This window comes from Streptomyces sp. NPDC041968 (genome assembly GCF_055589025.1).
The window spans coordinates 114672-228338 of the sequence record NZ_JBVJCB010000002.1 but is presented as its reverse complement, the minus strand read 5'-3'; the positions used below and the strand labels follow the sequence as shown (position 1 = coordinate 228338).

93 protein-coding genes and 8 pseudogenes (2 of these 101 running past the window's edge) are annotated in these 113667 nt (G+C 72.5%); 58 read left to right on the top strand and 43 right to left on the bottom strand.

Going from position 1 to position 113667, the window contains the following annotated elements:
* A protein-coding gene (locus tag ACZ6EG_RS06090; RefSeq protein WP_469602010.1) for an SDR family oxidoreductase crosses the window boundary here: on the top strand, positions 1–690 show its 3' portion. The gene continues 57 nt to the left of window position 1, outside the view; 690 of the gene's 747 nt are visible here — the last part of the coding sequence; its start codon lies off the left edge, out of view; its stop codon occupies positions 688–690.
* Positions 691–869: 179 nt separating this feature from the next.
* On the opposite strand, the gene ACZ6EG_RS06085 is transcribed toward ACZ6EG_RS06090, so the two are convergent.
* A complete protein-coding gene (locus ACZ6EG_RS06085) occupies positions 870–1712 on the bottom strand; it encodes an alpha/beta fold hydrolase (protein WP_469602007.1) in 843 nt (280 codons plus the stop codon).
* A gap of 528 nt (positions 1713–2240) precedes the next feature.
* Between ACZ6EG_RS06085 and ACZ6EG_RS06080 the strand changes: the two genes are divergently transcribed.
* From ACZ6EG_RS06080 to ACZ6EG_RS06065, 4 genes are all read left to right on the top strand, one after another.
* On the top strand, positions 2241–2819 hold the full coding sequence (locus tag ACZ6EG_RS06080; RefSeq protein ID WP_469602004.1) for a hypothetical protein: 579 nt from the start codon (positions 2241–2243) through the stop codon (positions 2817–2819).
* 494 nt (positions 2820–3313) lie between these two features.
* A complete protein-coding gene (locus ACZ6EG_RS06075) occupies positions 3314–3565 on the top strand; it encodes a hypothetical protein (RefSeq protein ID WP_469602001.1) in 252 nt (83 codons plus the stop codon).
* Between the two features lie 173 nt (positions 3566–3738).
* On the top strand, positions 3739–4311 hold the full coding sequence (locus ACZ6EG_RS06070) for a PadR family transcriptional regulator (RefSeq protein WP_469601997.1): 573 nt from the start codon (positions 3739–3741) through the stop codon (positions 4309–4311).
* A gap of 87 nt (positions 4312–4398) precedes the next feature.
* The gene (locus ACZ6EG_RS06065) at positions 4399–6117 is read left to right on the top strand and encodes an acyl-CoA dehydrogenase family protein (protein ID WP_391968826.1); all 1719 of its coding nucleotides are present in this window, start codon (positions 4399–4401) and stop codon (positions 6115–6117) included.
* Between the two features lie 116 nt (positions 6118–6233).
* Here the strand turns inward: ACZ6EG_RS06065 and ACZ6EG_RS06060 are convergent, their stop codons facing one another.
* Positions 6234–8756, bottom strand: a complete 2523-nt coding sequence (locus tag ACZ6EG_RS06060; RefSeq protein ID WP_469601993.1) for an SCO7613 C-terminal domain-containing membrane protein — start codon at positions 8754–8756, stop codon at positions 6234–6236.
* A 202-nt stretch (positions 8757–8958) separates the two neighbouring features.
* Here ACZ6EG_RS06060 and ACZ6EG_RS06055 point away from each other — a divergent pair, with 202 nt between their 5' ends.
* The gene (locus tag ACZ6EG_RS06055; protein WP_469601990.1) at positions 8959–9759 is read left to right on the top strand and encodes an endonuclease/exonuclease/phosphatase family protein; all 801 of its coding nucleotides are present in this window, start codon (positions 8959–8961) and stop codon (positions 9757–9759) included.
* 145 nt (positions 9760–9904) lie between these two features.
* Positions 9905–11125 (top strand): serine hydrolase domain-containing protein, encoded by a 1221-nt coding sequence (locus ACZ6EG_RS06050; protein ID WP_469601987.1) that lies wholly within the window; start codon positions 9905–9907, stop codon positions 11123–11125.
* A gap of 216 nt (positions 11126–11341) precedes the next feature.
* Here ACZ6EG_RS06050 and ACZ6EG_RS06045 read toward each other — a convergent pair whose 3' ends face one another.
* The gene (locus tag ACZ6EG_RS06045) at positions 11342–12064 is read right to left on the bottom strand and encodes a dienelactone hydrolase family protein (protein WP_469601984.1); all 723 of its coding nucleotides are present in this window, start codon (positions 12062–12064) and stop codon (positions 11342–11344) included.
* A 317-nt stretch (positions 12065–12381) separates the two neighbouring features.
* Here ACZ6EG_RS06045 and ACZ6EG_RS06040 point away from each other — a divergent pair, with 317 nt between their 5' ends.
* The 3 genes and pseudogenes from ACZ6EG_RS06040 to ACZ6EG_RS06030 all read left to right on the top strand — a co-directional run bounded on the left by ACZ6EG_RS06040 (position 12382) and on the right by ACZ6EG_RS06030 (position 14357).
* A complete protein-coding gene (locus ACZ6EG_RS06040) occupies positions 12382–12615 on the top strand; it encodes an NAD(P)-binding protein (RefSeq protein WP_469602676.1) in 234 nt (77 codons plus the stop codon).
* Positions 12513–13244: pseudogene (locus tag ACZ6EG_RS06035) on the top strand (NAD(P)/FAD-dependent oxidoreductase); the annotation flags it as partial. The gene ACZ6EG_RS06040 and the pseudogene ACZ6EG_RS06035, both read left to right, overlap by 103 nt.
* A gap of 240 nt (positions 13245–13484) precedes the next feature.
* On the top strand, positions 13485–14357 hold the full coding sequence (locus tag ACZ6EG_RS06030) for a sigma factor-like helix-turn-helix DNA-binding protein (RefSeq protein ID WP_469602643.1): 873 nt from the start codon (positions 13485–13487) through the stop codon (positions 14355–14357).
* Between the two features lie 70 nt (positions 14358–14427).
* On the opposite strand, the gene ACZ6EG_RS06025 is transcribed toward ACZ6EG_RS06030, so the two are convergent.
* The 6 genes and pseudogenes from ACZ6EG_RS06025 to aceE form a co-directional block, all read right to left on the bottom strand.
* Positions 14428–14643, bottom strand: a complete 216-nt coding sequence (locus tag ACZ6EG_RS06025; RefSeq protein WP_469601981.1) for a hypothetical protein — start codon at positions 14641–14643, stop codon at positions 14428–14430.
* A gap of 281 nt (positions 14644–14924) precedes the next feature.
* Positions 14925–15422, bottom strand: coding sequence for an Ohr family peroxiredoxin (locus ACZ6EG_RS06020; protein ID WP_469601978.1), 498 nt, complete (start codon positions 15420–15422; stop codon positions 14925–14927).
* A gap of 156 nt (positions 15423–15578) precedes the next feature.
* Entirely contained in the window at positions 15579–16475 is an 897-nt protein-coding gene (locus ACZ6EG_RS06015) for an RNA polymerase sigma-70 factor (RefSeq protein ID WP_469601975.1), read from the bottom strand.
* A 378-nt stretch (positions 16476–16853) separates the two neighbouring features.
* Positions 16854–17066 carry a hypothetical protein gene (locus ACZ6EG_RS06010; protein ID WP_469601972.1) on the bottom strand — a complete coding sequence of 71 codons (213 nt, stop codon included), beginning with the start codon at positions 17064–17066 and terminating at the stop codon, positions 16854–16856.
* A 41-nt stretch (positions 17067–17107) separates the two neighbouring features.
* Positions 17108–18145, bottom strand: a pseudogene (locus ACZ6EG_RS06005) (pirin family protein).
* A gap of 80 nt (positions 18146–18225) precedes the next feature.
* On the bottom strand, positions 18226–20913 hold the full coding sequence (gene aceE, locus ACZ6EG_RS06000; protein WP_469601969.1) for a pyruvate dehydrogenase (acetyl-transferring), homodimeric type: 2688 nt from the start codon (positions 20911–20913) through the stop codon (positions 18226–18228).
* A 346-nt stretch (positions 20914–21259) separates the two neighbouring features.
* Here aceE and ACZ6EG_RS05995 point away from each other — a divergent pair, with 346 nt between their 5' ends.
* The 3 genes from ACZ6EG_RS05995 to ACZ6EG_RS05985 all read left to right on the top strand — a co-directional run bounded on the left by ACZ6EG_RS05995 (position 21260) and on the right by ACZ6EG_RS05985 (position 24389).
* The gene (locus ACZ6EG_RS05995; RefSeq protein ID WP_391968816.1) at positions 21260–22246 is read left to right on the top strand and encodes an aldo/keto reductase; all 987 of its coding nucleotides are present in this window, start codon (positions 21260–21262) and stop codon (positions 22244–22246) included.
* A 334-nt stretch (positions 22247–22580) separates the two neighbouring features.
* The gene (locus ACZ6EG_RS05990) at positions 22581–22790 is read left to right on the top strand and encodes an alpha/beta hydrolase fold domain-containing protein (RefSeq protein ID WP_469601964.1); all 210 of its coding nucleotides are present in this window, start codon (positions 22581–22583) and stop codon (positions 22788–22790) included.
* A gap of 144 nt (positions 22791–22934) precedes the next feature.
* Positions 22935–24389, top strand: coding sequence for a hypothetical protein (locus ACZ6EG_RS05985; RefSeq protein ID WP_391968815.1), 1455 nt, complete (start codon positions 22935–22937; stop codon positions 24387–24389).
* A 15-nt stretch (positions 24390–24404) separates the two neighbouring features.
* Here the strand turns inward: ACZ6EG_RS05985 and ACZ6EG_RS05980 are convergent, their stop codons facing one another.
* Positions 24405–25460, bottom strand: coding sequence for a hypothetical protein (locus ACZ6EG_RS05980; RefSeq protein WP_469601961.1), 1056 nt, complete (start codon positions 25458–25460; stop codon positions 24405–24407).
* Between the two features lie 838 nt (positions 25461–26298).
* On the opposite strand from ACZ6EG_RS05980, the gene ACZ6EG_RS05975 reads away from it, so the two are divergent.
* The 3 genes and pseudogenes from ACZ6EG_RS05975 to ACZ6EG_RS05965 all read left to right on the top strand — a co-directional run bounded on the left by ACZ6EG_RS05975 (position 26299) and on the right by ACZ6EG_RS05965 (position 28079).
* The gene (locus ACZ6EG_RS05975) at positions 26299–27153 is read left to right on the top strand and encodes a peptidoglycan-binding protein (protein WP_391968813.1); all 855 of its coding nucleotides are present in this window, start codon (positions 26299–26301) and stop codon (positions 27151–27153) included.
* Between the two features lie 281 nt (positions 27154–27434).
* Positions 27435–27677: pseudogene (locus ACZ6EG_RS05970) on the top strand (peptidoglycan-binding protein); the annotation flags it as partial.
* 33 nt (positions 27678–27710) lie between these two features.
* Complete coding sequence (locus ACZ6EG_RS05965) at positions 27711–28079, top strand: M23 family metallopeptidase (RefSeq protein ID WP_391969110.1); 369 nt, start codon at positions 27711–27713, stop codon at positions 28077–28079.
* 250 nt (positions 28080–28329) lie between these two features.
* On the opposite strand, the gene ACZ6EG_RS05960 is transcribed toward ACZ6EG_RS05965, so the two are convergent.
* Positions 28330–29505, bottom strand: a complete 1176-nt coding sequence (locus ACZ6EG_RS05960) for a DUF2235 domain-containing protein (protein ID WP_469601957.1) — start codon at positions 29503–29505, stop codon at positions 28330–28332.
* Between the two features lie 365 nt (positions 29506–29870).
* Between ACZ6EG_RS05960 and ACZ6EG_RS05955 the strand changes: the two genes are divergently transcribed.
* The 3 genes and pseudogenes from ACZ6EG_RS05955 to ACZ6EG_RS05945 all read left to right on the top strand — a co-directional run bounded on the left by ACZ6EG_RS05955 (position 29871) and on the right by ACZ6EG_RS05945 (position 32182).
* On the top strand, positions 29871–30749 hold the full coding sequence (locus ACZ6EG_RS05955; RefSeq protein ID WP_469601954.1) for a peptidoglycan-binding protein: 879 nt from the start codon (positions 29871–29873) through the stop codon (positions 30747–30749).
* Between the two features lie 119 nt (positions 30750–30868).
* Positions 30869–31456: pseudogene (locus ACZ6EG_RS05950) on the top strand (DUF6807 family protein); the annotation flags it as partial.
* A 354-nt stretch (positions 31457–31810) separates the two neighbouring features.
* A complete protein-coding gene (locus tag ACZ6EG_RS05945; RefSeq protein WP_469602674.1) occupies positions 31811–32182 on the top strand; it encodes a hypothetical protein in 372 nt (123 codons plus the stop codon).
* Here ACZ6EG_RS05945 and ACZ6EG_RS05940 read toward each other — a convergent pair.
* A complete protein-coding gene (locus tag ACZ6EG_RS05940) occupies positions 32106–32468 on the bottom strand; it encodes a hypothetical protein (RefSeq protein WP_469601951.1) in 363 nt (120 codons plus the stop codon). The two genes, ACZ6EG_RS05945 and ACZ6EG_RS05940, sit on opposite strands and share 77 nt — an antisense overlap.
* An 81-nt stretch (positions 32469–32549) precedes the next feature.
* Complete coding sequence (locus tag ACZ6EG_RS05935) at positions 32550–33575, bottom strand: GlxA family transcriptional regulator (RefSeq protein WP_391968808.1); 1026 nt, start codon at positions 33573–33575, stop codon at positions 32550–32552.
* A gap of 126 nt (positions 33576–33701) precedes the next feature.
* Between ACZ6EG_RS05935 and ACZ6EG_RS05930 the strand changes: the two genes are divergently transcribed.
* Entirely contained in the window at positions 33702–34625 is a 924-nt protein-coding gene (locus ACZ6EG_RS05930; RefSeq protein WP_391968807.1) for an NADP-dependent oxidoreductase, read from the top strand.
* Between the two features lie 113 nt (positions 34626–34738).
* Here ACZ6EG_RS05930 and ACZ6EG_RS05925 read toward each other — a convergent pair whose 3' ends face one another.
* Positions 34739–35290 (bottom strand): EF-hand domain-containing protein, encoded by a 552-nt coding sequence (locus ACZ6EG_RS05925; protein WP_391968806.1) that lies wholly within the window; start codon positions 35288–35290, stop codon positions 34739–34741.
* A 228-nt stretch (positions 35291–35518) separates the two neighbouring features.
* Here ACZ6EG_RS05925 and ACZ6EG_RS05920 point away from each other — a divergent pair, with 228 nt between their 5' ends.
* Together ACZ6EG_RS05920 and ACZ6EG_RS05915 are read left to right on the top strand one after the other, a co-directional pair.
* A complete protein-coding gene (locus tag ACZ6EG_RS05920) occupies positions 35519–37027 on the top strand; it encodes a DUF4246 domain-containing protein (RefSeq protein WP_391968805.1) in 1509 nt (502 codons plus the stop codon).
* A gap of 71 nt (positions 37028–37098) precedes the next feature.
* Positions 37099–37632 carry a GNAT family N-acetyltransferase gene (locus ACZ6EG_RS05915; RefSeq protein ID WP_391968804.1) on the top strand — a complete coding sequence of 178 codons (534 nt, stop codon included), beginning with the start codon at positions 37099–37101 and terminating at the stop codon, positions 37630–37632.
* A gap of 45 nt (positions 37633–37677) precedes the next feature.
* Here the strand turns inward: ACZ6EG_RS05915 and ACZ6EG_RS05910 are convergent, their stop codons facing one another.
* On the bottom strand, positions 37678–38253 hold the full coding sequence (locus ACZ6EG_RS05910; protein WP_469601944.1) for a CGNR zinc finger domain-containing protein: 576 nt from the start codon (positions 38251–38253) through the stop codon (positions 37678–37680).
* 124 nt (positions 38254–38377) lie between these two features.
* On the opposite strand from ACZ6EG_RS05910, the gene ACZ6EG_RS05905 reads away from it, so the two are divergent.
* Positions 38378–39541 carry an epoxide hydrolase family protein gene (locus ACZ6EG_RS05905; RefSeq protein WP_469601941.1) on the top strand — a complete coding sequence of 388 codons (1164 nt, stop codon included), beginning with the start codon at positions 38378–38380 and terminating at the stop codon, positions 39539–39541.
* 76 nt (positions 39542–39617) lie between these two features.
* On the opposite strand, the gene ACZ6EG_RS05900 is transcribed toward ACZ6EG_RS05905, so the two are convergent.
* Positions 39618–41930, bottom strand: a complete 2313-nt coding sequence (locus tag ACZ6EG_RS05900; protein WP_469601938.1) for an FdhF/YdeP family oxidoreductase — start codon at positions 41928–41930, stop codon at positions 39618–39620.
* 53 nt (positions 41931–41983) lie between these two features.
* Complete coding sequence (locus tag ACZ6EG_RS05895) at positions 41984–42598, bottom strand: SRPBCC family protein (RefSeq protein ID WP_469601935.1); 615 nt, start codon at positions 42596–42598, stop codon at positions 41984–41986.
* Positions 42599–42874: 276 nt separating this feature from the next.
* On the opposite strand from ACZ6EG_RS05895, the gene ACZ6EG_RS05890 reads away from it, so the two are divergent.
* The gene (locus tag ACZ6EG_RS05890; protein ID WP_469601932.1) at positions 42875–44497 is read left to right on the top strand and encodes a multicopper oxidase family protein; all 1623 of its coding nucleotides are present in this window, start codon (positions 42875–42877) and stop codon (positions 44495–44497) included.
* A 330-nt stretch (positions 44498–44827) separates the two neighbouring features.
* On the opposite strand, the gene ACZ6EG_RS05885 is transcribed toward ACZ6EG_RS05890, so the two are convergent.
* Positions 44828–45415 (bottom strand): TetR/AcrR family transcriptional regulator, encoded by a 588-nt coding sequence (locus ACZ6EG_RS05885; RefSeq protein ID WP_391968798.1) that lies wholly within the window; start codon positions 45413–45415, stop codon positions 44828–44830.
* 120 nt (positions 45416–45535) lie between these two features.
* Here ACZ6EG_RS05885 and ACZ6EG_RS05880 point away from each other — a divergent pair, with 120 nt between their 5' ends.
* Together ACZ6EG_RS05880 and ACZ6EG_RS05875 are read left to right on the top strand one after the other, a co-directional pair.
* On the top strand, positions 45536–46777 hold the full coding sequence (locus ACZ6EG_RS05880; RefSeq protein WP_469601927.1) for an MFS transporter: 1242 nt from the start codon (positions 45536–45538) through the stop codon (positions 46775–46777).
* 207 nt (positions 46778–46984) lie between these two features.
* A complete protein-coding gene (locus tag ACZ6EG_RS05875; protein WP_356611630.1) occupies positions 46985–47188 on the top strand; it encodes a cold-shock protein in 204 nt (67 codons plus the stop codon).
* A 149-nt stretch (positions 47189–47337) separates the two neighbouring features.
* On the opposite strand, the gene ACZ6EG_RS05870 is transcribed toward ACZ6EG_RS05875, so the two are convergent.
* Positions 47338–47871, bottom strand: a complete 534-nt coding sequence (locus tag ACZ6EG_RS05870; RefSeq protein ID WP_391968796.1) for an EF-hand domain-containing protein — start codon at positions 47869–47871, stop codon at positions 47338–47340.
* A 442-nt stretch (positions 47872–48313) separates the two neighbouring features.
* Between ACZ6EG_RS05870 and ACZ6EG_RS05865 the strand changes: the two genes are divergently transcribed.
* The 5 genes from ACZ6EG_RS05865 (at position 48314) to ACZ6EG_RS05845 (ending at position 54226) form a co-directional block, all read left to right on the top strand.
* Positions 48314–49069 (top strand): (5-formylfuran-3-yl)methyl phosphate synthase, encoded by a 756-nt coding sequence (locus ACZ6EG_RS05865; protein ID WP_391969109.1) that lies wholly within the window; start codon positions 48314–48316, stop codon positions 49067–49069.
* Between the two features lie 7 nt (positions 49070–49076).
* Entirely contained in the window at positions 49077–50486 is a 1410-nt protein-coding gene (locus ACZ6EG_RS05860) for an aldehyde dehydrogenase family protein (protein ID WP_391968795.1), read from the top strand.
* Positions 50483–51589, top strand: coding sequence for an NAD(P)-dependent alcohol dehydrogenase (locus tag ACZ6EG_RS05855; protein ID WP_469601922.1), 1107 nt, complete (start codon positions 50483–50485; stop codon positions 51587–51589). The genes ACZ6EG_RS05860 and ACZ6EG_RS05855 overlap by 4 nt, the downstream gene beginning before the upstream one ends.
* A gap of 104 nt (positions 51590–51693) precedes the next feature.
* On the top strand, positions 51694–52575 hold the full coding sequence (locus tag ACZ6EG_RS05850; protein ID WP_391969108.1) for a class I SAM-dependent methyltransferase: 882 nt from the start codon (positions 51694–51696) through the stop codon (positions 52573–52575).
* A 133-nt stretch (positions 52576–52708) separates the two neighbouring features.
* Positions 52709–54226 (top strand): hypothetical protein, encoded by a 1518-nt coding sequence (locus ACZ6EG_RS05845; protein ID WP_469601919.1) that lies wholly within the window; start codon positions 52709–52711, stop codon positions 54224–54226.
* A gap of 79 nt (positions 54227–54305) precedes the next feature.
* Here the strand turns inward: ACZ6EG_RS05845 and ACZ6EG_RS05840 are convergent, their stop codons facing one another.
* Together ACZ6EG_RS05840 and ACZ6EG_RS05835 are read right to left on the bottom strand one after the other, a co-directional pair.
* The gene (locus ACZ6EG_RS05840; protein WP_469601916.1) at positions 54306–55136 is read right to left on the bottom strand and encodes a class I SAM-dependent methyltransferase; all 831 of its coding nucleotides are present in this window, start codon (positions 55134–55136) and stop codon (positions 54306–54308) included.
* A 163-nt stretch (positions 55137–55299) separates the two neighbouring features.
* Complete coding sequence (locus tag ACZ6EG_RS05835) at positions 55300–55935, bottom strand: TetR/AcrR family transcriptional regulator (RefSeq protein WP_391968791.1); 636 nt, start codon at positions 55933–55935, stop codon at positions 55300–55302.
* 103 nt (positions 55936–56038) lie between these two features.
* Here ACZ6EG_RS05835 and ACZ6EG_RS05830 point away from each other — a divergent pair, with 103 nt between their 5' ends.
* Positions 56039–57001, top strand: a complete 963-nt coding sequence (locus ACZ6EG_RS05830; protein ID WP_469601913.1) for an SDR family NAD(P)-dependent oxidoreductase — start codon at positions 56039–56041, stop codon at positions 56999–57001.
* A 106-nt stretch (positions 57002–57107) separates the two neighbouring features.
* Here the strand turns inward: ACZ6EG_RS05830 and ACZ6EG_RS05825 are convergent, their stop codons facing one another.
* On the bottom strand, positions 57108–57536 hold the full coding sequence (locus tag ACZ6EG_RS05825; protein ID WP_469601910.1) for a DUF6892 domain-containing protein: 429 nt from the start codon (positions 57534–57536) through the stop codon (positions 57108–57110).
* A 731-nt stretch (positions 57537–58267) separates the two neighbouring features.
* Here ACZ6EG_RS05825 and ACZ6EG_RS05820 point away from each other — a divergent pair.
* Complete coding sequence (locus ACZ6EG_RS05820; protein ID WP_469601907.1) at positions 58268–59023, top strand: helix-turn-helix transcriptional regulator; 756 nt, start codon at positions 58268–58270, stop codon at positions 59021–59023.
* 103 nt (positions 59024–59126) lie between these two features.
* Here ACZ6EG_RS05820 and ACZ6EG_RS05815 read toward each other — a convergent pair whose 3' ends face one another.
* The gene (locus ACZ6EG_RS05815; protein ID WP_391968788.1) at positions 59127–59645 is read right to left on the bottom strand and encodes an RNA polymerase sigma factor; all 519 of its coding nucleotides are present in this window, start codon (positions 59643–59645) and stop codon (positions 59127–59129) included.
* 69 nt (positions 59646–59714) lie between these two features.
* On the bottom strand, positions 59715–61073 hold the full coding sequence (locus ACZ6EG_RS05810) for a phthiocerol/phthiodiolone dimycocerosyl transferase family protein (protein WP_469601904.1): 1359 nt from the start codon (positions 61071–61073) through the stop codon (positions 59715–59717).
* 441 nt (positions 61074–61514) lie between these two features.
* On the opposite strand from ACZ6EG_RS05810, the gene ACZ6EG_RS05805 reads away from it, so the two are divergent.
* The 4 genes from ACZ6EG_RS05805 to ACZ6EG_RS05790 all read left to right on the top strand — a co-directional run bounded on the left by ACZ6EG_RS05805 (position 61515) and on the right by ACZ6EG_RS05790 (position 75602).
* Complete coding sequence (locus tag ACZ6EG_RS05805; protein WP_469601901.1) at positions 61515–70154, top strand: amino acid adenylation domain-containing protein; 8640 nt, start codon at positions 61515–61517, stop codon at positions 70152–70154.
* Positions 70147–74043, top strand: a complete 3897-nt coding sequence (locus tag ACZ6EG_RS05800) for a type I polyketide synthase (protein ID WP_469601898.1) — start codon at positions 70147–70149, stop codon at positions 74041–74043. The genes ACZ6EG_RS05805 and ACZ6EG_RS05800 overlap by 8 nt, the downstream gene beginning before the upstream one ends.
* A 36-nt stretch (positions 74044–74079) precedes the next feature.
* A complete protein-coding gene (ccrA, locus tag ACZ6EG_RS05795; RefSeq protein ID WP_356611649.1) occupies positions 74080–75309 on the top strand; it encodes a crotonyl-CoA carboxylase/reductase in 1230 nt (409 codons plus the stop codon).
* A gap of 98 nt (positions 75310–75407) precedes the next feature.
* A complete protein-coding gene (locus tag ACZ6EG_RS05790; protein ID WP_053126211.1) occupies positions 75408–75602 on the top strand; it encodes an antitoxin in 195 nt (64 codons plus the stop codon).
* A 54-nt stretch (positions 75603–75656) separates the two neighbouring features.
* On the opposite strand, the gene ACZ6EG_RS05785 is transcribed toward ACZ6EG_RS05790, so the two are convergent.
* From ACZ6EG_RS05785 to ACZ6EG_RS05775, 3 genes are read right to left on the bottom strand one after another with little or no spacing between them, the layout of a single operon-like run.
* Entirely contained in the window at positions 75657–76604 is a 948-nt protein-coding gene (locus tag ACZ6EG_RS05785; RefSeq protein ID WP_469601894.1) for a 4'-phosphopantetheinyl transferase, read from the bottom strand.
* Positions 76601–78085 (bottom strand): class I adenylate-forming enzyme family protein, encoded by a 1485-nt coding sequence (locus ACZ6EG_RS05780; protein ID WP_391969105.1) that lies wholly within the window; start codon positions 78083–78085, stop codon positions 76601–76603. Before ACZ6EG_RS05780 ends, ACZ6EG_RS05785 begins: the two co-directional genes overlap by 4 nt.
* A complete protein-coding gene (locus ACZ6EG_RS05775) occupies positions 78085–78369 on the bottom strand; it encodes an acyl carrier protein (RefSeq protein ID WP_356610034.1) in 285 nt (94 codons plus the stop codon). The genes ACZ6EG_RS05780 and ACZ6EG_RS05775 overlap by 1 nt, the downstream gene beginning before the upstream one ends.
* Before the next feature lie 335 nt (positions 78370–78704).
* Between ACZ6EG_RS05775 and paaA the strand changes: the two genes are divergently transcribed.
* Genes paaA through ACZ6EG_RS05730 form a run of 9 tightly spaced genes read left to right on the top strand, consistent with a single transcriptional unit; the run spans position 78705 to position 86314 of the window.
* Complete coding sequence (paaA, locus tag ACZ6EG_RS05770) at positions 78705–79715, top strand: 1,2-phenylacetyl-CoA epoxidase subunit PaaA (protein ID WP_469601890.1); 1011 nt, start codon at positions 78705–78707, stop codon at positions 79713–79715.
* Positions 79712–80023, top strand: a complete 312-nt coding sequence (gene paaB, locus ACZ6EG_RS05765; protein WP_391968783.1) for a 1,2-phenylacetyl-CoA epoxidase subunit PaaB — start codon at positions 79712–79714, stop codon at positions 80021–80023. The genes paaA and paaB overlap by 4 nt, the downstream gene beginning before the upstream one ends.
* Before the next feature lie 58 nt (positions 80024–80081).
* Entirely contained in the window at positions 80082–80822 is a 741-nt protein-coding gene (paaC, locus tag ACZ6EG_RS05760; protein ID WP_391969104.1) for a 1,2-phenylacetyl-CoA epoxidase subunit PaaC, read from the top strand.
* Positions 80819–81331, top strand: a complete 513-nt coding sequence (gene paaD, locus ACZ6EG_RS05755) for a 1,2-phenylacetyl-CoA epoxidase subunit PaaD (protein ID WP_391968782.1) — start codon at positions 80819–80821, stop codon at positions 81329–81331. The genes paaC and paaD overlap by 4 nt, the downstream gene beginning before the upstream one ends.
* Positions 81332–81339: 8 nt before the next feature.
* Positions 81340–82509 (top strand): 2Fe-2S iron-sulfur cluster-binding protein, encoded by a 1170-nt coding sequence (locus tag ACZ6EG_RS05750; protein ID WP_391968781.1) that lies wholly within the window; start codon positions 81340–81342, stop codon positions 82507–82509.
* 60 nt (positions 82510–82569) lie between these two features.
* Positions 82570–83346, top strand: a complete 777-nt coding sequence (locus ACZ6EG_RS05745; protein ID WP_391968780.1) for an SDR family oxidoreductase — start codon at positions 82570–82572, stop codon at positions 83344–83346.
* A 25-nt stretch (positions 83347–83371) separates the two neighbouring features.
* On the top strand, positions 83372–84220 hold the full coding sequence (locus ACZ6EG_RS05740) for a tryptophan 2,3-dioxygenase (protein WP_391968779.1): 849 nt from the start codon (positions 83372–83374) through the stop codon (positions 84218–84220).
* The gene (locus ACZ6EG_RS05735; protein WP_391968778.1) at positions 84210–85058 is read left to right on the top strand and encodes an alpha/beta hydrolase family protein; all 849 of its coding nucleotides are present in this window, start codon (positions 84210–84212) and stop codon (positions 85056–85058) included. The genes ACZ6EG_RS05740 and ACZ6EG_RS05735 overlap by 11 nt, the downstream gene beginning before the upstream one ends.
* Entirely contained in the window at positions 85055–86314 is a 1260-nt protein-coding gene (locus ACZ6EG_RS05730; RefSeq protein ID WP_469601882.1) for a kynureninase, read from the top strand. The genes ACZ6EG_RS05735 and ACZ6EG_RS05730 overlap by 4 nt, the downstream gene beginning before the upstream one ends.
* A gap of 99 nt (positions 86315–86413) precedes the next feature.
* Here the strand turns inward: ACZ6EG_RS05730 and ACZ6EG_RS05725 are convergent, their stop codons facing one another.
* A complete protein-coding gene (locus tag ACZ6EG_RS05725) occupies positions 86414–87127 on the bottom strand; it encodes a TetR/AcrR family transcriptional regulator (RefSeq protein ID WP_391968776.1) in 714 nt (237 codons plus the stop codon).
* Positions 87128–87260: 133 nt separating this feature from the next.
* Here ACZ6EG_RS05725 and ACZ6EG_RS05720 point away from each other — a divergent pair, with 133 nt between their 5' ends.
* A complete protein-coding gene (locus tag ACZ6EG_RS05720; RefSeq protein WP_391968775.1) occupies positions 87261–88484 on the top strand; it encodes a saccharopine dehydrogenase family protein in 1224 nt (407 codons plus the stop codon).
* 71 nt (positions 88485–88555) lie between these two features.
* Here ACZ6EG_RS05720 and ACZ6EG_RS05715 read toward each other — a convergent pair.
* A pseudogene (locus ACZ6EG_RS05715) lies at positions 88556–88846 on the bottom strand (Crp/Fnr family transcriptional regulator); the annotation flags it as partial.
* Positions 88847–89328: 482 nt separating this feature from the next.
* Here ACZ6EG_RS05715 and ACZ6EG_RS05710 point away from each other — a divergent pair.
* Together ACZ6EG_RS05710 and ACZ6EG_RS05705 are read left to right on the top strand one after the other, a co-directional pair.
* Complete coding sequence (locus tag ACZ6EG_RS05710) at positions 89329–89790, top strand: SRPBCC family protein (protein WP_391968774.1); 462 nt, start codon at positions 89329–89331, stop codon at positions 89788–89790.
* Between the two features lie 668 nt (positions 89791–90458).
* Complete coding sequence (locus ACZ6EG_RS05705) at positions 90459–92591, top strand: FUSC family protein (protein ID WP_469601877.1); 2133 nt, start codon at positions 90459–90461, stop codon at positions 92589–92591.
* A gap of 153 nt (positions 92592–92744) precedes the next feature.
* On the opposite strand, the gene ACZ6EG_RS05700 is transcribed toward ACZ6EG_RS05705, so the two are convergent.
* Positions 92745–93284 carry a GNAT family N-acetyltransferase gene (locus ACZ6EG_RS05700; protein WP_391968772.1) on the bottom strand — a complete coding sequence of 180 codons (540 nt, stop codon included), beginning with the start codon at positions 93282–93284 and terminating at the stop codon, positions 92745–92747.
* Between the two features lie 65 nt (positions 93285–93349).
* Here ACZ6EG_RS05700 and ACZ6EG_RS05695 point away from each other — a divergent pair, with 65 nt between their 5' ends.
* The gene (locus tag ACZ6EG_RS05695) at positions 93350–93940 is read left to right on the top strand and encodes a TetR family transcriptional regulator (RefSeq protein ID WP_391968771.1); all 591 of its coding nucleotides are present in this window, start codon (positions 93350–93352) and stop codon (positions 93938–93940) included.
* 126 nt (positions 93941–94066) lie between these two features.
* Here ACZ6EG_RS05695 and ACZ6EG_RS05690 read toward each other — a convergent pair whose 3' ends face one another.
* On the bottom strand, positions 94067–94939 hold the full coding sequence (locus ACZ6EG_RS05690; protein ID WP_469601873.1) for an NAD(P)H-binding protein: 873 nt from the start codon (positions 94937–94939) through the stop codon (positions 94067–94069).
* Between the two features lie 62 nt (positions 94940–95001).
* Here ACZ6EG_RS05690 and ACZ6EG_RS05685 point away from each other — a divergent pair, with 62 nt between their 5' ends.
* On the top strand, positions 95002–95598 hold the full coding sequence (locus ACZ6EG_RS05685; RefSeq protein WP_391968769.1) for a TetR/AcrR family transcriptional regulator: 597 nt from the start codon (positions 95002–95004) through the stop codon (positions 95596–95598).
* Between the two features lie 28 nt (positions 95599–95626).
* Here the strand turns inward: ACZ6EG_RS05685 and ACZ6EG_RS05680 are convergent, their stop codons facing one another.
* The 7 genes and pseudogenes from ACZ6EG_RS05680 to ACZ6EG_RS05650 all read right to left on the bottom strand — a co-directional run bounded on the left by ACZ6EG_RS05680 (position 95627) and on the right by ACZ6EG_RS05650 (position 103056).
* Positions 95627–96370: a VOC family protein gene (locus ACZ6EG_RS05680; RefSeq protein ID WP_391968768.1), complete on the bottom strand. Its 744-nt coding sequence runs from the start codon at positions 96368–96370 to the stop codon at positions 95627–95629.
* Between the two features lie 84 nt (positions 96371–96454).
* A complete protein-coding gene (locus ACZ6EG_RS05675; protein ID WP_469601868.1) occupies positions 96455–97981 on the bottom strand; it encodes an FAD-dependent oxidoreductase in 1527 nt (508 codons plus the stop codon).
* 22 nt (positions 97982–98003) lie between these two features.
* Positions 98004–98906 carry an AurF N-oxygenase family protein gene (locus ACZ6EG_RS05670; RefSeq protein WP_356610015.1) on the bottom strand — a complete coding sequence of 301 codons (903 nt, stop codon included), beginning with the start codon at positions 98904–98906 and terminating at the stop codon, positions 98004–98006.
* A gap of 498 nt (positions 98907–99404) precedes the next feature.
* Complete coding sequence (locus ACZ6EG_RS05665) at positions 99405–99617, bottom strand: SbtR family transcriptional regulator (RefSeq protein WP_391968766.1); 213 nt, start codon at positions 99615–99617, stop codon at positions 99405–99407.
* 75 nt (positions 99618–99692) lie between these two features.
* Positions 99693–100597 (bottom strand): annotated as a pseudogene (locus ACZ6EG_RS05660) (ATP-binding cassette domain-containing protein); the annotation flags it as partial.
* A complete protein-coding gene (locus tag ACZ6EG_RS05655) occupies positions 100504–101880 on the bottom strand; it encodes a protoporphyrinogen/coproporphyrinogen oxidase (protein ID WP_469601864.1) in 1377 nt (458 codons plus the stop codon). The pseudogene ACZ6EG_RS05660 and the gene ACZ6EG_RS05655, both read right to left, overlap by 94 nt.
* A gap of 84 nt (positions 101881–101964) precedes the next feature.
* Positions 101965–103056, bottom strand: coding sequence for a terpene synthase family protein (locus tag ACZ6EG_RS05650; protein WP_391968762.1), 1092 nt, complete (start codon positions 103054–103056; stop codon positions 101965–101967).
* Positions 103057–103812: 756 nt separating this feature from the next.
* Here ACZ6EG_RS05650 and ACZ6EG_RS05645 point away from each other — a divergent pair.
* From ACZ6EG_RS05645 to ACZ6EG_RS05635, 3 genes and pseudogenes are all read left to right on the top strand, one after another.
* The gene (locus ACZ6EG_RS05645; protein WP_391968761.1) at positions 103813–104043 is read left to right on the top strand and encodes a hypothetical protein; all 231 of its coding nucleotides are present in this window, start codon (positions 103813–103815) and stop codon (positions 104041–104043) included.
* Positions 104044–105528 (top strand): ABC1 kinase family protein, encoded by a 1485-nt coding sequence (locus tag ACZ6EG_RS05640; RefSeq protein ID WP_469601860.1) that lies wholly within the window; start codon positions 104044–104046, stop codon positions 105526–105528.
* Positions 105529–105539: 11 nt separating this feature from the next.
* Positions 105540–105743 (top strand): annotated as a pseudogene (locus ACZ6EG_RS05635) (NADP oxidoreductase); the annotation flags it as partial.
* Positions 105744–105854: 111 nt separating this feature from the next.
* On the opposite strand, the gene ACZ6EG_RS05630 reads toward ACZ6EG_RS05635, so the two are convergent.
* On the bottom strand, positions 105855–106859 hold the full coding sequence (locus ACZ6EG_RS05630) for an urea transporter (RefSeq protein ID WP_469601857.1): 1005 nt from the start codon (positions 106857–106859) through the stop codon (positions 105855–105857).
* Between the two features lie 314 nt (positions 106860–107173).
* Between ACZ6EG_RS05630 and ACZ6EG_RS05625 the strand changes: the two genes are divergently transcribed.
* Positions 107174–107671: a hemerythrin domain-containing protein gene (locus tag ACZ6EG_RS05625; RefSeq protein ID WP_391968758.1), complete on the top strand. Its 498-nt coding sequence runs from the start codon at positions 107174–107176 to the stop codon at positions 107669–107671.
* Positions 107672–108093: 422 nt separating this feature from the next.
* On the opposite strand, the pseudogene ACZ6EG_RS05620 reads toward ACZ6EG_RS05625, so the two are convergent.
* The 4 genes and pseudogenes from ACZ6EG_RS05620 to ACZ6EG_RS05605 all read right to left on the bottom strand — a co-directional run bounded on the left by ACZ6EG_RS05620 (position 108094) and on the right by ACZ6EG_RS05605 (position 111210).
* Positions 108094–109037, bottom strand: a pseudogene (locus ACZ6EG_RS05620) (MerR family transcriptional regulator).
* Positions 109038–109170: 133 nt separating this feature from the next.
* A complete protein-coding gene (locus ACZ6EG_RS05615; protein ID WP_469601854.1) occupies positions 109171–109314 on the bottom strand; it encodes a hypothetical protein in 144 nt (47 codons plus the stop codon).
* Positions 109315–109485: 171 nt separating this feature from the next.
* The gene (locus tag ACZ6EG_RS05610) at positions 109486–110238 is read right to left on the bottom strand and encodes a DUF899 family protein (protein WP_391969103.1); all 753 of its coding nucleotides are present in this window, start codon (positions 110236–110238) and stop codon (positions 109486–109488) included.
* 222 nt (positions 110239–110460) lie between these two features.
* On the bottom strand, positions 110461–111210 hold the full coding sequence (locus ACZ6EG_RS05605; RefSeq protein WP_469601851.1) for a mannose-binding protein: 750 nt from the start codon (positions 111208–111210) through the stop codon (positions 110461–110463).
* Here ACZ6EG_RS05605 and ACZ6EG_RS05600 point away from each other — a divergent pair.
* The 3 genes from ACZ6EG_RS05600 to ACZ6EG_RS05590 form a co-directional block, all read left to right on the top strand.
* On the top strand, positions 111203–111544 hold the full coding sequence (locus ACZ6EG_RS05600) for a hypothetical protein (RefSeq protein ID WP_469601848.1): 342 nt from the start codon (positions 111203–111205) through the stop codon (positions 111542–111544). The two genes, ACZ6EG_RS05605 and ACZ6EG_RS05600, sit on opposite strands and share 8 nt — an antisense overlap.
* Positions 111545–111840: 296 nt before the next feature.
* Entirely contained in the window at positions 111841–112497 is a 657-nt protein-coding gene (locus ACZ6EG_RS05595; RefSeq protein WP_469601845.1) for a type VII secretion system-associated protein, read from the top strand.
* On the top strand, positions 112494–113667 hold the 5' portion of the coding sequence (locus ACZ6EG_RS05590; RefSeq protein ID WP_469601843.1) for a ricin-type beta-trefoil lectin domain protein. It continues 131 nt past the right edge of the window; only the first 1174 of its 1305 coding nucleotides appear in the window; it begins with the start codon at positions 112494–112496; its stop codon lies off the right edge, out of view. Before ACZ6EG_RS05595 ends, ACZ6EG_RS05590 begins: the two co-directional genes overlap by 4 nt.

Below are 113667 nucleotides of genomic sequence, written 5' to 3'. Positions count from 1 at the left end.
CTCACGGAGCACGGCCACGAAGCCGTCCCCGCCGCGCCCAACACCGGCGTCAACACACTGACCGGCGAGGGGCTCGCCGAGGTTCTGCGGGGTGCCGACGTCGTGGTCGACGTCTCGAACTCCCCGTCCTTCGAGAAGGACGCCGTCATGGAGTTCTTCCGCACCTCGACCACCAACCTCCTCAAAGCAGAGGCGGAGGCCGGAGTGACCCATCACGTCGCCCTGTCCGTGGTGGGCACCGAACGGCTCCCCGAGAGCGACTACTTCCGCGCCAAGGTGGCACAGGAGGAGCTGATCAAGGAGTCGGGAATCCCCTACTCCATCGTCCACGCCACGCAGTTCTTCGAGTTCATGGCCGGCATCGCGGCGTCGTCGACGGTCGGCGACACGGTGCACCTCGCCCCTGTCGGGATCCAGCCCATCGCCGCCGAGGAGGTGGCCGCCGCCGTGGGCCGCGCGGCCACCGGGGCTCCGGTCAACGGCGTCGTGGAGGTGGCGGGCCCCGAGGCCTTCCAGCTGGACGAGCTCCTGCGCGACGCCCTCGCCGCCCAGAACGACCCCCGTACGGTGGTGACGGACCCGCACGCCCCGTACTTCGGCGCCGAACTCCAGGAGACCACCCTCCTGCCCGGCCCCGACGCCCACATCGCCGAGACCCGGTTCGCGGACTGGTTCGCCACGCAGGCGTGACCTACCCGCAGTCGTGACCCGTCCGCAGTGAGGTGGCCCCTGTCCGCAGGGGCCACCTCCTTCTGTCGTCTCCTGCCACTGTTCCGTCCCCGTGGCCGGCCCGCCGACCCGGCCGGCGGCGCAGCGAGAGGGCGGAGCGGCGATCCCGCGCCACTCCGCCCTCCCGGATCACGGGCCGGTCATCGGACCGTCCGTGCCGCCTTCCCGATGAGCCGGGCGACGTCGTCGGGCTGGGACACCGCCACCGCGTGCGACGCCCGGACCTCCTCCGTGCGGGCCCCGGCCCGTTCGGCCATGAAGCGCTGCGTCTTCGCAGGGATGTTGAGGTCCTCGGTGGCCACGAGCGCCCAGGACGGGATCGTCTTCCAGGCGGGCTCCCCCGAGGCCTCCTCCAGCGCGGAGTTGGTCACGGGCCGCTGGGCCACCGCCATGAGATCGGCGGTGCTCCGTGCCACGTCCGCGGCGAACTGGTCGCGGAACTTGGGCTGCTGGATGTAGAGGTCCGCGTCCTCGGTGCCGTCGGGGTGCGTGATCGGGACCGGGTGCAGGGCCTGCCCCAGCGAGCTGCCGGGGTACTTCGACGCCAGCTGCAGCGCGCTCTCCCCCTCGTCGGGCATGAAGGCGGCGGCGTAGACCAGTGCCTTCACGTTGTCGGCGCCCCGGGCCGCGTTGCTGATGACCGCACCGCCGTAGGAGTGCCCGACGAGGATCACCGGCCCGTCGATGCCGGCCACGACCTGCCTGACATAGGCGGCGTCGGTGCTCAGCCCGCGCAGCGGGTTGGCGGCGGCGACCACCGGATAGCCGTCACGCTTGAGCTCCTTCACGACCCCGTCCCAGCTGGAGGAGTCGGCGAAAGCGCCGTGCACCAGTACGACGGTGGGCTTGCGGTGCGGCGAGGACGGTCCGCTGTCCGCACCGGCCGGGGCGACCGACGTGGCGAGCAGCGCCGCGGCACCGCCGGCGGTGACCGCCAGGGAGAGCGGCATGCGGACACGCCGGAGGAGGGAACGACGGTTCATGGGGAAACCTCTTCGGGGTTGATCGGCCGAGCCACTGGTGTGCCCGGGCGACGGTGATGCCGTGGTCCGGCAGAGAGCCTGTGTGCGGCTTTCGCCCTTATGACAGGGCGAATGTTCATCTTGTGACGGATGGCGGTGATGGTGTTTCCTCACGCCGTACCGGTGTCGCCGGGCCACCGGGCCCGCCTACGCTTCTGCAGCGCACCCAGGCCCAGCCGCAATGAAGGACGCACCATGCCCGCAGACCCCGGTCAGACCCCCGATCCCGCTGTCGTCAGTGTCTCCCTGGCAGCCGAGTCAGCTCTGCTGGAGGCGCGGATACGCATGCTCCAGGAGGCGATCCACTTGATCGACACACGCATGGCGGCGGTCTCGGAAAGGCTGCACAGGATGTACCGCACGCCTGTTGCGTTGACGTCCCAACAGTGGCAACAATTGATGAGGCATCCTCTCGACGCCTGTCAAGGGAACCTGGAGTTCGGCCGCGGCCTATGATGGCCGGGGAAGAGTCGAGGATGAGAGGAACACATGGTCTCGGCAACCGGCGCCGCGCACAACATCGAGGTCACCGCTGAGAGTCTGCAGGAAGACCTGGCGCGCCTCGAACTCCAGAAGCAGGCACTGGAGAGGGAACTGGCGGCGGTGGTGGCCCATCTCGGCTCCGTCCAGCGGGCGCTCAGCGCGCTCGAGGTGCTGATGCGGGCCCCGTCGGCCGCCGAGGCGCCTGCCGTTTCCGGTGCACCGGCGGCAGCGGCACCCGCCGAGGAGACCGCGGCCCGGACCGCTCCCGCGCAGGCCCCCGGCCCGGACGCGACGCGGACACCCGCCGACCGGCGGTCGGGACGCCGGGCCACCGGGAAGCAGCGCCCCTCCGGGACCGGCGCGGAGCCGGACCAGCGCGGCTACGGCAGGCTGACCGAGCAGATCCTCGACTACTTCGCCAATGTCGGCGACGTGGACGTGCGCGCCCGTGACGTCGCGGCGGCCCTGGGCCGGGACAGTGACAGCGGCAGCATCAACGCGGTCCGCAGCACGCTCGACCGCCTCGTGGGTGCGTCCCGTATCCGCAGGTCCGGCCGGGGTCTCTACCGCGCCGAGCGATCCTGAGGCCCGCGTTCGACCGGCAGTGCTTCACACGGTGTGAGAAACACCGTGAACAGCGCAGGAAGCCCCGGGTGGCCCGTGGACGCCAGAGGTCCCGGGTTGGTCGCCGTTCCTGAGGTCCGGCAAGGTTCAGCGGTCCGCTTCCGCCGCCGAGGCGCCGGGCGGAGCTCCGGGTCCCGTTCGACGGCACCGCCCCGCGGCGGAGGCCGTGTCGGTCAGCCGGCCGGAGAACGAGCCGTCCCCGTCGTCGGACAGTGACCAGTAGGCGATTTCGACGGACTCCCCGTCGGATCGTCGATGATCAGCGTGGCGGGGAGTTCGTAGGACCGGGGATCGGCGGCGCGTCCCGGGTCGGCGAAGTCCACGGTGACGAGCGCGGTACCGGTCCATTCGCCGTGCGGTACACCGCCCGTCTCGCCGGACACGTCGTCGGTGGCCCTTTCCGTCCCGGTCTCCGTGTCCGTCCCGTACGTGTCCTCGTCGGGTTCGCTCTCTCCGTGAACGTGGGCTCGGGATCGGTGGGTGTCGTCCCGGCCTCCAGCGGGGTGTCGATGGCCGGCTCGGAGCCGGTCGCGACCGTCGCGGGCGTGCTGCTCGTGCTCGTGGTGGAGCCCGCCGTTCCCGAGCCGTCACCGCCGCCGCACGCCGTGACCGCCGTGACACCGGCGAGGCAGCGGCCCAGCACCGCGACGACGCGTCGGGTCAGCGGGCGCGGCCGGCCGGAGCCGCGGGTACGCGGCTGTTCCTGAAGTCGCGACATGTTGTCGTCCCCCCGGCGGTGCCCCCCGGCAGCCGCCTTCCTCCTGGACGGGAGCGTCGATCATGGAGAAAGGTGCAAATCGCGCGAACCGGCGAGTGAGGCGTGTCTCATCACAGCTCGGCGGCTTGTCTATGCAACAAGTTGCATAGAAGGATCCGGAGCATGGCGCTCGAACACGCGATCCTCGTCTCCCTGCTGGAACAACCTGGCTCGGGCTACGAACTCGCGCGCCGCTTCGAACGGTCCATCGGGTACTTCTGGACCGCGACCCACCAGCAGATCTACCGCGTGCTCAGGCGCATGGAGGCGGACGGCCTGCTGGACGTCCGCGAAGTGGCACAGCGGGGGGCACCGGACAAGAAGGAGTACTCCGTCGCGCCGCCGGGCCGCGCGGCACTCGCCGCGTGGCTGCACGAGCCGGTCCAGCCGGAGAGCATCCGGCACGAGCTGGCCGTGAAGATCCGCGGCGCGGCCTTCGGCGATCCGTCCGCGCTCATCACCGAGGTCGAACGCCACCGCGAGGCACACGACGACCGCCTCCGCCGCTACCTCGCCGGCGAGGCAAGGGACTTCGGCGCCCCCGGCCCACCGCGGTCGCTCGACGTCGGCCGGGAGCTCCAGCACGTCGTGCTGCGCGGCGGCATCGCCTTCGAGCGGATGACCATCGCGTGGCTCGACGACGTCCTCGACACCCTGCACAGACTCCGCGCCGCACCGCCCGGCGGCCGGGGCTGACGCCGAACGCCGCCCGCACCCACCCCGTTTCCCGTCCCGCCCGTATCCGTCGGGCACGTCCGACCCGATCCCCGGAAGGCACCCCTCATGGCCGACCAGCTCCTGTTCAACCCCCGCACCTACGACCCGGCGCACTTCGACCCGGAGACGCGCAGGCTGCTGCGTGCCACGGTCGACTGGTTCGAGGCGCGCGGCAAGCGCAGGCTGATCGACGACTACCGCTCGCGCGCGTGGCTGGAGGACTTCCTCGCCTTCGCAGCGAAGGAAGGCCTCTTCGCCACCTTCCTCACCCCCGCGGCCGACGGCGACCGGCCGGACCAGCGCTGGGACACCGCCCGCATCGCCGCCCTCAACGAGATCCTCGGGTTCTACGGCCTCGACTACTGGTACGCCTGGCAGGTCACCATCCTCGGCCTCGGCCCCGTCTGGCAGAGCGACAACGCCGACGCCCGCGCCCGGGCGGCCGAACTGCTCTCCCGGGGCGAGGTGTTCGCGTTCGGCCTCTCCGAGAAGAGCCACGGCGCCGACATCTACTCCACCGACATGCTGCTGGAACCCGACGGGGAGGGAGGCTTCCGGGCGACCGGCTCCAAGTACTACATCGGCAACGGCAACGCCGCCGGGCTCGTGTCGGTGTTCGGCCGCCGCACCGACGTCGAGGGGCCGGAGGGCTACGTCTTCTTCGCCGCAGACAGCCGTCACCCCGACTACCGCCTGGTCAAGAACGTCGTCGACTCCTCCAAGTACGTCAGCGAGTTCCGCCTGGAGAACTACCCGGTCGGGCCCCAGGACGTGCTGCACACCGGGCGGGCCGCCTTCGACGCCGCCCTGAACACCGTCAACGTCGGCAAGTTCAACCTGTGCACCGCCTCGATCGGCATCTGCGAACACGCCATGTACGAGGCCGTCACCCACGCCCGCCACCGCATCCTGTACGGCCGCCCCGTCACCGCCTTCCCGCACGTCCGGCGCGAGCTGATCGACGCCTACGTCCGCCTGGTCGGCATGAAGCTGTTCAGCGACCGGGCCGTCGACTACTTCCGGTCCGCCGGGCCTGACGACCGCCGCTACCTGCTCTTCAACCCGATGACCAAGATGAAGGTCACCACCGAGGGCGAGAAGGTCATCGACCTGATGTGGGACGTCATCGCCGCCAAGGGGTTCGAGAAGGACACCTACTTCGCCCAGGCCGCGGTCGAGATCCGGAGCCTGCCCAAGCTCGAGGGCACGGTCCACGTCAACCTGGCGCTCATCCTGAAGTTCCTGCGCAACCACCTCCTCGACCCGGTGGAGCACCCGCCGGTGCCGACCCGTCTCGACGCGGACGACGACACCTTCCTCTTCCGGCAGGGACCGGCCCGCGGGCTCGGCTCCATCCGGTTCCACGACTGGCGCACCGCCTTCGACACCTACGCCGGGGTGCCGAACGTGGCCCGCTTCCGGGAACAGGCCGACGCCCTGTGCGCGTTCGTCACCACCGCGGCACCCGACGAGCAGCAGAGCCGCGACCTGGACCTGCTGCTCTCCGTGGGGCAGCTGTTCGCCCTCGTCGTGCACGGTCAGCTGATCCTGGAACAGGCCGAGCGGACCGGCCTCGACGAGGACGTGATCGACGAGCTGTTCGCCGTCCTCGTCCGCGACTTCTCGCACCACGCGGTGGAGCTCCACGGCAAGGACTCCGCCACGCGGCTCCAGCAGGACTGGGCCCTCGGCGCCGTCCGGCGGCCCGTCGTCGACGAGGCGCGCTCGGCGCGCGTCTGGGAGCGGGTCGAGGCGCTGTCCGGCGCCTACGAGATGGCCCCGTAGCCGGCACGGGCGGCTCCGGTACCGGCGCGGGGGACCGGTACCGGAGCCGTCCCTTCCAGTGACCGCCGCCGCGTCCGCCGGGGCGCGACGGGGCTCCCGGGCCCGTCGGACAGGCGCTAGTGGAGCCGCCCGAGAGCCTCCCGTACCCGCCGCGCGTCGCGCAGGCGCTGCTCGTAGGTGGCGCCCAGGGCGAGCAGTACCAGTCCGGCCAGAGCGGGAGGCGCCCACCGGGGCAGCGCGCCGACGACCTGGGCGGCGTACGGGGCGAGTTCGTGCAGTGCCACCAGGGCGAGCACGGTCCCCCCGAGGACGAGCGGCGCCTGGAGCCGGTGGCGGGCTCCGGCCAGGGTGACGGCCAGGGCCGCGGTACCGAGCAGCAGGGGCCGGAGCCAGTGCGGGTCGCCCCACGTCATGAGCAGGCTCGGCACGGCGGTGACGGCCAGGCCGGCGCCGTATGCGGGCCAGGAGGAGAGGTCAGGGTCGCGGCGGCGCCTCAGGAAGCCGACGACGAGTGCGGGCACGGTCACCGGCAGGGTGTAGGCCTCCGGAGTGGTGACGTCCCAGGCCGCCCACCGCACCCAGGTGGCGAGCAGGAGCAGCACGGCGGCGACATGGGCGGCCGGCCGCCGGTCCGGGCGGAGCGCGGCCCCGGCCGCCACGAGTCCGCAGAGGGAGAGCACCAGCGCCAGCATCGGCGGGTCGGTCGCGGCCAGGGCGAGGGCGAGCAGCCCCGCCGCCGCGCCCGCCCCTTCGACGGACACGGCCGTGGCCCGGCCCACCGGGCGGGCCGCCACGAGGGCCGCGACGGCGGGCACGAGCAGGACCAGCAGCGCGGTCTGCGGCGGCTGCCAACCGGCGGACGCCCCGATCGCGCAGGCCAACGCGGTGGCGTGGACGAAGGCGGCGGGCGCGGCGAACGGGCCGAACCCCGGGCGCGCGGCGGCGGCGCCGAACCCGAGGGTCGCCGCCACGAGCACGCCGATCGTCACCGGCTCCGAAGCCAGCGAGACCAGGACGAGAGCGACGGAGGTGACCAGGGCCAGCACCATGGCCGTGAGCATCAGCGGCGACGTGCCGCCGGCCGCACGACGGGCCCGCTCCGCACCACCCAGCGCGGCCACGACCAGGGCACCCTGCACCACCAGGCCCGCGCCGTAGGGCAGTTCCAGCACGCCCGGCAGGACCAGCAGCGTCGCCCAGCCCGAGACGATCGCCCCCACCGCCGCGAGCGGCCACTCCTGCGCGCGGCGCCGGGCCACCACCGTCAGGGCGCCCGCGACGACGGCGAGGACGAGCGGCACGGTGGCCGCGTCGGGGGGCCAGGGCACGTCCTGGAACACGGCGGCCCGGAAGTCACGCGGCACACCGGACCAGGGCCGCTCCAGCCCGGTCACCGGACCGATGAGCGTCCCGGCGACCAGCGGCACGGACCACAGCACCGCGAGGCCCTGGACCGCCAGCGAGGCGAGTACGAGCCCCCGGCGGGACGCCCGGTCAAGGGGTGTCCGCACGGCCGCGAGCAGAGCCGCACCGCAGACCAGGTACCCCGGCACCATCCACACTGCCGGCAGCGACGCCCGCAGTACCCCGCCCGCTCCGGCGACCGCGCACAGCCCCGCGGCGGTCGCGGCGGCCACGGTGACACCGGACTCCCGGACGGACCGGGCCGCCACCAGGGCGACGGCCGCGGCGAGGACCAGCAGCACCGCCGACCGCGCGGCGGTGCCCGGACCGTCCGCGCTCCACCCGAGCACGCCCGCCGAGACGACCCCCACCGCGCCGGTGCAGAGCGAGCCGACGACCGCGACGATCCGGACCGGCAGCGCCGGTGCCCGCAGCGCGACGGCGGTGCCGGCCGCCGCGGTGGCCAGCAGAGCGGCCGTGACCGTGTGGGCACCCGCGCCGGCGGCCAGCGCCCACAGGAGCAGGGGGAGATGGGCGGTGGCCGTCGCCAGCGGCAGGGGGAGACGGAGCACGGCCCGTCCCGGCCCGCGGCCCTCGGCGCCGGTCCCGTCCTCACCCCGGGCACCGTCCTGATCCGCGTTCCCGTCCCCGTCGCCGTGAGCGGCCGCCGGCACCAGGGCGGACACGGCCGGCCCGTAGGCGGCCCAGGCTCCCGCCAGCAGCGCCGACGCGGCGGCCGCGTACGTCGGCGCGTCCGTGCCGGTCCACACCACTTCGCGCAGTGCGTAGGCGTCGAGCACGGTCAGGGCGAGTCCGAGGCAGGCGACCGCCTCGGCCGTGGACTCCAGTCCGCGCCGCAGCAGCAGCACCGGCGCACCCAGCGCGCCGACGGTCACCGCGCCGAGCACCAGTGACCGTCCGACGATCCCCATGTGGCCCCAGCCGACCAGGGTGAAGGCGATCGCGGCGACCGTCAGGAGCACGCCACCGAGGACCAGCAGCACGTTCTGCACGCCGGGCGCGGTGGTCTCCGGCCGGTGTGCGGCGGCGTCCCGCACCGGCCACACGGGCGGCACGGTCCCGTGGACCCAGCCGCCTCCGGCCGCGGACGCGGCCCGCAGCGTGTCGAGCAGCCAGGCACGGCGCCGCAGCAGGACGGCCCGTCGGGCGTCCAGGTGCCACAACTCGGCGTCGAGGAGCCGCAGCTCCTCGGCCGGGGGCGGAAGGTTCGTCATGCCACGGAGTGTGCTCCCCGTCACCGGGCCGGACATGAGCGCGGGTACTCAGTCCCTACTCAGGTACGGGCTCCCGAGACCCCGCCTGTGACGGAAGGGGCCCGTCCCATAACCTCGTGCGTGAGGACGGCGGACGCTCCGCGCGTCGACACCGGGGGAGGCGATGGTGCTCGCTAGAGGGACACGGTGGTTCGTGGGGGCGATGGCCGTACTCTGCGTGATCCTCGTCGGCTCCGGTTCTTCCGGCGGCCCCGACTCCGGCCGGCCCGTGGAGCCCGCGCGGGACGTGGTGGCGAACCGCGTCATGACGTGGAACCTCTGCAACCCCTGCAAGGAGAGCAACGTCCACCGGGCCGCGGAGATCGCCTCCTTCGCCCCTCAGGTCCTCGGCGTGCAGGAAGCCTGCGTGCGGGACGTCGAGGCGATCCGGGACCACCTGGAGAACATCCACGGTCTCGTCTACCACGTCGAGTACGGGATGGTCCTGGAGAAGCGGAGCCGCTGCGGGGGAACGCCGTGGAACCCGGGCGCGTTCGGCCAGGCCGTCCTCTCCGCCGCGCCCATGACCGACCACGTCAGCGAGGAGTACCCCGAGGGCGGCTCCGAGGACCGCGGCTACATGGCGGTCACCACCGAGATCGGCGGCCAGGACGTCCGGGTCTTCAACACGCACCTCGCCCAGCGCCGGCAGGAGTCCGTCCGGGCGGCGCAGGCCGCCGTGCTCGCCACCGAGGTCGCCCGGCACGAACGCGCCGTCGTCCTGGGCGACTTCAACGCGGTGCCGGACGCCCCCGAACTCTCGCGCCTGTGGGCCCTGGCCGTCGACACGGACCCCCGGTGCCATCCCACGCGCACCGCCGCCGGCACCTGCGGGGTGACCACGGACTGGCAGAGCAAGTTCGACTACGTCTTCCTGCGCGGCATCGCCCCCGGCGAGCACCGCGTGCACCCCTCCCGATACTCCGACCACCACCAGTTGTACGCCGACCTCGATATTGCGTGATCCGGTCTGGGCTATCGTTCTGAGCGCCCTGGAGATCACGTCCGTCGCGCGGACAAGGAGCGGCAACACGCCCTTGTACAGACGGGATTCACAGTTCCTGAACGGAGTCCAGGGCCTCCGCCCGATCACACGTAGAGAGAATCGGATGCGCATCAGAAACACGAGCCTCGCGCTCGTAGGCTCCGCGATGGTGGCCGCCCTGGTCACCGCCTCGCCGGCCGTCGCGGACTCCACCCCCACACTTCCCCGGCCCTCGCTCACCGGTGTCCTCGCCGTGCAGAAGCAGGCGATGGCCGCCGGGGCGCCCGGCGCCCTCACCCGGATCGACTCCGGCTCCGCGGTCTACCGGCTCTCCATGGGCAAGGCGGACCGGGCTGCCGGGACGGACATGGACGCCGACCTCAGGTTCCGGGTCGGCAGCGTCAGCAAGAGCTTCACCACCGTCGTGCTGATGCAGCTCGTCGCCGAGGGCCGCCTCGACCTGGACGCGCCGGCGAACGACTACCTCCCCGAGGCACTGCCGGACGACCGCATCACCGTGCGCCACCTGCTGAGCCACCGCAGTGGACTGTGGGACTACACGAACGACATGTTCTACCACACCGTTCCGGGCTTCGAGGCTGTGCGGAACAAGGTGTTCACGTACCAGGAGCTGATCGACCTCTCGACCGCTCACGCCCCGACCAACGAGCCCGGTGCCGCCTACAGCTACTCCAACACCAACTTCGTGGTGCTGGGGCAGATGATCGAGCACCTCACGGGTCAGCCGATGGCCGCGCAGTACGAGCAGCGGATCTTCAAGCCGCTCGGCCTGCGGAACACCTCGTACGTGCACCCGCGGACGACCCTCACCGGTTCGTACGCGCGGGGCTACGTCCGCGAGGACGACACGACGCTGCCGCTGGTGGACTCGACCGAACAGACCGTCTCCTGGGCCCAGTCGGCCGGCGCGGTCATCTCCAGCTCCTCCGACCTGAACCGCTTCTTCGCCGCCCTCGTCACCGGCAAGCTCGTCGCTCCGGCGCAGCTGCGGGAGATGATGAGCCTGGTCCCGGTCAACGCGGACGGCACCCAGTCCTACGGACTCGGACTGCGTGGCCGCAAGCTCTCCTGCGGTGTGACCGTCTACGGCCACACCGGCACCGTCCAGGGCTACTACACCTACGCGTTCACGACGGCCGACGGCAAGCGCCGGATGACGTCGATGGCCAACACCTCCAACAACGGCACGGTGAATACCCTCCTCGGCGGGACCCTCGAGGCCGCGTTCTGCGGCACCGACCCGACCCGGGCGAGCACCCTCGCCCGCTCCGCCGCCGGCGGGGGCGTCACCGAGGACATCGCTCCGCAGGTCGTCCGCGACTGACACGCTCCCGTCGGGTGACCGGGAACGGTCGCACGCGGAGCGCCGGCCGACGGCCGAGCACGGCCCGGCCCGCCGGTACCACTCACGGGCGGTACCGGCGGGCCGGGGCGGTCGTGGAGCCGGCGGGCGCCGCCGCTCAGGGTCCGGGAGGGTCCTCGACGACGGCCTTCCGGTGACCGCACCGCCCGCCGTCCGCCGCCCGTGGGACGAGCGGCCTCACTTCAGGTGCCGGTCCAGGAACCGGCATCCGTCCTCCAGCTCGAACCACGGGGTGCCGGTGTGCCCTCCGGTGTTCGCGTGCAGCGTCTTCTCCTCGCTGCCGAAGGCGTCGAACAGCTCCAGGGCGCGTTGCCGGGGGTTCCCCTCGTCGTCCCACTGCAACAGGAACAGCAGCGGAACGGTGACCCGCCGGGCCTCCTCGCGCTGGGCGCGGGGCACGTACCCCCCGGCGAAGAAGCCCGCGGCCGCGATGCGCGGTTCGACCACCGCCAGCCGGATGCCGAGAGCCGTCCACCCCCCGGAGTACCCGACCGGTCCGCCGGTGTCGGGCAGTTCCAGGAGGGCGTCCAGGGTGGCCCGCCATTCCGGGACCGCGTTCTCGACCAGCGGGCCGATGAGGGACTCGAAGATCTCGTCGACCGGCTCGCCGGCCCGCATCGCCCGCCGAAGGTCGGCACGGGCCCGCTCGTCCGCGGCGGACCGAGGACGGTCACCGCACCCGGCGGCGTCGATGGTGGCCACCGCGTAGCCGCGCGCCGCGGTGTACCTGGCCCGGGCCACCAGCCGGGGGTCGGCCTTGGGCAGACCGTTGTTGTGGGCCATGAGGACCAGCGGGGCGGGCGCGGATCCGGGCGTCCACAGGGTGCCAGGGATCTCCCCGAGGGTGAACTCGCGCTCGAGGACGCCGTCGTCGAGGCGCTGCTCGGAAGTGAACTGCATGGTCGTGCCTTTCGGGAGTACGCGTGAACGGCGCTCCCGGGCGACCTATCGCCCGACCGTGACCCCGAAGGGGAGCACCCATGTCGATACTGCGTTCACGGGTACCACCTCCTCCTTCATTCGCACGGCCTCGGGGAGAGTAGCAACGGCCCACCGCGGCCCGCCAACGCATTCTTCGCGCAGGCGCCGCGGCCCGCCTCCCACCGGTTCGCGCCTGTCACAACGGGCGGGTCCGACCGGTCCTCTTCACGGACGACCGGTCCCGCCTCACGGACGACCGGTCCTTCTCCAGGACGCCGACAGGAACAGAGGACACCGTGCGAGAGATCTTGATCGTGGGCGGCGGCTACGCCGGCTTCTACACCGCGTGGGGCCTGGAGAGGAAGCTGCGCCGGGGCGAGGCACGGGTCACCGTGGTCGACCCCCGCCCCTACATGACGAACCAGCCGTTCCTGCCCGAGGTGGTCGCCGGATCCTGCCCGAGGTCACCGACGGGCCCGGCGAGTGGGTGGTGCGGTCGCTGGAGAAGCGGGGTGCGCGGGTCCACCTGAACACCCAGCTCGTCTCCGCCGAGGACGGACACGTAGAGCTGTCCGACGGCGTCGCCTACGACTCGGGTCTGATCGTGTGGACGGCGGGCAACGCCGCCAACCCGATCGTGCACAACCACACCGACCTGCCGGTGGACGAGCGGGGCCTGCTCACCGTCCGCGCGGACCTCCAGGTCGGCACGGACACCGAGGCGGTGCCGGACGTCTGGGCCGCGGGGGACGACGCGTCGGTGCCGGACCTCGCGGTGGGGCGCCCGGGGGCCCGTACGGTGCCCAACGCGCAGCACGCGGTCCGACAGGGCAAGCGTCTGGCGAAGAACATCCTGGCGTCGCTGCGAGGCCGGCCGGCCAAGAACTACGTGCACCGCAGCCTGGGGGTGGTGGCGACCCTGGGGCTGGGCCGGGGCGTCTTCCAGTACCGAAGCCTGGTGATCAAGGGGTTCTCGGCCTGGCTGATGCACCGCGGCTACCACGTCCTCGCCGTACCGAGCTGGGAACGCAAGGCGCGTGTCCTCGCCGTGTGGGTCACCGCCGCCCTCTTCGGCCGGGACATCGTCTCCCTCGCCTCGGTCCAGCGCCCACGGGAGGCCTTCGTCTCCCACGGGGCCCCACGGCCCGGCGAGGGGGCCACGAGCGTCGGCGCCGAACGAGGCGACCGTGACAGGCCTCGGCCCCGACTCCGCGGGCCGTGGTGGGAGCGGTGTCACAACCCGTGCCCCTGCTCGGTCCACCTTCCATACCGACAAGAACAAGACGTCACCGTAGCGACCGCTGCGCGCTGGGCGTGGCACCCCGCGGACCGCGGATGGCGGCCCGCGCCCGCCGCCGCGGCAGTGGCGCCCGAGGTCCGTTCGAGGGGAGGATGCGCCATGGAACACGCCGGTGAGGCGGTGCCGATCGCGGAACTGCTCGACGAGCGACGGCACTTGCTGGAGGTCGCCCACTGGATGCTGGGCAGCCGGGTCTCGGCTGAGGGCGTCGTCGACGAGGCGTACCGCCGGTGGTACGGGCTCACGGACGGGCAGCGGGCGCGGGTCGCCGCGCCGAGGGCCTGGCTGACGCAGGTGGTGGGCGGCATCTGCCTGGCCCGGCTGACCCTGCCCGACAGGGGCGAGGAACCACGGCGACCCCGGCCGGGCACCGAGGCCCGGGAGGCGGGGGTCGAGGGCGAGGCCAGTGCGGTGCTGTTGCGGGCACTGGAGTCCCTCGCACCGGCGGAGCGGGCGGCCTTCGTGCTCAACGACGTCTTCGGGGTCTCGCCGGGTACGGTCGCGGGCGTCGTCGGGCAGTCGGAACCGCAGTGCGCCCAGCTGGCGGGCCGGGCCCGCCGGAGCCTGCGCGCCCAGGGCGCACACCCCACCTCGCCGCGCAGGCACGCAGAGGTAGTGAACGCCGTACGGCAGGCGTGCGCCGACGCGGACAGCGGCCGGCTGGCTTCCCTGCTGGCCCCCGACGCCACCGCCTACTTCGACGGGGGCGGCAAGCTCCGCGCCCTGAGCCGTCCGGTCGACGGCGGCGAACGGGTCGCCCGGAGCCTGCTGACGCTGCTCTCCCGCCACCCCCGCACCACCCTGGACACCCACTCCGTCAACGGGCGCGCGGGCCTCGTCGCCCGCTACGACGACCAGGTCGCGGCCGTCATCACCCTCGACATCGCCGGATCGCACGTGGTGCAGGTCTGGGTGGTCCTCAACCCCGACAAACTGCGCGAGTGGAACCGCCCGCGCCCCTCCGACGCCTGAGACGCAGGTGGCTGAGACGCGGGCGCCTGACACGTGGGTGCCCGTGACGCAGCTGCCCCGGCCGTCGGGGTCAGGCCGCCACGTCGTGGTCGACGCGCACCGCCGAGACGTCCAGGGCGAGAGTCAGCCCGTCACCGCCGAGGACACCGCTCGGGTCCGGTGCCGTGCTCCGGGTGAGCCCGCAGTCCCACCGGCGCAGGACCGCCGCCCCCGAGAAGTGGACCCGGTGCGGCGTGCCGGACGGAGAAGCCGATCGTGCTGCGCGCCGGGTCGACGGTGTAGACACCGGTGGCCGCCGCGGACGAGTCCGTGCTGTGCAGCGCGGCCCGGTGACGGTGGAGGAACATGATGGTGGCCTTCTGTGAGGTCGCGGGAGTTCGGTGGCCGGCACACGCCCGCACGGCGGCGCCGGCCACCCCTGGACTCCCGTCACCGGGCAGGTCGGTCCCGGCGGCGGGCCCGTGGACCAGCCGGGTGCGTCGGCGTCCACATCCGGAATGACCAGGTGCGGTCGTCTTCTGTGACAGGTGCGGGACGCGCTCGCCGGCGGGGCGGACGGGCAGGCCGTCAGGACACGAGGGTGATGGTCGTCGGCGTCCCCTTGTCGGCCATGCGCGCGTACGGGCACAGCGAGTCGGCCTTCTCCAGCAGCGCGGCCGCCACCTCCCTGGTGACGCCGGGCCACCGGACCACGAGGTCGACGCTCAGCAGGTAGCCCCCGTCCCCGGGGTCACGCCCGAAGGCGACCGTCGCCGCGACGGAGATCTCCGCGGGGTCGAGGCCCTCCTGCCGCGCCACCAGGGCCAGCGCGCCATGGAAGCAGGTCGCGAACCCGGCCGCGAACAGCTGCTCCGGGTTGGACCCGCGGCCGTCACCGCCGAGCTCCGCGGGCATGCGCAGTTCGAGGTCCAGGACTCCGTCGGCCGAGCGGGCCCTGCCGGACGCCCGCCCGTGCGCGGCCACACCGCCGTGCACGGTCACGGTGGTCGTGTAGAGGGGGGAGAACGTGTCCCCGTCGAAGTCCTTCTCGGTCGACAGGGAGGGCAGCGGGATCCGTTCGGTCACGGCAAGGCTCCGATGGCGTCGTGGTGCGTGTCCCGGCGCGGGACCGGGGACACGTGCACTGGGGATGGCGCTGGTCCGGGTCTGGACTCCCGGGTGACCGGTCAGCCGCCGTTCCTGTGACATGCGCCCGACGCCGCGGGCAGCGGCCGCGGCGGGTCAGCCGCTCAGGGACGCCACGTAGGGCGACAGCTTGGCCGGGTTCATCACCCACATGATCCGGTCGATGCCGTCGGCGGAGACGTCGACGGACAGCAGTGCCACGGCCGTACCGCCCGCACGGACCAGCACCGCGGGCCGACCGTTCGCCTCGACCCAACGGGTGTCCGCCTGCGGCCAGAACCGGGGCGCGAAGGCAGCGAGGTAACGGGAGACGTGCGGGCGCCCGACCACCGGGATCTTGGACGCGCCCCTGATCCCGCCGCCGTCCGCGTAGCTGACGACGTCCGCGGCGAGGACGTCTTCGAGCACCTTCAGATCGCCGGTCTGCGCGGCGGAGAGGAACACCTCCAGCAGGCGCCGGTGGGTCGTGGGGTCGACACGCTCCCTGCGCTCGTCGGCCAGGTGCCTGCGGGCTCGGCTCACCAGCTGGCGGGCGTTGGCACCGCTGGTCTCCAGGATCGAGGCGATGCGGTCGTAGGGGTAGTCGAACGCCTCCCGCAGCACGTAGGCGGTGCGTTCCACGGGGTTCAGCTTCTCCAGCAGGAGCAGCACCGCCATCTCGACGGCCTCGGCGCGCTCCGCTCCCAGTTGGGGGTCCGGCGCGGTGTCGACCGGTTCGGGCAGCCACGGACCGACGTAGGTCTCCCGGCGCACCCGGGCGGACTGGGCGAGGTTGATGGAGAGGCGGGTGGTGACGGTGGTCAGGAAGGCGCCCGGCTCGTGAACGGCGGCGCGGTCGGTGTTCTGCCACCGCACCCAGGTGTCTTGGACGACGTCTTCGGCCTCGGCCGCGCTGCCGAGGATGCGGTAGGCGATGCCGAAGAGCCGGGGGCGTACCGCCAGGAAGTCCCGCGTCGCCCGGTCGAGGGGGTCGGGGTGAGCGCCAGCGTGCATGGATCGTCCCTTCTCGCGTGGCACCGGACATGCTACAAGCGGGCCCTGACAACCGTGTCAGCGGGCACACCGTGTGATTTCGACGGCCCGTCGTGGCCAGAAGGAAGGCCGCTCACCTGCTCAGTAGGTGCTGCTCGGGGGCGGTTCCTCTCTGCCACTGGCGCAAACGGTGTCACAGTGTGCTAGGTTCATGGCAGTGCTCCGGACACCGGTGGACGGTACCCGAGGAGGGCCCGGAGCACGTGCGCACCCGCCTCAGGAGCCGAGCGGGTGAGCGCCCCGGGTGTCCCCTCGATCCCCCGTGAGCCGGCACCCGGGGCCGCGTACGTTCCCGCGCCGAGGCACGAGTGGCGGCCCGTGGGCCCCCGGGCACCGGACCTACTGCGCGCCGTCTCCGTCGCCCTTCCGTCGGCGCAGTCGGCGCAGTCTCTCGGAGGTGTCCCGGATACTCGCGTCGACGGCGTCGAGCGCTTCCCGCAGCATCAGGGCACGCGTCTCCAGCAGAGCCGCCTGGGCGGCCAGGGACACCCCGAGGTCGGTGGTGTCCTCCGGCACGTCCTGGCCTCGGGTGGTAGGGGTACCGGACAGCACGGGCGTCACTTCCTTCCTGGCGGCGAGGACTCCGGGCGAGGTCACCCGGCCGTCATGGGCATAGACCGGACAACCGCGGCGGTTGTGACAGCCCCCGGTCCGCCGGTCGCCTGCGGTGGGGGAGGGGCGCGTCGAGGCGTGAGTGTGGCGTTGGGCAGCTCGGGCGCCGGCCGGCGTTCCCCGCCGTGTCCGTCCACGTGCCCGAATCGGTCGGAGCCCTCCTGCCACGCCTGCTGGTCCGGACGACGTCCTCGTGGGTACGGCCCAGGAAGTTCCACCACATGACGGTGTCCTCCCCGAACGGCGGACCGCTCAGCAGCACCGTCCTGGCCGGCTGATCCGCGGAGCACGACTGGTGCAGCCGGGTGGTGCCGGGAGGCACGTGACCCAGATCCGCGGGGCGCAGGACGGCGCCTTCCAGGGCGACTTCTCCGGTGTCGACGAGGAGACCGTGCTCGAAGGCCCCGCCGACGTCGAGGGCCACGGAGGCACCCGCCTCCAGGGTGATCTCCGCGCCCAGCAGGGGCGTGAAGGTGGCCGCGGGGGACGCGACACCGGCCAGCGCGCCCAGGAAGACGCGGGCCAGCCCGCCCGGCAGAGGCACCGGGGCGGGGACGTAGTGCTGGAAGTCGCGGGCGGCGGCGCGGTGCGCCTCGGGCAGCGCGACCCACAACTGCACCCCGTGCAGCACGGTGGTGTCCGCCGTGGAGAACTCCGAGTGGCTGATGCCGAAGCCGCCGGTCATGAGGTTGAGTTCCCCGGGACGGACGAGGGCGTGGTCGCCCATGCCGTCACGGTGCTCTACCTCGCCGCTGAACAGCCGGCTCACCGTCTGCAGCCCGGTGTGCGGGTGCGGCGCGACACGCATGCCGCCGGTCAGCGCCACATCGTCGGGGCCGGAGTGGGCGGCGAAGCACCACGCGCCGATCAGCGTCCGCCCGCTGCGGCGGCGTCCGCCGTACGGTCATGGCCCGCGGACCGCCCAGAGGCACGCTCCGCGCCGTCAGGACCTCCACTCCCCGGGTACGGCCCCCGCCCGAGCACGGCACCTCCACCGGCTGGGTCTCCAGGTTGCTCATGGTGCTGTGTTCTTACTGCCTGCGCCACGGCTGCCTGTGCCGGGCACGCCGGTGCCGGGGGAGGGGTACCGACGGGCCGGTCACCGGTCGAGGCCGTAGCGCTCACGGGCCAGGGCGACCGAGGACGGGGCGACCTGCCCGGACCGGGCCAGCCGGTCCAGCGCCGTGACCACGATCGACTCGGCGTCCACCTCGAAGTGGCGACGCACGGCCTCACGGGTGTCCGAGAGCCCGAATCCGTCGGTGCCCAGGGAGTAGTAGTCCTGCTCCACCCACTGGCTGATCTGGTCCGGCACCTGCCGCATCCAGTCGCTGACGGCCAGCACCGGCCCCGGCGCGCCGGACAGCGCGGCGGTGACGTACGGGGTCCTGTCCTCGCCCCGCATCCGTGCCGCGTCCGCCCGCATCGCGTCGCGGCGCAGCTCCGTCCACGAGGTCACCGACCACACGTCGGCGTGCACGTCCCAGTCGGCGGCCAGGAGTTCCTGGGCACGGAGCGCCCAGTGGACGGCCGTACCCGAGGAGAGCAGTTGCAGGCGCGGGCCGGTCGCGGTGGGCTCGGCGGCCCGGAACCGGTAGACGCCCCGGACGATGCCCTCCTCGATGCCCGGTACCGCGGGCATGGGCGGCTGGATCTTGGGCTCGTTGTACACGGTCAGGTAGTAGAAGAGGTCTTCGGGCCGCTCGCCGTACATGCGGCGCAAGCCGTCACGGACGATCACCGCTATCTCGAAGGCGAACGCCGGGTCGTAGCTGATCGCCGCCGGATTGGTGGAGGCGAGCAGGTGCGAGTGGCCGTCCCCGTGCTGGAGGCCCTCACCCGTCATCGTGGTGCGCCCGGCGGTGCCGCCGACGACGAAGCCGCGGCCCATCTGGTCGGCCAGCGCCCAGAACTGGTCGCCGGTCCGCTGGAACCCGAACATGGCGTAGAAGATGTAGAACGGGATCATGGGCTCGCCGTGGGTGGCGTACGAGGTCGCGGCGGCCGTGAACTCGGCCACGGAACCGGCCTCGGTGATGCCCTCGATGATCACCTGGCCGGTCCTGCTCTCCTTGTAGTGGAGCAACTGGCCGGCGTCGACCGGGTCGTAGGTCTGCCCCAGCGGGGAGTAGATCCCGGCGGTCGGGAACAGCGACTCCATGCCGAACGTGCGGGCCTCGTCGGGGATGATCGGCACCCAGCGCGCACCCGTCCGCTCGTCCCGCATCAGGTCCTTCACCAGCCGGACCAGCGCCATCGTGGTCGCCGCCTCCTGGTTGCCGAAGCCCTTCTCCAGCGCCTCGAAGGGCTTGGCGGGCGGCTCGGGCAGCGGCCCCGCGACCACGCGCCGTGACGGCACCGGACCGCCCAGCGCGGCCCGCCGCTCGCGCAGGTAACGCACCTCGGGCGAGTCCGGCCCCGGGTGCCAGTACGGGACCCGGTCGCCCGCGAGGGCGCCGTCGGGAATGGGAAGTTCCAGGGTGTCGCGCAGCGCACGGAACTGCGCCGTCGTGAGCTTCTTCATCTGGTGGTTGGCGTTGCGGGACTCGAACGCCGAGCCCAGCGTGTGGCCCTTGACCGTCTGGGCGAGCACCACGGTCGGCGCGCCCCGGTGCTCGACGGCGGCCCGGTAGGCGGCGTACACCTTGAGGGGTTCGTGGCCGCCGCGGGAGTTCTGGAACAGCTCGACCACCTGGGCGTCGCTCAGGGAGGCGGACACGGCGGAGAGCACGTCTCCGGTGAAGAACCTCTCGCGAACATAGGCGGCGTCCCGGGCGGCCAGCGTCTGCAGCTGCGCGTCCGGCACCTCGCCCAGACGCGTCACCAGGTCGCCGGTCGCGTCCTGCGCCAGCAGCGGGTCCCAGGCCTCACCCCACAGGGTCTTGACCACGTTCCAGCCCGACCCGCGGAACCGCGCCTCCAGCTCCTGCACGATCTTCGAGTTGGACCGCACCGGACCGTCCAGGCGCTGGAGGTTGCAGTTGACGACGAAGGTGAGGTTGTCCAGGCCCTCGCGGGAGGCCAGGGTCAGCGCGGCGAGCGATTCCGGCTCGTCCATCTCCCCGTCGCCGAGGAACGCCCACACTCGCGAGGCGGAGGTGTCCTTGATGCCGCGGGCGTGCAGATACCGGTTGAACCGTGCCTGGTAGACCGCGCCGAGCGGTCCCAGCCCCATGGACACCGTCGGGAACTCCCAGAGCCACGGCAGCCGCCGGGGGTGCGGGTAGGAGGGCAGGCCCCTGCCACCGGCCTCACGGCGGAAGGCGTTCAGCTGCTCCTCGTCCAGACGGCCTTCGAGGAACGCCCGGGCGTAGATGCCCGGGGAGGCGTGCCCCTGGAGGAACAGCTGGTCGCCCGATCCGTCACCGTCCTTGCCGCGGAAGAAGTGGTTGAAGCCGATCTCGTAGAGCCAGGCCGCGGACGCGTACGTGGAGATGTGCCCGCCGAGCCCCAGCGGCGCCCCGTTGCTGACCATCGCGGCAGCGTTCCACCGGTTGAGCGCGGTGATCCGGGTCTCGGTCTCCAGGTCACCGTCGAACGTCGGCTGGGCGGCGACCGGGACGGTGTTGATGTAGTCGGAGGACAGCAGGCCCGGCAGGGACATCCCGGACCGTGTGGCGAACTCGTGCACCCGCCGTACCAGGTAGACCGCTCGCTCGGGTCCAGCGTTGCGCACGACGGCGTCCAGGGAGGCCTGCCATTCGACGGTCTCCTCGCGGTCACGGTCGGGCAGCTGGTCGAGCTCACTGGGCGCGGAGGCCCCGGTGAGCCGGGACGGGTCATTCATGGCGGCCTTCCTGGCACTGCGTGGTGGTGGGAACGGCGGACGCGGACGGTGCCGCGCGGCAGCCGGTGGGCGCACGGCACGCCCTCGCGGACGGGCGACGCACCACCGTGTTGACTACCCCCATGACCGGACGGCTCCGGATGCTGTGACACGGAGACCGCCGGCCGCCGTCGTCGCGCCGTCGGCCGGACCAGGCAATCGTGCTGTCTGCGTCGCCCACACTTCACAACACGCACCGCTGCTCGTACCAGTCACACGGTGTGTAAGGTCGCATGTGCCGGGTCGGTCGACCCGCGCAGGTGCTTCCGCTCCGCACGGAAGCCCTCGACGACGCGAGGAACAGCACATGAGACAAGTTCGCCTGGGCCATCACGGCCCCGTGGTGTCGGCCCAGGGCTTCGGTGCCATGGGCCTGAGCGGGGCTTACGGAGCCAGTGCCGACGAGAAGGAGGCCGTCGCCACCCTCAACCACGCGGCGGACCTGGGCATCACTCTGTTCGACACGGCCGAGTCGTACGGCCCGTTCGAGAACGAGCGGCTGCTGGGTCGCGCCCTGGCCCATCGCCGTGACGAGGTCATCCTGGCGACCAAGTTCGGTCTGGACTTCTCCGACGACGGGCAGCCCGGTCCACTGGACGGCCGGCCCGCACACATCCGACGAGCCGTCGAGCGCTCCCTGCGGCGCCTGAACACGGACCACATCGACCTCTACTACATGCACCGCCTGGACCCGGCCACTCCGGTGGAGGAGACGATCGGCGGAATGGCCGAACTGGTGGCGGCCGGGAAGGTGCGCCACATCGGGCTCTCGGAGGTCTCCGCGGACACCGTCCGCCGTGCCCACGCGGTGCACCCGCTCACCGCGGTGCAGTCGGAACTGTCGCTCTTCAGCCGGGACCCGCTGGCATCCGGCGTCAAGCGGACCCTGGACGAGCTGGGCGTCGGGCTGGTCGCCTACTCGCCCATCGGCCGCGGCTTCCTCTCCGGGGCCATCCGCAGCGTGGACGACCTGGACGAGGACGACTCCCGCCGGGAGCTGCCGCGTTTCGCCCCGGAGAACATCGCCGCCAACCTCGAGCTGGTCGACCACGTCCGGGCCGTCGCCCAGCGGCACGGGGCCACCCCCTCTCAGGTGGCGCTGGCCTGGGTGTCGGCCCAGGGGGCGATCCCCATCCCGGGCACCAGACGCCGTGCCTACCTGACCGAGAACGCCGCCGCCGCCGACCTGGTCCTCACCGCGGAGGACCTCGCGTCCCTGGACGCGGTGGTCCGGCCCGAGGCCGTACGGGGAGCCCGCTACACCCCGCAGCAGCTGGCGTCGACCAACCGTTGACCCGGGCGCGGTCACCCGCCCGCAGGCCGGCCGGGCCCGCCTGCTGCAGGCGGCACCCGGACGGTTCGCTGTCGCGGCGGCCCACCGACTCCGTCTCCCGGCAGCGGGCGGTCCGGGCGGTGGGTCGTGAGCGAGGGTGCCGAGGAGGGCCCGGACGGCAGCCGCATGGGCGTGGCCGGTGACTCGGTCGGCGGCAACAGGCGGCGGCCCTCGCGCACCTGGCCAGGCAGCGCGGTGACGTGACGTTCCTGCACCAGTCGCGGTACCACCCGGTCACGGACGCGGCCCAGGACACCGAGAGCTACCGGACCTTCGCCGACGGCCGCCGGCGCTGGTGATCGTCGACGAGTGCGACGTGCTGCGCGACGAGGGCGAGGCGTACGCCCGCGAACTCGTCCAAGTCGGCGTGCCGACCACGAGCGTCCGCTGCAACGCGACCCTGCACGACGTCATGATGCTGAACCCGGTGCGCGGGACCCGGGCATCGAGTGCGGCTGTGGAGCAGGCCGTCCACGTGCTGCGTCAGGCGCCGGGGACCGACTGACGCGCCGGGACCCGGCAAGCGCACGGCGTACGAGTACCGGGGTGCGTTCCACGCGCCCCGAACCGACAGCCTTGGGGGAGGCGAGGAGGGGCGAACGGGGTAGTCCCGCGTGCACGGAACCGCCACAGGTTCGATTCTGTGATCATGAGCATCCGTCCCTGGGTCGTCGTGGAACCGCCGGACGACCGCGGTCTTCGTCGTGTCACGCTGGGTGGCGAGGAGGTCGGCAGCGCCTGGTCCCCGTCCGAGCTGCGCACGGTGCTCGGTCGACTCGGCTACCCGAAGGACGTGGATCTGGCGGACCGGTCCGCCCTGTGCTGGCGCGGGGGCGACAGCGACGTCTGGCCCGACCGGGCCTGGCGGAGACGCTCGGTCATGGCCCTCATGGTGGTCGGGCTGCTGGTGTCCATGGTGCTCAACGCGGTCATCGGCTGGCCGGACGCGGCGGGAGCCCTGACCTTCGCGCAACGGATCACCGGAGTCCTGTTCGTCCTTTCCGGGCTCGTGCTGGGGGCCGCGGCCGTCGCGGCACTCGACTACTGGGGGAGACGGCAGTTCCGGGCCGCGGGAGCGGTCGTCCTGCTCGGCGTGATCGTCGCCCTGGCCACCGACAGCCTCCTGTTGCTGCTCTGGTTCGAGGAGCGGGAGTACACGCGTCACCTGCTGGTGTACCTGCCCGCCGTGTGCTGGTCCCTCTGGGCGTTCTGCCTGCTCGTGCGCCAGAAGTCGTGGAAGGGGGTTCCCCAGCCCAAGAGGTTCGCGGCCGGGGTGGTCGCCACGGCCCTCCTGACGGCTGTCAGCCTTGCCTATTCGACCATGTACCAGCCGGCGGCCGCCCCGATGCACTTCACCCTAAGGGCAGAATTCGGGAAAGCCTGGAAGGACGACAATCTCGCCTTCGTGCACGTACCGCTGACCCTGCACATGAAGAACACCGGAGGCATCCCGGTGTACATCATGAACGACATCTACACGGTGCGCGGAAGAGTCGCCCTGTATTCACCGGGGGACGAGGGGCTGATGGAGGAATGGCGGCAGAGCGTCGGAAAACAGGGAGCGCGCGAAGGGGAGGCCGAACTGTATGTCGACCAACTCAGATACTTCACCGTCAGCAGCGGAAGGTTCTACGAGTCCGGCGACGCTCTCGACGTCGGCCAGGAACACTCCCTCAAGCGTGTGTTCCAGCTTCCCAGGGACGTCGGGTACGACACCGTGAGCGTGGACGTACAGATCTCGTACATGCGGAAGGACCGGGGGAAGCTGGACGTCGAGGAATTCAGGTCACCTCACCCCTCGTGGAACGAGCGGGACAGGCGCTACTACTGCGAACCGGCCGTATGCGGAGGGCAGCTCATCTACCGCGCCAGAGTGCGCCACAACAACAACCTCATCAATGTGACGCGCAAACCGCGCTATGTGACGGCCGTCTGGTCCCCGGGGGGCCGGTTCATCTCCTCGATCTCGTCGTTCCCGTTCAATTTCTCCGGAGCGGGCGACTACGGCGAGGAGAGACGGGAGCTGGAGAGGTACGGAGCCGCCAGTGCCCGGGTGGATTCGGAGATCTCGGTGGCGGAGCTGCTGAAGTCCGCAGGGGTCTGACCGGTCGCGTGCCGGTCAGGAGAGCCAGGTTCCCACGGTGATGCCGAACTTCTCCTCGAGGTAGGTGGCAGTCTGCTTGCAGGACAGGGCGGACCCTCCCAGGCTTCCGAACAGCTCGTCGTGCGGGACGAGTTCGGCCAGCTCCGTGATGAGCGGTACGACTTCGAACGGGCCGCGGGCGTTCTCGTTGTTGCGCAACCGGGCGAGGACCTCGAGCCGGTCGTCGGTCTTCTCCTCCGCCTTCCAGAAGTCCTTGATTCCTTCCCCTTCCCAGTCCGGGGGAACCAGCTTCTCCAGTCCCTGGGCGAGGGCGGACTCCGAGGTGGAATCGAAGATGGCACTGGTGCAGACCGCGGCGGCCTTGCCGAGCGACTCCTCCGGGCGCTCCTGGGCGGAGGCGGCCTGCTCCTGCTGGTCCTTCATGCGAGCGGTCTTGTCATCGAGATCCCTGGTCGCCTCGGACCGCTCCTCCGACGAGGTCTCGGGGTCGCTGATCTTCTTCAGCAAGGCGCTGACCTGCTGAGTGGCGGTGACAAGTCGCTCGCGTTCCTCCGGTGGTGTCCTCTTGTCCCGAGTTATCTCGTCGGAGCCGCTCTTCCCCGGGAGCGCTTGCCTCACGGTCGTGTCCGGGGCCGGCGTCCCGCTCCGGTCCGGTGCGCGAGCCGAGTCCCCGTCAGCGCTGTGCTGCGCGGCGAAGGCGCTCTCCTTCACGCCGGCGATCATCTTGTCCCGCAGTTCCTGCGGCGTACCGGGGGCACAGATCAGCGGCAGGGTGGACGTGGAGCGTTTGACGACCAGGATGAGCATGGACCGTTCCTCGGCCGGAGCACGGGGATCGCTGACCACCCGCAGCGTCGAGGTCACCTGCTTCACCACGGAGGTCAGCTCCCGGCGCAGCTCGGGCGGAGTCCGCGGGTCGTTGATCGCCGCCAGTGCGGTGGTCAGATGCTCCGCGCTCTCGACGACGCCCTGCCGGTCCTGCGGCAAGGTCTCCGGGCTCTCCACCGTGGAGACGAGCGTGATCAGTGTGTCCACGGTGGCCGTGAGCTCTTCGGGAACGTCCTGTCTCATCCGTTCCAGGTCCGTCGTGGCTTCCGCGATGCCGGTCTCCTGGTCGGGCGAAGGGGCGGAGGTCTGTCCGTCCGTGGTGTCGGCGTCCGGCGACGGGGAGTCTTCGGACGGCTCGCCGGGCGGGTCGGAGTCCGGTTCCGCCGGCTCCGTTGTGTCGCTCGGCTTCGGCGGCGTCGTGGTGTCCGGCGCCGGGGGCGTCGCGGGATCGTCCGGTTCACCCGGCGTCGACGAAGGAGAGGGTGGCGGGTCAGTGACCCGCGCCGGCGCTCCGGCACTGGCTCCGGGCACCTCCCGGGGATCCGCCGTGGCCACCGTCGCACCCACGGGCAGGACAAGTGCCGCTGCCACCACGGACGCACCGGCCGTGTGAAGGAGGTGTCGCCGAGAAATTCTGGCCATGATGGTTCCAGACACGCTTGGCGCCGTGCTGTTCTCGCGCGCCCCCGACTGCGCGACTGACATGACGGACCACGGCAACTTCAGGTCCTTTACACACCACGCTACGACGACGACCAGGGGGCGGCAAGCGTGCCGGCGCTCAGAGACGGAGTCCTCGGAGGGCGCTGTTCCGGCACGTCCGCGTACGCCCCCCATGGGGCGTCGCCGGCGTCGTCGGCGGTCCAACTGGACGAACCGAAGCGGCAGTCGGCAGCCATCCGGTCTCGAAGCTCCCGCGGTTTGCCGGACCCTGTCGTCGGACGCATCGTGGAAGGACGGGGGAGTACCGGCTGCGCGGCCGGTGGCTCATGCGGCTCCCGCCGCCCCCTCCGGTCTCACCCCGTGGTCGACACGATCCCGTGTGACGCAGAGGAAAGGACCCGCCGTGCCCACTCCATGGATGCCTCAAGCACTCAAAGCGGACGTAGGGGACCACGCGCCGTGTGACGCGGAGTTCCCGGCCCGCGCGATCGCCCACATCACGGCGGACAGGGAGGCCACCGCCGGTGCCCCCCTGGACCTGGTCCCCTTCGCGAATCTCAAGGGTTTCTTCACCGACGGCGGCAGGGGTTCGGCGCCGCACGTCCTCTGGGATCCCTTCACCGGAGCGTTCGCCCAGTTCCTGCCCGCCACATCCCGCAGCAAGGCCCTGTCCGACGCCCCCGGCGGCACGCGTACCAACCGGGCGGGCAAGGTCGTCCTCCAGGTCGAGGCCCTGTTCTTCCCGCACTGCCGCGTCGGGGGCGAGGTGTTCGCGAGGCTGGTCGACACCCCGTGCAAGGGCTGGGCCGAGCTGCACTCCTGGATCAGTTCCTGGGGCGTACCGGACGTCTGGCCCATGGGCCGCCCGACCTCCCTGTCCCGCAACACCTGCCCGGACGACACATGGCGGACGCGGGGCGGGTGGTACGCCCACGGTCAGGTCCCGGAGAACGATCACGTCGACCCCGGATCCTGGCCCTCGTTCCTCGCCGGTCCGGGAGAACCGACCCCCGCGAGGCCGCTGGTCGAGCCGTTTCCCGGTGCGTCGTTCTTCCAGGCGGGTCGCACCTCACCCGTCATCGCGAGCATGCACGGTCGGCTGGTCGCCGAGGGATGCGGCCGCTACGCGACCGGCAGCCGGAAGGACGTGTGGGGCGCGGGTGACGTCCGGTCGTACACCGCCTGGCAGGAGAAGCTCGGCTTCGAGGCCGACGAGGCCGACGGCATCCCCGGCAGATTCAGTTGGGAGCGGCTCGAAGTGCCCCGGTCATGAAGCCGTCCGGCACGCCGTGGAACGCCCGCACGAATGCGCTCCGACACATCGTCAGAACGCCACCTGTCGGCCCGCTTCCGGGTTTGCGCGGGCCCTCTTCCGGGCGCATGGTGGAAGTGGCATGCATCTGACCGGCGGCCTTGCGAGCGCCCCGGGGGGCGGCCACAGGATTGACCTCTCCTGCGTACTCCGGTGCGCGGGCACCTCGTGTACCGCAGGGCGACTCGGGTCGTGAGTCGGGTGCCGTGGGGGCACATGAGGAAGGAGTGAGGGCCATGCCTGCGTTGGCGCCATTCCCAGGAGCGGCGTTCTTCCACAAGGGGCAGCGCAGTCCCGTGATCGCCTCGATGGGCAAGCGACTGGTGGCCGAAGGGTGCGGCAAGTACAAGAGCGGTCCGGGGCCCGTGTGGACGGAGGCCGACCGGGCTTCGTACGCCGCCTGGCAGAAGAAGCTGGGCCTCAGCAAGGACGACGCGGACGGCATTCCGGGGAAGCTCTCCTGGGACCGGCTGCGCGTCCCCTCGTCGTCGCCGGCACCGTCGGCCTCCGGCGGGCGCGTGGCGTCCCCCGTACCGGGGCACCCCGTCTCGACTCGCTACCGGGTGAAGGGGCGGCACTGGAGCCTCGGTTACCACACCGGCGCGGACTACGCCGCCCCGAAGGGCACCCCCTGTGTCGCGGTACGGAGCGGTTCCATGGTCCGCAGTGGAAAGGACGGCAGCTTCGGCAACTTCCTCGTCCTGCGTGCCGGCGGATTCGACTACTGGTACTGCCACCTCTCCGAGCAGACCGTGAAGCGGGGCTCGGTCAAGGCAGGCCAGAAGATCGGGGAGGTGGGCTCCACCGGGAACTCCACCGGGCCCCACCTGCACTTCGAGAAGCGTCCGGCCGGTGGCGGTTTCGGCTCCGACCTGGCACCGACGTAGGGGCGGTGCACCGAGGCCGCCTCGCTGCGGACGACCCGTGGCCCGTGGGAGGCGTGCGTGCCCCTCGGCGGGCCGCACGGCTCCCGCGCGCCGCTTGGCGGATCACGGCGTTCCCTTTTGGCTTTGGCGGATCACGGCGCCACTTTGCCACCCTGAACAGGACCCCGGTCGACTTGGGCGGCGCACCGGCCGACAAGGGCACCGCACCGGCCCACCGGGACAGCGCGCACGAGGACAGCGCGCATGGCGCTCACTTGGACAACGCGCCGCCCTGGGACGGATGCAGGGGCGGCAGCCCCGGGAACGCGCCCGGTACCAGGACCGGCTCCAGCCGGATCCGATCCTGTCTGCTCAGGTAGCGCTCCAGCTCCGGTGGCCGGTAGCCCGTGTCGCGGTCGTACCGCTCCTTGGCGGGTACCGCGAGGAACTCGTTGCCGTCGGGCTCGCCGTCGTCGTTCACCGCCTGCCCCAGCGGCCGGTGCAAGGGCGTGGACAAACGGTACATGCCCGTCCGGGAGACGTGGAGAGGGCCGGAACCGTCCGGTCGTACGCGGAAGTTGGTACTTTCCTGAGGCCGCATCACCTGGGGCCCCGTGGTGCTGAGCACGTCGGAGTCGAACTCCAGCCCGTGTCCGCGGGCGTGGTCCACCATCCACAGGAGGGCGATGTCCGACAGCCCGGTCTCCTCGTAGCCGCCGCCGACATCACTGTGGACGCCGGCGAACCAGACCTGCTTCAGCTCCTGACCCCGCGCCGCTGCTCCGGGATGCTGGTGCCACAGCGTCGGCCGGAACGCCGAACGCTGCTCGTCGGCGGCCAGCGCGTGGAACGCCGCCTTGATGCGACTGCTCAGATCGGTGTTGTGGAACGCCCATCGGCGGTTGAAGCGGCTCGCCGCCGGCCGCAGCCACGTCGTGCTCGGCGCCGGGATGCCCAGGGCGCCGACGGTGTCCCACACCCCGACGAAGGCGATGTCCGTCTCGTGCGCGTACGAGCGCCGGAACAACGTGGCGGCCGCGCCGTTCGGTTGCTCGATCCGGTCGCGGTAGAGGGCCCACGCATCCGGTACACGGTCGGCGTGGTCGCGGCGCAGGATGCCGCTGTTGCGTATCAGCCCAGCCAGGCTGCGGACGGTGAAGGCACCTCGACTGAACCCGAAGAGGAACAGTTCGTCGTCGGGTTCGTACGTCTCGACGAGGAACCGGTAGGCGTCCACGACGTTCTGCGAGAGCCCCATGCCGAACGCGCCGCCGCGCAGGCGCTCGCGCCGATGAGTGCCGACACCGCTGTGGTAGTAGACGCGTTGTTCCTTCCCGGCGACGGAACCGGGCCGCACGGAGAGAGCCACTTTGGCGACGTTCGTCTTGCTCGGCTGATCCGCGAAGTTCCACGTACCGTCGCAACAGACCACCAGACGCGCGGACATGATCATCCCTCCTCGCGCATGCCGTGGAGCGGCGCACAGCACCACTTCCAGGGTGACACCGTCCGGTGCGCCGCGCGACGCGAGGACCGGGCCGAATGCGACGGTCGTGGGCGCCCCGGTGGCCATCGCGGGACGGGTACGGGACCGGCGGCGCCGACCGGCGCCGAGCGCACTCCTCCTGAGTTGCGGACGAAGGCCAACGGACGGATGCTGGAAGGGAGTTACCGCCCACTCGCTCCGGGCTTCCGGTCCCGGCCGCCCGGGCGGGTCGACGTATCCGGTTCTCCCGCCGTGGCGCCATCGGCGGCCACCGTTGCCGCTTGCCGACCGGTCGCGTCCCGCCGGTTCCCAGAGAGGCCGCCCCCATGCACCAGAGCGTCCGTGATCACTGGATCACGTTCAACGACCCGCTCGAGGGCCGAGTGCACTTCATGTACCTGGACCAGAAGGGATGGGTGAGCACAGGGATCGGCAACAAGATCGACCAGACGGCGGCGGCCGACTCCGCACCGAGTCCCGCGGAGCGGTCCGCGTCCCTGGCGCTCGCGGGCGAACTGCGGTGGCTGAACGCCGACGGCTCCCCGGCGACGGCGGACCTGGTCGCCCACGACTGGGACAAGGTCAAGGCGCACCTGCACCTCGCCCGGCAAGGGCACAAGGCCTTCCAGCCGCCGTTCACCTCACTGCACCTGTCGGACGAGGAGATCGACCGCCATGTGTTCGCCAAGCTGGACCAGATGGAGGCGTTCCTCACGGCGCGGGCCCCCGACTTCTCCGGGTTCGCCTCCTGGCCGGCCAACGCACAGCTCGCCACGCTGAGCATGTGCTGGGCACTCGGACCGGCCTTCCGGTTCCCCAGGTTCCAGGGCCATGTGGCGGCGCGGGAGTGGAACGGCGCCGCGGACGAGTGCCACTTCACCCCGGACGAGGGAACCATCAGGATCCGGAACAGGCTCGACCGGGCGCACTTCCTGCTGGCCGGGACCGTGGAGGCCCGCGGTCTCCCCGCCGACCGGCTGGCCCTCGACCTGTCCGACGTGTTCGGCGTGCAGGGCGCGCTGCTCATTCTCGGCTACGACCCCGGGGCCCAGGACGGGGCCGACGGGCCGCGTACCCAGGGCGCGGTCCGTGCGTTCCAGAACGACAACGGCCTCGACCCGAACGGCTCCCGCGAGGACCCGGCAGCCCTGGCCGAACTGAGCGTGCGGTTGTCCGCCGCGGGCTTCACGGTGCTCGGGGTCTGACCGGGGACGCCGTCCTGTCCGGACCCCGTCCCACCGCGTGACCCCGAATCGACACCATCCTCTATAGTGTGAACAGTGTTCCGACACGGCAGGACGATCCCGTGGGGCGGTGCCGGAACATGTGTTGCCGTACCTGTGTCCAGCGCCCAGCAGGTACGGTGCCCCGGTCGCCGACTTGCTCCCCCGTGGGTCGGCGACCGGGGTCTGTTCGTTGCGTCCCGGCCCGCCCATGCCGGTCCGCCCTTGCCGTCCCGGCCGACTTCGAGCCGGTGGACGCGCGGCGCCCCCGAGCCGTTCCCGGACGCCGCCCTCGCTCCGAAGCGCAGGTCGCGGCGCTGCCGTTCGGTGTGTGTGCGGCAGGTCCTCTGAAGCCGCGGGTCGACTGGCGCCTCTTGCTCTCCCCGTTCGACCGCTCCGGACATGGCCACCGCCAGTGCCGCCGCCGGTGCGGGCGGGCGAGCACCTCGACGGCTGGCGCCTCGGTGTCGACGCCCGTTCTCCCGGGTCACACGGTGGCACGCAAACATTGTGAGAAAGCGCTTACCAAACTATCGATTGCCATGGAGGCTTCTTCTGCCCAGCCACCAAACGCCGACCCCCCGCACCACCGAGGCGTCTGGACCGGCCACCGCGATGTCGACGGCACGGACTTCTGGACCGAGTTCGCAGGGCACGGCCGCATCGTGCACCGTTCGCTCGACGAACTGACCGAGAGGCCCACCACCACACACCCGACCCGACAACGATGCAGGAGACCCGCATGTGCACTGTCGACAGCGAGCAGACCGACGCGTCCTTCCCCGCGTTGCCGGGAGGAATCGGCGTCTCACGGCTCCGCGTGTACGACGTCGAGGACGCACACGGCGAGGCGGGCGGCACCCCGCACGTCCACCTCGCCTGCGCCGAGGGGTACTACGTCCTGTCCGGCTCCGGCGTCGTGCAGACCCTGGGCGTGGCGAGCGGATTCGCCACGACGCCCCTGCGGCCGGGCACCCTCGTCTGGTTCGACGGGAACGATCCACCGGCTGGTCAACGGCGGTGGACTGGAGATCCTCGTCATCATGTCCAACTCGGGACTGCCCGAGGCCGGGGACGCCGTGCTCACTCTGCCGCCGCACCTCCTCGCCGACCGTGAGACGTACCTGGAGGCGGCCGCGCTCACCGGCGAGGGAGAAGCCCGGACGGCCTCCGCCGTCCACCGCCGCGATCTGGCCCTGGAGGGCTTCGCGGCACTGCGCGCCGCGTACGACGAGGAGGGGCCGGGCGCGCTGGACGCCCTCCACCGCGCGGCCGTCCGCATCGTCCGTCCGGCCCACGCCTCGGTGACGACCACCTTCTCGTCCCGGCCCGCGCCGCTCAGTTCGCCGAACCGACCAGGAATCCGAGTCCCGCCATCAGCCCGGCGTAGGCGACCAGCAGCGTCAGGCTGCTAAGGATCAGCAGCCAGCCGGTCACGATGGTGAACAGGGCCACACCGCGGTCGCGGCCCCCGAGTCGCTTGCCGCGACGGCGCCCGAGGTGTCCGGCCGGGACGGCGACGGCTCCGCACAGGAACATGGAGGCTGTGTAGAAACCGCCCCACATCAGCCAGAACATGGGGGTCATCACGATGGCCAGGATCAAGCTGACGCCCGCACCGGCGGCCCAGAGACCGATCCGGGCCGGTGTGTTGCGGACGACAGCACTCGCCGCGGCTGCCTGTCCCGTGTCGCCGGCCACGCTGGGTTCCTCCCCGTCAGTTGCTGGAGCAACCCTACTGGGTGGATCAGGCCGGTCAGGGCGGTCGAGCGCCCCATCAGGTCAGGGCCGTGCGCCGAAGGCGCGACGGTAGACGGCGGGGGAGACGCCGAGGCCGGCCCTCATGTGCGCCCGCAGGGAGTTGGCGGAGCCGAAACCGGCCCGGTGGGCGACCAGGTCGATGGACAGGTCCGTGGTCTCCAGCAGTTGCTTGGCCAGTTCCAGGCGTTGAGCGGTGAGCCACTGCACGGGGGTCATGCCGACCTCGTCACGGAACCGGCGGGTGAAGGAGCGCAGGCTCATCCGGGCGTGTTCGGCGAGCTGGGCCAGGGACAACGGCTCGCCGAGGTGCTCCAGGGCCCAGGCCCGGGTGGCCGTGGTGCCGGCGACGGTGGGGTCGGGGATGGGCCGGTCGACGTACTGCGCCTGCCCGCCGTCCCGCCAGGGCGGTACGACGCACATGCGCGCGGCCCGGTTGGCGGTGGCCGCTCCGTGATCGCGGCGGATCAGGTGCAGGCAGAGGTCGACGCCCGCGGCCACTCCCGCGGAGGTCAGCACGTCACCGTCGTCGACGAAGAGGACCTCCTCGTCGACCTTGACCTTGGGATACGCCCGACGGAACTCGGGAGTCAGGTTCCAGTGCGTGGTGGCGGGACGGCCGTCGAGGAGCCCGGCCGCGGCGAGGACGTAGGAGCCGGAGCAGATGGACACCAGCCGGGTGCCGGGCCGGATTCCGGCGATGGCCTCGGTGACCTCGGGCGGCAGCGGGCCGCCACGGCCCAGCTCGGGCATGGCGTGGGTGGGCGGGACGATGACGGTGTCCGCCTCGGCCAGTGCCTCCGGTCCGGCCGCGGGCTGCACCACGAAGCCCGCGTCGCTGAGGACGGGGGCCGCGTCGGCGGTGCAGACGACCACCTCGTACAGAGGACGGCCCTCGGAGTCCAGCGCACTGCCGAAGACGCGGGAGGGGATGCCCAGCTCGAAGGGCGGTACGCCGGGCAGGGCGAGCACCGCGATCCGGTGCCGCCGACCGGCTCGGACCGTCCGGCTCCGGGCCGTCCCCGCCGGAACCCGCCGCGCAGTGCTCATGGCCAGATCCTGTCACATAGTGGCCCAAGGGCCAACACCGCGGGCCGCCGGGAAGGCCGATCGTGGAGGGCGTCGCCGGGTCTCCGGCGGCGCGTACCGATGGAGACGAAGGACGAGGCCGGGAACATGCGTGCAGTGGTCGTGGAACAGTGGGGCGGACCGCAGGAGCTCAGTGAGCGCGAGATCGAACGCCCGGAGCCCGGGTTGGGTGAGGTCCTGGTGCGGGTGCGCGCGGCCGGGGTGAATCCGGTGGACTGGAAGACCAGGGCCACGGGCTCCCTCATCGAGTGGGGCACCCCGCCGGCGGTCGGCTGGGACGTGTCCGGCACGGTCGAGGCCGTCGGTCCCGGCGTGGGCGTCTTCCGTCCCGGGGACGAGGTGTTCGGAATGCCGCTGTTCCCGCGTCAGGCCGGCGGATACGCCGAGTACGTGGTGGCGCCGGCCCGGCACCTGGCGCGCAAGCCGGCCGGACTGACCCATGTGGAGGCGGCGGCGCTGCCGCTCGCCGCGCTGACCGCCTGGCAGGCCCTCGTGGACACCGCCGACGTCCGACCGGGGGAGCGCGTGCTGGTGCACGCCGCGGCCGGAGGCGTCGGGCACCTCGCGGTGCAGATCGCCAAGACGCGCGGTGCCCACGTCATCGGGACGGCCAGTGCGGCCAAGCACGCCTTGGTACGGGAACTCGGGGCGGACGAGGTGATCGACTACCGTTCGGTGCGGTTCGAGGACGTGGTCTCCGACGTGGACGTCGTGCTGGACGGCCTGGGTGGCCGTACGGCCGAGCGGTCCCTGCGGGTGGTGCGCGAGGGGGGCCGGCTGATCACGTTGCCGGGGCCCGACGACGTCCCCGCCGCCCCGGAGGGGGTACGGGCGATGTGGATGCTGGTCGAGCCGGACCACCACGGTCTGCGGGAGATCGCCGCGCTCGTGGAGCGAGGCAGTCTGAAGCCCGTCGTCGAGACGGTCCTGCCGCTGGCCCAGGCCGCGAAGGCGCACGAGATCGGTGAGCAGGGTCGCACCACCGGCAAGATCGTCCTGACGGTTGACTGACCGCTGAGGTCCGGCCGAGGCGCGGCCGGGCTCGGGACGGCGGCGCGGATGGCGTGACCGGCGTTCGCCCGGCTGCCTGCCTCCCGGGCCGCGGAGGAGATCCGGTCCGCCCGTCAGCCGATCGGGATGCCGGTCAACGGGCCGCACATGTAGTTGCCCGGTTCGGTCGGGTCGTCGCTGATCCAGAACTGGACCCACAGCTCGGCGAACTCGGAGCGGCTGAGGCAGCCGTCGGCATCCCGGTCGAGGATTTCGAAGGTCGTCCCCACCGCGACCTCGCGGCCGTGCCACACGTCGATCAGGCGTCGGTGCTCACCGCGTGAGATGCGGCCGTCCCCGTCCTCGTCCACCGCGTCGAAGACGGTGTCGGCCGTGGCGGTGACGGCTTCGCGCATGTCACCGAGCCGGTCGACCATGGCCAGGAGGTCGTCCATGTCGATCCGGCCGTCCCGGTCCGTGTCGACGGCCGCCGCCAGCTGCTGCCACCAGCCCAGCATCACGCTCCGCACCCGGTCGGCCAGCCCGGCCTCCGCCGTGACGCGGGGCAGACGGCCCCAGCGGGCCGCCAGAGCGTGGAAGTCCTCCTCCTGCAGGTACCCGTCGCCGTTCGCGTCGAAGGCGTCGAACATCGCGCGGAGCTTGACGCGCTGGAACTCACTGGCCATACGAGCCCTCCTCGTTGCCGGAAGTGAGGAGAGGCTGTCCAAGCGCGCCTGCTGCCTAACAGCGCTCGCGCGCACTCCCCGGAGACTCGGTAACACCGTGCGCCGGTTCCACGCTCCGTGCGCCGGTGCTCCGACAGACGCGATCATGGACCGCTGCTGCCCCTGCCCGGCCGCACCGGCTGAAGTATCCTTCCCGCCACCGCACACCGAGTCAGAGGATCAAGGGCATTGACTGGCCTGTCTGCTTTCCCGCTGCCGTTCCACGCCTCCCGCTCCATAGCGTTCGCGACGCCCCGCACGCTGAGGGAACTCCAGATGATGCGTTGCAGCTCGCTCATCAGGGAAAAGCCGGGGTGGTTCGAGAAGATGCACGATGCCGACATCGTCGGCAGATGGTCGCGAGAGGCGATCGCCCAGGGCCTCACCGAAGCCCAGGTGCGTTTCGTGCTCGACGAACTCTCCCACTACGCCTCGCTGCGGGACGCGCGAACCGGTGCCGAGGTGTCCGCCGTCGACGGGGTGTGGCAGTCGGACACCCTGGTCGACGAAGAGCTCAGAGGCCGGCTGCGCGAGGCGGTTCGTGTCCTGGAGCAGGTACCCGAAGCCGAACGGGACTGGCATCCCGGATCCGGCGGCCAGGTGCTCGACCTGGTGCACCCCTCACTTTTCTGCCTCGTGCGAGGGGTGAGTGGCGAGCCCGAGAAGGCCTGGCGAAACCCGACGAACCGCTACTCGAAGTACGAGTTCTCGGAGAGGTTCCAGTGGCTGCCCACGGACGTCGACGTCAGTGACGACGGTGACGCCGTCTTCCGTTCGTACGTCAACAACGTCCACCCCGAGACGCATCGCGCCCTGTCCTCCGTTCTGCCGGACCTGTTCGCGCGCATGCTCCCGCTGCTGGAGAACGTGCTCACCGACCTGCGCCATCCGCGCCCTCTGCGGATCACGGCAGATCCCTACGGGTGGTACGACTCCGAGCCGGAACACCCCGACCAGGCCGCCTACAGCGATGCCGAGGCCTACGCCGAAGCCCTGCGCGCATGGGAAGTGGCCCAGGACGACTGGTGGGAGAACCGCCGCCCGGTCCTTCCGGACGCTCCGGCCTTCACCCCGCCCGAGTCGCCCGACGAGGACGCCCGGGTCTCCCTGCGCGGTCGCCGTCTCCAGGTCATCGTCAAACTCGCCACCGTTCACCTCACCCCGGACAAGCCCGAGTACGCCGGCGGTTCCTGGCACGTCGAGGGGATGCTGAACGAGCGGATCGTCTCTACCGGAATCTACTACTGGGACAGCGAGAACATCACCGAGAGCCGGCTCGGATTCCGCTCCGCACTGGACGACCCGGACTACGAACAGAACGACGACAACGGCCTGCGCGAGGTCTACGGCCTGGAGGACGAAGACGCGCTGAACCAGGTGCTGGGTTCGGTGCCGACCCCGGCCGGCCGCTGCCTGGCCTTCCCGAACGTCCTGCAACACCGTGTCGGCCCGTTCGGCCTCGCGGACCCCACCCGGCCGGGACATCGCAAGATTCTCGCGTTCTTCCTGGTCGACCCGTCGGAAACGATCGTCTCGACATCCGACGTGCCGCCGCAGCAGCCGTGGGCCGACACCTCGACCATGACGCTCGACCAGGCCAGGGAGTACCGCGAGCAACTGATGCAGGAACGCAAGTTCTTCGTCGACGAACACAACGAGCAGCTCTACGAGCGGGAGTTCTCCCTCTGCGAGCACTGAAGACGGCCCGGCCCGGCCACGCTTCCCCCGCCCGGTTCGCGCTCTGATCGTCGCGTCGGCAGGATAGGGGCATGACCGAGATCCGCACCCCTCGCCTCGTCCTCCGCCGCTGGCTGGACGACGACCTCGTCCCGTTGTCCGAGATCCACGCCGACCCGGTGGTGATGCGGCACCTCGGCGACGGCAGGCCGCGCTCGGTGGAGCAGACCGCCGAGGACATCGAGGGCTGGGAGGAGGAGTGGGACGAGGAGGGGTTCGGGGTCTTCGCGGTCGAACTCCTGGGCTCCGGTGAACTGGCGGGTGCCGTCGGCCTGTCCGTCGCCGACGCGCCCGCCGGGGCAGCCGGTCAGGTCGCGATCACCTGGCGGCTGGGGCGGGTCTTCTGGGGACAGGGCTACGCCTCCGAAGCGGCGCACGCCGCCCTGGAATTCGCCCTGCAGGACCGCGGACTCGACCGGGTGGTCGCCGTACTGAGGACGGAGGACAGCGCATCCACGGCCGTGGCCGACAAGCTCGGCATGCGGCCCGAGGGTTCCGCACCGCACCCGGTCCACGGCCACGAAGTGCGGATCTACGGTATCGACCTGACGCAGTACCAGGTGTAGCGGCGGGGCGCCGTGAGCCCCGGGCACGGCGCCCCCCCGGGACGGCTACGTCCCTGATCCGGCGCTCTGGTTCCTGTGGGCGTGGAAGCGTGCCTTTTTCTGACGGTTTCCGCACGTGTTCATGTCGCACCATTTACGGGTGCGGCTCTGGCTGGTGTCGAAGAACGCGGCTCTGCACGTCGGCGATGCACACAAGGCCAGCTTCCCGTCGCGTTCGCCGGCGATGATGCCGATCGCGTCGGCGGCGACGACGCTCAGGGCATCCTCCACGCTGGAAGCGGAACCGAGTCGCCACTGTCGTCTGTTCTCGGGCGTGAGGACGGCCGCGGCCCGGCCCTGAGTGCTGCGGTCGTTGATGACTTGGACGGCGGGCGCGGGGAGGGAGTCCCCGAGAGCGGCCGCCGTCAGGGCCGCGTGCATCGCCTCCCTCAGCTCACGGGCGAGTTCCCACTGGGCGGCGGTGCAGGACTGCACGGTGAGGCCGCTCACCGCCAGCCAGTCGACGAGTCGCTGCGGGGTGGGAATGCGCTCCACCGGATCCCCGCACCGCTCCGTCAGGGTCGCCGTGAAGCTGGTCGCCAGCACCTTGCCGAGGCGGAAGTCGGGAAACCGGGCTTGCATGGAACCACCTTAGCCGGTTGTGCCCGGCCGTCGAGGATGTTAGAACCGTCTTAGCCGGTTCAGGAACCACCTCAGCCGGTTCGCGAAAGGATCAAGTCCGGTTCCGCGACGACCTGGAGGCCCCGTGTCCCGCGACGTGCAAGCATGCGAGACCCACGCGACCGACGCCGAACTCGACGATCTGCGCACGCGACTGGCCGCGGCGCGGCTGCCGGAAGCGGAGACCGTACGTCGCTCCGAGCGCGGTCCTCGCCGGTGGGACCAGGGTGTTCCGCTCGCCGACCTCGCCGCTGTGGTGGACTACTGGCGCACCGGCTACGACTGGCGGTCGTTCGAGGGCCGCCTCCACCGGATCGGCCAGTTCCGGACGACCGTCGACGGTCTCGGCATCCACTTCCTGCACCGCCGGTCCGCACGCGCGGACGCCACTCCTCTGATCCTGACGCACGGCTGGCCGGGCAGCGTGGCCGAGTTCACCGAGGTGGTGGACGAGCTGGCCGATCCGGCGGACGCGGCCGCGCCGGCGTTCCACGTGGTGGTCCCGTCGTTGCCGGGCTTCGGCTACAGCGACAAGCCGGCCACCACCGGGTGGGGTATCGAGAAGATCGCGGCCGCCTGGGTGGAACTGATGGGAAGGCTCGGCTACCGCAGGTTCGCGGCCCACGGCGGTGACTGGGGAGGTGTGATCACCACGGTCCTCGGCGGCAGGTTCCCGGCACAGGTCCTCGGCATCCACACCACGCTCGCGCAGGCGCCGCCCGGGCTGACGACGGACGGGCTGACGGCGGCAGAACGGGCCTGGGCCGAGGACACCCGCGCCTTCTGGCTCCACCGGGCGGCGTACGCGAAACAGCAGGCCACCCGGCCGCAGACCATCGGCTACTCGCTCGTCGACTCACCGGTCGGACTCCTCGCCTGGATCCTCGACAAGTTCGCCGAGTGGACGGACACCGAGGACAGCCCGTTCGAGACGATCTCCAGGGACAGGATCCTCGACGACGTGACCCTGTACTGGCTGACGCGGACCGGAGCGTCGTCGGCCCGGATCTACTACGAGAGCCACCAGTCGCTCGACCCGGACCTCCGGGTCGACGTCCCCTCGGCGATCACGGTGTACCCCCGCGACATCGAGAAGTGCCCGCGGCCCTGGGCACGGGAGCGGTACCGGCGGATCGTCCGGTGGCGGTCGCCGGACGCCGGGGGACACTTCCCGTCGCTGGAGGTCCCCGGGTATTTCGTCAGGGACCTGCAGGAAGGCCTCGCGGCAGTGCTGGCCGCCGGTCGGTGAACGCGGCCGGTCCGGAGCCCGGAGCCACCGCAGGGGGCCCGTCCTCCTCGCGGGCCCGTCGGCACCGCCCTTTCGGTCACGCGGGGGCGGCCCCCGTCCGGTCGAGGACGGGTTCGAGGCGTACGACGATGCCCTTCGACGTGGGCTGGTTGCTGATGTCGGCGACGCTGTCCAGCGGCACCAGGACGTTCGTCTCGGGGTAGTAGGCGGCGGCCGATCCCTTGGCGGCCGGGTAGGGCACGACCTGGAAGTTCTCGGCCCGGCGCTCGCCGCCGTCCGTCCAGACACTCACGAGGTCCACGCGGTCGCCCTGGGAGAGGCCGAGTTCGGACAGGTCGGCCGGATGGACGAGCACGACGCGGCGACTGCCGTGAATGCCGCGGTAGCGGTCGTTGTCGGAGTACGGGACGGTGTTCCACTGGTCGTGCGAGCGCAGCGTCTGCAGCAGCAGGTGGCCCTCGGGTGCCCGGGGGACCACCCGCTCGTTGCACGTGAACAGGGCCTTGCCGACCTCGTTGTTGAAGACGCCCTCGTTGACCGGGTTGGGCAGTTGGAAGCCGCCCGGGCGGGTCACCCGCGCGTTGAAGTCGTGGAAGCCCGGCACCACGCGGGAGATGCGGTCGCGGATCGTGCCGTAGTCGCCCTCGAACTCGTCCCAGGGGAGGTCCGCCTTGCCGTCCAGGGTCCGCCGGGCGAGCCGGCACAGGATGGCGACCTCGCTGAGCAGCATCCGGGAGGCCGGTTCGAGGCGCCCCTGCGAGGTGTGCACCTCGCTCATCGAGTTCTCCACGGTGACGAACTGCTCGCCGTCGGCCTGCACGTCACGCTCGGTGCGCCCCAGGGTCGGCAGGATCAGCGCGGTGTCACCGCAGACGGTGTGCGAGCGGTTGAGCTTGGTGGAGATGTGGGCGGTCAGCCGGCACGAGCGCATCGCCTCCTCGGTGACCTCGCTGTCGGGAGCGGCGCGGACGAAGTTGCCCGCCAGGGCGAGGAAGACCTTGACGCGGCCCTCGCGCATCGCCTTGATCGAGTCCACCGAGTCCAGGCCGTGCGGGCGCGGCGGGTCGAAGCCGAACTCATCCCGCAGGGCGTCGAGGAAGGTGTCCGGCATCTGCTCCCAGATGCCCATGGTGCGGTCGCCCTGGACGTTGCTGTGGCCGCGCACCGGGCAGGCGCCGGTCCCGGCGCGCCCCAGGTTGCCGCGCAGCATCAGGAAGTTGACGATCTCCCGGATGGTGGGCACGCCGTGCTTGTGCTGGGTGATGCCCATCGCCCAGCAGACCACGACCCGTTCGCTCCGCAGGACCTCGTCGCGGACCTTCTCGATCTCCTCGCGGGTCAGCCCGGTCGCCGCGCGCACGTCGTCCCAGTCGACGGTGCGGGCGTGCCGGGCGAACTCCTCGAAGCCGGAGGTGTGGGCGTCGATGAAGTCGTGGTCCAGGACGGTGCCGGGCCGGGCGTCCTCGGCCTCCAGCAGCAGGCGGTTCAGGGCCTGGAAGAGGGCGAGGTCACCGCCGGGCTTGATGTGCAGGAAGCGGTCCGCGAGCTGGGTGCCGCGCCCGAGGACCCCGCTCGGCTTCTGCGGGTTCTTGAAGCGTCGCAGACCGGCTTCCGGCAACGGGTTGACCGCCACGATCCGGGCTCCGCCCCGCTTGGCCTCCTCCAGGGCGGTGAGCTGGCGCGGGTGGTTGCTCCCCGGGTTCTGCCCGACCAGGAAGATCAGGTCGGCGTGGTGGAGGTCGTCGAGGCTGACGGTCCCCTTGCCGGTGCCCAGGGTCTCGCTCAGGGCGAAGCCGCTGGACTCGTGGCACATGTTGCTGCAGTCGGGCAGGTTGTTGGTGCCGAAGGCGCGGGCGAACAGCTGCAGGACGAACGCGGCCTCGTTGCTGGCGCGGCCGGAGGTGTAGAAGACGGCCTCGTCGGGGGAGGACAGCGCCCGGAGTTCGCGGGCGAGGACGCCCAGGGCGTCGTCCCAGCCGATGGGCTCGTAGTGCTCGGAACCGGGCCGCTTGATCATCGGCTCGGTGAGCCGCCCCTGCCGGTTGAGCCACATGTCGGAGCGGGCGGCGAGGTCGGAGACGCTGTGCTCACGGAAGAAGTCGGCGGTGACCCGGTGCGTGGTGGCCTCGTCGTTGATGTGCTTGGCGCCGTTCTCGCAGTACTCGTTGCGATGGCGCCGCCCGGGGGCCGGGTCCGCCCAGGCGCAGCCGGGGCAGTCGACCCCGCCCACCTGGTTCATCGTCAGCAGGTCCACCCCCGCCTTGCGCGGGGAGGTCTGCTCCAGGGAGTACTCCAGCGCGTGCACGACCGCGGGGACTCCCGCTGCCCACTTCTTCGGCGGTGTCACGGAGAGGGTCTTCTCCGGCTCCTCGCCGGGCGGGTTCTGCATCGGTTCGCCTTTCTCTTGCCGTGTCCGCTCTCGTGCCGTGTCCGCCACGCCGGTCAGCCGACGGGCCACTGGGCCACGCGGCTCCTGGGCGGTTCCGGTCGATCGTGCTGTACGCGGCCGTTGCGGATGGTCCCGCGCCAGGCCCCTCCCGCCTGCCCCAGCCCCTCGATGAACTGCTTGAACTTCCCGAGTTCGCCGCGTACCAGCCGGGCGGTCAGGCTGGTGGCCGCGGAGGAACGGGTGAGGATCCTCGCGGCTCCCCGGGGCTCCAGCAGCAAGCGGACGGTGAGCGCGGTGCCGCCGGAACCCGTCGGCCTGAACTCGACCTCACCCTGGTGGGAGGGGTGCTGCTCCAGACCGCGCCAGGCCAGGTAGGCGTCGGGGTCCTGCTCCACGATCTCGATCGCGAAGCGGTGGCGCAGGGGTCCGTAGCCGAGGGTCCAGGCGGTCACGGTGGGCCTGATCTGCTCGACTCCCTGCACCACGTCGGAGAAGCGCGGGAAGGTCTTGAACTGCGTCCACTGGTCGTACGCCGTCCGCACCGGCACCGCGATCCGCACCGTCTCTTCGATGTGTCGCTCCCGCAGCGGACGGCGACGCGTGACACCGTCGGTGTGCGTCCCCGGTGTGTTCGGCACGACCTGCCGTGCGTCGTCGGCATGCGCCATCGTGATCCACCTTCCGGTGTCTGCGGAGCCGGACGACCGGGCTGCCGGCCTCCTCCGTGCGTCAGGGCTGCTACTACGGTTCCCCCATCGTGCCCTTCGAGTCACTTCGGTGCGCCAAGGCACCCACCCGGTCCCGGCCCCCTGGCCACCGCAGGGGCCCGCGACCCGCCCCGCCCCGGAGGGGGAGTCCGCCCACCCGGTGGAATCCGGCCCGGCGCCGCGGGCATTCGGCGGCACCGCCGGGCTGCACGATCATGTCGGCTGTCTCATGGAGGCATGCCCAATCCTTCCCGGCGGACCCTGCTCCGCGCCTCGCTCGCCGTGCCCGGCGCCGGTCTGCTGCCCGCCTGCACCGGCTCCGGTCCCGTACCGCGTCCCGATCTCCAGGGATACGGAAGCCCACGGACGTTCGTCCCGGACGGCCCACGGGGGTACGTCAACCCGTCCGACCCGGAGGTCCTCGCGGCCGAGCGCGCCCGCGGTCTCGGGCCGGTGCGCACGTACCGCGTCACCGCCGCCGAGGCGCCGCTGGACCTGGGCGGGCGTACCGTCCGGAGCTGGGCGTACGACGAGGCGCTGCCGGGGCCGCTGATGCGCGCGAGCGCCGGGGAGGTGCTCGACGTGACCCTCGCCAACCGGCTGCCCGCCGCCACGACGCTGCACTCCCACGGAATCCGGCTGCGCTGCGACATGGACGGTGTCCCCGGCCTCACCCAGCCGCCCGTCCGGCCCGGCACCGACTTCCGCTACCGCTTCGCCGTCGACCACCCGGGGACGTACCTGATGCACTCCCATGTCGGGATGCAGTCGGACCGGGCCCTGTACGCACCGCTGATCATCGACGACCCGCGGGAACCCCTCGCCTACGACGCGGAGTGGATCGTGGTGCTGGACGACTGGCTCGACGGCGTGGAGGGTTCGACCCCCGACGAGGTCCTGGGCCGGCTCAGACCCGCCGGCGCGGCGACCTCCGGCCATGCGGCCATGGGCCCGGACCGCCCGGGCTCCGGCGCACCGGCCTCGACGTCCCCGTCGCCCGCCCGCAGAGCCGCAGGCCCCTCCCGGGTGCTGCACGGGTCCCGCAGCCGGATGCTGCACGGGGTGGCCGGCCATGTCGACTACCCCCACTACCTGGCCAACGGACGCCTGCCCGACAGTCCGTCGGTGTTCCGCTGCCGCCCCGGCGACCGCGTCCGGCTGCGCATCATCAACGCGGGCGCCGAGACCGCCTTCCGCGTCGCGCTGGGCGACCACACCATGACGGTGACGCACACCGACGGCTATCCGGTGCGGCACAAGGAGACCGACGCCCTCCTCGTCGGCATGGCGGAGCGGTACGACGTCCTCGTCACCGCCCGGGACGGCGTGTTTCCCCTGGTCGCGCTGGCCGAGGGGAAGAAGGGGCAGGCCCTCGCCGTGCTGCGCACCGGCAAGGGGACCAGGAGCCTCCCGCCGGCCGACGCCCGCCCGGACCAACTCGGCGGACGGACCGTGCCCGCCCGCCGTCTGGTGCCGGACGACTCGGTGGCCCTGGAGGACCGTGAGCCCGACCGCGAACTGCGGATCCGCATCACCGGCGGCATGGCCGAGTACGACTGGGGTTTCGACCACCAGGCGTATGCGCCGCAGCGGCGCCACCCCGTGCGGGCCGGCGAACGGGTCCGCCTCACCCTGATCAACGCCACCGACATGTGGCATCCCATGCACCTGCACGGCCACACCTTCGCCCTCGCCGGTCTGGACGGCGCGGGCGCCCGCAAGGACACCGCGGTCGTGCTGCCGCACCGGAAGCTGGTGGTCGACCTGGACGCCGACAACCCCGGGCTGTGGATGCTGCACTGCCACAACCTCTACCACTCGGAGAGCGGCATGATGACGGTGCTCGGCTACCGCAAGTGACGGCTGCGCCGGCCGAGGCGACTCAGGGTGTGCCGACGATCAGAGCGTGGCGCCGTCGCGCACGGTCGGCCACCTCGCCCTCCACAGCGGACAGTTCGGCCAGGTGGTTCACCCCCTCCGCCACGTCACCCGGCCCCGAGAGCCTGGCGAGCAGCGCCTAGGTCGCTTCTGCCACGAGCCCCGGTTCCAGGTGCAGGGCCCACCCCCGCTGCTCGCCCACCGTGCCCCGACCCCGGAACCGGCCGGCTGCGCGTGGCGCACCGGCGCAGGCCATCGGTGTCCCACCCGAACCCGTCGTCCGTCAGCCGGCTGGAGGCCCCGGCAACCCCCTCAGTCGCTCGCGGCGCTCCCGCCGGCTCCGGTCGGGCGGCGGTCCGCGACGGCGTCGACGATGGCCGCCACCCCCGCGCGGTCGGTGGGCCGGGGGTCGACGGAGTTGTGGATCGAGAAGCCTTCGACCAGCGCGTCCAGGGCACGCGCCGTCAGGGGGTCGAAGTGTCGGGCCAGGGACTCCCTGCTGGCCCGCATCCAGGACCGCATGACCTCACGCACCTCGGGATGGCGCGAGGCGAAGGCGTAGAGCTCGTAGCTCAGCAGCAGGTTGCGGTCGGTTCCCCAGACCTTGCCGCTGATGATCTCCACCACGGCCTCCCGGGCCTCCTCGGGTGTCCGGGCCGCGTCCAGCAGAGCCCCGTAACGCGAGGACACGGACTCCGCGAGACGGGTGAAAGCCGAGGTGAGCAGGGACTGCATGTCGTCGAAGTAGTAGGTGAGCGAGCCCAGCGGCACTCCCGCCGTCTCGGCGATCCTGCGATAGGTCACCTTGATGGCGCCGTGCTCGGCGATGACGTCGAGCGCGGCGTCCAGGATCCGCTCGCGCCGCCGGGGGTCGTTGGGTCCGCGGGTGTTGCCTGCCATGCCCCTGGCCCGCCCTTCTCTTCCGTCTTCCACCGGCACCATCGTAGTGTGTACGTTTGTACATACCTGGCCGAGGCCCGTGCCCGCGCTTCCTCCTCCATGACCCAGCGGAGCCTTCTCTTGACAGAACGCACTGTGGACCGGCGCCGTACGGCCCTGTTCCTGTTCTTCTTCCTGCCCGGCATCGCGATGTCGTCCTGGATCACGCGTACTCCGGACATCCGCGACCAGTTGGAGGTGTCCACCGCGCAGATGGGGCTGGTCCTCTTCGGTCTCTCCGTCGGCTCCATGAGCGGGCTGCTCTGCTCCGGCCGCCTCGTGTCGAGGTTCGGCACCAGACCGGTCATCGGGTTCGGTGCCCTCCTGATACCCGTGAGCATGCTGGTCATCGGCGCCGGTGCCACCGTGCCGTCCCCACCCCTGGTCGCCGTGGGACTGTGCGTCTTCGGCATCGGCATGGGCGCGGGGGAGGTGGCGCTGAACGTGGACGGTGCCGACGTGGAGCGCACGGCCGACAAGGCGGTCCTGCCCCTGCTGCACGGAGGTTTCAGCCTCGGCACGGTCGTCGGAGGCCTGCTGGGCATGGCCGCCACCGCCGTGGCGTTCCCCGTCCACTGGCACCTGGTCGCCGCCGCACTGGTCGCGACCGCCGTCCTCCCCTACGCGTTGGCCGGTGTCCCCTCCGGGGTCGGCCGGCGCGGTGCGCGGCAGACCCCCGACGCGGAGCGCGGCTCGGCGCCGCTGTGGCGGGACCGCAGACTCCTGCTGATCGGGGCCATCATCCTGGCCATGGCTCTCGCCGAGGGCGCCGCCAACGACTGGCTGCCGCTGCTCATGGTCGACGGCCACGGACTGGACGCCACGGTCGGCTCGCTCGTCTACGTGGGCTTCGCCGCGGCGATGACCGTGGGACGCTTCAGCGGAGAGTTCTTCCTGGAACGGTTCGGCCGCGGCACCGTGATGCGCGCCAGTGCCGTCTCGGGCGCCCTGGGCCTGGTCCTGGTCATCTTCTCCGACAACGTCGTCGTGGCGTCGGCCGCGGTCCTGTTCTGGGGGCTGGGCGCGTCCCTGGGCTTCCCCGTGGCGATGTCGGCGGCGGGTGACTCGGGCCCCGACCCGACCGCCCGGGTCAGCCTGGTGGCCACCATCGGGTACACGGCCTTCCTCGTGGGGCCGCCCGGCCTCGGGTTCCTCGGGGACCACTACGGGCTGCGCCCGGCGATGACGCTGGTGCTGGCCTTCGTCGTCGTGGCCGCCTTCCTGGCGCCCGCCGCCGACGCGCGCGGTCGCGGTTCCACGGCCGTCCACAAGGAGGCGCCCCGGTCCGAGGACTCGGACGCGTTCCCGGCCCAGCTGCCCTGAGCCCTGCGGCCACGGCGGGCGCGCGGCGGCCCGGCCGGCCCCTCACTCGGGCTCGCCGCCCAGAGCCAGACGTGCGGCACCTCGCGCTCGGGGTGTCGTCGGCCGGGTATGCGGGGCGATGCGGGGTACAACAGTTGCTGGCTCCTGCTGCCAGGAGCTGGAACACGCACACAGGGCTGTTCCCGGGTAGAACGAAGGATCGACAGCATGGCCAGCGGCACCGTCAAGTGGTTCAACTCCGAGAAGGGCTTCGGCTTCATCGAGCAGGATGGTGGAGGCCCGGACGTCTTCGCCCACTACTCCGAGATCGCGGGCAACGGCTACCGCGAGCTGACCGAAGGCGAGCACGTCACCTTCGAGATCGGACAGGGCCAGAAGGGCCCGCAGGCGCAGAACATCGTACGGGGCTGACCGTACGGCGGTGGCCCCGGCTTCGGCCCCGGGGCCACCGCCCGCTTCACGGGCCGTGCGGTTCCGGAGGCGCCCGTGACCGGAGCGCCCCACCCACACTCGCCGCGCCGCTGCCGGACCTGGACGTGCGGCCGGTGCGGGTGCCCGGATCAGGCCGCAGCAGCAGGCGCCAGCAGGTCGGCGGGGATACCGCCCATGTCAGGGGCGTAGAAGTTCCTGATCTCGGTCTCCCAGAGGTCCACCCGGACCCGGTCCTCCGCGTCGGGCTCGAAGGCTTCGAAGAGCGCATGGATGTTCGGCAGATCGAAGCCGACCCCCCTCAGCATCCCGGTGAACACCGGTCGGCTGACCATCCCGCTCCCGTCCACGTCGCCGAAGTGCGCGAAGCCGGACGCGAACGCGTCGATCGCTCCGCTGAAGCGCTCCGGCGACAGGACACACGCCTGGTACTCGTCGTAGGTGATCCGGCCGTCGCGATTCGCGTCGAGTTCGCTGACCAGCGTGTTCCAGTAGCGCGTGAACCCGGCGCGCATGGCCTGCTTCCGGGACTCGTCGGCATCGGGGACGGCTGCCGCGACCCGGCTGCTCATCAGCTCGAAATCGTCGGATTCCAGGACACCGTTCCCGTCGGCGTCGAACAGGGTGAACACGAGCTTGACCCGGTTGATCGCTTCCTCGCGCATGGGTTCTTGTCCTTTCGTCGGACCCGGGGTGGGACGGCCGTGCAGGACAGCCGCTCCGCATCTGTGCGCGACGGCCCGGCGGTGCGCCTGCGGTGGATGAGGCGGGCACGCGTGCCGGGGCGGCAGCCGTGCCCGCCCGACCCGTCGTACCGCCGTCGCGCTGTCACTATGCGGGCTGCGGATTCAGGGGCTTCGGGAAAGGCGTTCTCTTCAGCAGAACGAATGAACATGGCTCCCTTGCGGCATGAAACGCGCGCTCGGGCGAGAACCGATGCGGACCGGCGCGCACGGCGCACTGGACAGGCCGGCCGTGCCCCGTTCCCTTTCCGCACGCTCTACCAGCGGTCAAGGGCGGCGGAAATGATGAGCACACCGCACATGAACCAGGTGATCCGCACCCCTGTGCCTCGGCCAGGCGGACGTGCGGTGGAAGGAGCTCATGGTGTTGCTTCTCATCTCCCCGGACGGTGTCGAGGAGGCCCTCGACTGTGCGAAGGCGGCGGAACACCTCGACATCGTCGATGTCAAGAAGCCCGACGAAGGCTCGCTCGGCGCCAACTTCCCCTGGGTCATCCGGGAGATCCGCGACGCGGTCCCGGCCGACAAGCCCGTGTCCGCCACGGTGGGAGACGTCCCGTACAAGCCGGGCACGGTGGCTCAGGCGGCGCTCGGCGCGGTCGTCTCCGGCGCCACGTACATCAAGGTCGGCCTCTTCGGGTGCACGACGCCCGAGCAGGGCATCGAGGTCATGCGTGCGGTCGTCCGTGCGGTGAAGGACCACCGCCCCGAAGCGCTCGTCGTCGCCTCCGGCTACGCCGACGCCCACCGCATCGGCTGCGTCAACCCACTGGCCCTGCCCGACATCGCCGCCCGTTCCGGTGCCGACGCGGCCATGCTGGACACCGCCGTCAAGGACGGGACACGCCTGTTCGACCATGTTCCTCCGGACGTCTGTGCCGAGTTCGTCCGGCTGTCCCACGCATCCGGTCTGCTCGCCGCCCTCGCGGGCAGTGTCGGGCGGAGAGACCTGGGTCCGCTGACACGCATCGGTACGGACATCGTGGGCGTGCGCGGGGCGGTCTGCGAGGGCGGGGACCGCAACGCCGGAAGGATCCAGCCGCATCTGGTGGCCGCCTTCCGGGCGGAGATGGACCAGCAGTCCCGGAAGCACGCTGCCGGCGTTCCCGCCGCGGACTGACCACCGCATGCCGACCACTGTCACAGACCGATCTTCCGAAGGCCCGACAGCGCGGCTCGCCGTCGTCGACCCGGCCACGGGGGAGACCTTCGACGAGGTCCCCGACCAGCGGCCGGACGAGTTGGACGCGGTGATCGACCGGGCACACCGGGCCTGGCAAGGCTGGCGCGCCGATCCCGCCGCCCGCACCGCCGCGTTGCACAGGGCCGCCGACGCCGTGGAGACGGCCGGCGACGAACTGGCCCGGTTGCTCACTCGCGAGCAGGGCAAACCCCTGACCGAGTCCCACGCGGAGATCGCCCGCACGGCCGCCCGCCTGCGCTACTTCGCGGACCTGGCTCCCAGGACGCGGCGCATCACCGACGGACGACCCGTGCACAGTGAGATCCGCTGGCGCTCGCTCGGACCCGTCGCAGCGATCGTGCCGTGGAACTTCCCCGTCCAGCTCGCGGCGGCGAAGTTCGCGCCCGCGCTCGCTGCGGGCAACACCATGGTCCTCAAGCCCTCCCCGTTCACCCCGGTGGCCACCCGGCTGCTCGGCTCCGTCCTCGCCGCCGTCCTGCCCGAGGACGTCCTGACCGTCGTCACTGGCCGCGAACCCCTCGGCGCCCGCCTCGCCTCACACCCGCGCATCCGGCACGTCACCTTCACCGGTTCGGTGCCCACCGGACGTGCCGTCGCCCGGGCGGCGGCGGCCTCGCTCGCCCGGGTCACCCTGGAACTGGGCGGCAACGACGCCGCTGTGCTGTTGGACGACGTCGAGGTGGACCGGATCGCGGACCGGCTGTTCTGGGCCGCGTTCCGCAACTGCGGGCAGGTCTGCATGGCCGTCAAACGCGTCTACGCCCCGGCCCGGCTGCACGCCGAGCTCGTCGAGGCCCTCGCCCATCGCGCGAAGACGGTCACCGTCGGGGCCGGCCTCGACCCGGCGACCCGGCTGGGCCCGGTCAACAACGCCCCTCAGCTGGCCAGGGTCGAACGGGTCACGGAGCAGGCACTGGCGGCCGGTGCCCGGGCGGCGGCCGGCGGTCACCGCCTGGACGGCCCGGGCTACTTCTTCGCTCCCACGATCCTCACCGACGTACCAACCGGAAGCCCGGTGGTGACCGAGGAGCAATTCGGACCGGTTCTGCCGGTGCTGCCGTACCGGAGCCTCGACGAAGCCGTCGACGCCGCCAACGGCACCGGATACGGACTCGGCGGATCGGTCTGGGGCACCGACCTGGACCGGGCCGAGGCGGTGGCCGACCGACTCGAATGCGGCACGGCCTGGGTCAACCACCACGCCGAACTGTCCCTCGCCCAGCCCTTCGCGGGCACCCAGCACAGCGGTGTGGGCGTAGCGGGCGGTCCGTGGGGGCTGTACGGCAACCTCCGGCCGTTCGTCGTCCACCGCCCGCGGGAGGAACAGGGATGAGGTTCCAGGCGGCCGTACTGCGCTCGTACGAGGCCCCTTTCACCGTCGAGGAGATGGTCCTGCGCACGGAACCAGCCGTCGGCGAGGTGCTGGTCGAGATCGCCGGCTGCGGAATGTGCCGGACCGACCTCGCGGTCCGGCGGTCTGCCGGCCGCAGCCCGCTGCCGGCGGTGCTCGGCCATGAGGGCTCCGGGGTGGTGGTGCGCACGGGCGGCGGTCCCGACGCCGCGATCGGCGTCGGCGACCACGTCGTGCTGAGCTTCGACTCTTGCGGCAACTGCCGCAACTGCCGCAGTGCGGCTCCCGCCTACTGCGACTCCTTCGCCTCCCTCAACCTCTTCGGCGGGCGCAGCGAGGACCCGCCGCGCCTCACCGACGCGGCCGGAGTGGCCATGGCCCCCCGCTGGTTCGGCCAGTCCTCGTTCGCCGCCTACGCGCTGGTCCCGGCCCGCAACGCCGTCCGCGTCGACCCCGCACTGCCCCTCGAACTGCTCGGCCCGCTCGGCTGCGGTTTCCTCACGGGCGCCGGAGCCGTCCTCAACAGCTTCGGCGCCGGCCCCGGCGACACCCTCGCGGTCTTCGGTGCGGGAGCAGTGGGCCTGGCCGCGGTGATGGCGGCCACCGCCGCCGGCACGCTGACCGTCGCCGTCGACAGGCACCCCGAACGGCTGGCCCTGGCCGAACGGTTCGGCGCGATCCCGCTGCCTGCCGCGACGACCGGACTGCCCGACCGGATCCGGCGGTTGACCGACGGCGGAGCGCAGTACGCGCTGGACACCACGGCCTCGCCCCCGCTCGTCAACGAGGCGCTGCGCGCTCTTCGCCCCACGGGCATTCTCGGCCTGGTGGCACGGCTCCACACCACCCTGCCGCTCGCCCGGGGAACACTGGACCGAGGCCGCGGCATCCGCCACATCTGCGAAGGCGACTCCGTGCCCGGCGTACTGATACCCCGGCTGGCCGGACTGTGGCAGGCCGGTCTCTTCCCCTTCGACCAACTGATCCGCACCTACCCGCTGGCCGACATCAACGAGGCCGAAAGCGACTGCGAAGCGGGCCGCGTGGTGAAACCCGTCCTGCTCCCGGAGGAAGGAAGCCGATGACAGAGACACGCGGCACCGCGGACTCACCGCGTCGGACAGGCGGGCACCGCACGGTCCCCGCTCCGGCCGACGGAGGAGGCAGCGCCGGCACGGCGCCGCGGCACATGGACGGGGAAGGCGTGGACGGGGGAGTGGGACTGACCGCCCTCCTGGTCGCCGCGGCCCGGACGATCGAGACCCATCGCCACGACAGCCTGGCGCAGGACGTCTACGCGGAGCACTTCACACGCGCCGCCCCGGTGTGCGCGGACTGGCCGGTGCGCCTGGACGGGGTCCCGGACGGAGACGCCGATCCGCTGTGGGGACGGTTCGCCCGCTACTTCGGTCTGCGGACCAGGGTCCTCGACGACTTCCTCCTCCGGTCGGTCCGCAGCGAGGCCCGGCAGGTCGTCCTGCTGGGCGCGGGGCTGGACACCCGCGCCTTCCGGCTGGAGTGGCCGCCCGGCTGCGTGCTCTTCGAGATCGACAGAGCGGGCGTGCTGGCGTTCAAGCACCGGGTACTCACCGACCTGTCGGCCGTCCCGAAGGTACGGCGCCTCGCCGTACCGGTCGACCTGCGCGCCGACTGGGTCACCGCGCTGACCACCGCGGGGTTCGACCCGTCGGCGCCGAGCGTCTGGCTGGCCGAGGGGCTGCTCTTCTACCTGCCGAGCCGCGCCGAGACGTATCTCATCGACACGGTGGACCGGCTGACCACCGCTGGCAGCGCCCTGGCCTTCGAGGCCAAGCTGGAGAAGGACCTGCTGGCCTACCGCGACAGCGCGATCTACACGGCGACGCGGGAGCGGATCGGCATCGACCTGCTCCACCTCTTCGACAAGGGGCCGCGCCCCGACTCCGCGGGCGACCTGAGGGCCAAGGGGTGGTCCACCTCGGTACACACCCCCTTCGACTTCACCCACCGGCACGGCCGCGGCCCCCTCCCCGAGCCGAACGACGCGCTGGAGGGGAACCGGTGGGTGTTCGCGCACAAGCCCCTGGCCTGACACCCCCACGCACGGTGGCCTGCGCGAGCACGGCGGACGCGAGCTGACAGCGGACGGTGAGGAGGCGGCAACGGCATGGTGGTCCATCGAAAAACCGGGCGGCACCGGGCCCTGCTTGCGGCAGGATGCTGTCGTGCATCACGTGCTGTGCGGTCTGGCCGCCAACAAGAGTCTGCCGTCCGAGCTGGTCGACCGGCTGATCGCGGTCGCGGACGCCGACATCGCCGTGGACCTGGCACAGCGGGCGGACCTCAGCCGCGCGCAGGCGGTGGCCCTCGCCTCACGCGTCGAGGACAGCGCAGTGCCGCTCGCGTACGCAGGCCTGCTGACCGCCGACGACGTCGATCCCGCGACGCGACCGGACGTCGCGCTCGCCCTGCTGGCCGAACGCGCCGGACGGGTGGAGTGGACGCGCGCCTTCGCGGAGGACCCGGTCGTCGAGCGCCGGGAGAAGCTCGCCGCCTGTCCCGGCCTGCCGCCCGACGTGGTGGAGATCCTGGCCACCGACCCGGACGTCAGGGTCGTCGCGGAATTGGCGTTGTGGACATCGCCGGAGACGGCCACCGGACTCGCCAGGCACCCACACGCCGAGGTCCGCCGGGCCGTGGCGGCCAACGAAGCGACGCCACCGGCCGTACTGGCGGCTCTGCTCAGCGGCGAGGGGCTGCCTCCCGCGCAGCGGTGTTCGGTCTGCGAACGTGAGCAGATCCCGTTCACTCACGATCCGCGATGCTCGCGCCCTGACTGCGACCTGCCGTCCGGAGCCTCCTGTGAGGGCTTCCACGAGTCCAGCACGCACGAGACGCAGCGGATGGCCCTTCACCATCCGGCCACACCCACCGAGGCCGTCCTGAGCTTCGCCGGCCATCCCTCGCTGCTGCTGCGCTGGGCGCTCGCCGCGCGCCCCGATCTGCCGCCGGAGGTGTGCGCTCGGCTCGCCGCGGACCCGAATTCCGGTGTTCGAGCCGACCTCGCCGAGAATCCCTCGATCGACGATGCCCTGGTCCGCATACTGGCCACCGACCGTGACCACGAGGTGCGGCGCAGGCTCGCCCACAACCCACTCGTCCCGCTCGACGCTCTGACCGACCTGGCCCGCGCCACCAAGATCGGTGCCACTCTGCTGCCGCGGATCGCCTCCGCGTCCCCCGACGAGGTCGAGAAGCTGGCCGCGTCACCGAACCCGGCCGCTCGGATGCTCGTGGCCCAGCGACGTGATCTGTCACCCGTCGTACGGGACGCGCTGGCAACCGACTCCGACGCGAAGGTGGTCAAGTCCATCGCCCCGCACCCGGGTCTCTCGGAGGGCCGGCTGCGCGCCATGCTCGAACGGCACGGAGTCCGGGTCGCCGCTCAGGTGGCCGCCAATCCGGATGCGCCCCCGGCGCTTCTGGAGACCCTGGCCCGGCAGGTACCCCCGGTGCCGAAGGTGTTCCGTGTGATCGCCGGCCATCGCAACGCGTCGGCACCGGCTTTGCTCGCCTGTCTGGCCGACGCCCGGGCGAGGCCGGTGGCGGCAGGCCATCCGGCCCTTCCACCGTCGGTCACCGAAGGGCTGCTCACCGACGCCGACTGGCGGGTGGTGGAGGCGGCAGCGGCCAACCCCTCACTGCCCCTCGACGTGATGTCGGATCTGATACCACGGCCGTGAAGGTCTCAGGCGGTGCCCAGGCGGAACGACGACTTCGGCCGGCCCCTGAGCCTGACCGAATGCGCTCGAACGAAACCGCCTAGCCGCTCCGGCGGGCGGTGAGCAGCAGATACTCCGCTTCGATGGCTCCGTCCCGCAGCACGCCGCCCGCCAGGTCGGCGAGGGCCGCGTCCAGGGCGGCGGTCCGCTGGGGGTCGTCGGCGATGTTCCGGTAGACGGTGATCGTCGGTCCGTAAGCGGTCTTGAAGAACTCTCGGAATTCCTCCGGCTCGCTGAACGTGTCCACGCGGAGCTTCCGCCGATGTGCCCCGACGTCGGTGACACGGTCGCCGAGCAGGGCTCGTACGTGCTTCTCCTGCCCCCACAGCGGCGGCGGCTGGGCCCCCGGGGGAGGGGGCGGTGCGTACGGCTTCATCACGGCGAACATCTGCCCGATAAATCCTTCGGGGGTCCAGCTCAGCAGCCCGATCGTGCCGCCGGGCCGGCAGACCCGAACCAGTTCGTCGGCGGCGGCCTGGTGGTGCGGGGCGAACATGACCCCCACGCAGGACATCACGGTGTCGAAGGCACCGTCCTCGAACGGCAGTGCCTCGGCGTCCGCCTCCTGCCAGCGCAGTACCGCGCCGCGCGCCTCCGCCTCCCTGCGGCCCACGGCCAGCAGCTCGGGAGTGAGGTCGGAGGCCACCACGTCGCCGCCGGCCAGGGCGGCGGGGATCGAGGCGTTCCCCGATCCGGCGGCGATGTCCAGCACCCGGTCCCCGTCCTTGATCGCGCAGGCCTCCACCAGTGCGGGGCCGAGAGCCGACACGACACGCGTGGCGACGGCAGGATAGTCGCCGAGCGCCCACATCGTCCGGTGCTTCGCCTTGAGCGCGCGGTCGGCCTCACGCGCGTCCGCCGTTCCGGTCATGGAATCCGCCTCCCTCGTCGGTACGGTGCCGATGACCGTTCTTCTTCGAGCATAGGAACCCGGCGGGCCCCCGGCCCGGCGAACGCCGCCCGACCGTCCGCGCCACGCCCCCGCAGCGACCCGCTCCGGGGGTTCTCAGCGTGCACCTCCGCCATGCCGGATGTCAGACGGCCGGTGTGTCGGCTTCGGGCGCGCGACTGCCGGAGGATGCCTGGTAGCGGAGACCGTCCATCAGGAGGTCGAGGAGGCGTGTCATCCGGGCGTGGTGTTCGGGGGTCGTGGCGGCGAGGGACAGGCCGCTGAGGCTGAAGAGCACGTCTTCCGGTTCGATGTCCGCGCGCAGCAGGCCCGCCGCCGTGCCGGCCCGGAGCAGGTCGGTGATCGCGCCGGTGAGCATGGTGCGGCTGCGGGAGAAGGGATCGCCCCCGGTCGCGATGAGGGCGCGCAGCGCGTCGGACATCCCTCGTTTGGTGGTCATGTAGCGGACGAAGCCGTCCATCCAGGCGCGCACGGCGGCGTCCGGTGGTCCGGCCTCCAAAAGCTCCGAGGCGGAGTCGCAGAGTTGGGCGAGTTCGCTGCGGTAGGCCGCCTCGACGAGCTCCTCGCGGGTGGCGAAGTGGCGGTAGAGCGTGCCGATGCCCACGCCCGCTTCCTTGGCGATCGCGTCGAGGGTCACGTCCGGCCCGTCCTGGGCGAAGGCGCGCGCGGCCACCTCGATCAGTCGGTCGCGGTTGCGGCGCGCGTCGGCGCGCAGCGGCCGGGGGGCGGGGGCGGTCACCTGGTTCTCCTCCTGTTGCAAACGGAGCCTCCTCCGTTTAATCTCGAATTATGCGGAGCCTCCTCCGGTTCCTACTCTATCGGCCGCAGCCGCGGCTCGTGCCTCTGGCCAGACGGGAACGACCATGAACGCCAGCACTCCCACCTCACGCCTCACCACCCCCTTCGGCGCGGAGACCACCGCCGCCGAGGTCGTCTCGGGTGTCGACCTGACCGGCCGCCGTGCCGTCGTCACCGGTGGCGCCTCCGGCATCGGCGTCGAGACCGCCCGCGCCCTCGCCTCGGCCGGCGCACAGGTGACCCTCGCCGTCAGGGACACCGGCGCCGGCGCGCGCACGTCCGAGGACATCAGCGCGACCACCGGCAACAAGGACGTGCACGTCGCCCACCTGGATCTGGCCGATCAGGACTCGGTCGCCGCGTTCGTCTCCGCGTGGGACGGGCCCCTGCACATCCTGGTCAACAACGCCGGTGTGATGGCCTCACCGGAACTGCGCACGCCGGAAGGCTGGGAGCTCCAGTTCGCCACCAACCACCTCGGGCACTTCGCGCTGACCCTCGGCCTGCACCCGGCCCTGGCCCGGGACGGCGGCGCCCGCGTCGTGGCCGTCAGCTCCAGCGCCCACCACCGTTCCGGGGTCGTCTTCGAGGACATCCACTTCCGGCGGCGCGCCTATGAGCCCTGGTCGGCGTACGGCCAGTCGAAGACCGCCAACGTCCTGTTCGCGGTCGAAGCGGCCAAGCGCTGGGCGGCGGACGGCATCACCGTCAACGCGCTGATGCCCGGCGGAATCCGGACCAACCTCCAGCGCCACGTCTCCGACGCGGAGCTCGCCCGGCTGCGCGCCCAGGCGTCGGGCGGCACGGAGCTGAAGTGGAAGACGCCGGAGCAAGGCGCGGCGACCTCCGTCCTGCTCGCCGCCTCACCGCTCGTCGAGAGGGTCAGCGGCCGCTACTTCGAGGACTGCAACGAAGCCGTCCGTGGCAGGTTGACCGCCCGCACCGGCGTCGCGGACCACGCCCTGGACCCCGAGGCGGCCGCCTTGCTGTGGCAGGTCTCCCAGGACACCTTGGCCGCCAGGGGCTGACCGGCCTCGGTCGCCGATGCGCGCTCGGGCCGCACGACGGCTCATCCCCGCCTTCCGGGCGAAGGACGAGGGCGCGACCTGCCCTTCCGGCGGCCGCCCCGAGGTTTCAGTCGGCGGAGATGCCGCGGCCGCGCAGCTCGTCCTGGAGTTCCGGGCCCAGGAACTCGGAACCGAGGACTCGCCGGAGCTTCGGAAGGAGAGTCAGGTCGTCGAGCGAGGAGATGTCGAACAGGTCGTCCTCGCCGTCCCACACGGGAGCGCACTCCTGGTAGACCTGGTTCCCGCCGTCCATGCACAACTCCTCCACTCCCGCCAGGAGTTCGTCGCCGATCTCCAGCGACTCGAAGAAGGCGCGCGCCTCGGGCACGACCTTGTAGTCCAGGCCGTGCCGGTGGGCGTACTCCCAGGGGTCGCCGCCGAGGCCGCGCTCCCGCAGCAGATCGGCGAGCCGGAACGGAGGAGTGAGCTTTTCGTCGATGTACATGAGCTGCTCGACGACGACGAGCTTGAAGTTGAAGTCCTTGAACTGGGTCATGCGCACAATCTAGGCCGCAGCGAGTGCGGCAGGTCCACGCGGTACGGGCCCCGTTCACCGGTACCGAAGCCGCGGGGATGGCATTCCCCGGGCGGGCCTGCCCGGTCGGGCACGGGAGCGGGCGACACGCCACGGACGGCGGATGGCACGGACACGCTGCCGAAGGTGGGCCGACCGCCGATTTCCGTAGCCTCGTCCTTCTTCGCCGAAGGGTTTGTATCGGGGGTTCGCACTGCCCGAAAGTCGCCCGCTTTAAAAGGAGTTGGCGGATGACCGAGGTCACCTGGCAAACCCTTGTCACAGGAGTTGTCGACCCCTAGTCTCTAAACCGCTCCTGATGCGATCCCCACTTCGTCTCGTGGAGGTTCCTCGTGTTGCACGGTTCCCGGCCGGGCTTCTCCCGCAGGCCTGCCGTACGGTCGGCCGGTCCGCCCGGCGGCCTTCCGGCGTCGGGATCGGACAACGAGAATCAGTGGCCATGACAACGTTATCCCCGGTGTCCGGACGCCGGCCGCCTCGGCGCCGTCCGCTCCGCTCACCCTGATGACTCTCGGGAGGCCGACGCCCGCCGCCGGCCCGCCCGAGCGGCGCGGAACACCCGGCCCGGCCACCGACGAGGTGGTTCATGCCGTCACCCGGCGCTCGCCCACACCCAGGCACAGCACCGCGGGCCCGCTCCGCGCTCGCAACCCTTCCCAGCCCCCACGCGCAGGAAGAAGGACGGTACGTTCGTGGCGACCACGAGTTTCCCCGACGCCTCACCCGGCAAGCAGAGGAATGCCACCGCTCCGGCTGCCCCCGCCCCTCGCGCCCCGGCAGGAGGCGGTGCGCACCGCGGCGCCGCCTCGGCGGACGCCTGGACGGCCCACGTCTCCCCGGGGGACCCGGTCGTCACGGCCGCGGAACCGGAATTCGCCCGCCAATTCGGCCTGAGTACCGACGAGATACGCGGGCGCCGACTTCTCGACCTTCTCCGTTCTCCCGTTCCCGCAAGGCTGCGAAAACAGTTCACCTTCCTCTCCTCAGGACGTTGCCGGCGATTCACGGAAACGGTGACCTACCGGGACGGCACCGGACGGGATTTCCTGGCGGAACTCACCGGGGTCGCCGTCAGGAAACCCTCGGGCGATGTCTTCGGCGTCGTCATTCTCCTGCGCAGGGCGGGAGCGGCACACCGCGCGGCGGAAATGCGTCGGGCCGAGGACAGACGCGTACCACGGAAGGGCGCCCTGGCGGAGGCCGCCGCCGGGCCCGTGCTCAGCGCGCTCGACGCGCAGGTTCTCGAGGGTGTCGCGCGCGGAGAGTCCACCGCGCAGTTGGCCTCCCGTCTCTATCTGAGCCGTCAGGGAGTCGAGTACCGCGTCGGTCAGATGCTGCGGAGGTTCGAGGCGTCCAACCGCCCCGCCCTGGTGGCGCGTGCGCACGCCCTCGGAATGTTCGCCGTCGGCCAGTGGCCCCCGCGCGTTCTGCCGGAACGCGTGCGGTAGCACGGTCCGCCGTTCTCCGAAGGTCCGGACAAGGTGGCCGTGGCGGTGACACACCGCCACGGCCATTGCACGTACGGGACCGGCCGTGGCGCCGGCCGCCGTCTCACGCCACCGAGGGCAGCCACGCCTCCTGGAACCGTCGGCGGGCACGGAAGAGACGGGAGCGAACCGTGCCCAGGGGCAGGGCGAGCACCTCGGCCATCTCCTCCTCGTTGAGTCCGTAGGCGCGCAGGGTGAGGACCTGCCGGTGCGCCTGGGACAACCGCTCCAGCACATCGCTGATGTGCACCGCGTCCAGGGGGTTCGCCTCCTGCCGCGACTCCAGCTCGGAGCAGCTCCGCTCCTCGCCGTAGCGCTTGGCGGTACGGACGGCCTCGCGGACCGTCACCGAGCGCACCCAGCCGTAGAACGCGGCCGGTTCGCGCAGGGACCCCAGGCCGCGGTAGATGGCGAGCAGCGCCTCCTGCGTGGCGTCCGCCCCGTCGTCACGGGTGATGGAGCGGCAGATGCGTGCGACGTAGGGCGTGATGCCGGTCAGCAAGCGGTTCATCGCCTGCTCGTCGCCCGCCTGGGCTCGGGGGAGCAGCACCAGGGGAGAGGGGAGTTCGCTGACGGTGGACATGTCGGACAGAGGCTCCTTACGGCAGCCGGGCGGACGGGGGTGCGGGTGCGTGAGCGGGGAGGCGCGTGCTCAGCCGGTGGTCGGGCGGGCCGGCTCCGGCTCGGGCTCTGGCTCCGTGGCGGTCGCGGTCGCGGTCGTGAAGCGGAGCAGGCCGGCGCGCACGTCATCGCGGAACGCCCGCATGAACGACGGGCTGAAACAGGCGGTGGAGTGCGGGAACTCGATGGACAGCCGCCCTTCGAAGGAGACCACGCACGCCATCACGGGGCTGCGCCCCGCCTGGGGGAAGTAGTGCTCACGGGCCGGCACCAGCCGCACGTCGACCGCCCGCAGGCCGCGCGGCAGTCGCGGGCCGGGAACGACACCCATGTTGGTGGCGATCACGGTCGCCATCTGCAGGGCCGGGTTGCGAGGGATCTCCGGCGTGATGCGCACCTCGTGGAAGTGGTCGCCCCGCGTGAGGAAGTCGCTCAGCCGGGCGTGCACGGCACGGGCCAGCTCCAGCGGCTCAGACGTCTCGGAGACCGCCAGGGTCTGGAGGTGCGTCGTGACCGCGGGCACCATCGCGGAGGCCGGCAGCGGCGGGGACAGGCGGGAGCGCAGGTCGACGGGGGAGAGGCAGCCGAGTTCGCGGGGGCCGTGGCCGTCCAGCCGCCGCCGGGCCGCGGCCAGCAGCGACGAGGCGACCAGCGCGTGCACGGACACGCCGGAGGCGCGTGCCGTTGCGCGCAGGCGCGAGGTGAGGTCCACGTCCAGGGTCAGCCGGCGGACCTCGATGTGTCCGGCCGCGTCGGCCCCGCCTTCGGCGGCGGTGTCGTACGGCACCAGCGCGACCGGGTGCCGGCGCGTCTCCTCCAGACGGCCGTCGAGGTACTTCGCCGTGTCGGCCTCGTCGGCAGGCGGCAGCAGCCGGCTGACGGGCTCGGGCCAGGACGGGAGACCCGCCTCGGCCGTCCCGTCGGTGTGCTCGCCGTCGACCAGGGCGCGGTAACGGTCCCACAGCGCGTTGTGCAGGGCGATGCTGCTGTGCCCGTCCGTGACGGTGTGGTCCACCACCAGCACGAACAGGTGGCTCTCACCGTCGGGCGCGCTGACCAGGACGGCGCGGCTCAGCGGACCGCCGACCGGCAGGGGCCGGTTCAGCTCCGCCGCGTAGGCCTCCTCCTCGTCGCCGGTGCGGACGGTCAGGGTGGGCCGCTCGTCCTCGGCCAGGAGGCGCAGCACGTGGTCCGTGCCGACCTGCTCGATGCGGGACCGCAGCGTCGGGTTGGTGCTCGTCAAGGCGTCGAAAGCGGCCGACAGCGCCGCGGCGTCCACGGGTCCGCGCAGGCTGCAGGACAGGACGGCTCTGCTTCTCTGACCCACGTAGAGCGTCTCGACCGGACACAGCGCACGGTGCATGCCGTCAGCCTTCTTTCCGTCGTTCATGTCGGGGGTTCCACGGCCCGGAGTCGGCCTGCCGCCGCCGGCGGTCCGCCGGGGTGCGGCCCTTCGAGAGTGCACGGCGGATCGCGGCCGAATCCAGCCGCGAACGCGGTCCGGAGGGAAGTCGCGTGATTTCCCTAGAAGTTGCACCGGCACCCGCACTCCCCGGCCCCCCGTTCTCCAGGGAAACCCCTGAAGCGGCGCCGCACGGGCCCGGTCCCGCTTGACCCGCCCGGTCTCGCTGCCGCACCGTGATGTGCCGTGAACCGGGGCCGGGTGACGCGATCCCCCCGCCCTCGGCGTGCGGCCTCCCGTCCCGCCCACCGGGCCGGCCCCACCCGTGCACGAGCGCGAGCGCGGCGGGGAGCGGTGGCCGCACACGTCCGATCCGGCCGGGCCTTCGCCGTCCGGGACAGTTACGGCTTGCCACGTGAGGGTTGTGCTATGTCACTCCAGGAGGACGAACGTCGACCGCTGTCCGGAGCCCAGGAGGGCCTCTGGTACGCCGGGCGGCTCGCGCCGGACAGCGCCGCGTACAACACCGCGGAGGCGGTGGAGATCCACGGTCCCCTCGACACCGGCCTGTTCGAGACCGCGCTGCGACGCACCGTCGGCGAGGCGGACACCTTCGCCCTGCGGTTCGGCGACACCGACGAAGGCCCCCGCTGCCGCACCGCTCCGGACGCGGACACCTGGCCCCTGCACCGGGTCGACGTCAGCGGCGCCCAGGACCCCGAGGCCGCCGCCTGGGCCCACGTCCACGCCGACCTCGCGGCGCCCGTGGACATCGAGAAGGGCCCATTGTTCGCGCACACCCTGCTGACCCTGGCCCCCGACCGCTTCCTGTGGCTGCTGAGGGCCCATCACCTCCTGCTCGACGGCTACAGCTACAAGCTGCTCGGCCGGCGCCTGGCCGAGACGTACAACGCGCTGGCCGAGGGCCGCACACCGGACCCATGCGGGTTCGCGCCGGTGAGCAGGCTCCAGGAGCAGGAGGCGGCCTACCGCGCCTCCGAGGCGTACACCCGCGACCGCGACCACTGGGCGCGCCACCTGGCCGACCTGCCGGAGCCCGCCCGTCTCACCTCCCGTACGGCCGCCCCCACCGCGCCCTTCCTGCGCCGCGCCGCCACGCTGACGCCCGCCGAGGCCGACGCCCTCGACGCCGCCGCGGCCCGCCTCGGCGTCCGGCGCACCGAACTGCTGACCGCGGCCACCGTCGCCTATCTGCACCGGATGACCGGCGCCCGTGACCTCGTACTCGGCCTGGCCACCATGAGCCGCCCCGGCAGCGCCGCCCTGCGCACCCCCGGCACCGCCTCCGACGTCCTCCCGCTGCGTGTGGCCGCCGCCCCCGGCACCTCCGTCGCGGAACTGGCACGGGCCGTCGCCGAGGAACTGACGGCGCTGCGCCGCCACCAGCGCTACCGGGGCGAGTTCCTCCGCCGCGACCTGGGGCTGATGGGCACCGGGCGCCGACTGTACGGGCCGGTACTGAACATCGTCCCGTTCGACGAGTCGCCGGACTTCGGCGGGCACCCCACCACCTGGCACCACCTGTCCGGCGGAGCCGTCGACGACCTGCAGATCTCGGTGCGCCCCGGCGGCCGGTCCGGGGGACTGTGGCTGGCCTTCGACGGCAACCCCGCCCTGTACCAGGAGGACGAACTGGCCCTGCACCGGGACCGGTTCCTCACGCTGCTGCGCCGCCTGACCGAGGCCGATCCGACGGACCCGGTGGGCGACCTGGACGTCCTGCTGCCGGGCGAGCACCCCCGCGACACCCCCGTGCACACGCATGCCGTCGAGCGGACGCTCACCGAGCTGTTCGAGGAGCGGGCGGCGGCCGGACCCGAGCGCTCCGCCGTCACCTGCGGGGACGAACGGCTCACGTACGCGGAACTCAACGCCGAGGCCAACCGGCTCGCGCGGTTGCTGGCCGAACGCGGGGCGGGCCCCGGCCGGGTGGTGGCGCTGGCCCTGGAGCGGGGGACACGGCTGCTGCCCGCCCTGCTGGCCGTCCTCAAGACCGGCGCCGCCTACCTCCCCCTTGACCCCGGCCACCCGGCCGAACGGCTGCGGCTGGTCGTCGAGGACGCCGCCCCCGTCCTCCTCGTCACCGAGCGCGCCCACGCCCACCTCGCCGGGGACGCGCTCCCCGTGGTCCGCCTGGACGACGAGGAGGTCGCGGCGGACCTCGCCCGGCGATCCGCCGCCGACCTCACCGACGCCGACCGTCGGGGACCGGTGCGCCCGTCCGACATCGCGTACATCATCCACACCTCCGGTTCCACCGGCCGCCCCAAGGGCGTGCCCGTCCCGCACGCCAACGTCGTCCGGCTCTTCGCCTCGGCCGCCGAACAGTTCACCTTCGGCGCCGACGACGTGTGGACGCTGTTCCACTCCTACGCCTTCGACTTCTCCGTCTGGGAGATCTGGGGCGCCCTGCTGCACGGCGGCCGGGTCGTCGTCGTCCCCTACGCCGTCAGTCGCTCGCCGCGCGAGTTCCTGGAGCTGCTGCACCGCGAGGGCGTGACCGTCCTCAACCAGACGCCGTCCGCGTTCGAGCAACTCGTCGACGCCGACGCCGACGCCGACGCCGACACCGAACGGCACGGGGACGCCGGGGCGTTGCGCTACGTCGTCCTCGGCGGAGAGGCCCTGCGCCCGGCGCGTCTGCGCCCCTGGGCCGACCGGCACGGCCTGGACCGCCCGGTGCTGGTGAACATGTACGGCATCACGGAAACCACCGTGCACGTCACCCACCACCGCCTCACCCGCGCCGACCTGGACGACCCGCGCCGCGGCAGCGTCATCGGCACCCCCCTCGCCGACCTCCGCGTCCATCTGCTGGACGAAGCCGGCCGCCCCGTGCCGCCCGGGGCGACCGGCGAGATGTACGTCTCCGGCGCCGGGGTCGCCGCCGGATACCTCGGCCGGCCCGACCTGACCGCCGACCGCTTCCTCGACGACCCCTACGGCCCGCCCGGCACCCGCATGTACCGCTCGGGCGACCTGGCCCGGCGCCGGCCCGACGGCACCCTCGACTACCTCGGCCGAGCCGACGCCCAGATACAGCTGCGCGGGTTCCGGGTCGAGCCCGGCGAGATCGAGGCCGTCCTTGCCTCCCACCCCGGCGTGACACGTGCCGCCGTCGTGGCCCGCCGCGCCGACAACGGCGCCCAGCACCTGGTCGCCTACACCGTCCCCAGCGGCGCCGCGCCGGTGAGCCCCGCCGAACTGCGCGCCCACACCGCCGCCCACCTGCCCGAGCACATGGTCCCGGCCGTCTGCGTCCCGGTGGACGCGCTGCCGCTGACCGCGAACGGCAAACTCGACGTCCGGGCCCTGCCCGACCCCGACTTCACCGTCGCCGCCTCCGGGAACCGCCCGGGAACGCCCGAAGAGGCCGTGGTATGTGCCCTGTTCGAGGACGTACTGAAACTGCCCCGGGAGACCGTCGGCACCGACGTGAACTTCTTCGACCTCGGCGGCGACTCCCTCCTCGCCACCCGTCTGCTGGCCCGCCTGCGGCACGACACGGGTGCCGAGATCCCCATCACCGCCCTGTTCGAGACGCCCACCCCGGGCGCCCTCGCCCGGCGGCTCACCGCACACACCGGCGGCGCCCTGCCCCGCCCCGTCCTCGGGGACGCCGTACGCCCGCAGCGCGTGCCGCTGTCCTTCGCCCAGGAAGGCATGTGGTTCCTCAACCGGCTCGACGGCCGAGCCGCCACCTACAACATCCCGCTCCTCGTCACCCTGGACACCGCCCCCGACCCCCGGGCCCTCCAGGCGGCCCTCGGCGACCTGGCCGACCGGCACGAGATCCTGCGGACGGTGATCGCCGAGCACGGCGGCGTCCCCCACCAGCGCGTCCTGGCGCCGGGCGAGTTGCGTCCGGCGCTGCACCGGGTCGACTGCCCCGTCACGGAGACCGCCGCCCACATCAGCGCCGCGGCGAGGCACCGCTTCGACCTGACCGCCGAAAGCCCCCTCGCCGTGTGGCTCCTGGGCTCCACCCTGCTGTTCGTCCTGCACCACAGCGCCGCCGACGGCTGGTCGCTGCGCCCCTTCGCCGACGACCTGAGCACCGCCTACGCCGCCCGCCGCGCCGGCCGGGCACCCGACTGGACGCCGCTGCCGGTCCAGTACGCCGACTACGCGTTGTGGCAGCGCGCCCTGCTGACCCCCGAACCGGACGGCCCCGGACGGCTGGAACGGCTCACCGCGCACTGGCGCACGGCCCTGGACGGCCTGCCCGAGGAGTGCACCCTGCCCGGCGACCGACCCCGCCCCGCCGCCCCGGGCGGTGGCGCACACGTCGAGACCGTGGTCGACGCCGACCTGCACCGCGCCCTGGTGCGCCTCGCCGACCGCTCGGGCACCAGCCTCTTCATGGTGCTGCACGCCGCGGTCAGCGCCCTGCTCACCCGCTGCGGCGCCGGTGAGGACATCGTCCTCGGCACCCCGGTCGCCGGTCGCACCGAACCCGGCCTCGACCCCCTGATCGGCCTGATCACCAACACCCTGGTCCTACGGGCCGACACCTCCGGCGACCCCGCCTTCCGGGACCTGCTGACCCGCGTCCGCAGCGCCGACCTGGCCGCCCTGGACCACCAGGACCTGCCCTTCGACCGTCTGGTCGACGCGCTCAACCCGACCCGCGCGCCCGGCCGGCACCCCCTGTTCCAGGTGATGCTGGCCCTCCAGAACAACGAACCGGCCGTCCTCGCCATGGACGGGCACCGAGCCGAGTTGCGGCCCACCGCCACCGGCACCGCCAAGTTCGACCTGTTCGTGGACGTCCTGGAACGCCACACCGCCGACGGCACCCCCGACGGCCTGACCCTGCACGTCGAGTACGCCACCGATCTGTACGACGCCGGCACCGCCGAGGCGTTCGCCCGCTCCCTGCGCGAGGTCCTGCGCACGGTGAGCACCGACCCAGGCGTTCGCGTGGGACACCTTTCCGCGCTCCCCGAGCGCACCTCCGCCCCGGCAGCGACCGACCCCGCGGAACTGGAGGCCGCCGCCCTCCGCGTGTCCGGCGTCCGCGACGCCCACGCCCTGCCCGGCACCGACGGCACCCCACCGCGGCTCTATGTGGTGCCCGGGCGGGCGGACGCCGCCGAACGCGTCGAGGACGCCCTGGACCGCGCGGGCCACGACACCGTTCGCGTGACCGCCGTCAACACGCTGCCCCGCACCGAGGACGGCACCGTCGACACCGCGGCCCTCGAAGCCCTGCCCGCCGTCGACCGTACCGCCGCCCGGACCTGGCGGGACCGGCTGGCCGCCCTCCCCGGCGTCACCACCGCCGAGGTGACGGTGGAGAACACGCCCGAGGAACCGGACCGCCGCCACACCGGCCTGCCCGTCCGCACCGCGGCACCCGCCCCCGCCGCCGGCCGCACCGGCCGCTCGTCGGCCGTCCCGGCGCTCAGCGAGGGCCCCGCCCTCCGCGAACCCTCCGTGCCGAGCTGGGCCGAGGCCCTGCGCCGCGCCGCCGAACGGGGCCGGGGCGACATCGTCCACGTCCACGCCGACGGCAGCGAGCACCGGCGCAGCTACGCGGCCCTGATCCCCGAGGCCTCCCGCGTCCTCGCCGGGCTGCGCCGGGCGGGCCTGCGCCCCGGGGACCAGGTCATCCTCCAGTGCGAGGCCACCGAGGACTTCCTCGCTGTCCTGTGGGGCTGCGTCCTCGGCGGTTTCGTCGCCGTCCCGCTGACCGTCCCCGCCTCCTACGACACCCCCTCGGCGGCGCTGACCAAGCTGGAGGGCATCTGGCGGATGCTCGGCCGGCCCTGGATCGTGTGCTCCGCGGGCCGCGAGGCCGGGCTGCGTGCCCTCGCGGCCCGGCAGGACCGGCCCGGGCTGCGGCTCACCACCGCCGACGCCCTGCGCGAGGCGCCCGAGGACCACGACTGGCACCCCGCCCGACCGGACGACCTCATCCTGATGCTGATGACGTCGGGCAGCACCGGCCTGCCCAAGGCGGTGCGGCTCACCCACCGCAACGTGCTGACCCGCTCGGCCGCCACCGAGCAGACGAACCGGCTCGGCGCGGACGACGTCTCCCTCAACTGGATCCCGCTCGACCACGTCACCGGCGTGGTGATGTTCCATCTGCGGGACGTCTACCTCGGCTGCCGCCAGATCCACGCCCCCACCTCCTGGATCCTGCAGGACCCGGCGCGCTGGATGGACCTTGCCGACCGGTACCGGGTCACCGTCACCTGGGCGCCCAACTTCGCCTTCGGCCTCCTCGCCGAGCAGTCCGACCGTTTCGCGGACCGCGACTGGGACCTCTCGCCGATGCGGCTGGTGATGAACGCCGGCGAGGTCGTCGTGGCCTCGGCCGCCCGCCGCTTCCTGCGCGCGCTGAAGCCGTTCGGCCTGCCGCAGGACGTGATGCACCCCGGCTGGGGCATGTCCGAGACCTGCTCCGTGGTCACCGACGCCGTCCTGCCCGCCGAACCCCGCGACGGCGAGGGCACCTTCGTGAGCTGCGGCCTGCCCTACCCGGGATTCGCCATGCGGATCGTCGACGAACGGGGCACGGTCCTCGGCGAGGGCGAGGCGGGCCGCTTCCAGGTCCGCGGCACGTCCGTGACCGGCGGTTACCACGACAACCCGGCCGCCAACGCGGAGGCCTTCACCGAGGACGGCTGGTTCGACACCGGCGACCTGGCGTACCTGAGCGACGGCGAGCTGTACATCACCGGCCGCGCCAAGGACGTCATCATCGTCAACGGCGTCAACCACTACAGCCACGAGATCGAGGCGTGCGTCGAGGAACTGCCGTGGGTGGAGAACAGCTTCACCGCGGCGGTCGCGGTGCGCACCGACCCGTCCTCGCCCACCGACGAACTGGCCCTCTTCTTCCATTCCGGGCCGGACGTCACCGCCGGCGCCCTGCGCGAGATCACCGGGAAGGTGGCCCGGGAGATCGGCGTCAGCCCGGCCTACCTGATCCCGGTCGCCCCGGACGCCGTCCCGAAGACCGAGATAGGCAAGATCCAGCGCACCAAGCTGCGCAAGGCGTTCGAGGCGGGCGACTTCGACGAGGAGGTCCGCCGGACCCAACTGCTGCTGGGCACCGAGACCACCGTCCCCGACTGGTTCCTGCGGCCGGTGTGGCAGCGGGCGGAACGGCCCGACGCCCGTCCGGCCCTCCCCGGCCGGCACACCCTCGTCCTGGCGAACGGCGACCTTCCGGAGCCCCGGGCCCTGTCGGTCCAGCGGCTCGCCGACGCGCTGCGCAAGGACGGCGGCCTGTGCACGGTGGTCGGCACGGGCACGGAGTTCGCACGGCTCGACGCCGCCCACTACCGGGTCCGGCCCGGCGAGGTGAGTGACTACACGGCGCTGCTCGGGCAGGTGGAGCGCGACCGGCCGCCCGTCGACGCCGTACTGCACCTCGGCGGCCTGCGGCGCGCCGGCGCCCCCGAGACGGAGCCGCACGACACGGCCGGTGCGGAGGACCTGCTCGCGTTCGCCCGCGCCCTCGCCGCCCGCCCGGGCCGGCCCCACCCCGTCGATCTGCTGTACGTGACGGCGGGCGCGCAGGCCGTGCGCCCCGGTGAACGCCCCTCGCCCGGCCACGCCGCGGCGGGCGCACTGCTGAAGTCGCTGGGCGAGGAGTTCGGCCGGCTGCGCGGCACCCACCTCGACCTCGCTCCGGACGCCGCTGAGGACCCGCTGCCCGTCGTGCTGGCCGAGGCGACCGTCACCACGGACGGCGCGGAGGTGGCGTACCGCGACGGACACCGCCATGTACGCCGCCTCGCCCCCCTGCCCGCCACCCCGGCCCGCGCCGAGCCGCCCGCACACGACGGCTTCACCCTCCTCACCGGGGGACTGGGCGGTGTCGGCGTCGAGGTGGCCGCGCATCTGCTGCGCACACCCGGTACCCGCCTGCTCATCGTCGGCCGCACCCCGGACCCCGAGGGCGACGCCCTCCCGCGCCTGCGCGAGCTGGGCGAGGTGCGCTACGCCCGTGCCGACGTCACCGACGGGCAGCAGGTGCGGGCCGCCGTGGAGGCCGCCGCCGAGACGTGGGGCGTGCCCCTGTCCTCGGTGCTGCACCTGGCCGGGACGCTCGTGGAACGCCCCGTGAGCGAGCTGGACGCCGCGACCTGGCGCCGGGCGCTGGAGGCGAAGGTGCGCGGCGCGTGGACGCTGCACCGCCTCACTGCCGACCACCCCGTCGGCACCTTCATCACCTTCTCCTCGGTGAACGGCTTCTTCGGCGGCGCCCTGAACGCTGCCTACGCCGCCGCCAACGCGTGCCTCGACGCCCTCGCCCTGCACCGCCGGGCGCTCGGCCTGCCGGCCCAGTCCCTGGCCTGGAGCATGTGGCGCGAGCGCGGCGTGAGCCGCGGCTACCGGCTCACCGCGCTCACGGAGGCCCGCGGCTACCGGCTGCTCGACACCCCCGCCGCGCTGCGCTCCTTCGACCTGGCCCGCACCCTGGACGAACCCCACCTGCTGATCGGGGCCGACCGCACCGCCCCCTGGGTCCGCAGCCACGTCGACGCCCCCGCCCGCCAGGTGCGCCGCCTGGCCGCGCGCGTCGGCCTGGAGGACGGCACCGACCTGGGCGCCCTCTACCACGCGGCGGCCGACACCGCCCGGACGGCCGGACTGTCCGACGCCTGGACGCTGCGCTCGGCGGGCGCCACCCCCGCCACGGACCGGGCGGAAGCGGGGGACGACCTGCGGAAGCTGGAGCACCGGCTCGCGCAGGTGTGGCGCGGCGTACTGGGCCATGACCGGGTGGGCCGGGACGACAACTTCTTCGACCTCGGCGGGAACTCCCTGCTCCTCGTCACCGCCCAGAGCGCCGTCAACCGCGCCTTCGGCACCGACCTGTCGGTCGTCGACCTCTTCGCGCACCCCACCGTGCGCGACCTGGCCCGCCACCTGTCGGCCGCCGGCGCCGCTCCCACGGCGGCGGCCGAACAGCCGCCCCGGCACGCGGACGACGGCCTCGACCGCGCCAGGGAGCAGGCACAGCGGCAGCGCGCCGCCCGCGCCCGCCGCACCGCACGGCACGGGAAGGACCGCGGACGTGCCTGACACCCCCGCACCGCAGGCGACGCAGACCCCCCACGACCCCCGAGAGGACGAGACACAGGCCGTGCACGACACCACCGCACCCCACGGCGAGGACGTCCCCGCCGTCGCCGTCATCGGCATGGCGGGCCGCTTCCCCGGCGCCGACGACCTCGACGCCTTCTGGGACAACCTCGCGGCCGGCCGCGAGTCCGTACGGCCCGTCACCGACGAGGAGTTCCTCGCCGCGGGCGGCGACCGACGCGACCTCGACGACCCCACGCTGGTCCGGATGGCGTCGGCCGTCGAGGGCATCGACCGCTTCGACTCCGGCTTCTTCGGCTACAGCCCCGCCGAGGCCGCCGTCGTCGACCCGCAGCAACGGTTGCTCCTGGAGACGGCCTACCACGCCCTGGAGGACGCCGGCTGCCTCGGCGACGACCGTACCCGCGAGGCGTTCGGCGTCTACGCGGGCGGCGGCGACAGCCGCTACTACCCGGCCCACCTGCACCCGCGCTTCGCCGGGCAGCCCGGTTCCGTCGAGCTCGTCCACGCGGCCACCGCCAACTCCCTGGGCACCCTCGCCACCCGGGTCTCCTACGAACTCGGGCTCACCGGCCCCAGCGTGTCCCTCCAGACGGCCTGCTCCACCGCGCTGGTGGCCGTGCACACCGCCTGCCAGGACCTGCTGGACCACCGCTGTGACACCGCGCTGGCCGCCGCGGTCTCCCTCAACCCCTCCGCCCCACTGGGCTACCGGCACGTGCCCGACGGGCCGTTCTCCCCCGACGGGCACTGCCGTGCCTTCGCCGCGGACGCCGCCGGCACCTCCTCCGGCGACGGGGTGGGAGCCGTCGTACTCAAGCGGCTGGACGACGCCCTCGCCGACGGCGACCGCATCCGCGCCGTCATCCGCGGCAGCGCCGTCAACAACGACGGCCGCCGCAAGGTCGGCTTCAGCGCGCCCAGCGCCGCCGGACAGACCGAGGTGATCCTCGCGGCCCAGGCCGAGGCGGAGATCGACGCCGGAACCATCGGCCTGATCGAGGCGCACGGCACCGCCACCCGACTCGGGGACCCCATCGAGGTGTCCGCGCTCACCGAGGCGTTCCGGCACAGCACGCCGCGGACCGGGTTCTGCGCCCTCGGCTCGGTCAAGACCAACATCGGCCACCTCGGGGCAGCCGCCGGCATCGCCGGGCTCGTCAAGGCCGTCCTCGCCCTCGAACGCCGGCAGATCCCGCCGAGCCTGCACTTCGACCGGCCCAACCCGCTCATCGACTTCGACGCGAGCCCCTTCCGCGTCCCCACCGCCCTGGAGGACTGGCCCGAAGGCGAGCACCCCCGCCGGGCCGGCGTCAGCGCCTTCGGCATCGGCGGCACCAACGCCCACGTCGTCCTGGAGGAGGCCCCGCCCACCGCCCCCGCCGCACCCCGCCCGCCCGAGGACGGCCGCCGCCTGGTGCTGCCCCTGTCCGCGCGCACCGCCGGCGCCCTGCGCGGCCAGGCCGACGCCCTCGCCCGGCACCTCGAACGCCGCCCCGGTCAGCGCCTGGACGACATCGCCCACTCCCTGCGCACCGACCGGCCCGCGCTGCGCCACCGCCTCACCGTCACGGCGGCCACGCGCGAGGAGGCCCTCGACGCGCTGCGCTCCGCCGTACCCGCCACCCCGCCGGTCCCCGACGACCCGGCCCGTGTGGCGTTCCTGCTGCCCGGCGGCGGCACCCAGTACCCCGGCATGGGCGCGCAGCTGTACCGCGACCACACCGTCTACCGCGACACCGTCGACGAGTGCGCCCGCATCCTGCGGCCCGACCTCGGCACCGACCTGCGCACGGCCCTCTTCGAGGAGCGCCGGCCCGACGACACCGCCGCGTTCCTCGGGCTCGTCGTCACCGAGTACGCCCTGGGGCGCACGCTCATCGAGGCGGGCGTCCGCCCCGACGCGCTCCTCGGCCACTCGCTCGGCGAGTACACGGCCGCCTGCCTGGCCGGGGTCATCGACCTCGCCGACATGCTGCCACTGGTCACCGAACGCATCCGGCTCATCAGCTCCGCCGGCGGCGCCACGGTCGGCGTGGCGGCCCCGGCCGAGGAGATCGGGGCGTTGCTCGACGACGACCTGTCCCTGGCCGCCGTCAACGGCCCCGGCGCCTGCACCGTCGCCGGACACGTCGACGCCGTCGCCCGCCTGGAGGCCGAACTGACCCGACTCGGCGTCCCCTTCCGCCGCCTGCGCATCCCCGTGGCCGCCCACTCCCACGTCCTGGACCCCGTCCTGCCCGCCTACGAGGCCCACCTCAGCGGCGTCACCCTGCGCCCGCCGCGCATCCCTTACGTCACCAACGTCACCGGCACCTGGGTGACCGACGCCCAGGCCACCTCCGTACGGCACTGGATCGACCACACCCGGAACACCGTGCGGTTCGCCGACGGCATCACCGCCCTGTGGGACCGCCTCCGTCCCGTCCTCGTGGAGATCGGGCCGGGCGACACCCTCACCAAGCTGGCCGCCGCCCGGCTCGCCGACGAGGCGCCGGTGACGGTGACCACCATGCGGCACGCCAAGGCCGAGGCGTCCGACGACTTCGTCCTCGCCGAGGCCCTGGGACGGCTGTGGAGCGCAGGCGTCGACCACGCCCTGCCCCCGGTGCCGGGCACACCACGGCGGGCCCCGCTGCCGCCGTACGCGTTCGACCGCCGGCGCCACTGGATCGACGCCCCCGGCGCCCGCACGGACCCCGGCGACGCCGGGACCGAGCGGGAGGACGGCCCCGGCCTCGCACCCCGGCCTCGGCTGACCACGGAGCACGTACCACCCCGCACCGAAAGGGAACGGGAGGTGACCCGGCTCTGGGAGGAGACCCTCGGCATCGGCGGCATCGGCCTGCACGACAACTTCTTCGACCTCGGCGGCGACTCGATGCGCGCCGTGCTGCTCGCCGGACGACTGCGCCGGACCGGCGTCCTCGACGTCCCGGCGGCGACACTGCTGGCCGCGCCCACCGTGGCGGGCGTGCTCGCCGCCGTCGACGAACGGGACGAGGGAACCCCGCACACCGCCCCCACCGCGCTCGGGCCGCTGCTGCCGCTGCGCGCCGAGGGCACCGCCGCACCGCTGTTCTGCGTCCACCCCGGAGCGGGTGTCTCCTGGCGCTACACCGGTCTGCTGCCCCATCTCGGCGGCGACCAGCCCGTCCACGGCATCCAGGCGGCCGGGCTCGACGGCACCCGCCCGCCCGCGCCCGACGCCGCCGCCATGGTCGCCCACTACCTCGACCTGGTGCGCCGGCTCCAGCCGCACGGACCGTACCGGCTGCTGGGCTGGTCCTACGGCGGATTCGTCGCCCACGCCATGGCCTGTGCCCTCCAACGCGACGGCGAGCGCGTCGAACTCCTCGCCATGCTCGACGCCCCCCAGCCGCACGGCACCGCCCACGACCCCGACGCGGCCGAACGCCAGGTGGCGGCGCTGCTGTCGAGAGTGGCCGGTCTCCCCGTCGACGCGGACCCCGTGCCCGTGGACACCGTCCTGGACCGGATCGACGCCCGGGTCACCACCGACCCGTCGAGTGCGCCCGTCACCCGGGCGGAGGCCGCCGCCATAGCCGCCGTGATGCGCAACAACCTGCGCATCGCCCCGCAGTTCGCCCCCGGCGTCTTCCGCGGCGACGTGCTGTTCTTCAGCGCGGTCGAGGAGGAAACCGCCGGCCGCCCGGCCGATCTCGCGGTGCTGCCCGGCAAGGCCGACAGCTGGCGGCCCTACGTGGACGGCACCCTCCACGAGCACCACGTGCCGTGCGGTCACTACGACATGACCGAGCCCGAGCCGATCGCCCGCATCGGCGAGGCGGTGGCCAAGGCCCTGCGCGGCCTCGGCGATGGAGGCGCCGTACCCCCTGCCCCGTAACCCCTGCCCAGTGAACCCGCGTTGAGGAGAGCCAGCGTGAGAGCGACCCAAGACCTCTACGAACTCGGCGACGCGCCCGACATGGGCACCGCCCCACGGAAGATGTACGCCTCGCTCATCCGTCGCGAGCGTTACGGACAGCCCGTCGACGCCTTCCGGACCGAGGTGGTCGACGTGCCGCCCGTGGGCCGCGGACAGGTCCTGGTGAAGGTGATGGCCGCCGGGATCAACTACAACAACGTCTGGGCGGCCCTCGGTTCGCCCCTCGACGTGATCGCCGCCCGGCAGAAGGCGGGCGCCACCGAGGACTTCCACATCGGCGGCTCCGACCTCTCCGGGATCGTGTGGGCGGTCGGCGAGGACGTGCGCGGGGTGCGGCTCGGCGACGAGGTCGTGGTCCTCGCCAACCGCTGGGACGAGAGGGCCGAGGACGTCCGCCTCGGAGCGGACCCCACCTGGTCCGCCGGCCAGCGGGTGTGGGGGTACGAGGAGAACTACGGCTCCTTCGCCCAGTTCGCGGTCGTCGACGACTACATGTGCCACCCGAAGCCCGCCCGGCTCTCCTGGGCGGAGGCGGCCTGCTACATGGCGACCGCCGCCACCGCCTACCGTCAGCTCTTCGGCTGGCCCCCGCACACGGTGCGCCCCGGTGACCCGGTGCTGATCTGGGGCGGCGCCGGCGGCCTGGGCTGCATCGCCATCCAGCTCGTCCGACACGTCGGCGGCATCCCCGTCGCGGTCGTCTCCAGCGAGGAACGCGGCGAGTTCTGCCTCAAGCTGGGCGCCGAGGGCTGGATCGACCGGCGGGACTTCGATCACTGGGGACGGCTGCCGGACACCTCGGACGAGGAGGCGATGGGCCGCTGGCTCTCGGGCGCCCGCGCCTTCGGCCGACGCCTGTGGGACGTGCTCGGCGAGCGGCGCGGCCCGCGCATCGTGCTGGAGCACTCCGGCGCCGACACCGTCCCCACCTCCCTGTACCTGTGCGACAACGGCGGCATGGTCGTCCTGTGCGGCGGCACCACCGGCTACAACGGCGACGTCGACCTGCGCTTCCTGTGGATGCGGCAGAAGCGCCTGCAGGGGTCGCACGTCGCCACCGCCCGGGAGGCACGTGAGGTCACCCGGCTCATCGACCAGGGCATCATCGATCCCTGCCTCTCCCGGACCTTCGACTTCGACGAGATCGGCCTCGCGCACCAGCTCATCCACGACAACCGGCACCCGGCCGGGAACATGGCGGCGCGAGTGGGGGACCGGATGTGAGGTCCGCTGTGGCGGCGCGCCGGACGGGGTGGTTCGCACACCGCCTGAGGGGTACCTGCGGCCGGGAACGGCATACGCACGATCCCGGGAGGTACCCCATGGGCAAGCTGGGCGAGATGATGACCAAGGCCAAGCAGATGGCCAAGGGCCACCCCGACCAGGCCGACAAGGGCGTCGCGGGGGCCGAGCGAACGGTCGACCAGCGCACGGGGGGCAAGTACGACGCCCAGACCGACAAGGCCGCCGACGCCGCGCGGCGCTCCTACCGTGACGGCGGCCCTGCGGGCCGCTGAACAGGAACGGCGGGCTGCCGCCCCGGTGCGATGCGCCGGGGCGGCAGCCCGTGCTCAGTCGTGGGCGCCCGCCCGGCCGAGGACGTAGCTGAAGACCCCGGCCCCGACGCGGACCACCCGCACCCGCACGGCGTGGGCGGGGTGCGCGCGCAGGCGCACGAGCAGGGCGTCTCCCGACGGGCACACGCGCAGATCCCGCAGGCTCCCCGCCGACCAGGGCGGAGGCTGTCCCCCGGGGACCGTTCGACGCCGGCCCCCGGGCCCGTCCCGGTGCCGGCCGTTGTCCGGCGCGGCGGCCGGGTGCTCGCGGCCGGGCCTTGCCTGGCGCTCGTGCGGACGCCGGGCCCGATGCCCGTCGACCGGCTCGGCCTGGCGGCCGTTCAGAGGCCCGGTCTGTTGATCGTCGACCGGCCCCGCCCGGTGCCCGTTCACGGATCCGACCTGGCGCCCGTCTCCGGGCACGGCCAAGGCCTTCCACGCGGCCTCCTTCGCGGAGAACAGCGCGGTGACCGACCAGGTCGTGCACGCCGGCCGGGCGGGAAAGCGAGGCAGCTCCTCCTGCTCCTCCTGGCCGAGGAGCACCTCCTCGTCGGCCCGCAGCACCAGCCGTGCCGCCGCGCGGGGGAGGGGCCGCAGCTCCAGGTCGCAGCCGAGCGGCACGGCGGTCCCCGGCGGGCGGGCCACGGCGACCGCGACGCCCGCGCTGTGCGAGATCGACGCCGCCCGGCCGGGCGGGAACACCGGCAACCGCCCCGAGCGGGGTATCTCACCGCAGTCCAGACCCACTGCGCGCAACGCCCGCCGGGCGGCCCGACGGCCCGCCAGGAACTCCAGCCGGCGGCGTGCCGGCATCGCCGCCGCCGCGGCCGCCTCGGCAGGCCCCGCCGGTTCCGGACAGGGCTCCGAGACGGCCGCGACACCCAGACCGAGCCCAGCGGCGGCCAGCAGCGGACGCAGTTCGGACAGCGCCCGTTCCGCTGCCGGGTGACCGCCGCCGCTCACACCCGCAGCAGCTTCTTGATGATCTTGCCGGCGGGGTTGCGCGGCACCTGCTCGATGAACTCCACCCGCCGCGGACGCTTGTAGGGCGCGAGGAGCCCCGCGACATGCGCGAGGAGGGCCGCCGTTCCCAGCTCCGCGTCCGGCTCGGGGACGACGTACGCCAGCGGCACCTCGCCGTAGTCCTCGTCGGGCATGCCGACGACCGCCGCGTCCCGGACCGCCGGGTGGGACATCAGGGCGCGCTCGATCTCCGAGGGGTAGACGTTCTGGCCCGCCCGGATGATGACGTCCTTCGTACGGTCCACCAGGCTGATGCGACCCTCGTCGTCCATGAAGCCGAGGTCGCCCGTCCTGATCCAGCCGTCGGCCGTGATCTCCCGGGTGGCCTCCGGGTCGTTCCAGTAGCCCTGCATGACACCCGGCCCGCGCACCACGATCTCGCCGATCTCACCGGGCGGGAGTTCCCGGCCGCCCCCGTCCACCGCGCGGGCCGACATGCCGGGCACGACGCGTCCGCACGGGATACGGGCGGCGACGTCCCCGGGGGCGGGGTGTTCGTCGGGGCCGAGGGTGACGAACGGGCCGCCCACCTCGGTCATGCCGTACACCTGGCGGAAGCCGCAGCCCAGCCGTTCGACCGCCTCGGCGTACACGTCGAGCGGCATCGGCGCGGCGCCGTACAGGACCTCTCGCAGGCTCGACAGGTCGGCGCGCCGGGACGCCTTGGCCTGGAGCATGAAGCGCAGCATCTGCGGCACCAGCCACATGTGGGTGGCGCCGTGCCGCTCCACCGCGGTCAGCGCCCGCTGCGGGGTGAAGCCGGGCATCAGCACGACCGTCGCGCCGGCCGCCAGATAGGTCAGGGACACGACCATGCTGCCGTGGTACAGCGGGCAGCAGTTGACCATGACGATGTCGTCGGTGGGCCGGGCCATCACGAGCCAGCCGAGGGCGATCGCCCGGAACGACCCGCTGTCGACGGTGACGCCCTTGGCCTGTCCGGTGGTCGCCGAGGTGTGCAGCACGGCGATCGGGTCGGTGTCGGCGACGTCCGGCAGGTCCCGGTCGGCGGCCAGAGTGCCCAGCGCCGTGAAGGAGGGTTTGTCGAGGGCCAGCCTGATCCGCACCGACGACGGCAGTTCGGGATGTCGGTCCAGCAGGTCCGACTCACCGATGACGGCCACCGCCCCGACGCGCTCGACGATCCCGGCGACCTCGGGCTCGGCCAGGCTGTGGTTGAGCGGTACGAACAGTGCCCCGAGGCGGGCGAGCGCGAAGTAGCTCTCAAGGACCTCGATCCGGTCCTTGGAGAGTACGGCGACCCGGTCACCCCGCTCGATGCCCAGTTCGGCCAGCCCGCGCGCCAGTTCCAGGGTGCGGTCGTGGAACTCGGCCCAGGTGACGCTGCGTTCCTCGTCCACCAGTGCGGTCCGGCCGGGCCGGCACTGCCGGTTGCGCTCCAACAGCTGTGTCAGCCACATCACGCACCGCCGCTCGCACCGGCGGCACCGCCGACACCTGCCGTGCCACGCGTCCCGGCGGGGGCGTGCTCGGCCACGAAGCGCTCGTAGTCGGCGATCGTGTGCAGCCCCTCCATGTCCTCGGCGGTGATCTCCACGCCGAGCCGCTGCTCGACCAGCAGCACGAGGCGCACGAGGTCCCCGGAATCGATGCCGCTGGCGGCCAGGTCGACGTCGGCCCCGATCCGGTCGGCGTACTCGGCCGTGCCCGTGAGTTCGACCAGCAACTCCCTGATGGTGCTCATGGTTTCCCCTTTCGCCTCGGCGTGCCGGCCGCCGCGGTTCTCGAATGACACCCCCTCAAGAGGCGGAAGCGGCACCGTTCCACTCCCCGGGCCGACCCGTGAGCTTTGTCACGCGCCCGAACCTCGCGTCACGGGGATAGCCGGGCCGCCCGCCCGGCCTCTTACCGCAACGAAACGATCCGTTCCGCCCGGCCCCCTCCGGCCGGACGCGGGCGGTCACGAGGCGAAGGAGTGATGCGAGTGCCCAGGCAGCCGGTACGGGGCCGGGCCCCGGGGCGGGGCCCGACGCGCCGCGCCACCACGGCCGCCGGCGCCGGACACGCGGGCGGCGCCCGATGACCGCGCCGACCCTCGCCGGTACCGCGGACGACCAGGAGGCGCTCGCGCGCTTCGAGGCGCTCGTCGCCGACGGCGGGACGATCGAACCGCGCGACTGGATGCCCGACGGATACCGCCGCATGCTCGTCCGCCAGATCGCCCAGCACGCCCACTCCGAGATCATCGGCATGCAGCCGGAGGGCGCCTGGCTCACCCGTGCCCCGTCCCTGCGGCGCAAGTCGGTGCTCATCGCGAAGGTCCAGGACGAGGCCGGCCACGGCCTGTACCTGTACTCCGCCGCCGAGACCCTCGGCGTGGACCGCGCCGACCTGCTGGACGCCCTGCACCGCGGCCGGCAGCGTGCCTCCGCCACCTTCAACCACCCCGCGCTCACCTGGGCCGACACCGGCGCCATCGCCTGGCTGACGGACGGCGCCGCCGTCATCAACCAGGCGCCCCTGTGCCGCACCTCGTACGGACCGTACGCCCGCGCCATGCGCCGCGTCTGCCAGGAGGAGGCCTTCCACGTACGGCAGGGCTACGACCTGATGCGCGCCCTCTGCGAAGGGACCCCCGAGCAGAAGGAGATGGCGCAGGACGCGGTGAACCGGTGGTGGCTGCCGGCCGTGGCCCTGATGTTCGGTCCGCCCGACACCGAGGCGGACGGCGCCGACGCGCGGACCGCCGCGCTGGGCGCCGCCGTCTCCCGCCGCGCGAGGACCTGGGGCATCAAACGCCACACCAACGACGAGCTGCGCCAGCGCTTCGTCGACACGTGCGTCCCGCAGGCCGAACGCCTCGGCCTCACCCTGCCCGACCCGGCGCTCCGCTGGAACGAGGAGCGCGGCCACTACGACTTCACGCCCGTCGACTGGAACACCTACCGCGAGGCACTGGGCGACGACACCCACTGGTCGCGGCAGCGCGTCGCCCACCGCCGGGCCGCCCACGAGGACGGCGCCTGGGTCCGCGAGGCCGCCGCCGCGTGCGCCGCCCGGACGGACAGGGCGGAAGGGGAGGACGGATGAGCGGGGCACGGGAGGGCGCTCCGGCTTCCTGGGAGGTGTTCCTGAGGGGACGCCGGGGCCTGGCCCACCAGCACGTGGGATCGGTGCGCGCGGCCGGCCCGGACGCGGCGCTGGCCGCGGCCCGCGACCTGTACACGCGCCGGGGCGAGCCGCTCTCCCTGTGGGTGGTCCGTTCCGACGCCGTGCACGCGGCCTCCCCGGACGAACGCGACCCGTACTTCGCGAGCGCCCGGCACAAGCCGTACCGCTACCCCGAACACTTCGCACCGCTGACCGAGGAAGGCCCCGAAGGTGAGCACCACCAGTGACGTCAGGGGAGTGCGCCCGGACCTCCCGCCGGACCAGCCCTCCTGTTCCGCCGCCGACCTGTCCCTGCACCTGCTGCGTCTCGGCGACGACGCCCTCGTCCTCGGACAGCGCCTGTGCCAGTGGATCACCCGCGCGCCCACCGTCGACGAGGATCTGGCCCTGTCCAACATCGCTCTCGACCTGATCGGCCACGCCCGCGCCCTGTTCACCCGCGCCGGAGCGCTCGACGGGAGCGGACGCACCGAGGACGACTTCGCCTACGCCCGCTCGGACCGTGAGTTCACCAACGCCCTGCTCACCGAACTCCCCAACGGGGACTTCGCGATGACCGTGGCCCGGCAGCTCGCCTACACCCACTACGCCGTCCTCTTCTACGAGGCGCTCGCCCACAGCGCCGACACCGAACTCGCCGCGTTCGGGTCGCGCGCCGCCAAGGAGGTCGCCTTCCACCGGATGCACGCGGACCGCTGGACGGTGACGCTGGGACGCGGCACCGAGGAGAGCGCCCGCCGGATGCGGCACGGCCTGGAGCGGGTGTGGCCGTACACCGGCGAACTCTTCGAGGAGGACGCGGTGCTGCGCCGCCTGGCCGCCTCCGGTACGGCGCCCTCCCCGGCACCGCTGTACGAGACGTGGCTGCGGCAGGTCACCGCCGTCGTCTCGGAGGCGGGACTCACCGTGCCCACGCCCACCTGGTCGGCCAGGGGCGGCCGTGCGGGCCTGCACACGGAGGAGTTCGGACCGCTGATCGCCGAACTCCAGTCCGTGCGGCGCCAGTTTCCCGGAGGCACCTGGTGAGCGGGTCCGCGCCGGCCGAGGTCCGGCTCTCCGCCTCGGAGGTGCGCGAGAGGGTGCGGGCCCTCCCGGACCCGGAGCTGCCGGTGATCGGTCTCGGCGACCTCGGTGTGGTGGGCGCCGTCGCCCCGGGCACCGACGGTGTGCTGGAGGTGGAGATCACGCCCACCTATCTGGGCTGCCCCGCGCTGCCCGAGATCACGGCCGCGGTACGGGAGGTCCTGATCGCCTGCGGCCACCCCGAGGGCCGCGTACGGCAGGTCCTGGCCCCGCCCTGGACGACGGACCGCATCACCCGCGAGGGCCGGCGCAAGCTCGCCGCGCACGGCATCGCACCGCCCGTGTCCCCGGCCCCCGACGGCGCGGTCCCCGTCGAACTGGCCGGTGTGCCCTGCCCGCGGTGCGGCTCCCGGGCCACCCGGCCGCACAGCCCCTTCGGCCCCTCCCGCTGCCAGTCGGTGCTGTGGTGCACGGCGTGCCGTGAGCCCTTCCCCCACATGACCGCGCTGTGAGGCACACCGTGAACACCGCCACCATCACGTCGTCCGTCCCGACGGCCGCCCCCTCCCACCGCGTGCGCCGCCACCGGCTCCGCGTCACCGAGGTCCGTCACCTCACCGTCGACACCGTGGCCGTCACCCTCGACGTCCCCGACGCCCTGCGTACCGTCTTCACCCACCGCCCCGGCCAGCACGTCACCGTCCGGCGTCCCGAGGCCGGCACCGAACCGCACCGCAGCTACTCGATCAGCCCGCCCCCGCACGCCCCCGACAGGCTCCGACTGGTGATCAGGCGCGGCCGCCCCGACGGCTTCGGCGTCCACGCCGCCACCCGGCTCACTGCCGGTGACCACCTCGAACTCTCCCCGCCCACCGGCGCCTTCGCCCTGCCGGCGCTGCCCGGCGCCCACCACGTCCTGTTCGCGGGGGGCTCCGGCATCACGCCGCTGGCTCCGATGGCCGCCCACGCGCTGCGCCACGACCCGGCCTGCCGCGTCACCCTCGTCCACTCGGTGCCCACCTCCGCAGACGCCTTGCTGGCCGACGAACTGGCCGAACTCAAGGACGAGTTCGTCGACCGGTTCACCGTCCTGCACGTGCTGACCCGCGAGGACCGGGGAAGGGGGAGCGACGGCCCGCTCGCGCGGCGGCTCGACGCGGCCGGACTGTGCCGCCTGCTGACGGCCCTGGACGCCGACCCCGGCCCCGGCACCACGTACGCCCTGTGCGGTCCGCCCGGGCTCGTCGACACCGTGCGGGGGGTCCTGGCGGACCGGGGCGCCGATCCCGCACTCGTCCGCCGAGAGCTCTTCACGGCGGCCGGCACGGCACCGCACCCCACGGGGGCGCCCGGGGGAGCGGTACGCGCGCCCCGGTCCCCGCGGGCACCCGGACGGGCACAGGAAGCGGGTTCGGCCCGGGTCACCGCCCTGCTCGACGGGCGCCGCCGCGACGCCACCGTCCTGCCGGGCGACACGGTCCTCCTCGACGCGCTGCTGCGTGCTCACCCCGATGTGCCGTACGCGTGCCGCGAGGGCGTGTGCGGAAGCTGCCGCGCCCGAGTCGTCGCCGGTCAGGTGGCAGCGGACCGCCAGTACGCCCTGGACGACCGCGACCGTGCCGCCGGCTACACGCTCGTCTGCCGGGCCCGCCCCCGCACCCCCGAGGTCGCCCTCGACTTCGACGCCTGACCCGCACCCCACCCGCCTCGCCCACCCACCTCCATGACCACTCACCCAAGGAGCCCCACGATGACCACCGCCGCCCGCCACGACGGAAAGACCGCCCTGGTCACCGGGGGCAGCCGCGGCATCGGCAGAGCCGTCAGCCGCCGCCTGGCCCGCGAGGGCGCCCTGGTGGCGGTCCACTACGGCCACGATCTGACGGCCGCCGAGCGGACCGTCAAGGAGATCGAGGCCGACGGCGGCCGCGCCTTCCCCGTGCACGCGGAACTCGGCGTCCCCGGCGACGCCGACACCCTGTGGTCCGCCTTCGACCGGGCCCTGGCCGAGCAGGACGCGCCGACGGGACTGGACATCCTCGTCAACAACGCGGGCATCACCGTCCCCCGCCGCATCGCCGACGTCACCGAAGCCGACTACGACCGGGTCTTCGCGGTCAACACCAAGGCACCGTTCTTCATCATCCAACGCGGGCTGGACCGCCTGCGCGACGGCGGCAGGATCGTGAACATCTCCTCCGTCGCGACCCGCGTCGCCTTCCCGCCGATCGTCTCGTACACCATGACCAAGGCCGCCCTCGACTACCTCACCCTCGCCCTGGCCCAGGAGCTGGGCCCCCGAGGCATCACGGTCAACGCCGTCGCCCCCGGCTACACCGAGACGGAGATCAACCCCACCCTCGCCGTCCCGGAGATCCGCCGCAGGTACTCGGAGGCCTCCACGTTCGGCCGGCTCGGCGACCCGGTGGACATCGCCGACGTCGTCTCCTTCGTCGCCAGCGACGACGCCCGCTGGGTCACCGGCCAGTGGATCGACGCCTCCGGCGGCGCGCACCTCGGTGTGTGACCCGAACGCACCCCTAGGAGAAGCGATGAACGACAGCACGACCACACTCGGCGAGCCGGTGACGGACGACGCCCTGACCCGCCCGTTCCCCGGTGCGAGTCCCTACGACACCTACGTGCACGCCTCCGTCCTCAACTCCCTCCAGCAGCCGCTCACCGAGGCCCCGGACGAGATGGGCTTCCTCGTCACCACCCAGGTGATGGAACTCTGGTTCACCCTGATCGTGCACGAGTGGCGCACGGCACGGGTGGCCTTCGCCAAGGACGACCTGCCCGCCGCCCTGGACGCCCTGACGCGCAGCCGCCGCGCGCTGACCGCCCTGGGCGGCGCCTGGGCACCCATCGCCGCGCTGACCCCCGCCCAGTTCAACGGCTTCCGGGCCGCGTTCGGCAAGGCGTCGGGCTTCCAGTCGGCGATGTACCGGCACATGGAGTTCCTCCTCGGCGACAAGTCGTCCAGGCTGCTGCGCGCCCACCGGGGAGACCCGGCCGTCCACGAGGCGCTCGCCGAGACCTACCGGGAACCGTCCCTGTACGACGAGGTGCTGGCCTACCTCCACCGACAGGACCTGCCCGTCCCGCGCCACGTCCGCGAGCGCGATGTGACCAGCCCCTACACGAGCGACCCGGGAGTCGTGGAGGTGTGGCGGCGCGTCTACGCCGGGCCCCGGCACCATCCCCACCTCACGCTCGGCGAATCGCTCACCGACATCGCCGAACTCGTCACCCGCTGGCGGTTCGAGCACGTCCTGGTCGTCCGCCGCGCCATGGGCGCCAAACCGGGCAGCGCCGGTTCCGCCGGGCTCACCTGGCTGGAGCAGCGGGCGGCCCGCCCGGTCTTCCCCGAACTGTGGGAGGCGCGCGGTGACGTCTAGGGCCATCTCCGCCTTCGCGGCCGAGGAGGAACAGCGCGTCCTGAGCCTGAAGCCGGTGCTGGCCCCGGCGCACGGCCGCTACGGTGACCACCCCCACCAGTCCTACGACGCCTGGCCGTCCGACGACCCCGACGCTCCGCTGGTGATCCTGCTGCACGGCGGCTACTGGCGCTATGACCGGATGCACCTGACCCCGTTCGCGGCGTACCTGTCCCAGCAGGGCTTCGACGTGCTGCTCCCCGGCTTCCGGCGGTCCGGCGGCGCCGGCGGCTGCCCCGAGACCTTCGACGACGTCGCCCGCCTCGTGGACACCCTGCCCGAAGGGCGACCCTACGTCCTGGCGGGCCATTGCTCCGGCGGCCACCTGGCGCTGTGGTGCGCCGCCCGGGGCCTGCTGCCGCCCGGCTCCCGCTGGCACACGCGCACCCTGCCGACGAGCGTGCTCGCCCTCGCACCGCTCACCGACCTCACCGCCACCCGCCGCGACCGCCTCAGCGACGACGCCGCCCTCCAGCTCCTCGGGGGCGAGGAGCAGTTCGAGAAGTGGCTGCCCGAGGTCGACCCCCTGACCCTGCTGCGCGACGCCGGCACCACCGGTGTGCCCACCGTGCTGCTGCACGGCACTGCCGACGAGGAGGTCCCGCTCAGCCAGTTCAGCGACTACGCCGCCGTCCACCGGGACCTGCGGAGGGTCGTCCTGCCCGGCACCGGCCACTACACCCTCATCGAGCCAGGAGCCCCCGGTGCCCGCGCGGTCGCCGACACCCTCCGGGAGATGGCGGCCGCCTTCCCCCCGGGGCGCCCCGGCCGCGCGGGCGAGGAGGCCGCACGCCGATGACCACCGCACCCTCCGTGCCCGCCGCCCTGTACGAGCGGGCCGCGCGACTCGACGCCGACGACGCCCTGGCTCCCCTCCGCGCCCGCTTCCTTCTCCCACCGGACGTCGTCTACCTGGACGGGAACTCCCTGGGCCCGCTGCCCGCCGCCGTCCCGGCCGCCCTCGACGACGTGGTCGGGCGCCAGTGGGGCACCGGGCTCATCGGCTCCTGGAACGCCGCCGGATGGTGGGAGGCACCCCTGCGGGTGGGGGACACCGTCGGCGCGCTCATCGGGGCCGCGCCGGGGCAGACCGTGGTGGGCGATTCCACCAGCGTGCAGCTGTTCACCGCGCTCGACGCCGCAGCCGAGCTCCGTCCGGACCGCCCGCTGCTGGTCACCGATCCCCGGCACTTCCCCACCGACCGCTACCTGGCCGACGCGGTCGCCCGCCGCCGGGGCCTGGAGGTGCGGCGGGTCCCACCGGCCGCTCTTCCGCGCTTCCTCGCCGCCGAGGGCCACCGGGTCGCCGTCGTCAGCTACGCGCCCGTCGACTTCCGCACCGGCGAGCTGTACGACATGCGGACGCTGACCGGGGCCGCCCACGACGTCGGCGCCCTCGCGCTGTGGGACCTGTGCCACGCGGCCGGCGCCCTGCCCCTCGACGTCGACGCCCTCGGCATCGACCTGGCCGTCGGCTGCGGCTACAAGTTCCTCTCCGGTGGCCCCGGCGCACCCGCCTTCCTCTACGTGGCGCACCGCCACCACGCCTCGCTGCGGACTCCGTTGCCCGGCTGGACCGGTCATGCCGACCCGTTCGGCCTGGCCGACGAGTACACGCCCGCCTCAGGCATCGCCCGCGCCCGCATCGGCACCCCGCCGATCCTGTCCCTGCTCGCCCTCGAAGCGGCCCTCACCGCCTTCGAGGGCGTCGACCTGACCCAGGTCCGCGCCAAGAGCCTTTCCCTGACGGACTACTTCCTGCGTTGCGTCGACGAACTCCTCATCCCTCTGGGCTTCACCTCCGTCACTCCGGCCGAGGCCGGCCGCCGCGGCAGCCAGGTCAGCCTTCGCCACCCCCACGCCCGTGCACTGGTCGTCGCCCTCGCCGATCACGGCGTGATCGCCGACATGCGCGCACCCGACCTGCTGCGCTTCGGCGTCAACGCCCTCTACACCAGCCACCGCGACCTGCTCACCGCCGCGCTGCGCCTGCGGGACCTCACCCGGCGGGCCGCCTACGACCCCGCGCCGCCGACCGTGGGCGCGGTGACCTGACGGACGCCCCGTCGTCGGGCGCGTCGAGGGCGTCGAGGGCGCCCGGGCGGCGGAGCGGTCGGCGAGGTGGCCGCGCGGGTGCGCGGCGACGACGGCGGCTCATCCGGCCGCCGGCGCCACCGCCAGTTCGGCGGCGATGGCGTTGAGCAGGGTGTCCAGGACCACCGGGTACGCGCTGTGCGGCATCCGGGCCGCGAGCCGGCCGGCCGTCGCGGCGATGTTCGGGTGGGTGGCGGCGGGCAGCCGGGCGTAGAGGGAACCCCACATGTTCTCGTCGGCCTTGCGGGCCTCCTCGGGCAGCGCCAGTGAGCCGGCGTCCAGCGCGGCGAAGGCCAGGGTCAGGTCGATGAAGGCGTGGTAGAAGCGGACGGCGGCCCGGTCCGCGAGGCCGGCGCCCCGCAGCAGGCCCAGAATCGCCTCGTCCACGGCGATCTCACGGGCCCGCCCGCTCACCCGGCTCGCGGTGAGCACGGCGGCCTGGGGGTGGGCGAGGTAGGAGGAGTGGAGGGCCAGGCCGAGGGAGCGCAGGTCCCCGCGCCAGTCGCCGTCCGCAGCCCATCCGTCCAGCGCCCGTCCCATCAGCTCGTTGCCGATCGCCCGCGCCAGGTCGTCCATGCCGCCGAAATACCGGTAGACCGTGCTCGGGTCGGCCCCGAGCGCCGCGCCCAGGCGCCGGGCGGTCAGCCCGCCGGTGCCGTGTTCGCGCAGCACCCGCAGCGCGGTCTCCACGATGAGCGACTCGGAGAGCACCGCGCCCTGCCGCGTCGGCCTGCGCCTGCGCCGCGCCTCCTCCGGCACCACCTTCTTGGGCATCGGCCGCTCCCCTTCCGCCATCGCGGCGAACCACCGCGAGCCTTATGCCAACAAGGTTGACCTTAAAGCAGGGCCCGCTGTTGCATCGACACCACTACGGAGGCGACCGCCTCCGGTACGAAAGGTGTCAGTCATGCGAGTGCTTCTCGTCGGCGCGGGCGGTGTCGGCGGCGCCGTCACCCGGATCGCGGCCCGCAGGGAATTCCTGACGCACATGGTCGTGGCCGACTACGACCTCTCCCGTGCACAGGCGGCGGTCGAGGCACTGCCGGGGCAGGAGGACCGGTTCAGCGCGCTGCGCCTGGACGCCTCCGACGAGGAGGCGGTCCGCCGGACCCTCACCGCGCACCGGTGCGACGTCCTGCTGAACGCGACCGATCCGCGTTTCGTGATGCCGCTGTTCCGGGCCGCCCTGGCCGCGGGAGCGGACTATGTCGACATGGCGATGTCGCTGTCCGCTCCGCACACCTCACGGCCGTACGAGGAGTGCGGGGTGAAGCTCGGCGACGCGCAGTTCGAGCTGGGCGAGCGCTGGGCCGCGTCGGGACGCCTGGCCCTGGTGGGCATGGGCGTGGAACCGGGCCTCTCCGACGTCTTCGCCCGCTACGCCGCCGACGAGCTCTTCGACGAGATCGACGAGATCGGCGTCCGTGACGGCGCCGACCTCACGGTCGAGGGCTACGAGTTCGCCCCCTCCTTCAGCATCTGGACCACGATCGAGGAGTGCCTGAACCCGCCCGTGGTCTACGAGAAGGAGCGCGGCTGGTTCACCACCGCGCCGTTCAGCGAGCCGGAGGTGTTCGACTTCCCCGAGGGGATCGGGCCGGTCGAGTGCGTCAACGTGGAGCACGAGGAGGTCCTGCTGATCCCGCGCTGGGTGGACGCCCGGCGCGTCACGTTCAAGTACGGCCTGGGCGACGACTTCATCGCCCGGCTCAAGACGCTCCACGAGCTGGGCCTGGACTCGACCGCCAAGGTCACCGTGCCGGGCGAGGACGGACCGGTGCGGGTCTCCCCGCGCGACGTGGTGGCCGCGTGCCTTCCGGACCCGGCGACCCTCGGCGACCGGATGACCGGCAAGACCTGCGCCGGCACCTGGGTGACCGGGTCCAAGGACGGCCGGCGGCGCGAGGTGTACCTGTACCACGTCGTCGACAACCAGTGGTCGATGCGCGAGTACGGTGCGCAGGCCGTGGTCTGGCAGACGGCGATCAACCCGGTGGTCGCCCTCGAACTGCTCGCCACCGGCGTCTGGTCCGGCCGAGGCGTCCTCGGCCCCGAGGCCCTGCCGGCCCGCCCGTTCCTGGACCTGCTCACCGAGTACGGGTCCCCCTGGGGCCTGCGCGAAGAGGCGTGAGCCGCGGGAGGCGGTCTGCCGACGTCCCGCCCGTCGCGGGGGCCGGGTGCCTGGGAGGACCCGGCCCCCGCGTGGATCCGGTCGGCGGGGCCGCCCCGCTCGACGAGGACCTCTCCCGCCGCGAAGTCACGCTGCGTGCAGCGGTCGGCGAGGGCGGTGAGCACGTCGACGTCCTCGAATCCGCGCAGGACGGCCAGCTCGGTGAGTTCCCGGGGGATCACCCGGACCGTGGCGGGTGATCCCCTGCATCTGCGGCGCGGACTTGGTGGTGGTGGCGAGGTTGCGGGCGGCTGCGGTGCTCAGGGACTGCTGCGGCGCCCGGGGTGTGTGGTCCGAGCTTCCGGGACGCTGTCGACGGACATCGGCGGGCCTTCTCCCAGCGCGGTGGGTCGTCCGGCGCACACGGGTGCAGCGACCGGGAGACAGCGAGGGGTGGGCAACGAGCGGGCGGGATCACGGTGATCCGTCCACACGGCGAAGCTCGCGGGTGAACTGGCCTCATCCACCAGGGGGACGGGGTGCTTACCTCGAAGCGATGACAATCGGTGGAATGCGGTCTATCGGTCCGCTGCGCGTCAACGTCCGTCCGCGGCTGCCGAGACCGGCTGTCCAGGCCGGCTGTCCAGGCCGGCTGCCCGGACCGGCTTCCGGCCGGGCCACGGCGACGGTCACCGCCCCCCGGTGCGCGGCGAGAGGGCCGCCAGGGTGAGGAGCCGACGCGGTCGAGCCGCGTCGAAGACGGACGTTAGGCACGTGATCCTCGGGTACTCGCTCTGCGTGCCAAGGCCACAGGCTGGTTGCCGGCCTTGGCCGTGACGAGTTGAGCAGAGAGGGAGGTTCCCGAATGAGCATGGTCAAGGAAGCCGTGGACGTCGAGGTTCCGGTGCACACCGCCTACAACCAGTGGACACAGTTCGAGGAGTTCCCGCACTTCATGGAGGGTGTCGAGGAGATCAGGCAGCTCGACGACCGCCGTAGCCACTGGACCACCAAGGTCAGCGGGGTGAAGCGCGAGTTCGACACCGAGATCGTCGACCAGCTTCCCGACGAGCGCATCACGTGGCGCACCACCACGGGGGACACGAAGCAGAAGGGCACCGTCAGCTTCCAGCGCCTGGACGACACGCACACCCGGGTCGAGCTCGTCATGGACGTCGAGCCCACCGGTGTGGCGGAGAAGACCGGTGACATGCTGGGTGTGATCGACCGGCGGGTGAAGGGCGACATGCAGCGCTTCAAGGAGTACATCGAGGGCCGCGGCGGAGAGACCGGCGCTTGGCGCGGCCGCATCCGGCCCGGTGGGTGACCTCTTCCGCTCGCTGAGGTGAAGTGCTGCCGGCGCAGGTGACCGCACGCGCCGGAAACGCCGACGCCGGCCCGCACCCCGCTGGGGGTGCGGGCCGGTCCGCGTCGGTGAGCCGCGGCGGTCTCTTCCGTGCCACTTCTATGATCACCAAGGGAACCCCAACTCGCGGGCGCCACACAGACGTTCGCTCTGGGTGCTTCTGCTGCTCGCCCTGTCCCTGCTGCTGACCCGACGTCAGCGCCTGCGCGGACGGCAACGACCGCGTCCGGCTGGAGGCCGGTCTGCTCGACTCCAGCGCGTACTCCCAGGGCGTCGTCGCGCAGTTGAACCGGCTCGAGGGACTCGGGTGCGACGTCAAGGTCATCGTCCAGCAGGGCGCCGGCCGGGACGTCCTGGTCGGTGCGGGCGTCGACTGTCGGGTCGTACCACCTCACCGAGAACTCCGCGACCGGCGCCAACGACGCGATGCTGCGCGTCGTCGACGGCTGGGTCACACGAACCGGTGTCCGCTGCGCCGGTCGGGGGAGCGGGTCCGCCCCGCGGGTGCGGCGGCCGCCCCCGGGTCGGGTGGTTCGGCATGATGTGTCGGCCGCGGGACCCCGCGGCCGAGGATCCGGCGCCGCTCGACCGCCCGGAAATCGCCGGGAATCCGCCGCGAAAGGGTGCCGATGCCGAGACTGCCGTCGCCCGCCGCGTCCTTCGGTGGCGGTGGACGCGCGGTCCGGGTGTCCGTCGCCTCGGCCGCCGGTTTCTACCCCGCGGCGTACCTCCTGGACCGGCCGGTCCTCGCGCTGTACGCCCTGTTCACCCCCATCGCCTTCGCCGTCCTGTCCCCCCTGCCGGGTTCGGGCCGCCATCGCGCGGGCAGCGTGCTGCGTGCCGCGCCGGCTGCCGCCGCCACGATCGCGCTGGGCACCGTCCTCGCGATGACGACCTGGACAGCGGCCCTCGGCATGCTCCTCGTCGCTCTCGTCCTGACGTTCGGTGCGGTCTGCGCCCCGCGGCTCGCCGGCGTCGCCCCCGGGCTCCAGCTCTGCTACATCCTGGCCTGCTTCCCGCCGTACGCCCCCGCCACCCTGCCCGAACGGCTCGGCGGACTGGCATGGGGCGCCACGGCACTGTTCCTGGGCGAACTCCTGCTGTTCCCCTCCCCACGACGGCCGTCGTACGCCTGGCGGGTCGCGGACGCCCTCGACCTGGCGGCCCACGCGGCGCGACTGACGCGGCGGGCGGACCCCGTCGACAGCGAGACGATCCGGCGACTGCGGACGACCGGGCGGGAGCTGCGCTTCTCGTGCCAACCGCACGGCGGCCGGCCGACCGGCGCCGGCCGGACCGACCGGGCGCTGGCCCATGCCGGTTCCGCCACCCGGCGGCTGCTGGACCAGTTGGCCGCGTTGGGCGAACTCCCGCCCGCTCCGGCCGACACGGCCTCGCAAGCTCTGTTGCACGGCCTTGCGGCGACGTGCGAGGAGACCGCGGGCATCCTGCGCGGTGATCGCCCGGCCGGCGGTGCGGAGCTGATCGAGGAGATGACGGCGCGGTTCCTGGACGAGCGCAGTGACCCTGCCACGGCAAGCCGTGATCGTCCTCATGAGCTTCTGCGGCGCAGGTCGACGCTGCTGACGGCGGCGGTGTCGACGGTGACCGCGCGCACGGCGGCGGGCCTCGCGGCGGGTGGCGACCGCGCGGTGCCCGGGCTGCCCCACGAGCAGTTCTGGTACGCGGGGTTGTCGACGGCGCGTCTGTGGCTCGTGCGGGTGCGCGGCAACCTCACGCCGCGATCCGTCGTGTTCCAGAACGCGGTCCGTACGGCGCTGGGGCTCGCCCTCGCCCGTCTGGTGGCCGGGTCGCTCGACCTGTCGCACGGCTTCTGGGTGCTGCTGAGCGTGCTCACCCTGGCGCGCACGACGGCGGTCGGCACCTGGTCGGCCGTACGGGCGGCTGCCACCGGGACCCTGTTCGGCGCCGTGCTGGCGGGCGCGCTCATCATCGGGGCGGGTGACGCGACCGCGGTCTACGCCGGTCTCTTGGTGCCGATGATGGTGCTCGCCTTCTCCGTGGGACCCGCCGGCGGCCCGGCGTGGGCGCAGGGGCTGTTCACGCTGGTGGTGTCGACGGCGTTCGCCCAGATCGCCCCCGTGACCTGGCGGCTGGAGGAGGCACGGCTGGTGGACGTGCTGACCGGCAGCGCGATCGGGCTGGTGTGCGGGCTCCTCGCGTGGCCGGCCGGCGCGCGCACCGAGATGCGGCGCAGCGTGGCGGCGCTGCTGCGGGCCACCGCGCCCGTGGTGCGGGACACCGCCGACGCGGCGGCCGGCCACGGCGCCGGCCCACGGACCGACACGTCCGGGAGGCCCACGGCCGGCTCCTCGTGGCCCGCGCTGCACCGGCTGCGCATCGCGGAGGCGGCATACGCCCAGTTCCGCACGGAGCCCGCCCTCCGTGCGGACGACGACGGCCCCGACTGGCTCGCCGCCCTCAACTACGGCTCCCGTGTGCTCACCGGCGCCTACTGGCTGCCGCCCGCGCAGGGCGCCCCTGCCCTCCCTCCCGTAGCCCGGCAGTGGATGGACACGGCCGCGCGGCAGGTGGCGGCCGCCGGCCTGAGAGCGGCGGAACTGCCCCGCGGGGGAGTGAGGGTCCGGCTCGCGCCGCTGCCGTCCGTCCCCCCGTCCGCCATGACGCCCGGGGCGTGGTCCCTCCTGGTCGATCTGGAGGTGTGGCTGCACGCGCTCGCCGCGGACCTCGCCACGGCCACCGGGGCGGACCGCCCGGGCCCCGCGGACGAGGCCGGCTGACCGGGTCGACGCGTCGGCGGGAGCACTCGCCCCCGGTGGGCGGCGTCGCTCCCGCGGGTGCCGTGCCGGTCGCGCCCCCCCGCGGCAGGCCGGCAGCCGGGTGGCACCCTCGTCCGGTGCCGGGGCGAGGAGGACTCGACGACCCGGCACCGCTCAGTTCTCCGCGTTCCCGTCGTCCTCCGTCCCGGTGCGCAGGTCCAGGGTCCAGTTCTGGCCGACGAGGTCGTGGCCGTAGCTGTGGTGGCGCTCCTCGTCCACGAGGGTGAAGCCGAAGCCCTGGTAGATCCTGCGTGCGGCCGTGAGCACGTCGTTGGTCCACAGCGTGACCTGCTCGTAGCCGGCCTCACGGGCGAAGGCGAGGCACCGCTCGACCAGGCGTGTCCCGAGGCGAAGCCCTCTGCCCTCCGGCGTGACGAGCAGGATCCGCAGCTTCGCCACCTTCGGCTGGTCGCCCGAGACCAGGAAGACGCACCCCACGCGCCGACCGTCGACCTCGGCGATCCAGCCCGCCTCACGGGCCGGATCGTGCTTGGCGCCGTAGTCGGCGACGATCTTCGCGACCAGGGCCTCGAAGTCGGTGTTCCAGCCGAACTGCTGGTCGTAGGCCTCACCGTGGGCCATCACCACCCATCCCAGGTCGCCGGGACGGTCGGCACGGCGTAGGACGACGGTCGTCTGATCTTGCCGAGACATGGGCTGCTCTCCTGGCCCGTGGGCGTGCTGTTCACTGAAACAGTTGTTTCAGTTAGGCTAGCCGCATGTCGCAGGAAGCGCCAACCCCCTCCGCACGCCACCGCGAGCTGCTGGAAGCGGCCTACCGGTACGCGCTCGCCCACGGCCTGTCCGACCTGTCGCTGCGCCCGCTGGCCGAGGCCATCGGCTCCAGCCCACGGGTCCTGCTCTTCCTCTTCGAGAGCAAGGACGGCCTGCTGCGGGCGTTGCTGGCGCGCGCCCGGGCCGACGAGCTGGCGCTCCTGGACCACGCCCGGCAGCCCGAGCGCCCGGACGGTCTCGTGCCCGCCGTCGAGCGGGTCTGGACGTGGCTCGCCGCGAAGGAGCACCGGCCACTGCTGCGGCTGTGGGCCGAGGCGTACACGCGCTCCCTGGCCCAGCCCGACGGGGTGTGGGCCGGGTTCGCCCGGGCGACGGTGGAGGACTGGCTAGGCGTTCTGGCCGGCTTCCAGCCGCCGGCCGAACGCGACAGCGAGCCCGGCGCCGCCCGCCGCACCCTGGCCTTGGCTGTCCTGCGGGGCGCCCTGCTCGACCTCCTCGCCACGGACGACGAGGACCGGATCACCGCCGCCGTCGAGTACCAACTGGCCCTGCTGCGCGACAGCACAGCAGCCTGACGGCCTCGTCCACTCGACGCCGCTCCCGTCGCGGCGGCTTCGGCGCGCCCGGGTCGCGCGGCGGACGCCGGGAACCGGCGGCCGCGACACCTACGGTGAAGTCGTCGCGGGGCGCGGCCGAGGAGGTCACGGGCCCTCCGCGAACGCGGGGGCGTGATCGGCGGCCCACTGGTGAAGGGTGCGCGGCGCGGTCCCGAGGACGTCGGCGACCGTGGTGGTGACGTACGCGGGCCGCCCGACCGCCGCGCTCCACGCGGCGAGCAACATGTCGACGGTCGAGCGGGGCGTGCCCTTCGCGAGGATCCGGAACTCGGCCGGTGTCATCTCCTCGAACGCGATCTGTCGCCCGAGGGCGTGACCGATGGCCTCCACCTGCGCGGCCTGGGTCAGCGACTCGGGGCCGGTGAGCACGTAGTCGCCTCCGACGTGTCCGTCATGACGGAGGGTCCGTGCCGCGACGGCTGCCACGTCGCGGTCGTCGACCGGTGCCGTCTCGGCGGCGCCGTGAGGCCACCGGACGACCTGACCGGCCCGGATCGCGGGCGCCCACCAGGCCAACGCGTTCGATGCGAGCATTCCGGGCCGGATGACCGTCGTGTCGAGGCCGGTGGCCGTGACGAGGCGCTCGAGGTCGGCGTGCAACCGCGCCGTCGGGTTGGGCTGCTGGAAGAAGGGGTGCGGCGTCCGGTGCGGGGAGGAGAGGAGGACGACCCGCCGCACATGGCCCGAGAGTCGCTCGACGACTGCCCCGGCTGTCTCGCGTGGAGCGGTCCAGACGAGGAAGACCGCACCGGCACCGCTCAACGCCGGATCGAGCGACTCGGGCACGGTGAGGTCGCCGGTGAAGACCTCGGCCTTCGCGGGCAGCGCCGCCGCCTCGGAGTCACGGGTGAGGGCGCGCACCGGTACACCCGCGTCGAGGAGCAGGTCGACGACGACGCGGCCGATCCGTCCCGTTGCGCCGGTGACGAGCACGGGGGAGATGTCTGTTCGGGTCATGCAACCATGAAAGCGTTACTAGGTTAAATAAGCAACTCGGTCACATAGGTTACCCTGGTCAGATGAGCGAGCCGGTGGGGCTGCGAGCCCGTAAGAAGGAGCGGACACGCGACGCCATCGGCGACGCGGCAGTGGCCCTGTTCCTGGAGCGCGGCTTCGAGCAGGTCTCGGTCAACGACATCGCCGCCGCGGCCGAGATCTCCAAGCCGACGCTCTTCCGGTACTTCCCCACCAAGGAAGACCTGGTCCTGCACCGGTTCTCGGACCACCAGGGCGAGGCGGCACGCGTCGTAGGTGACCGCGGACCCGGCACCGACCCGGTGACGGCGCTGCACCGGCACTTCCGCGCCGGACTCGATCGCAACGACCCCGTCACCGGCCTCAACGACCATCCCGAGGTGGTGGCGTTCCACCGCCTGGTGTTCACCACGCCGAGCCTGGCCGGGCGGCTCGCGCGGTACCAGCTCGAGGACGAGGAGACGCTGGCGGACGCCCTCGGGGCGGGCGTCCAGGCCCGTCTCCGAGCCGCCCAGGTCCTCGCGGTCCAGCGGGTGCTCGCCCGGACCAACTGGCAGAGGATCGCCGAGGGTCGGGCCGCCGCCGACGTCCACCCCGAGGCCGTGGCCGACGCCGACCTGGCATTCGACCAGCTGAGGTGACACCGGTGGCCGAGCGGTGGACCCACCGTCAGTCCGGCGGTGCGAGAACGCAGAACTCGTGGCCCTCCGGGTCGACCAGGCACGTCCACGGGACGTCGCCCTGTCCGACGTCGAGGTCGGTGGCTCCCAGCGTCCGCAGGCGGGCCGCCTCGGCTGCTGGGTCGTCACCGGCATACGGCAGCAGGTCGAGGTGGAGGCGGTCCGGCACCGTCCTCACGTCGGGTGTGCGGAGGAACTCGAGATACGGGCCGACACCCTTGGCGGAGCGCAGCACCGCACGTTCCTCCGTCACCTCGTGCAGGGTCCAGTCCACCGCCTCGCCCCAGAACCGGGCCATGACCCGTGGATCCTCGCAGTCCACCACCACCGCGGCGATCGGTCCGGTGTCCCGGTAGACCTCCCGAGGCTCCAGCACGCAGAACTCGTTGCCCTCGGGATCGGCGAGGACCGCCCAGGGCACCTCGCCCTGGCCCACCTGAGCGGGTGTCGCGCCGCGAGCCAGGAGGCGGGCGATCAACTCCGCCTGGTGGGTCGCGGAGGTGGTGGCCAGGTCGAGGTGCACACGGTTCTTCGTCCTGGCCTTGGCTTCCGGGACGGGGACGACATCGATGCCGACGGCGACCGGGTCCGGCCACACGAGGCCGCCGCCGGGTCCGACATAGGTGGTCGCGCCCGGGCTGTAGGCAGCCCAGCCGAGGGCCTCCGCCCAGAACCGCCCGACCGCCGAGTGGTCGACGGCCTTGATGTTCACGTGAACGGGTCGCAGAGCCATGCCGGCGATCCTATGAGACGCGGACATCTCGCCGGAGACGCCGCGAACCGGCGGTCGTGGAGCGGCTGGGCCTCCCGGGCCGGGTCAGCGGCGGCTCCGGCGCCGGGCGAGGCGGTGGAAGCGCTTGGGTCCGGCGGTCGGCGCGGGCAGTGTTCCCGCGACCGCGTCGGCCAGCAGGGTCCCGACCGTTTCCGCCGCGCAGACGCGGTTGGCTCCGATGCCTCCGGAGGGCCCGCGTTTGATCCAGCCCACCACGTAGGCGCCGGCCGTCCCGGTCACCCGCCCGTGCTCGTGCGGCACCGTCCCGGTGGCCTCGTCGTAGGGCAGTCCCGTCTGCGGCACTCCGCGGTAGCCGATCGCCCGCAGTGCCAGGCCGGCCGGGATCAGCAGCTCACCGTCCCCGTCGGTGGCGCGCACGGCGCGCAGGTCCGCGTCGCCGCACATCTCCAGCGGCGTGGACAGGAAGCGGAGCACGATGCGCCGCCGCACCGAGGTGTCCGGTGGGACGGACCAGTCGACGGCCTCCCGCGCCACGTCCCGCAGCACCGCCGCCTTGCCGTTCGGCCGGGAGCCGTCGATCACCGCGCCGATGCGGGGATCGTGGTCGTCCACGACCAGGTCCACCTCGGGTAGGTGTTTCAGGGCCAGCAACTCGGGCCGGGTGTACGCCGCGTCGTCCGGACCGCGCCGCCCGAGCAGCACCACCTCGCGCACCTTGCTGCGGCGCAGCTCCGCCAGTGCGTGCCGCGCGATCTCCGTGCCGGCCAGGGTCTCCGGGTCGGAGACCAGAAGACGGGCGACGTCGAGGGCGACGTTGCCGTTGCCGACCACGAGGACGCGCTCGGTCGAGAGGTCGACGGCGTCCGGCGCGACGTCCGGGTGCCCGTTGTACCAGGCGACGAAGTCGGTCGCGGACAGGCTGCCCACCCGGTCCTCGCCGGGTATGCCGAGCCGTCGGTCGGCGGCGGCGCCCACGGCGTAGACGACCGCGTCATGATGGGCCGCTACCTCCTCGGGCGTGATGTCCCGGCCCACGTCGAGACCGAGGTGCAGGCGCACGCGCGGGTGGGTGAGGAAGCGGGCGAACGTGTCGCCGATCTTCTTGGTCGCCGGATGGTCCGGGGCGACCCCGTAGCGGATCAGGCCACCGGCGGTCGGGAGCCGGTCGATGAGCGTCACCTCGGCCCGGGTGTGCAGCAGCAGGTCCTCCGCGGCGTACATCCCCGCCGGCCCGGTGCCCACGATCGCGACCCTCAGCGGCCCGAAGTCCGGGGGCAGGACCCGGTCGAAGACCGGCTCGCCCCAGGGATGGAAGTTCGGCCCGGACCTGTCTCCCGTGTCCTGCGCCTCCGCTTCCGTCCGTGCGAAGTAGGCCGCGTTCATGTCGGCGTACTCCCGCTGACCGGCGGGCAGGCTGTCGACCGGGAAGATGGCGTCCACCGGGCACGCGTCGGCGCAGGCACCGCAGTCGATGCAGGTCTCCGGGTCGATGTGCAGCATCTCGGTGCTGCCGAAGGCCTGCTCCTCGGGCGTGGGGCGGATGCAGTTGACCGGGCAGACGGACACGCAGGTGGCGTCGTTGCAGCAGGTCTGGGTGATCGCGAAGGCCATGGCGTGCGCTCGGCTCCGGGTGTCAGATGAGGTGGGCGCGCTGGTAGAAGAACAGCGCGGGCTTGGTGAGCAGGCCGACCGAGGTCAGGAACTCCATGAGGCCCGAACAGCTCGACCGCATCATCGACTTGTGGTGCTCGTTGGCCTTCGCCTCGCGGAGGGCGCGCTCCTCGTCCAGGCCCGCGTTCGCGTAGACCTCGCGGTTCACCATGCTGGTGACGATGACGTAGGCGGCCACGGCGATCAGGAGTGCCTGGATCCGGCGGCGGGTGCGTCCGGCACGGGCGAGGTGCCTGCGGGTCTCCTCGCGGGCGAACTTCATGTGCCGCGATTCCTCGACGACATGGATGTTGTTGATGGTCCGGACGAACGGTACGACCCGTTCGTCGCGCATCCAGTCGCGCTGCATGACGTCGAGGACCTCCTCGGCCACCAGGATCGCCGCGTAGGCGGCCTCGCCGAACGCGACGGTCTTGAAGAGCCTGCCGAGTTCGACGGCGATCCGGTGCGGCCGGTACGCCGGAGCCCCGAGCTTCTTCGCACCGCGGGCGAACATGATCGAGTGACGGCACTCGTCGGCGATCTCGGTGAGCGCCCACTGGAAGGTGTCGCTGGTCGGGTCCTTGGCGTAGATGTCCCGCAGCACCATCTGCTGCAGGATCATCTCGAACCAGATGCCGGTGCTCGCGACCGATGCGGCCTCCTGCCGCGTCAGCGCCTTGCGCTGGGCCTCGCTCATCTCGTTCCAGTACGCCGTCCCGTAGAGCGTGCTCCACTCGGGGCTGGCGCCGTGGAAGTCCTTGTCGAGCGGCGTCTCCCAGTCGACCTCGGTGAGCGGGTCGTACGAGAGCTGCGCGGACGAGTCGAGCAGGCGCCGCGCGATGCCGTCGTCGGGCGTACGGCTCTTGGTCCTGCTGAGGGCCATGTCGGGACTCCTAGAGTCGGGTCCGGGGGTGCCTCGTTCTCGGCTGCCCATTACTGCCGGTAACAGCCTCTTGTTGACGAACTTTATAGCAAGACTCGTCCTGTGCATACCCCCGAGTAACCAGTCGGTCCTGCCGGGGCGGGCCGACGCGGACGCCGTGCGTCAACCGCCACCGGCTCGGTCTTCACGATCGCCGCCGGCGTGAGGCCGTCATCGGGGGCCATGGAGGACACCTCCGAGCCGAACAAGCGCGCCCGCTGTGGCTGTTCCGTTCTCTGGTGGCCGTCGCCTTCCCCGTGGAGGCGTGGCACCGGTCCAGGCTTCCCGCCTCGGGGTCCTCCGTCATCGACGCGATCGCCGAACCGGCTGTCCGACGGGCCCCCTTCCGGCGCCGCGCCGTGACCTGCCGAGGCGTTCCCACGATGGACCGCCGGCGTCCGCGCATCCTTGTGTCTCTGGGGCGGGAGCCTGCGTCGACCCTTGTCCGGCTGCTCGGTGTCAGTCGGCCGGTGTGCCCGAGGGGGCCTGGTGGCGCAGGCCGTCCATCAGGAGGTCGAGCAGGCGTGTCATCCGGGTGTGGTGTTCCGGGGTTGTGGCGGCGAGGGAGAGGCCGCTGAGGCTGAAGAAGGCGTCGTCCGGCTCGATGTCCGCGCGCAGCAGGCCTGCCGCCGTGCCGGCCTGGAGCAGGTCGGTGATCGCGGCGGTGAGCACGACACCCTGAGCACACACGACTGACCCGGCCCCGGACACCGCCTGCCCGCGGCGCGACAGTCATCCGCATCCGCATCAGGGCCGGGCCGGCACCGTCTTCGCCCGGGGGTCGCGGACCGGCTCCAGCCGGACCTCGCGGCCCTGCCAGCGGCGGCGCAGCCACCGATCGTGGCTGGCGACCACGATCGCGCCGGGTCCGGTGCCCAGCGCCTCCTCCAGCTCGTCGCACAGGCGGGGGGAGAGGTGGTTGGTCGGCTCGTCGAGCAACAGCAACTGGGGCGGGCGCGCCACGAGCAGCGCCAGCGCCAGCCGGCGGCGCTGCCCCACGGACAGGTGTCCGACCGGCTTGCCGAGATCCGCCTCGTGCATCAGCCCGAGCGAGACCAGCGGCACCCGCTCGGCCCTCGCCCTGCCCACCGACAGCTCGTAGGTGTCGCGGACGGTGCGTTCGGGACGGCCGAACACGGTGTCCTGGGCGAGCATCCCCACCGTCAGCCCGTGCCGCCTGCTCACCTCGCCCTCGACCGGGAGACGCTCGGCGAGCACACCGAGCAGGGTCGACTTGCCCGCCCCGTTGCCGCCCGTGACCAACAACCGGTCGGTCGCCGCCACCTCCAGCCCGTCCAGTGCCAGCCGGCCCGGGACTCGCACGTCGCGCAGGGCCACCAGCGGCCGCGGGCCCTCCTCCGACCGGGCCGCCAGGTCAGCGGCGGCGAACCGCAGTGGACGCGGCGGCTCGGGCACCTGGGCGCGTCCAGCTCCTCCAGCCGCCGGGTGGCGTTGCGCACCCGGCGGGAGATCTGGTTCTGCACCCGGCCCGCCCGGTGGCCGTAGCCCATCTTCTCGTTGTCGACGCGGCCCCGGCCCGGGGCGACCCGGTGCGCGGTCACGCCCGCCGACATGCGCAGTTCCTCCAGTTCCGCCTGCTCCTCTGCGTACCGCCGCTCCCAACGTTCCCGCTCGGCCCGCTGCCGAAGGAGTAGTAGTCACCGGCGAGTGCGATGCGGGAGGTGTGGTCGAGGCTGCGCAGGCCGTTGCGGAGTTCGGCGATGCTGCCGGGGTGGGTGAGGGGCACGCAGGGGCGGCAGCGGGAGACGCTGGTCATCTCGATCTGCCGGGCCAGCCCGGAGAAGAGACCGAGTTGGTCGAGGTCGTGCAGGGCCCGTGCGGTGATGTCCTGGTCGGGCAGGTCGTACAGGCTCTCGCTCTGCTGTGTCGGCCAGTACAGGGTGATCAGTGCCTTGCCGTCGGGGGCTCGGCCAGGGGCGCGGTTGTGGTCGAGGCACAGGCCGAGGCCGCCGGGGTGTTCCCGCCGGGGGACGAAGATCCACATGCTGGTTTCCGGGGGGCGGGTGGTCAGGCCGAAGGAGACGTGCAGGCAGGTGGAGTAGCGCAGCCGGGACAGGAAGGCGCCCATGGGGGCGGGCAGGTCGGGCCAGATGCCGGCGACCTGGGGCCCGGGAACGGCGATGACGCAGGCGGCCGCGGTCTGCTGGCGTTCGCCGCCCGTGGGGTCAGTGTGGCGGACGGTGACGTGGTCGTCGTTCTCCTGGACCGAGAGGACGGTGGTGTTGTGGCGGATGTCGAGGTGCCTGGCCAGTCCGCGGGGGAGGAAGGCCATGCCTTGGGGGGAGTTGAAGTAGCCGGTGCCCAGGGCCGAGCTAGCGGCGAGGTACACGTGGGTCATGGACAGCTCTTCGGGGGGCGCGAAGTAGTAGTTGGTGCTCAGAGGCTCGATCAGGTAGTCGAAGAGCTCCTGGTTCAGCCGCCGGTCGGTGTAGGCGATGCAGGACTCGTCCGCCTCGGGCGCGGTGGTCAAGTCTCGGAAGGTGATGCGGTCGCGCAGGCGGCGGGTGTCGGCGGCGAGCCGGAGCAGTCTCATCTTGCTGCGGGGCGACAGCAGACCGGTGGTGAGCAGGTCCAGGGGTATGTGTGTGCCGAAGCGGTGTACTTTCCCGTCGCGGAGGAAGCCGTAGATGTCGCCGGAGGGTACGACCTCGCCGGTCAGGCCGGCGTCGCGGATGAGACGACGCATCTGGCGATAGCTGTCGGGCAGCAGGGCCGCGCCGGTGTCGACGCGGAAGCCGTCGATCTCCTCGGTCCACATCCGGCCGCCCACGTGGGCGCTGCGTTCGAGCACCGTGACGTCGTATCCGGACTGCTGCAGCCGGAAGGCGGCCGACAGTCCGGCGATTCCCGCGCCGACGACCATGACCTTCTGCCGGGCGCGTGCGGAGAGGGGCGATGTCGGTCGGTTGTCCATGGCAGCCTCAGCTTCCGCTGGTCGGTGGGTGGCAGGCGGGGGCGGGCCGGAGGGGCGACGGCCGGTGTGGCCGGGCCGTGGGTGTCAGTTCAGCAGGTCCCACCACCAGGCGAGCGGGGCGGGCGCGGCCGTCCGGGTTCGGCCGGGGTGTCGTGTGATGGTGTGGAGGGGGGTGTCGGGGCGTGGCACATGGCTGCCGTCGGGGATGCCGACGATGTCCAGGGCGGTGGTGTAGCGAGGGAGAGTACGCTGCCATTCGTAGGTGCCGCGCACCATGTGGGTCAGGTGGTCGCAGTAGCGGCCGAGGGGGGTGTCGGCATCGGCGTCCTCGCGTAGTTGGCGGTGCATGGCCAGGAAGTAGTGCATGACGGTTTCGAGCAGACCGCATGCCTGGTCGGTGGCGTCCTGGGCGGTGAGAGAGCGCTCGGCGCCGAGGATGTGCACCAGGTTGGACTCCAGGCTGCCCTGTGCCTGTTCGTGTGCGTAGGAGGCCAAGTCGGTGGGGACGGTGAGCAGGATGCCGGCCGCCTGGGTCAGCGCCCGCACCTCGGGCCGGACGCGGTGGCGGGCCGGCAGCTTCGTGCCCTCGGCGACCTCGATCAGGTGCACACTGAGCAAGGACGCGCCGTCCGGCGGACGGATGAACAGGTGGTCTTCCACCGAGCGCAGGCTGCGGGCGGCCCGGTCGCTCACGCCGCACATCGCCCCGACGGCCCACTGGTAGTGGGCCAGCGAGCACAGGTGGGCCAGTTCGGGGTCCGCCCGGTCGTGAATGCGAGTGATGAGATCGGCGAGGGCGGAGGCGAACGCGTCGAAGGCCGTGTCCCCGGTGGGCGGTGTCTCGGGGTAGAGGGCGCGTGCCATCATGCGTCCGGCGATCGGGTTGAACGTGCCGGGCCGGTCCGCGTCGGGCCCGCTGTCGCAGTAGTAGTCGTCGAAGAGGAGCGCCCACACCAGCCAGTCGGAGAGCAGTTGCGCCCCTTCTTCGGTGGCGGTGGGGGCCCATGTGCAGGCCAGAAAGCCGGTGTCGGTGGCGGCCGCCCGGCGCAGGGAACGCTCGTCCATGCCGTGGCGTTCCAGCCAGGTGCGGGAGCGGGCCTGGATACCGGCGGCCCCAGGCCTGACCTCCAGTTCGATCGGGCACCAGAGCGGGGGGATGGCTATCGCGCTGGTCACATCGGCTCCTTCACGTCGGGGGAGTGCCGCATGCGCGGTGTGCTGTGCGACGGCCCGGCCCGCGCCCGGCCGGGATTGCACGGACGGCTACTGTGTCGCAGGCCACTCACCCCGGCGACCGCCTGGGGTCGTGCCTATCGCCGCGCCCCTCGTCCGGCGCCGGCGTGTCCTGAGCTCCGGCCCCGTACGGACAAATCCACGCCGGGCGGCCCGGGCACGGCATGTCCGGTGGCCTCGGCCCCCCGTCATCGCCGCCCGGCACACCCGCTGGGCGGGCCGCAACCGCGCCTGACGTCTCACGGCACCACATCGCTGCCGCCGTGCACAAGGCGTTGCGCGGGGCACGAAAAGCCGCCAACGGGCGTTGCCCGGCGTGGCGTGAGCGGCGCATACGCGCGGCGTGCGCAGTGCACCCTTCAGTGTGGGTGAGCTATGCACCAGTGCGTACCCTCGCGCATCGGTCACGGCGTTTACCCCATCATCACCCTTGCCATCTGCGGGGACGTGCCCCGCAGGCACGCGGCCGTGCCAACCGGGCGACGCTGCCCGCGACGGCGAGGCGAACGCGGCGTTGACGAGCCCCGCAGAGACCTCCCTAATGACAGGAGCGCCGTGCTGGCCACACCCTCGCTGCAGCGGCGCCGTGCAGCTGCGCGCCGCACACGCCCGGCCGGCCGCCGGCGCGGCGCCCGTCGCCTGCCCACCGGCCACCCGACGAACCGCAGCACGACAGCGCCCAGGAAAGAGGAGAAGACAATGGGGAAACGCCGTCACAGGATCGGTGACCGTCTCGCCGACGTGGTGGAAGGCTTCGACAAGGGCGTGACCCGGGGGCTGCGAGGCAAGAAGAAGTCCAAGAAGCGCCGCCGCCGCAACGAGCGGCAGCTAGCCGAACTGAGCACCCAGGTGACGGCGCTGACCCAGGCCGTGGCCCAGCTCACCGACCACGTCGGCTCACAGGCCAAACGCGACAAGGGCAGCGCGTAAGTGCCCCTGCCAGACCCGGACTCCTCAACCACGGACACCGCCCGGCGCGGTCGCCGCACCGCCGGGATCATCGTGCGGGCCGCAGCGCAGGAGACCGTGCACACCCTGTCCCGCCGCACCCACCGCGCACGACGGACCGACGAGCCCTCCGCCCGGAACCGGGCCCTGCGGCTGCGCACCACCCTGGAGCGCCTGGGCCCCTTCTACATCAAAGTTGGTCAGATCCTGGCCACACGCCCCGACTTCGTTCCCGACCATGTACGGCATGAACTCGGCCGGCTCAACGACGAGGCCACCGCCCAGCCCTTCTCCGCGTTCGCCCCCGTGCTGCGGCAGGACCTCGGAGAGGACTGGCGTACCCGTTTCGCCTTCGTGCGCACCGAACGGCCACTGGGGTCGGCCTCACTGGCACAGGTCTACCGCGCCGCCCTGGCGGACGGCACACCCTGCGTCGTCAAAGTGCAGCGGCCGGGGGCCGATCGGGCCGTTCTCGGCGACATGCGCGTGCTGCGCAGGGCCGCGCACCTCGTCACCCGCTTCATGCCGCACTTCAACGAAGTGATCGGAATCGAAGCGATGACGGAAGTCCTCTTCGACGCCATGCGCGACGAGCTGGACTTCACCCGGGAGGCGTCCAACATGAAGGCCGCCCGGAAACTAGCCCGGGACTACAAACGCCTCAGCATCCCGAAAGTTCTCCACGCCACCGAACACGTCCTCATACAGAGCCTGGCCGACGGCGTAGCCATCAACCGCGTCAAAGACGACGCGCTGAGCCCCAGGAAACGCCAGCAGATCGCCCGGCAACTCATCGACTACCAGTTCCGCTCCTACTTCGTCACCGGACGCTTCCACGCCGACCCCCACCCCGGCAACATCCTGATCAGCCCCGGCGGAACAGCGCACATCATCGACTGGGGCATGGTCGGCCGCCTCGACCGCAGTGCCCGGCTTACGATGCTGGGCATCCTGCTGGGACTGGCCCGCAATGACGCCGAGGCCGTCGCCCGGCAGTGGATCAGAATGGGAGCCACCACGCCCTGGAGCAACACCACCGGCTTCGTCCAGGATTTGTCCCGCAAGGTTCCCCTCTGGTCCAACGCCACCCTTGCCGAACTCAACTACGGCGTGGCTCTGATGTCCGTGCTGCAGTACTCCAGCCGCCGCGGCATCCAGGTCGCGCCTGTCGTCTCCGTCATCGGCAAGTCTCTGGCCAACATCGAGGGCTCCGTCCGCTGCCTCTACCCGAAACTGAAACTCACCAAAAGCCTCAGTGCCACCCTCAACGGCGTCATGAGCGACCTGATACGGCAGGAAACCAGCCCGGAACAACTCGCCCAGCACCTGCTTGACTTCCTGTCCTTCACCGACAAGACCGCCGGCCACCTGCAAACCCTCACCCGGGACCTCGCCTCCCGCCAGTTCACCGTCCAGGCACGCACCAACCTGGGAGACCCCATCGCCGCGGGACGTTCACACCGCTGACCCCGCGCCCCGCCCAGTTGGTGCGGCATGTCGGCTGCGCACCCGTGGTCGGCGGCTCTCTCGAACGAGCGGGACTCCTGGAAGCGACCGCGGCACTCTTCATCGGGCTATGGGTCGGTGAGGGAGCCGATGCCCAAGCCATCGCACCCCCGCTGGCCCATGCCGCCGGACCGAGAGACGAGGAGCCACAAACCGCCGAAGAGGCTCTTCGTTAGGAGTTCTTACTCCCCAAGAGCTCCACATCCCACTCCAGTCACGATCGTGATGCCCTCATCGAGATCATCACGACGCGGGACGAGGGACGGAGTCGACCATCGATGCTCGACCTAGACGGCGCGGGTCGGACACACCGTATCCGCGCCCGACTTCGTGCCGGCCAGCCGTGGGAAGGAGGGGGAGGCGGCCAGGAATCCGAGCGTCGTCAGCACGAACGGCCACGTGAAGGCGTGCCCGCCGGACGGTGCGAGCAGCGCGGCGACGGCCGGCGTCAGAGCCGTCGCGGTGGCGGCGCCGAGGAGGGCATAGAGCAATGTGGCCGGCGTCGCCGGCAGGAACACCCCGCGCAGCGCGAGCGCGACCAGTACCGCGTTGTAGCCCATGGTGCCGTCGGCGATTCGCTCGGCCGGGGTCCCGAGCCCCCACGCCGTCACGACGGCCGTCAGGCTGCCCGCGCAGACGACGAGCCCGGCCGCCTTGCTCGCCAGGAAGATGCCTGCGAGCAACAGCACCCCTACGTACCACAGTTCCAGGAAGAAGATCTGGGAGACGTTGTGGAGGAACGCCCGCAGCAGGTCGTCCGGGTGCAGGGGGCCGTGTCCGGAGGCCGGGCCGGGCAGCGCGGCGAGACTCTCTTCGTGCGGCCGGACCCGCCGGAAGGCCGGTGCGGCGACGGTCACCGAGACCGCCACGAGGCAGTACGGCAGGGTCAGCGGCGGCAGGTTCCAGGCACCCAGCAGGCGCACCGTCGCCGCCGTGCCGATGGTGACCACGATGCAGCCGACGGCGGCGAGCAGTGCCGTCGCAAGCCGGTCCCGGTCGAGGAGGACGGCGAGACAGAGGGCGAGCAACGCGGAGTTGAAGCCCTCGAGTCCCGCTTCCTGCCGGTCGCGTGACACGCCGAGACCGCGGGCGGTCCCGGTGCCCAGGGCCGCGCCACCCACCGCGTACGCGGCGTACCGCCAGTCGGCGACACACAGGGCCACGACGAAGACGCCGCCCGTCCACGGGTTCGCCTGGAACACCACTTGTCCCAGGCCGCACAGTACCCGCGTGCAGAAGTCCGGCGTGTGCGCCGGTTGCCACCGCCACCGGACCCGTACCGACCGTCCCACGCCCCGCCCCCGTTCTTTCCAGTACGCGATATTCGGTTTCCGGCATACGATATCGGATGTCTGGGCGTGCAGGGGGCCCAGCGCAGTCGCTGGAGACCGCAGCGGCCGCGCCGAGGAGCACTTCGAGGCAGCTCCGGAGCCCTCCGGGAGGACTCCCGCCGGCGCACAACGAGCGTCTGGTAAAGCGGTGTTGACGCGGCGGAAGACGCGGTACTGTATGCCCAGCGTCGCGTGCCGGTGGCAGACCGTGTCAGGCATGGAGGCGCCGTATCGAAGGAGCCCGACGATGCACTCGTCGTACCCTTCGTCCTCGCGTGACTGAGCGCGAGACGACCAGGCTGGTTGCCTGGAGCCAAGAACTCCGTCGAGTCCATCACCGGCTGCGGGAAGCGATGGCCGTGACCCGCGCCGCGCTTGCCGACTGCACTCCCGGTGACGCGGCCACCCGGGAACTGCTGCTGTACTGCCATGGATTCTGCGCGGCTCTCGACAGCCACCACCAAGGCGAGGACCGTACCCTCTTCCCGGCCATCGCGGCTGCGCACCCCGAGCTGCGCCCGGTGCTGCGCTCGCTGGAGCAGGACCACTCGATGATCGCCCACCTGCTGCGCGGCCTCCAGGCCGCGGTCGACCGGGCCGCGCCACCGGAAGAGCTCGACCAACACCTCGAAGGCATCGCCGCCATCATGGAGAACCACTTCCGCTACGAGGAGCGGCAGCTGCTCAGTGTGCTCGAAACCCTCGACTTGGCGGCCGCGCCCGGGGAGGTGCTGGGACCGATGACCCAAGACCGGGACGGCGGGCGCCGGTGAAGGCCCCGCCCCCTGGGCCTGCCGGCGCGAGGTCGCTGCCTCGCGCTCTCGTCCTCTCGCGGACCCCGGGGGGAGTCCCATCGCCGCGTCGGAATCCGCGATGGGCCATGCGACCATTTCGCCGCGCGCCGTGAGCGCGGCTGGGCCCTCACCATCCGCCTCATACCCGTGAAGATCGTCTTGGGCTTCGCCATGTCCGACGCGGCGGTGCCGGCCTTCACCGCCGGGGCGGCGCTCGGCCTGCTCGGGCTCAGCTATGTCACCGCCCGCCTGACCGGACGGCGGGGGAGGGGGCGCACGCGGGAGATGCGGCCGTCCTCGGCACTCCGGAGCCGTGGCTCCGGGCGGGAGGTTCCGGAGACGAGGGCGCGCTCGCCACCCCCCGCCCACCCTCGCATCGCTCCCGACGGGGGCGCGGCACTTCAGGCCACGAGCAGACGCAGGCCCACCTCCGCCGTGTCCAGGGCGACGAGGTCCCTGTTCCGCTCCGCCCAGCGGCCCGAGGAGAGGCCGTCGCGGAAGCTGTCCACCGCTCGCTGTTCGGCCTGCGGCCCGACCCTGGTCCATACCGACACCGCGCGGCGCACCTGCTCGTCCAGGTACGCCTCGGGCCGGCGCCAGCGGGCTTCGAAGAAGCCTTCGGCGCAGTCCCACGGAGTGAGCACCGGCTCCGCACGGCCCCCGATCGCGCGGGTCATGTCGGCCAGTGAAGGCCAGCCGGCGAGAAGGCGGCGAATTCGGGCAAGTAGTCGCGGGTGAGCCAGAACCGCTCGAGCCAGCCGCTCGTGCCGGCATCGTAGGTGAACACCACCACACGGCGGGCCACCCGTCGCATCCCGCGCAGCCCCGCCAGCGGGTCCGGCCAGTGATGAACGGTGCTGACCGCCATCGCCGCGTCGAAGGGCCGGTCGGGGAACGGCAGGGCCTCCGCGCCGGCGGCCACACACGGCGCCGCACCCGCGGGACGCTGCGCCCGCATCACCGCCGACGGTTCCACCGCCGTGACCTCCGAACACTTTCAGTTGATCCTCCGGCGTCGCCTTGATTCCGATGGCTCGTTGTTCCGGTTCCCTGTCGATGGCCGCCACCATGCGGTCGTGCGGTCGCGTTGCTCTCGCAGCAGGCCGCGCAGCCGGCGCAGGTGCGCGACCGCGTCGGTGGCCGGGGCGTCCACCAGGACCGCGATCTCCCGCAGCCCGAAGCCCAGGCGCCGGCAGCCGAGTGCCTCCCGCAGCCGCTCCACGCCGCCCGCCGGGGAGGCCCGGTGTCCGGTCGGCGTCCGCGCGGACGGCCTCACGAGACCGATCTCGTCGTAGTGGTGCACCGTGCGGACGCTCACGCCGGCCAGCTCGGCCACGCGCCCCACGGTCAGGTGTTCCTCCACGTCCCCGACGATGGGGCATGACGCCGCGTGAGGGTCACGTATGTCGCTCCCCGTCCCGTCCCTGGCGCCACTGCCGCGGCGACCCGCTGCTTCGGCCCGCCCAGCGGTCAAGGTGCTACTCGGTGAGCAGTGCGGCGGCCGTACGGGCCCTGGCCGCCCGGCCCACCGGGACCGGCGCACCCAGCACGGCGATCACCACTCCGCCAAGCCCGAGCGTGAGCAGCCGAGTCGACCCGAAGGCCGGTGTCGATGCAGGCACCGTCACCGAGGACCGTGACGCTCTCGCAGGGTGTGGCCAGGCCGGCGTCCCGCCAGGTTTTCGCTTCCGCCCTGTTGCCGGGCACCGGACGGGCGGTGGCCACGACAGGCGCTTCCCGGTGCCCACGACGACCTGTACGTTCGCCGAGAACCGGTAGTTGCGGGACGAGGCTCAGGTCAGCTCGTCGGAGCGGCCGGCCTCGATGCGGGACCACTGGGCGATGGGGCGCCCGTTCGTACGCCACTCCTCGGGATTCTCGGCGGAGTACCAGGGTTGGGGCCAGCCGCCGGGAGAGTCCTCCCACGCCTCCTGGCGCCCGTAGACGGTCATGTCGAGCAGTCCGTGGGTGGGCGTCATGATCTCGACGCCCCGGCCGCCGGTGTAGTACGTCTCGAACACCCGCTTCCCGTCGCGGACGTAGCAGACGAGGTGGTGACGCTGCCAGTCACGCCCCTCCAGGAGCTGTGGCGCCGTCTCCTCGACCGAGTACCACGGCATGTCCAGACCCAGGAAGTCCCGGTAGCGGACACTCTCCTGGTAGGGACCCTTGCAGAGGGTGGCGTAGGTGGCATCGCGGGAGTGGATGTAGGAGAGCTCGCGGACCTGGCTGTTGAAGAACGTGCACCCCTCACACTGCTCGGCGGCGGGTCGCCCGGGCCACCAGGCGTGGAAGTAGGCGATGAGCTGCTTACGGCCCTCGAAGACGTCGAGGATCGTGATCGGCCCGTCGGGGCCGACGACCTCGATGGTGGCGTCGATCTCCACCATCGGCAGCCGCCTTCGCGCCGCCGCGATCGCGTCTCCTTCACGGGTGTGCGCCTTCTCCCGTGCGAGCAGAGCTTCCCGGGACTCCTGGAAGGTCTGCCTGTCCACCACAGGCGGGAGGGCCGGGCTCGGTGATGGATCGTTCACGAGCGTCTCCATGCGCATCTGGACCGGCAGGCTGCCAAGAAGGTCACGTTGCACCAGCATGGCCACCAGGCTGCGCCGCCCTCCCGGCCGCCACGCGGTAACCCCCGGGCGGCTCGCTCATTCGGTCCAACAGCGGCACAGCGACGTGCACCCGCACGCCTCACCCGACGGGGCGAGGCCGTTGGCGGGCACGGTGAGGGGTGCCGGAGGACGGAACCTGGCCGGCCCGTGGGATCAGGTCGACCAGAGGACGGTGCCGGAGCGGGCGATGACCACCTTGCCGTCCTCGCGCAGGATCAGCCGGGCTCCCTCGTTGCCCCAGGTGTCGGTGGCCCAGATCGGGCGGTCGTCGCCGTTGTGGATGACGAGGTTGCCGTCGGACTGGAAGATGGCCCGGTGGTTCTCGCCGAAGGTCATCGAGGCCCAGGTCGCCTTGTTCTTCTCGTTGTAGACGACGAGGTTGCCGTCGGGCTGCATGACCATGCGGATGCGGTTGGTGGTCCAGGCCTGGCTGACCTCCAGCGTGCTGACGGCGTGGACCGTCGAGGCGGTCCAGTCAGGCTTGGGGGTCGGCTTGGCCTTCGGCTTCGGCGCGGTCTTCTTCGCCGGGGCGCTCGTCGCGGGCTTCGGCTCCGGGGCGCTCGTCGGGGGCTCGGGCTTCGGCGCCGGCGGCGGAGCGACGACCTTGACCGGCCGGCTCGGCTCCGGCTTCTTCTCGGTCGCCGTCGGGGTGGGCTTCTCGACGACGTAGTCGTCCAGGGCTGCGCCGGCCGAGCCCGGGTCCAGCACGGTGTCCGACTTCCCCGCGGCCAACTCCTGTGCGCTGTCCGGCCGTTTGTCGTCGTCCGCGTCACCTGCCAGCAGCAGCGGTACGGCTATCAGGGCGGCCCCGAGGATCCCGGCCACGGCGAGGACCGGCTTTCGGGGACGCCCGCTGTCGACGCCGCCGGCGGTCTTGGCCGGGACCGCCGGTGCGGTGGCCACCGCGACGGCCGTGCGCTTCTCGCCCGCGGACGACTCCCTCGCCGCCGACTCCCTCGCCGTGGACTCGCCCGCCTCCGCTGCCGCCGACTCTCCCGACTCCCTGGTCGGCGAACCGCCCGCCTCGGTGGTGGCCGTAGGGGTCGTCGCGGCCTTCGCGGACGCCTCGGCAGGGGAGCCGGGGGCCGACGAGGCCTCCGCGGTGGGCGCGGTGCGCTCCTCCTCCGCCGCCGGGGTGACTGCGGTGGCCGGAGCGGTGGTCGGCTGCGGGGTGTCCGGGGAAGCGGAGGCCGGCGTCTCGTTCGCGTTGCTGGCGGGCTTCTGTGAGGGCATGTGAATACTCCCTGGGGACGGAGCGGGGCGGATCCGACGGCGTACCGGCGTACCGAACATAGCCCGTGCAGGTGTCCGATCCACCCCTGCCCCGGCAATACCGTCCGTCACAATGTCCGGGTGCGGGCGACTGCTCCCGCAAAGTCTCCTGACCGGGCGGCAAACGGGCACGTCAGGGCCTGATGCGGGCATCGTCCGACGGCCCAACACACAGGCCCTTGTGGCATTCTGTTGGCTCCGGCTGATCAACGTCGGTTCGGAGGAACAAGAGTTCAGGTGGATATGCGGCCCGGAGAGCACATGGAGGCCACACCCGGCACCCCGGCCTCGTCGTCCGGTTCCGGCAGCGTCGAGACCGACGGCACCCCCGCGATACCCGAGGCCGTCCGTGCCGTGGCCCGGCAGGCGCCCGGCCACTGGATCGGCGTGGTGGACCCGGAGTGGACCGAGGAGCGGCCCCCGCCGGAATGGGCGGTGCTGGGGGAGTGGCGGTCGGACGACGCCGGTGACGTCGGTACCTACCGTGCCAACCCCGCCTACCGCCCCTCCGCCCGTGCCCTTGGCTGGCCCGAGCCCACCGACCCCGTGGACGCGGCGGCACAGCGCGCCGCGACCGGTTACGGCTCCTTCGAGGAGGCCGTCGCCACGCTGGCGGACGCCGAGGTCGCCGTCGTGGCGGGACCGGACGGTACCCCACTGGTCGCGGCGGGGCATGACGGGGAGTCCGTGGTGCTCGTGTTCACCTCACCGGCACACGCGTTCATGTCCACCACACTTCGCCATGACACCCTTCCCGCCCGGGAGCTGACCCGTACCCTGGCCCACGCCCCCACCATCTCGCTGCTGGTCAACGCCGGTGCGGTCGCCCCCCTCCTCGTTCCGGCGGACCGCGTTCCGGCGGACCGCGGCGAGGATCCGGCAGGCCCCTGGCCTCACACCTCCGGGAGGTACCCGTGACACGTCCGACGCAGCGGCCCCCCACGTCTCCTGCTGCGCGCACGGAGTCCGGTTCCCACGAGGAGCGGACCCCCGCCGCCGAACCCCGCACGAGTACGTCGGCGGACGACCGCACCGAGTCCGCCGCCGCGGCCGGAAACACGGCCGGGGCGGCAACGCGAGCCGCGGTCGAAACCGCCGCCTCCTCCGGCCCCGGCCCCGACCCCGGTTCCGGCGCCGGTGCGGAAGCGGCTCCCGCGGCGAAGCCCGAGGCTGAGGCGGCACCGGCGAGTGAGGCCGCCTCCCCGGAGGAGAAGGCGGAGCCCGTGGCCGAGGCTCAGGCCGAGGTTGCCGCCCCGGCGACCGCCTCCGGAGCCCGGACCGGTGCCGGCACCGGAACCGACACCGAGGCCGGCGGTGTCGCCGTCGCCAAGAGCCGCCTCCCCCTGCTCGTGCGGACCATCACCGCCACGGCCATCGACAGACCCGACGACGCGGCCAAGCCGGTGGGACGGCCGGGCCGGGCCGTGCTGGCCGCCGCCGCGATCGGAGGCTCGCTGCTCATCGCGGTGCCGTTCCTGCTTCTCGGGCCGGACGACGACGACAAGGAGGAGCGGGCGTCGACGACCGCGGCGACCGTCCTCGGCGGGGACGAGCAGGACGAGACGGGCGACTTCGCCGTCGACTCCCCCCAGCCGACCGGCTCCGCGGACGAGAAGGAGCCCCAGGAGCCGAAGGCGGTACCGGCGCCGAAGCCGGATGCCGGGGGCGAGAAGAAGGACGGCCCGGGCAAGGCCGCCGAGGACGCGGCGCAGAAGACGGAAACGCGGAAGAAGGCGGAGGCGGAGACGGCGAAGGAGAAGGCTGCCGGCGCCGAGGACTCCGCCGAGGACACCGCGGAGAAGGCCGACGACAACGCCCCTGCGGGGCCCGTTCTCGGCTTCCCCGTGTCGTTCCACAGCCACCTCTCCGGCCGCTGCATCGACGTACCCGGCAGTGACTTCTCCGACGGGAAGGCGCTGTGGATGTGGGACTGCAACAACGCCGACGCGCAGAAGTTCCGGTTCGCCTCCGACGGCACCCTCCGCACGCGGGGACTCTGCATGGACGTGGCGGGCGCCGACTTCACCCAGGGCACCACCATCCAGCTCGCCCGCTGCACCGGCGTCGCAGCGCAGAAGTTCGCGCTCA

What these genes read in the sequence shown, in the direction of transcription:
- ACZ6EG_RS06085 (WP_469602007.1), bottom strand. Translation starts at nt 1,712, where the DNA reads ATGAACCGTCGTTCCCTCCTCCGGCGTGTCCGCATGCCGCTCTCCCTG.
- ACZ6EG_RS06080 (WP_469602004.1), top strand. Translation starts at nt 2,241, where the DNA reads ATGGTCTCGGCAACCGGCGCCGCGCACAACATCGAGGTCACCGCTGAG.
- ACZ6EG_RS06070 (WP_469601997.1), top strand. Translation starts at nt 3,739, where the DNA reads ATGGCGCTCGAACACGCGATCCTCGTCTCCCTGCTGGAACAACCTGGC.
- ACZ6EG_RS06065 (WP_391968826.1), top strand. Translation starts at nt 4,399, where the DNA reads ATGGCCGACCAGCTCCTGTTCAACCCCCGCACCTACGACCCGGCGCAC.
- ACZ6EG_RS06060 (WP_469601993.1), bottom strand. Translation starts at nt 8,756, where the DNA reads ATGACGAACCTTCCGCCCCCGGCCGAGGAGCTGCGGCTCCTCGACGCC.
- ACZ6EG_RS06055 (WP_469601990.1), top strand. Translation starts at nt 8,959, where the DNA reads ATGGCCGTACTCTGCGTGATCCTCGTCGGCTCCGGTTCTTCCGGCGGC.
- ACZ6EG_RS06050 (WP_469601987.1), top strand. Translation starts at nt 9,905, where the DNA reads ATGCGCATCAGAAACACGAGCCTCGCGCTCGTAGGCTCCGCGATGGTG.
- ACZ6EG_RS06045 (WP_469601984.1), bottom strand. Translation starts at nt 12,064, where the DNA reads ATGCAGTTCACTTCCGAGCAGCGCCTCGACGACGGCGTCCTCGAGCGC.
- ACZ6EG_RS06030 (WP_469602643.1), top strand. Translation starts at nt 13,485, where the DNA reads ATGGAACACGCCGGTGAGGCGGTGCCGATCGCGGAACTGCTCGACGAG.
- ACZ6EG_RS06015 (WP_469601975.1), bottom strand. Translation starts at nt 16,475, where the DNA reads ATGCACGCTGGCGCTCACCCCGACCCCCTCGACCGGGCGACGCGGGAC.
- aceE (WP_469601969.1), bottom strand. Translation starts at nt 20,913, where the DNA reads ATGAATGACCCGTCCCGGCTCACCGGGGCCTCCGCGCCCAGTGAGCTC.
- ACZ6EG_RS05995 (WP_391968816.1), top strand. Translation starts at nt 21,260, where the DNA reads ATGAGACAAGTTCGCCTGGGCCATCACGGCCCCGTGGTGTCGGCCCAG.
- ACZ6EG_RS05985 (WP_391968815.1), top strand. Translation starts at nt 22,935, where the DNA reads ATGAGCATCCGTCCCTGGGTCGTCGTGGAACCGCCGGACGACCGCGGT.
- ACZ6EG_RS05980 (WP_469601961.1), bottom strand. Translation starts at nt 25,460, where the DNA reads ATGAGACAGGACGTTCCCGAAGAGCTCACGGCCACCGTGGACACACTG.
- ACZ6EG_RS05975 (WP_391968813.1), top strand. Translation starts at nt 26,299, where the DNA reads ATGCCTCAAGCACTCAAAGCGGACGTAGGGGACCACGCGCCGTGTGAC.
- ACZ6EG_RS05960 (WP_469601957.1), bottom strand. Translation starts at nt 29,505, where the DNA reads ATGTCCGCGCGTCTGGTGGTCTGTTGCGACGGTACGTGGAACTTCGCG.
- ACZ6EG_RS05955 (WP_469601954.1), top strand. Translation starts at nt 29,871, where the DNA reads ATGCACCAGAGCGTCCGTGATCACTGGATCACGTTCAACGACCCGCTC.
- ACZ6EG_RS05945 (WP_469602674.1), top strand. Translation starts at nt 31,811, where the DNA reads ATGTCCAACTCGGGACTGCCCGAGGCCGGGGACGCCGTGCTCACTCTG.
- ACZ6EG_RS05935 (WP_391968808.1), bottom strand. Translation starts at nt 33,575, where the DNA reads ATGAGCACTGCGCGGCGGGTTCCGGCGGGGACGGCCCGGAGCCGGACG.
- ACZ6EG_RS05930 (WP_391968807.1), top strand. Translation starts at nt 33,702, where the DNA reads ATGCGTGCAGTGGTCGTGGAACAGTGGGGCGGACCGCAGGAGCTCAGT.
- ACZ6EG_RS05925 (WP_391968806.1), bottom strand. Translation starts at nt 35,290, where the DNA reads ATGGCCAGTGAGTTCCAGCGCGTCAAGCTCCGCGCGATGTTCGACGCC.
- ACZ6EG_RS05915 (WP_391968804.1), top strand. Translation starts at nt 37,099, where the DNA reads ATGACCGAGATCCGCACCCCTCGCCTCGTCCTCCGCCGCTGGCTGGAC.
- ACZ6EG_RS05910 (WP_469601944.1), bottom strand. Translation starts at nt 38,253, where the DNA reads ATGCAAGCCCGGTTTCCCGACTTCCGCCTCGGCAAGGTGCTGGCGACC.
- ACZ6EG_RS05900 (WP_469601938.1), bottom strand. Translation starts at nt 41,930, where the DNA reads ATGCAGAACCCGCCCGGCGAGGAGCCGGAGAAGACCCTCTCCGTGACA.
- ACZ6EG_RS05895 (WP_469601935.1), bottom strand. Translation starts at nt 42,598, where the DNA reads ATGGCGCATGCCGACGACGCACGGCAGGTCGTGCCGAACACACCGGGG.
- ACZ6EG_RS05890 (WP_469601932.1), top strand. Translation starts at nt 42,875, where the DNA reads ATGCCCAATCCTTCCCGGCGGACCCTGCTCCGCGCCTCGCTCGCCGTG.
- ACZ6EG_RS05885 (WP_391968798.1), bottom strand. Translation starts at nt 45,415, where the DNA reads ATGGCAGGCAACACCCGCGGACCCAACGACCCCCGGCGGCGCGAGCGG.
- ACZ6EG_RS05875 (WP_356611630.1), top strand. Translation starts at nt 46,985, where the DNA reads ATGGCCAGCGGCACCGTCAAGTGGTTCAACTCCGAGAAGGGCTTCGGC.
- ACZ6EG_RS05870 (WP_391968796.1), bottom strand. Translation starts at nt 47,871, where the DNA reads ATGCGCGAGGAAGCGATCAACCGGGTCAAGCTCGTGTTCACCCTGTTC.
- ACZ6EG_RS05860 (WP_391968795.1), top strand. Translation starts at nt 49,077, where the DNA reads ATGCCGACCACTGTCACAGACCGATCTTCCGAAGGCCCGACAGCGCGG.
- ACZ6EG_RS05855 (WP_469601922.1), top strand. Translation starts at nt 50,483, where the DNA reads ATGAGGTTCCAGGCGGCCGTACTGCGCTCGTACGAGGCCCCTTTCACC.
- ACZ6EG_RS05850 (WP_391969108.1), top strand. Translation starts at nt 51,694, where the DNA reads ATGGACGGGGAAGGCGTGGACGGGGGAGTGGGACTGACCGCCCTCCTG.
- ACZ6EG_RS05840 (WP_469601916.1), bottom strand. Translation starts at nt 55,136, where the DNA reads ATGACCGGAACGGCGGACGCGCGTGAGGCCGACCGCGCGCTCAAGGCG.
- ACZ6EG_RS05830 (WP_469601913.1), top strand. Translation starts at nt 56,039, where the DNA reads ATGAACGCCAGCACTCCCACCTCACGCCTCACCACCCCCTTCGGCGCG.
- ACZ6EG_RS05825 (WP_469601910.1), bottom strand. Translation starts at nt 57,536, where the DNA reads ATGACCCAGTTCAAGGACTTCAACTTCAAGCTCGTCGTCGTCGAGCAG.
- ACZ6EG_RS05815 (WP_391968788.1), bottom strand. Translation starts at nt 59,645, where the DNA reads ATGTCCACCGTCAGCGAACTCCCCTCTCCCCTGGTGCTGCTCCCCCGA.
- ACZ6EG_RS05810 (WP_469601904.1), bottom strand. Translation starts at nt 61,073, where the DNA reads ATGAACGACGGAAAGAAGGCTGACGGCATGCACCGTGCGCTGTGTCCG.
- ACZ6EG_RS05805 (WP_469601901.1), top strand. Translation starts at nt 61,515, where the DNA reads ATGTCACTCCAGGAGGACGAACGTCGACCGCTGTCCGGAGCCCAGGAG.
- ACZ6EG_RS05790 (WP_053126211.1), top strand. Translation starts at nt 75,408, where the DNA reads ATGGGCAAGCTGGGCGAGATGATGACCAAGGCCAAGCAGATGGCCAAG.
- ACZ6EG_RS05780 (WP_391969105.1), bottom strand. Translation starts at nt 78,085, where the DNA reads ATGTGGCTGACACAGCTGTTGGAGCGCAACCGGCAGTGCCGGCCCGGC.
- ACZ6EG_RS05775 (WP_356610034.1), bottom strand. Translation starts at nt 78,369, where the DNA reads ATGAGCACCATCAGGGAGTTGCTGGTCGAACTCACGGGCACGGCCGAG.
- paaA (WP_469601890.1), top strand. Translation starts at nt 78,705, where the DNA reads ATGACCGCGCCGACCCTCGCCGGTACCGCGGACGACCAGGAGGCGCTC.
- paaB (WP_391968783.1), top strand. Translation starts at nt 79,712, where the DNA reads ATGAGCGGGGCACGGGAGGGCGCTCCGGCTTCCTGGGAGGTGTTCCTG.
- ACZ6EG_RS05745 (WP_391968780.1), top strand. Translation starts at nt 82,570, where the DNA reads ATGACCACCGCCGCCCGCCACGACGGAAAGACCGCCCTGGTCACCGGG.
- ACZ6EG_RS05740 (WP_391968779.1), top strand. Translation starts at nt 83,372, where the DNA reads ATGAACGACAGCACGACCACACTCGGCGAGCCGGTGACGGACGACGCC.
- ACZ6EG_RS05730 (WP_469601882.1), top strand. Translation starts at nt 85,055, where the DNA reads ATGACCACCGCACCCTCCGTGCCCGCCGCCCTGTACGAGCGGGCCGCG.
- ACZ6EG_RS05725 (WP_391968776.1), bottom strand. Translation starts at nt 87,127, where the DNA reads ATGCCCAAGAAGGTGGTGCCGGAGGAGGCGCGGCGCAGGCGCAGGCCG.
- ACZ6EG_RS05720 (WP_391968775.1), top strand. Translation starts at nt 87,261, where the DNA reads ATGCGAGTGCTTCTCGTCGGCGCGGGCGGTGTCGGCGGCGCCGTCACC.
- ACZ6EG_RS05710 (WP_391968774.1), top strand. Translation starts at nt 89,329, where the DNA reads ATGAGCATGGTCAAGGAAGCCGTGGACGTCGAGGTTCCGGTGCACACC.
- ACZ6EG_RS05705 (WP_469601877.1), top strand. Translation starts at nt 90,459, where the DNA reads ATGCCGAGACTGCCGTCGCCCGCCGCGTCCTTCGGTGGCGGTGGACGC.
- ACZ6EG_RS05700 (WP_391968772.1), bottom strand. Translation starts at nt 93,284, where the DNA reads ATGTCTCGGCAAGATCAGACGACCGTCGTCCTACGCCGTGCCGACCGT.
- ACZ6EG_RS05695 (WP_391968771.1), top strand. Translation starts at nt 93,350, where the DNA reads ATGTCGCAGGAAGCGCCAACCCCCTCCGCACGCCACCGCGAGCTGCTG.
- ACZ6EG_RS05690 (WP_469601873.1), bottom strand. Translation starts at nt 94,939, where the DNA reads ATGACCCGAACAGACATCTCCCCCGTGCTCGTCACCGGCGCAACGGGA.
- ACZ6EG_RS05685 (WP_391968769.1), top strand. Translation starts at nt 95,002, where the DNA reads ATGAGCGAGCCGGTGGGGCTGCGAGCCCGTAAGAAGGAGCGGACACGC.
- ACZ6EG_RS05680 (WP_391968768.1), bottom strand. Translation starts at nt 96,370, where the DNA reads ATGGCTCTGCGACCCGTTCACGTGAACATCAAGGCCGTCGACCACTCG.
- ACZ6EG_RS05675 (WP_469601868.1), bottom strand. Translation starts at nt 97,981, where the DNA reads ATGGCCTTCGCGATCACCCAGACCTGCTGCAACGACGCCACCTGCGTG.
- ACZ6EG_RS05670 (WP_356610015.1), bottom strand. Translation starts at nt 98,906, where the DNA reads ATGGCCCTCAGCAGGACCAAGAGCCGTACGCCCGACGACGGCATCGCG.
- ACZ6EG_RS05655 (WP_469601864.1), bottom strand. Translation starts at nt 101,880, where the DNA reads ATGGACAACCGACCGACATCGCCCCTCTCCGCACGCGCCCGGCAGAAG.
- ACZ6EG_RS05645 (WP_391968761.1), top strand. Translation starts at nt 103,813, where the DNA reads ATGGGGAAACGCCGTCACAGGATCGGTGACCGTCTCGCCGACGTGGTG.
- ACZ6EG_RS05610 (WP_391969103.1), bottom strand. Translation starts at nt 110,238, where the DNA reads ATGGAGACGCTCGTGAACGATCCATCACCGAGCCCGGCCCTCCCGCCT.
- ACZ6EG_RS05595 (WP_469601845.1), top strand. Translation starts at nt 111,841, where the DNA reads ATGGAGGCCACACCCGGCACCCCGGCCTCGTCGTCCGGTTCCGGCAGC.